The sequence below is a fragment of the Rhizobium sophorae genome (assembly GCF_013087515.1).
Taxonomy (GTDB): Bacteria; Pseudomonadota; Alphaproteobacteria; order Rhizobiales; family Rhizobiaceae; genus Rhizobium; species Rhizobium sophorae.
This window is the reverse complement of the sequence record NZ_JABFCN010000046.1, coordinates 113,573-228,267: the sequence shown is the minus strand read 5'-3', so window position 1 is coordinate 228,267 and position 114,695 is coordinate 113,573. Positions and strand designations below refer to the sequence as shown.

Sequence of the window (114,695 nt, the reverse complement as noted above, 5' to 3'; positions counted from 1 at the left end):
CTTCAGCCAGTTCTTGCCTGAAGCAGGATAGGCGCCGAGGCCCATCAGCGTCGAGGTGATCGGGAAACCGGTGAGCTCGACCAGCTCGCGCAGCAGCTTGGAAGCCTCGAGGCCGGAATTGATGACGCCGCCGCCAGAGTAGATGATCGGACGGCGCGCATTCGCCATCAGTTCGATCGCGGCATGGATCTGGTTGAGGTCGCCCTGGATCTTCGGCTGGTAGCTCTTCTGGATCGCGTAATCGGCGGGCGGCGTGTAGGTGCCGGTCGCAAACTGCACGTCTTTCGGAATATCGACGACGACGGGGCCTGGACGGCCGGACTGGGCGATGCGGAAGGCCTCATGAATGACGGCAGCGAGCTGGTTGACATCCTTGACCAGCCAATTGTGCTTGGTGCAGGGCCGGGTGATGCCGACCGTATCGCATTCCTGGAAGGCGTCGGAGCCGATCAGTGGGGTCGGAACCTGACCGGTCAGGCAGACGAGCGGGATCGAATCCATCAGCGCGTCCTGCAGCGGCGTGACGGCATTGGTAGCGCCCGGACCCGAGGTCACCAGCATGACGCCGACCTTGCCGGTGGAGCGGGCGTAACCTTCGGCCGCATGGCCGGCCCCCTGCTCGTGGCGGACGAGGATGTGCTTGACGTCCTCCTGCTGGAAGATCTCGTCATAGATCGGCAGGACCGCGCCGCCGGGATAGCCGAAGATATGTTCGACGCCGTTGTCCTTCAGCGCCTTGAGAACGATCTCCGCTCCCGTCATCCGATTGCCTGCCGCCTGATTGTCCGTGCTCATCTGTCTGTTCCGTTTGATGCTGGGATTGCGTTTGTGGCCGGAAGCCCTGATTTCGGGCATAAAAAAAGGCCCCTGAGGAGCCTGTCATCTAGCGCATGGGTGGCTATCGCCGGATGGTTACACCATCCTGCCCATGCGCTTTCCCACCACGATAAGAGCCGTTGCGATTTTCATGGTCGGAAGTGATAGACAGAAAATTTCGCAGCGTCAACGCATGCCGCAATAAAAAACTGCCCCACACCTGCATCCCCGAAATTCGATAGGATGAAGGATTTGTTAAAGGATCGACTTTATTCTTCTTCGCTACCGCATGGAGTAGCCCTTTGCTCAACAACGACTTGCGCACGTCTGGCAAGGCAGGCGAGCATGATCGCCGCGATGGCCATGCGCCGGGAAATCGCTTTCTCGGCCGCGTCGTTGCATGCAGCGGTTCGCGGGCGACGATTGCGGCCGTCGCCGAACAGGGCGGCACCGATCTTACTGAACTCTGGTCCGTGGGCCGGCTGATTTCGATCAGCGTCGGCCGCAACCGCGTCGTCGCGCTCGCCTACCAGATGAACACCGGTAGCCATGCCTGGGGCGAAGGCGAAGACAACATTTTCAAGATCGAGACCGAGCTGCTGGGCGAAGTCCGTGTCGACGAGGACGGGCGAGAGGAATTCTCGACCGGCATCTCGCGTTATCCCTATCTCGGCGCCATCGCGCACCGCATCCGATCCGCAGACCTGATGCGCATCTACGATGCCGGCCAGGGTACGACCGCCGTCATCGGCAAGCTGACGCAGGACGAAAGCATCGATGCGGCGATCCATATCCCCTCGATGCTCTCCAAGCATTTCGCGGTCGTCGGCTCGACTGGCGTCGGCAAGTCGACGGCCGTATCGCTGCTCCTGCACAAGTCGATCGCGGCGGATCCGAAGCTGCGTGTACTGATTCTCGATCCGCATAATGAATTCGCCGCCGCATTTCCTCAGCACGCCGTCACCATCGATACCGATACGCTCGACCTGCCCTTCTGGCTGATGCGGCTGGAGGAATTTGCCGAGGTCGTCTTTCGCGGCCGCCCGCCGGTGCCCGAAGAGCTCGATATGCTGCGCGATATCCTGCCGGAGGCCAAGCGTGCCTTCCGCGGCAGCGACAACTCGCTCGTGCGCCGCACGACGGAAAAGAGTTCGATCACCGCCGATACGCCGGTTCCCTACCGCATGGCCGATCTGCTGGCGCTGATCGACGAGCGCATCGGCCGCCTGGAAGGCCGCTCGGAAAAACCCTTCCTGCGGTCGTTGAAGATGCGCCTCATCGCCGCGATCAACGATCCGCGCTATCACTTCATGTTCTCCAACAACACGATCAGCGACACGATCACCGAAACCATCGCGCAGATCTTTCGCATCCCCGGCGATGGCAGGCCGATCTGCACCTTCCAACTGGCCGGCATTCCCTCCGAGGTCGTCAATTCGGTCGCCTCTGTGCTCTGCCGTATGGCCTTCGAGGTGGCGCTGTGGAGCGACGGCGCCATCCACATGCTCGTCGTCTGCGAGGAAGCTCACCGCTATATCCCCTCCGATCCCAGCCTCGGCTTCGTGCCGACGCGCCAGGCGATCGCCCGCATCGCCAAGGAAGGCCGCAAATACGGCGTCTCGCTCGGCATCATCACCCAGCGGCCGGGCGAGCTCGACCAGACGATCCTGTCACAGTGTTCGACACTCTTTGCCATGCGCCTTGCCAATGACCGCGACCAGGAAATCATCCGCTCGGCCATCCCGAATTCGTCGATCTCGACGACGAGCTTCATCTCTTCGATCGGCAACGGCGAGGCGATCGCTTTCGGCGAAGCGATCAGCGTGCCGATGCGCATGCGTTTTTCCCGCGTCGACGAAAACCTCTTGCCGAAGGCGAGCAGCGCCAACAACAAGCACAGCGAGGAAGATCCGGATACGGTCGATTTGCGCAAGATCGTCACGCGCATGCGGGCGGTGACCGTCGGACCCGACATTGCGAATTTCCAGCAGAATTATGCCGCGTCCGTGGCAGGTTTCGACGAGACAGACGCAGTCGACGAGGATCTTGACACGAAGCCATACACGCCGCCCGCCTCTTCCGCCGCGCCGCCCGTCTCCGCGCCGCTTGAATCCTACCGCCGCGAACTGCTGCCGCAGACACCGCGGCTGGACCCGGCCACGTCACCTGCGATCGATCCCCGGCTGGACGCGCTCCGCCGCGAGATGCGCCGCGACGAGCCGGTCTTTCCCCGGCCGACACCCCCGGCGGACCAGCCCGCAGTCTCTCGTCGGGAGCCCGGCACGTCGTTGCGCGAAAGCATCTTGAAGAAACCGCTGAGCAGCCTCTACAACAAGGATTGAGGCTTCAGCTGGCTCTCCAGAGCGATCAGAGGCTCGACGGCCTCGAGCACCCGTTGCCGATCCGTCGGCCCGAGCGGCAAGAGAGGGCGTGGGAGCTCTACCCTGGCGAGTGAGAGAAGGTCGACCAGCGTGTAGACCACGCGAAGGCTTCCGAACGCCTTGAACGTTTGCCAGAGCGGCTCGAGAAGACCATCGAGCCGACGCACTTCGCTGCCCTCGCCCGCAATCGCGGCCTTGGTCAAAGCAAGGGCGACGCGCGGAAGCAAGCCGCCGATGACGCTGTACCAGGCGTCGGCACCTGAAAGCAGCGCTTCGGCCGCGGCCCAGTCACCGCTGTAGCCGATCGCAAGCCTGGTCCTTTCTCGCAATTCCGCCAACTCGCCTGCAAAATCGCCGTCAGCAGGCAGAGGCATCTTCACGGCCCTGATCGTCTCGATATCGGATAGGCGCTGCAGAAGATCCCGGCTGAAGGTGAAGTGGGTCGTGCCGGGATTGTTGTAGATACAAAGCGGCAGCTTCGCCGCCTCGGTGACCGCCAGGAAATGCTCGTAGGCTTCGTCCTGGGTCAGCGGCGTGTAGGACACCGGCGCAAGCAGAAGAGCATCTGCACCGGCGGCCTCGGCATCCTTCGCCAGGCTCCGGGCGTGGTCTGTCCTCAGAGCACCGACGCCGACGACGAGGGGAATACGACCGCGAACGCACTCGACCGCAGCCTCGACGGCTCGCCGTCGTTCCTCGCGTGTGAGAAAGGCGTAGATCCCGGTGCTGCCAAGAAGGCCTATCGAAGCGACGCCTGCATCACACAGGCGTTCCAACAGGCGGCAGAGGGCTTCCGTGTCGACCCGGCCATCCCTATCGGCGGGCGTTGGCGGAAAGGCCGAAAGGCCATGAAACGGAGAAATGACAGACATGATGCGATCCTGGAAATCCGGTCAATGTGAGAACAGCAGGCGCGATCCGGCGCCCGCGAAGAAGATGGCGAGACTGCCCTCGATCCACCGTCGCGCACGGGCGTAGCCGCGCACCATCGGTGCCGTGGAGAAGAGCACGGCATAGCCGGAAAATATTGAGATGCCCAAGAATACGCAGCCGCCAAAGGCCGTGACGGCCATCTCCGGCGAAGCGCCGGGCTTGAGGCCGAGCGACATGATCGCCACCCAGGCCAGAACCGCCTTCGGATTGCCGAGATGCATCAGAACGCCGCGACGATAGAGCGCGCCGAGTTGCGCGGCAGGCCGGACGGCCTCGCTTTCCGGCCCATCCGGGGCGGCGGCCGAGCGGGCCGCCCTCCAGGCGAGCCAGAGAAGGTACAATCCGCCTGCGATCTTAAGGAACAGCAGGGCATGGGCATAGCGGACGAGGAGTGTCGAGATGCCGGTGACCGCCACCAGCCCCCAAAATGTCGACATCGTAATGACCCCGGCGGCAAGGGCGAGCGCCGGTCGACGCCCCTGCCGCATCGCCACATTCATGATGGCCATGTTGCTCGGTCCGGGACTGCCTGCAGCGATTGCGTAGGCGATGTAGACGACGAGAAGATCCTGCATTTGCGTTTTTCCAGAAGTTTGCGCCCGCGCACGGCACGATCCCGAAGGCGAAGAATTCGCCATCGGGGAGCCGCCAATCCGCTTCCTTTTCCTCGAAAATTGGTTCATCGTGAAGCGCCATTTTTGAAGAAACTCTATGGACCATTTCGCGATGTCCAAACGGCGCAGCATCATCGAGATACCATCATTGAACGCGATCAATCGAACGGCCAATGTCGGTCGCCAGCTTGCGCAGGCCCTCCGGAACGCAATCGCCCGCGGTGAGCTGAGGTCGGGGGAACGCCTTCCTTCGACGCGTAGCCTTGCGGCTTCGCTGAAGATCGCGCGCGGCACTGTCGTCGAGGTGTTCGATCAGTTGACCGCCGAAGGCTATCTCGAAGCGCGGGTCGGAGCAGGAACCCGTGTTGCCGTCGATCTGATGGATGCGCCGCCGGCGCGCCCGCCTGCGCCGGCAGTACCGTCTGCCGCGGATGCTGTCGATCTGCCGTTCCAGGCTGCCCGGCTGATCGCCATCGCCCGTGCGCTCACCCCGCACCCGCCCGTTCCCTTCGCCATCGCCGTCCCGTCTTGTGGCATTGCGCCCGACGACAACTGGCGCCGTCTCGGCAACCGCGTCCGCGCGTCGCGACAGGCCGCACCTTCGGGTTACCATGACCCTATGGGCTTGCTCGAACTCAGGCTTGCCATTGCCGACCACGTCCGGCGCGCGCGGGCCGTTCATTGCGAACCTGAACAGGTCATCGTTACGTCAGGCACCCAACAAGGCCTCTATATGGCGGGCCGGGTCCTTCTCTCGCGTGACGATCCGGTTTGGGCCGAGGACCCGGCCTATCCCGGCCTGACGGCCGTGCTCGACGATCTCGGCGTACGGACGCACCGCCTGCCGGTCGATGCACAGGGAATGAACGTGGAACGCGGCCTCGAGCTCTGTCCCCAGGCGCGCGCCGCATTCGTCACCCCTTCGCACCAATATCCGATCGGGATGCCGCTCAGCATGGCGCGGCGCAATGCCTTGATCGCCTGGGCTGACCAAAATCGCGCCTGGATCATCGAGGACGATTACGACAGTGAGCTGCGTTATGCCGGACACCCGTTTCCGTCGATGCAAGGGTTGCGTCCGTCACGCGTCGTCTATCTCGGCACCTTCAGCAAGGTGCTCTTTCCTTCCCTGCGCCTCGGCTACGTCATCGCCCCTTCGCCACTCGCAGAAGCCTTTGCCGGCGCCCGCGCCATTCTCGACCGGCATTCGCCGATCGCCGAACAGCATGTTCTGGCGGCCTACATGCGGGAAGGTTATTTCGAAGCGCATATCCGGCGCATCCGCGGCCTCTATGCCGAACGCCGCGCTGTTCTGCTCTCGGCGCTCGAGCGGGGCTTGCCTGAGGGCTGCCGCGTCCAGGAGAGCGACCAAGGCATGCATATTCTTCTATGGCTGCCCGAGGAGGTCGACGACGTGCAACTCGCAGCCCATGCCCTCTCGGCCGGCCTCGCCGTACGTGCGATTTCCCCGATGTATGCCACACAGCCGGCGCGTCGCGGCCTGATGCTGGGCTTCGGCGGATTTATGCCGGACCAGTTACAGGCCGCGGTCGGCGAACTCGTCAAACTGCTGAGCCAACAGATGTTTCAAGTTGGAGGCCCGCAACGAACTGAAGCCTAAACTGTCAGCCGCTCCCAGCTGTCGTCCATCTGGTTGCGGAACCATGTCATTTGCCGCTTGGCATATTGCCGCGTCGCCGCAGCACCCTTCTCCAACACCTCGCCGCGCGTCATCTCGCCCCTCAGCATCGCCGTAATCTGCGACACGCCGATTGCCTTCATTACAGGCGCCTCGGCCGGCAGATCGAGCGCAAGCAGAGCCCGTACCTCGTCTTCCGCACCTTGCTGCAGCATCTTTTCGAAACGCCCGTTGATGCGCTGATGCAGCACAGCCCGGTCCGGCAGCACGACGATCTTGCGGGCCTCATCGGCGTCGATCACCACCGGTCCCGCCCGGCCCTGGAAATTGGCGATCGATCGCCCCGTCGCCTTCAAGACCTCCAGCGCCCGGACGATCCGCTGCCCGTCCTGGCGGTTGAGGCTTGCCGCCATGGCGGGATCGGCCTCGGCGAGTTCGGCATGGAGCCCGTCCGGCCCCTCCTCCAGCAGCCGCGTCCTGAGTCTCTCCCGCAGCACCTCCGGTATCTCCGGCATATCGGAGAGCCCCCCGATCAGCGCCTTGAAGTAAAGTCCCGTGCCGCCGACGAAGACCGGCAGCCGTCCTGCGTCCCAGAGTGCCGGTAGTAGTGCCGAGACATCCCGCAGCCAGGCGCCTGTGGAATAGGCCGCACCTGCCGGCACGTGGCCGTAAAGATGATGCGGCACGCCCTGCATCTCCTCCTCTGACGGCCGCGCGGTCAGCACCCGCAGCGTGTCGTAGACCTGCATGCTGTCGGCGTTGACGACCGCGCCGTCATGGCGTCTGGCCAATTCGACGGCGAGCGCGGACTTGCCGCTGGCGGTCGGCCCGGTTATCAGGATCGCGTTCACTGTGCTCAGAAGGTTTTCCATCATGGCCCTCGTTGCCACGCTTGTTGCCAATCCGTCAAATCCCGTGCTGACACCCGCAATCGCCGAACGGGCGGCCGAGGCGGTCAAGGCTTCCGGCCTCTACTGGTTGGCCGATGGCGTTGCCTGCGACATCGCGCTGCGTGACGGCACTGATGCGCAAGCGGCAGAGGCCAATATCCTTGCCGTCATAGCAAGCGCGCCCATCGACCTTGTCATCCAGGAGCAAGAGGCCCGCCGCAAGAAGCTGCTGATCGCCGACATGGATTCGACGATGATCGGCCAGGAGTGCATCGACGAACTCGCCGCCGAAGTCGGCCTGAAGGAAAAGGTTGCTGATATCACCGCCCGGGCCATGAATGGCGAGATCGCCTTCGAGCCTGCCCTGCGTGAGCGTGTTGCCCTGCTGAAGGGGCTGCCGATATCGGTCGTCGACGAGGTGATCGCCAAGCGCATCACGCTCACCCCAGGCGGCCTGGAACTGATCGCCACCATGAAGTCGAAAGGCCATTACACCGCGCTTGTCTCCGGCGGCTTCACCGTCTTCACCAGCCGCATCGCCGCCACCCTCGGCTTCGACGAGAACCGCGCAAACACCCTGCTCGAAGACGGCGGCATCCTCTCCGGCTTCGTCGCCGAACCGATCCTCGGAAAACAGGCGAAGGTCGATGCGCTGAACGAAATTGCGGCTCGCCTCGGAATTTCGCCGAAAGAGGCGATCGCCGTCGGCGACGGCGCCAACGATCTCGGCATGCTGCACCTTGCCGGCTCCGGTGTCGCGCTCCACGCCAAGCCAACTGTTGCCGCCGAAGCGCAGATGCGCATCAACCACGGCGACCTGACCGCCCTGCTCTATATCCAGGGCTATCGGAAGACGGATTTCGTGACGGCTTGAAGGCGATATCGCGCCAGGCACACCCTCTCCTTCCCGTTGCACTGGCAGCGCCTGGGGTACCCCCCTCTGCCCTGCCGGGCATCTCCCCCACAAGGAGGGAGATCGGCTGGGCGCGATGGCTTCCCCAGACAACTGGCCGTATCGTGAACCGTCAATTTAGGGCGAGGCATCGCTTCCTGCCGATCTCCCCACCTGTGGGGGAGATGCCCGGCAGGGCAGAGGGGGGTGTATCACACGGCACACCCTCTCCTCGTTATCAGTGCCCTCAGGGCTTTGCGATGCCACAGGTGTGAGGGAGAATCGGAGACCACGGCGGCATCCATCACCGCCATAGCTTTTCTTATTCCATCGGCACCGCCACGAACCGCAGATCGCCATTCGCCGATGCGATCATCAGTTGGGCGTTGCGGCGGCCTTCCTGTTTCAGCGCCTGCACCTTGGCGGCGACCGCATCCGGCGACTTCATGAACTCCTGCGCCACCTCGACGATCACGTCGCCGGGCTTCAACCCCTTTTCGGCGGAGGCGGAGCCGGGCGTCACTTCCGTCACGACGACGCCATCGACGCTCTCGGCAATGCCGAAGGCCTTGCGCGTCTCGGCGCTCAACAGCGACAGCGACAGCCCGAGCACGTTCTTCGGCGTGGCCGCATCCGGCGACACCTGGCCCTTGTACTGGTTGGGTGTATCAGGTGCAGGCTTGGCCTGATCGCCGGAATCCGGCTGGTCCATGTCATTGTTCTCGCCGGGATCCGGAGTGATCACGCCGTCGTCCTGCGAGCCATCGGGTGCTGAATCGTCAGATGCAGCCGCCTGATCGCTGTCCTCGAGTCGGCCGAGCTTCACCTTGACGGTCTGCTCCTTGCCGTCGCGCAGCACTACCACCTCGACTTCCTTGCCGACCGTGCTTTCCGCCACCACTCGCGGCAGGTCGCGCATTTCGCTGACGGTCTTGCCGTCGAATTTCAAAATGACGTCGCCTGCTTTGATCGAGCCGTCGTCGACGGGGCCGCCCTTGATGACGCCGGCGACCAGCGCGCCCTTTGCAGTGTCGAGCCCGAGGCTGTCGGCGATATCGTCGGTCACCGGCTGGATGCGCACGCCGAGCCAGCCGCGCCGCGTCTCGCCATATTCGCGCAGCTGGTCAACGACGCCGGAAGCAAGCTCCGACGGCACCGAGAAGCCGATACCGATCGAGCCGCCGCTCGGCGAAATGATGGCCGTGTTGATGCCGATCACCTCGCCCTTCATGTTGAAGAGCGGGCCGCCCGAATTGCCCTTGTTGATCGCCGCATCCGTCTGGATGAAGTTGTCGTAGGGACCGGCATTGATGTTGCGGCCACGCCCGGAAATGATGCCGACCGTCACCGACCCCCCGAAGCCGAACGGATTGCCGATCGCCATCACCCAATCGCCGATACGCATCGTGCTGGAATCGCCGAATTTCACGGATTTCAGCGGCGTCTTCGGCTCAACCTTCAGCACCGAAAGATCGGTCTTCGTATCGGTGCCGATCAGCTTCGCCTTGAGCTTCGAACCATTGGCGAAATTGATCTCGATATCGTCGGCGCCCTCGATCACGTGATTGTTGGTGACGATATAGCCGGCCGGATCGATGACGAAGCCGGAGCCGAGCGAGCTGACATTGTGGTTGCCGCCCTTGTTGCCCTGCTGCTTGTTGAAGAAGTCGTTGAAGAATTCCTGGAAAGGCGAGCCGTCTGGCGCGCGCGGCGCCGGGCCTGCGCCCTCGTCGTCCTTCACCTTCTGCGAAGTCGAGATATTGACCACGGCGTCGAGCAGGCCTTCGGCGAGATCGGCGACGGAAGCCGGGCCGCTATTGGGCACGGCGGCCTGGATCGGAGCGGTCTGCTGCGGCGCGGCGGGTGCGGGAGGCGTAGGAGCGGGAACAGCCGTTTCCGGAGTAGCCGGAGCGGGTGCAGTAACCCCGGGTGCGGTCGTCTCAGGCGCGGTTTGCGCATAGGCAATCCCGCTCACGCCAGCTTGCGCCAGGATTGCGGCGCTGGCCATAAGCGCGAGCGTTCGTCTGAAGGGCGAGCGAATCGTGGGGGCCATCAAGCTTCCTCATAAGGGGTACATGCGCACATTGAGCATCAGCATAAGGCGGAATGATGGAGGGTGAAATCACCTTTTCGCGAAATCCCCGTGCAATGTGACGTGGCCTCGCAAAAGCCGGACACACCTAACACCTGCTGCCATCGCCACAAATTCGAAGTCCCGCGACTGCCGCTTGGAACTGGAGACAAAGTTGCCTCGCTATCCCAATACGAAACGAGGGGCCGGTACGAAACCAGCCCCTCGATGATGCGGGAGAATGCAGGCCCGGTGAGGAAACCCTGCATTCAACAGATCGTCAGTTCGCCGGCTGGGCCGGTGCGCCAGGCGCAGTCGGTGGCGGCAAAGCCGGAGCAGGCGCTGCCGGATTGCCGGCAGAGTTGTTGAAATAGCGGAAGAACTGCGAGTTCGGCGAAAGCACCAGCGTTGTATCCTGCGACGAGAGCGCCGAGGAATAGGCCGCCATCGAGCGGTAGAACTCGAAGAAAGCAGGATCGCGTGAGAAGGAGTCGGCGAAGATGCGGTTGCGTTCCGCATCGCCCTGGCCCTGCAGGATTTCGGACTCGCGCTGCGCATCCGCGGTCAGCTCGACGACCTGGCGGTCGGCGATGGCGCGGCGGCGCTGGCCCTCTTCGTTACCCTGTGCCCGCAGCAGTTCGGCTTCCGCCAGACGCTCGGCCCGCATGCGGTTGAAGGTGCGCTCGGAAACGTCCTGCGTCAAGTCGGTACGGCTGATGCGCACGTCATCGAGCGTGATGCCCAGCGTCTCCGCATCGGCCTGCAGTTCGTTGCGAACCTCGAGCATCATCGCCACGCGCTCGCGGGAGAGTGCGGCTTCGATGCTGCGCACGCCATAGACCCGGCGCAGCGAGGAATCGAGACGGGTGCGAAGCCGCGCTTCCGCCGCCTCCCTGTCACCCGACACCGTTTCGCGGAACCGGCGCGCATCGTTGATGCGGTAGATGATGAATGCATTCACCTCGTAGAAGGCGCCGCCCGAAACCTGGACGCGGATATTGTCGAGGTTGAAGCGCAATTCCTGCTTCTGGACATATTGCACGCGGTCGGCATCGGCAAAGGAGAAGGGCAGCTTGAAATAGATGCCTGGATCGGTCTTCACCGATTGGATCTCGCCGAAGCGAACGACGATTGCCTGCTCGCGGGCATTGACCACGAAGACTGAGGAATAGATCACGGCCAGCACGATCGCGAGAATGATGAGAATGACGGGAAGTCTGTTCGACATCATGATCAGCCTCCCTGCTTCTGCGTCGGTCTGCCGATCTCGTTGAGAGGCAGATAGGGCACAATGCCCTGCTTTTCGTCGATGATCACTTTCTTGGAACCCTTCAGCACCTGTTCCATCGTTTCCAGGAACAGTCTCTGGCGCGTCACGTCAGGCGCCTTGGAATATTCGTCATAGATTGAAATGAAGCGCTGCGCTTCACCTTCGGCCTCCTTGACGATCCGGTTCTTGTAGGCTGCGGCGTCTTCCCGGATGCGAGCCGCGTCGCCGCGTGCCTGGCCGAGCTTCTGGTTGGCGTACTGGTTCGCTTCTTCCACCAGACGCTGCTTGTCCTGGTCGGCGCGCTGCACTTCTTCGAAGGCATCGGCCACTTCACGCGGGGGAGCGACATCCTCGATCGTCACGCGGTTGATCGCGATGCCCGCACCGTAGCGATCCATCGTGTCCTGGATGATGTTGCGCACCTCGGTCTCGATCGGCCCGCGATTGTCGCGGAAGGCATCCTGCGCCGGCCTGCGGCCGACGATTTCGCGCATCGCGCTTTCGGAAACCTGCTGCAGCGTTTCAGCCGGATTTTCGAGACGGAAGAGATAGGATTTCGGATCGTTCACCGTATAGAGCACGGAGAACTGCACGTTCACGATGTTCTGGTCGCCGGAAAGCATGAGCCCGGCAGTCGAATTGGTATTGTTGCGACCGCCGATATTCTGCTGCTGCTCGGTGACCTTGACGATCTCGACCGAGTCCATCGGCCAGAGATGGAAATGCAGGCCCGGCATCGACACCTCTTCACGCGGCTTGCCGAAGCGAAGCTCGACGCCGCGCTCATCCGGCTGAACGGTATAGACGCACTGGATCAGCCAGAAGACGGCGACGATCGCCACGACGATCACCGCCACACCGCCGTTGAAGCCGCCGGGAATGATATTGCGCAGCTGGTCCTGGCCGCGCCGGATGATATCTTCCAGATCAGGCGGTCCGCCCTTGCCGCCGCCACCGCGCGGCCGGTTCGGCCCCTGTCCCCATGGTCCCTGATTATTACCGCCGCCGCCGCCCCAAGGGCCGCCGCCGCCATTCTGATTGCTCCAGGGCATCAAAACCTCGTTGTTCGTTAAGTCGCGACGCATCCGAAACCGTGGGGGCTGACCGGCGGACGCGTTGGTGACCGTTATAGGTATCGCCGCATCGGCTTTCAACGCAGCGTGAGAAACTTGGTCAATTTAATTGGAAAATAGTTCATTTTCAGGCGCGACGGCGTTCGTAGACGATGAAACGCGTGGGATAACTGTCCTTTTCGCTGGCCGGAACCGCGATCGCCTCCCCCGCCTGCCAGATCTCGGGATCGATCGCGGGAAACGAAGCGTCTCCGTCGAGATCGGCCTCGACATGCGTGATGCACATCCGATCGACAAGACCGATCGCCTGGGCATAGACCTGCCCGCCGCCGAGAATGCAGATTTCGTCGACGCCGGTTTCGAGCGCCAGCCTGTCGGCCACCGTCATCGCCTCGGGCAGCGAATGAGCCATGCTGACATCAGCATGGTCTATCGCCGCTTGCCGCGAAATGACGACGTTCGGCCGTCCCGGCAGCGGCTTGCCGATCGAATCGTAGGTCTTGCGGCCCATCAATACAGGCTTTCCCAATGTCAGCGCCTTGAAGCGCTTGAGATCGCTCGAAAGCCGCCACGGCATATCGCCGTCGCGGCCGATAATGCCGTTGCGGGCAACGGCGGCGATAATGGTCCTGCGAATGTCGGCCATGGAATATCCCGGATCAGACGGCGATCGGCGCCTTGATGTTGGCATCGGCCTCGTAGCCGATCAGCTCGAAATCGTCGAAAGTGAAGCCGAAAATATCCTTCACATCAGGATTGATGCGCATGAACGGCAGCGGCTTCGGCCGGCGCGCCAGCTGCAGCTTCGCCTGGTCGAAATGGTTGTGATAGAGATGGGCATCGCCGAGCGTGTGGACGAAGTCGCCGGGCTTCAGTCCGGTTACCTGAGCCACCATCATCGTCAGCAGCGCATAGGAGGCGATGTTGAACGGCACGCCGAGGAAGATATCGGCCGAGCGCTGGTAGAGCTGGCAGGAAAGCTTGCCGTCGGCCACATAGAACTGGAACAGGCAATGGCAGGGTGGCAGCGCCATTTCGTCCACTTCGGCCGGATTCCAGGCCGAAACGATGTGGCGGCGCGAATTCGGGTTGTTGACGATCCCTTTGACCAGATTGGCGATCTGGTCGATATGGCCGCCGTCGGGCGCTGGCCAGGAGCGCCACTGGGCGCCGTAGACCGGCCCGAGATCGCCGTTTGCATCGGCCCATTCGTCCCAGATCGAAACGCCGTTCTCCTTGAGATAGCGGATATTCGTCTCGCCCTTTAGGAACCATAAAAGCTCGTGGATGATAGAGCGCAGATGCAGCTTCTTCGTGGTAAGGACGGGGAAGCCCTCTTCGAGATCGAAGCGCATCTGGTAACCGAAGACCGAGCGCGTGCCGGTGCCGGTGCGGTCGCCCCGGTCGGAGCCCTTTTCCATCACGTGATTCAAGAGATCGAGATATTGCTTCATGTCGCGCTGATTCCGTTTCGGCCAATTTAAGCCTTCGGAACCGGGAAACCAATCACCGGCGGGCATTTTCCCAATGTTTCTGATGGGTCGCATAACGCTTTTATGACGTTTGCCCTTTCCTTGGGCTGAGGAAACCACTATATCAGCCTTGCCGGCCTTCGGGTCGGCTATGGCGATAAATGAGCGGTGTAATAAACCTATTGGACCCGGGGGCGGTACCCGGCGCCTCCACCAAAAACCGGCGGTCTTGAAGGCCGGCTTTTGATGGGGGCGAAACAGGATCGACAAGGGTGTAAAGATCGTCTTTTTGCTCGGCATTGTACCGCCGTTATCGGGCTAAAATTGTAGTTGCAAACGACAACTATGCGGAAGCTCGTCTCGCTGCTTAATCGCGGTGTGACACTTCAATCAAAGTCCTAGTGGTTCGCACCTCTAGGCGGGGTCCGAAGGCACCTGGCAACAGAAGCCTTCACCTTCTCCCTGCCGCCGAAATCATGTATGCTGCTGAAAAACGTGACTCGGCTCCGGTCTTTCCCAAGGCGCCCGGACGTGGCATATAACCTTGTGAAAAGACTTCCGAACCGACGAAAGACAGGAAAAGCATGGGGCAGGATCATATCCGCTACGACATTCTGGCACAGGATGCACTTCGCGGCGTCATCCGCAAGGTATTGGCGGAAGTCGCAGCCACGGGCCGTCTGCCCGGTGATCATCACTTCTTCATCACCTTCCTCACGGGCGCCACCGGCGTGCGCATCTCCCAGCACCTGAAGTCGAAATACCCCGAGCAGATGACCATCGTCATCCAGCACCAGTTCTGGGACATGAAGATCACCGAGACGCATTTCGAGATCGGACTTTCCTTCTCAGACGTTCCGGAAAAGCTGGTTATCCCATTCAATGCGATCCGCGGCTTCTACGATCCCTCTGTCAACTTCGAGCTCGAATTCGACGTACCGCTCGCCGATGGCGAGGAATTGCCGTCCGGCGAAATTACCGCCTATCCGGTGGATGCGGCCGGAAAGCCCGATGACGCCGCAGGCGCAAAACCCGCCGACGGCGAGGAGAAGAAACCGGGCTCCGTCGTCTCGCTCGACTCCTTCCGCAAGAAGCAGTGATTTGAAGGGAGGCCAAGCCTCCCTTCTTCATAGGGAATCCAGGTATCGCATGAGCGCCGAAATCATCAATCTGCGCCAGTTCCGCAAGAAGCAGGCTCGCTCCGAAAAGGAGAAGCAGGCCGAGCAGAACCGCATCTCCTTCGGCCGCACCAAGACCGAAAAGCAACTGACCCGCAGCCTGAACGACAAGGCCGACAAAGCCCATCGCGACGGCCGAATCGAGACGGACGACGACGGCGCGTGACGCTTTCACGCAAAGCGTGAAAAGCCGGAATGGTTTCTGCGATCAGCCACTTGCGCACTTTCCTAGAATCGATCTGCCAACCCACGCTAAATTTGATAGAACGTCCTGAGCGCGTCGTCCCGGACGCGCTATGCTCTGCCCGGGATTTGAAGGCTCCATGATCCGCAAGCATTCGGCGACATTGCACGGCCATCGCACCAGTTTTTCGCTGGAGGATGAGTTCTGGGCCGAGCTGAAGACGATTGCCGGAGCCCGTTCGATACCGCTCGCCGCCCTGATCTCCGAAATCGACGACCACCGCCCACCGGACAGCAACCTGTCCTCGGCGCTGCGCTTGCATGTGCTTTCCTGGCTGAAGGCGGGCGCCGGCCACCAGCCGTGACGCATGTTGCTCAAAATCGCGTAGCGATTTGGGAGGACATCAATGAAAACAAAGACCTGAAGCGCCTTGCATGAATCAAATTCTATGCGCTTTCACTGCGCCTGAACGCCCGGCAACTGGTCGAAATTGAGCGGACCGGGCTGCGCTTGCCCGCTGCGCCGTGCTGCTTCCGCCTCGGCGGCGGCCCTCGCCTGCGCATCCGCATCGGCCTTCGCTTTGGCTTCCGCCGCGCGTGCAGCCTCCGCCTCGGCAGCAGCCTTCTCAGCGGCTGCTTTCTGCGCCAGCGCGCGCAGCCGCTCTTCCTCCGCCTGCCGTTGCTGCTCGATCTCGGCCGCCTTGATGCGCTCGGCGTCGTTGAATCGGTAGAGCGCCACCTCGCGGCGCAGCCGTTGTTTTTCGAGCACGACCGCCTGCAGCCGCTCGACACGCCGGCGCTCGCGCTCGAAGGCGCGCAGCGACAGATAGCTGGTGATATCGGTCACATCCATCGTCTTGCCGGGTGACGGCAGCATGCCGGAAAAATTCAGACGGAGCGCAGGCTCGGCGCCGGAAAGCGCTTCCGTGCCAGGATTAAAACCGACACCCAGCGTCGCGCTGATCCGCTCTTCCGGCAGCGCGATCTGCGCATCGGCGGTGATGCGGGCGAGATCGTTGGCGACGGTGACATTCTGCACCCTCAGCGTCCCGTCGGCGATGTTGAAGGGGATGCCGAGCGGCGGCAGCTTCGCCTCGCCGTTGCTGAGCAGCGTCTCGATGATCGGATGCACCTTGCCGGCATTGATCTGCTCCTGCATCGTATCCGTCGCGGCAAGCAGCGGCGGAAGGATGGCAAGGTTCAACCCGCGTATGCTGGTTTCGCCGAGCCTCAACTCGCCCGAACCATTGAGCGAGCTGGCGATCTCGCCGATGGTCTTGCCCGAGGCCTCCATCGACAGCGATAACCCGAACTTGCCGTTGGCGATCGGCGCGCCGTCGCGCAGCCAGACGACGCCGGAAAGATCGGAATCGGCAAGCGCAATCTTCGTCTGTAGGAAACCTGTGCCGTTGGCATTGGTAAAGAGCAGGTTGCCGGAGAGCTTTCCACCGTCCCAGTTGCCGGCCATGTCGTTGAGCTGCAGCTCATCGCCCTTGTAGGCGACATTGCTGGTGAAGTCCGACACCGCCGTTTCCGGCAGGCCGGGCCAGAACTCCTTGGCCGCCAGCTTCACGTTGACGTCGAGATCCTTGAAGATGGGCAGCCCCAGCGGCGCCGTCGTCAGCTCACCATTGGCGGGATCGACGATCTGGCCGAACACCGCCTCACCGAGCCAGCCGGCATCGGCCTTGGAGAGTGTCAGCCCACCGCTCGCGGTCGTCTTCGCGGCCTTCCGGTCGAAGGTCAGCGCACCGGAAAATTCGTTGTCGGCCGCATGCCCCTTGAGATCGGAAAAGACGATCTTGTCGCTATCGACGGCGGCATTGACCTGGAGGCCGAACGGCAGTCCGGTTGCGGTCTGTGGCAGAGCGATGCCGTTCATGATGAGATAGGGGTCGATATCGGCGCTGTCGAGCGAAAGCGCGATCTGGCCGTTCATGAATGTCTCCGGACGGACATCGACCTTGCCGTTGGCCATGAACGACGTGCGGTCGGTCGCGAAGGTCAGCGCCGCATCGGCGGGATCGTTGCCGGATGCCTTCACCTTGAGCGTCAGGCGGCCGTTGGCCCCGACATCCACCGGCAGCGGGTCGAGCCCGGCCTGGCCGAACAGGATGGAGGGCACGGCGTTTTCGAGCGTCGCCTCCAAGCTCGTCGTGCCATTGCCGGTCAGCGCCAAGAGGTCGGACATGCGGTAATCGAGATTGACGCGGCTGCCGTTTGCCACGCCGGCAAGCGTCACCGTCAACGCGTCGCCCTCGTCGCCGCCGAGCGTCAGTGCGCCGCGCAGCGCCGTATTGCCGTACCAGCCGGCGTTGCGCACTAACCGGTCGAGCACAGGGTGATGCGGCAGGTGCTCGCGCAGCGTGGTGAAGAAGCCGCCGGGATCGGCCGATTTGAAGGTGATTTCGCCCGCACCCTTGTAATCGAGCAGCGAACCTTCCGCCCTGCCCGTCGCCGTCAGCTCGGCGCCGGCGATATTCTTTATCGACAACCGGTCGACGGCAAGCGCCCCATCAGCGATGGTAAACGTGGTCTCGACATCCTCGGCACTGACGCCGAAGGCGGTGAACTTGTCAGCCTTGAGCTGGGCGGCGATCTTGTGGTCGAGCACGTTGTCGCCGGCATCCTGGCCGGTCATGAGCCCGCTCAGCGCCTGCAGCGCGTCGAGATCGAGCGTATCGCCGTTGAGCGCCACCGATAGCGTCGGCGTCTGGCCGGAGATCGCCTGGCGCTCCAGCCGACCCTTCAGCGTCGCCGGTCCGATGGCAATCTCGAGATTTTCAAAACGCTGCAATTCATGTGTCAGGCTAACATTGGCCGAAAAGCCCGCCTGCCGTAATTGCCGGATGGCCGGATCGACCGAGCCGGCAAGCCAGGAGGCAAGCCCCGTCGGCTGGCCGGAGGCCACCACGATCTGGCCGTTGAACGAAGGTTCGCCCTGAAGCAGGAGCTTGCCCTTGCCTTCCACCTGCGTGCGCCCCGGCAGCGTGCCGGTAGCGCTGTCGATCATCCAACCGGTCCCGGCTGGTTCGAGCTCCAACTGCACGTCGCGCAGCGTCGTATCGCCGGCGACGATCGCCGGCAATTTGACGCTCGCCTTGCCCGGCACCTGCGGGATCGGCACTTGCGCGACGATATCGATCAGCGAATTCAGCCGCTGGCGCGCCGAAACAGCGGGATCCCGCGTCGTTTTGCCGGACGCCCCCTGATTGCCGATGCGGTTGACGTCGATCTGCTGCCCGTCGGCGGTCAACAGGAATTCCGGCGCATTGCCGGTATCGAGCGTCGCCTCGCCGGTTATGACATAGGGATCGTCCGTCGGGCCGATCTCCATTCTGTATTCGGGGATGCGGATGCGTTCGTTGGTGAGCTCGAAGCGGCCCTTGACGCGCGGCGGCTGCTCTTTCTTGTTGGCGGGCTTGGCGCTGTTGCGGATCTCGATCGCTGCCGAAAGCTGGCCCTGATAGTTCGGCTTGCTGTCGACGAGCTTCAGTTCGCCGTCGAGATCGATGCTGACAGGGTGCTTGTCCGGAGAAAGCCTTGTGCGCATGCGCAGCACGCCCTTCTCGTCCGGCTGACTGCTCGAGATCGAGAAGCCGCCGTGCTCGCCGTCGAGCGCAGCGTCGCCCTCGATGCGCCAGGGGCCGGCCAGCGACTTTGCCGACATTTCCGCGTTGAGGCCGGTGATACGACGCGAGCGACCCGACTGATCGTCGATGAATTCGACCTCGCCGCCGCTGACATGCACGTTTTCGAGAACGACGGTCCTTGCCGGTATTTCCGCGCGGCTGCCACGCATCCAGTCAAGCGTGCCGTCCTTGAGCAATCTCAAGCGCACCTTCGGATTGACGACGCGCATGTCGAAGATCAGCGCTTCGCCCGACAGGAAAGGCGCGAGCTCCGCATCCATGGAGAACTGCTCGACCTTGACGATCGGCGTGCCGTCCGCTTCCTGGCCGACGCGCACGTCATGCAGCGTCACCGACGGGAACGGCAGCAGGCGCGCATCCACCGTGCCGTAGACGGTGACCTTCTTGCCGATGATGCGGCTTGCCTGATCCTCGAAATTCTTGCGGAAATCCGTCCAGTCGATGAACAGCGGCGCAAGCAGCGCCACAAACAGCACTACGACGATCACTCCCCCCAGAAAGACGAGGAACCGGCCTACCAATGCAAAGCGTCTCCATTCGGGATTCTGTTGCCGACACTAGAGCATGATGCCGAAAAGTGTGAGCGGTTTTCGGACGACATCATGCTCTAACTCTTTAATTGAGAACAGGTTTCAGATTTCGGGGCGAGCCGGCCTGACATCATCTTTTTCTAGCGCTATTCATGCCGGGGGCAAGGCCCAAGTTCATGAGAATGTTCCGTTTTCAGCCATGGTGGAAAATCTTGCCGGGATTGAAGATATCGTCCGGATCGAGCGCCTGTTTCACCTGTCGCATCAGATCCACCGCGCCGCCGAGTTCCTGTTCCAGAAAAGCCATCTTGCCCTGCCCGATCCCGTGTTCACCGGTGCATGTCCCGTCCAGGTCGAGCGCCCGCTGGTTGAGTCGTTGCACGAAGCTCTCAGCCCTGGCGATATCTTCGGCACTTCTGTCGTCGAACAACAGCAGCACATGGAAGTTCCCGTCGCCGGCATGGCCGACGATCGGACCCAACAGCCCGTGCTCCTCGATATCCGCCTGCGTTTCGGAAACACAATCTGCGAGCCTCGATATCGGAACACAAACATCGGTCGAAAGTGCGGCAAGCCCGGGCGCTAGCGCCCTTGCAGCCCAATAGGCGTCGTGGCGCGCCTTCCAGAGCTTCGTCCGCTCCTCGGCATTGGCGGTCCACAGGAATTCGCCGCCGCCGCACTCGGCGGCGATCTCGGCAAAGGCTGCCGATTGCAGCGGCACCGTCTCGTCGGTGCCGTGGAATTCGAGGAACAGCGTCGGGCTTTCGGCATAGGAAAGCTTTGAATAGGCGTTGCAGGCCCGCATCTGCACCGTGTCGAGCAGCTCGATGCGAGCCACCGGAATGCCCATCTGGATCGTCATGATGACGGCATCGCAGGCGGCCTTAATGCTCGGAAAGGCACAGGCCCCTCCGGCGATCTTCTGCGGGATCGCCTGCAGGCGCAGCGTCACCGAGGTCAGAATGCCAAGCGTGCCCTCGGCGCCGACGAAGAGCCGCGTCAGATCGTAGCCCGCCGAGGATTTACGGGCGCGCCGGGCCGTGCGGATCTCCTCGCCATTGGCAGTGACGGCGGTGACGGCAAGCACATTGTCCTTCATCGTTCCGTAGCGCACGGCATTCGTGCCGGAGGCCCGCGTCGAGGCCATGCCGCCGATCGAGGCGTTGGCGCCGGGATCGATCGGGAAGAACAGGCCGGTATCGCGCAGATGGATGTTCAGCGCCTCGCGTGTCACACCCGGTTCGACGGTGCAGTCGAGATCTTCGGGATTGACCTCAAGCACCCGGCTCATGCGGCTGAAATCGATCGAAATGCCGCCATTGGCGGCATTGACCTGCCCCTCCAGCGAGGTGCCGACACCGAAACCGATCACCGGCACCTTGTGGGTCGCACAGGCTCTGACCGCCGCCTTCACATCCTCGGCGCTCTCGGCGAAAAGCACTCCGTCGGGCAGTTGCGGCGGGATATAGGTGGTCGTATGGGCATGCTGTTCGCGGAAGGATTGACCGGTCTGGAAACGCTCGCCGAAGCTCTGCTTGAGAATGCCGAGCACCGCGGCAATTCCCGCCTCGTTACGAGTGCCCGCCTTCGCGTCCTTCAGCGCCATCCCTTTGATCTCCCTGCCATTCCGCAGAACCATATCGTGTTCTGCGGGCTACAGCGCCGCGCGTCTTTCCAGCCGCGCAAAGGACGCTGTAGGACTCTAGAATTGCTACATAATTTCATCCTTAAATCGATTCCGATTTAAGGAATTATGCAGCAGGCTGGGTATGCGGCAAGTCACAGCGGCTGTCCAGTTAAGATTGGCAGAAGATTTCATTCCCCTTTTGTTATAGGCGGGTTGCTATAGCCAAGTCCGCCGTCCCCGCGCCTCAGACAATCGGCGGATTGAGCCGGGCAAAACCCTCCTGTCGTCGATAGGGGAAATAGGGATAGGGCGCCGTGACAGTGCTGACGGCGTCGAGCCTTTCGATCTGCTCCTTCGACAGGCTCCAGCCGACCGCGCCGAGGTTCTGCCTGAGCTGCTCCTCGTTGCGGGCGCCGATGATGACGCTCGATACCGTCGGCCGGCCAAGCAGCCAGTTGATGGCGATCTGCGGCACCGTCCGGCCGGTCTCACCTGCAATGGTGTCCACAACCTCGACGATGTCGAACAGTTTCTCGTCGTCGACGGGTGGGCCGTATTGCGCCGTCTCGTGCAGCCGGCTTGCCTCAGGCAACGGCTGACCGCGGCGGATCTTGCCGGTCAACCGTCCCCAGGCAAGCGGGCTCCAGACGAGGGCTCCCACACCCTGGTCGGCACCGAGCGGCATCAGCTCCCATTCGTAATCGCGCCCTGCCAGCGAATAGTAGACCTGATGGGCGACATAACGGGGATAGCCGTGGCGCTCGGCGGCGGCGAGCGACTTCATCAGTTCCCAGCCGGCAAAATTGGAAACGCCGACATAGCGGACCTTGCCTGCCGCGACGAGCCCATCGAGCGTCGACAGCACCTCCTCGACCGGCGTCGAGGCATCGAAAGCATGAAGCTGCAGCAGGTCGATATAGTCGGTCCCGAGCCGGCGCAGCGCATCCTCGGTCGCGCGGATCAACCGCGCCCGCGACGTTCCCCAATCCTGCGGCCCCTCGCCCATCGGCAGCGCCGTCTTAGTTGAGATCAGCACAGCGTCGCGCCGGCCACGGATCGCCTGGCCGAGCACCTCCTCGGACGCGCCGGCCGAATAGACGTCGGCCGTGTCGAAGAGATTGACGCCGGCTTCCAGGCAGATGTCGACGATCCGCCGCGCTTCCTCGGCATCGGTATTGCCCCAGGCGCCGAATAGCGGCCCGCTGCCGCCGAATGTGCCAGCGCCGAAGCTCAAGACCGGCACTCTGAGGCCGGAGGCGCCGAGATTTCTATAGTCCATGGATCTGTCTCCTGTATTTCCTATGAGATAGACCTCGAGCATTCGATGATATAGATTGCCTATCAGCAAATCATCTGTGACTTGAATTCATCATGAGTCGTCAGGACATCAACCGCTCCGGCGAAATGGAAGTCTTCGTCAGCGTCGTCGAGCGCGGCGGCTTTTCTGCGGCGGCCACGGCCCGGCGCATGACGCCGTCGGCTGTCAGCAAACTCCTCGCCCGGCTGGAGACACGCCTCGGCGCCCGCCTCGTCAACCGCTCCACCCGCAGGCTGCAATTGACGCCGGAAGGCTGTGCCTTCTACGAGCGCTGCGTCACCATCCTTGCCGATATCGCCGAGGCTGAATGTCAGGCATCGACAGGCGAACAGGCCTCAGGCCGCATCCGCATCAACACCAGCGGTTCTTTCGGCAACCATGTGCTGGCGCCGCTCATGCCGGCCTTCATGGCGCTTCATCCGGCCATAACGCTGGATATTTCCCATACCGACAGAATAGTCGACCTGATGGAGGAGCGCGCCGACGTCGCAATCCGCGCCGGCCCCTTGAAGAATTCCAGCCTGATCGCCCGTAAGCTCGGCGCCACTGGCAAGATCATCGTCGCATCGCCGGATTATCTCTCGCGTCATGGCAAACCACGCACGATCGCCGATCTTAGCCGCCATTGCCGCATCGGTTTTTCCTACGCCCGCGCCATCGAGGGCTGGCCGCTGCGCGAAGGTGGCGAAACGGTAACGATCCCGATCACCCCGGGCCTGCAGGTGGGAGACGGCGAAGCCATGCGCCACCTCGCTTTGTCAGGTGCCGGCCTTGCCCGGCTCGCCGCCTTCACCGTGCGCGCCGATATCGATGCCGGCCGCCTGGTGCCGGTGCTCGAAGAGGCCAATCCCGGCGATATCGAGGAGTTCTACGCCGTCTTTATGGGCCAGGGCGGCCCGCTGCCGGCGCGTGTACGCGCACTGCTCGATTTTCTCGTCAGCCATGTGCGCTTCTGAGGCATCCAGCCCAAAACCGTTCAGCGGCTTTGGAAAGATGACATGCATAAAAACAACGACTTGAAGCGGTCGCATGATTCAGTTTCGCATTCCAGCGCGCCGAGAAGCCAGATTTCGCAATTGACCGTCCGCCTCGCGCCCGCCTATACCGAACCCGCGTCAGTCGGTCCTTGCAGCCGCCTCTCTTCGTCATGCCGGAGCCTCTTCCCATCCTCAGCCCTTAAGGGCTCGCGCCGGTCGTGCTCTAACTATTTAATTTAGAGCAGGATTCATATTTTGGCCGACCCGGCCTAAAATCATCCTGTTCTAGGAAAGATACGGGGATCATGTCATTCAGCGATGCGAGCCGCCTGCTGCGGGATGCCGGCCTGCCGAAATGGGCGTTGCTGCTGGCACTTTCGACCGCTCTCGTCATCTTCCTCGAACTCTTCGCCCTGCCGGCCTCGCTGCTGATCGGACCGATGGTCGCGGCAATTGCGCTGGCGCTGACCGTTGGCAAGGGAAAGCTTCGCGTGCCCTTCTGGCCGCTGCAGTTCGGCCAGGTCCTAGTCGGCCTGATGATGGCGCGCACCATCACCCCTGACATTCTCGGCACCATGGCGAAGGACGCACCGCTCTTCCTGCTGTTCATCTTCTCGGTCATCGCCATCGCCACCGGCCTCGGCTGGCTTTTGACGCGCTGGCAGGTGCTGCCGGGGACGACCGCGGTCTGGGGTTCCTCGCCGGGCGGCGCCTCCGCCATGGTCATCATGTCGGAAGCCTATGGCGCCGATGCCCGTCTCGTCGCCTTCATGCAGTATCTGCGCGTCGTCTTCGTCGCCGTCGGCGCGTCTGTGATCTCGCGCCTGTGGGTGGCAGCCGACGGCGCCGAGCCGCCGCCGCTTGTCCTTTTTCCCGAGATCGACTGGCCGGCCTTTGCAGCGACGATGGCTTTTGCCGCCTTTTGTGCCTATGGCGTCTGGCGCCTGCGCCTCCAAGGTGGCACGATCATCGTGCCGCTCTTTCTCGGCGCCTTGCTGCAGGGCATGGGCCTGCTGAAAATTGAGTTACCGATGTGGCTGCTCGCCATCGCCTATGCACTGGTCGGCTGGAGCATCGGCCTGCGTTTCACCCGCTCGATCCTCAAGCACGTGGCGCGCGCCCTGCCGAGGGTATCGGCCTGCATCGTGCTGCTGATGGCGCTCTGCGGCTGCATGGCGGTGGCACTTCACGTGTTCGCCGGCATAGATCTGCTGACCGCCTATCTCGCCACTAGCCCTGGCGGCGCCGATTCCGTCGCCATCATCGCCGCCTCCAGCGATGTCGACGTGCCCTTCGTGATGGCAATGCAGACCGGCCGTTTCCTGGTGATCCTGATGATCGGCCCAATGCTCGCCCGCTTCATCGCACGCCGTTCCGGCCTTGCGGAAAATCCCGTCTAGAGCGGTTCAGCTTTTCATGGAAACGCAGAACCGCTCTAAGTTTTTGTTTTTACGCAATTCCGGACAGAAAACCACTTCGCACTTTTCCTGGAAAGGCTCTACTGCCCTGCTTGGGGTTGTGCGCGAGTGCTACCCATTGGCCGGGCGTCATGCCATAGGCCTTCTTGAAATGGCGGTTGAGATGGCTCTGGTCGGCAAAGCCGGTCGCCGCCGCCACATCGGAAATCCCCTCGCCCGCGCCGATCATCGCCCGGGCTCGCTGCAGCCGACGCATCAATAGGTAGCGATGCGGGCTGGTGGCGAAGGCCGCCCGGAAATGCCGCGACAGCGCAAAACGGTCGAGACCCGTCACCGCCTCAAGCTCGCCGGAATTCACTGCCCGAGTCGCATGCGCCTCGAGATAATCCCGTGCCGCCCGCGCCTGCCGCCAGGCGACGAGGCCCAGCGGCCGCGGCGGCAGGCGCGCATGCCGGGACAGGCCACCCGCCACCTGCGATACGAAATCGTCGACGAAAACCGCATCCAATTCGCGGTCAAGTTCGCCGAGTGCTGCCAGCAGAACGCCCGCCAGCGCCGGATCGCCGATCACGGGTTCATCGACAAAAGGCAGGCCGACGCCATCCGCCTTCAGGCATTCAAGAAGCAGCGACGGCTCCAGATAGAGCATGCGGTACTGCAGCCCAACCTCCGTCCCCGCCCCGCCGTCATGCTCCTCATCGGGGTGAAGCACGATCACCTGTCCTGGCAGGCTGAAGCGCCGCGCGCCGCGATAGCGGAAGGTCTGAACCCCCTTCAGAGTCACGCCGAGTGCATAGGTATCGTGCCGGTGCGGCTCGAAAGCATTGCCCGAGAACTGCGCCTCGATGCGCTCGATGCCGGGAAAGGACGGCGCAGCCAGGATGGCGTTGCCGGATGGTCCCGCGCACAAACGTTCAAGACCTTCGAAGACCTGCGGATGTAAGTCCTGGTTCAACGCGCCCGATACTCCATAACCCGTAGATAGGTGAAAGACCCTCCGATGTTTGATACCAAAATTGCCGTCGTCCTGCGAAACAATCTTGCCGGCTGGCAGAAGCTGAACGTCACCGCCTTCCTGATGACGGGCATCGCCGGCCGGCATCCCGAGATCATCGGCGAAGCCTACAGGGACCGCGCCGGCAATCTCTATAATCCCCTATCGATCCAGCCGATCATCGTGCTCTCCGCCGACGAGGCGACGATGTCAGCTGTGCACCGCCGCGCGCTGGAGCGCGATATCACCAGTTCGCTGTTTATCGAGGAGATGTTTGCGACCGGCCACGACGCGGCCAACCGCGCCGTCTTCGCAGAATTTGCGCCCGAAGACGCCAAGGTAGTCGGCATCGCGCTGCGCGCCGAAAAGAAGATCGTCGACAAGATCACCAAGGGCGCAACGATGCAGCACTAACAGAAACGGCCGGGCTTAGCCCGGCTGTTTCAAAGGCAGAAAATTCGGTTCAGCCCTGCGTGATCGGCGCGATCTGGATCTCGACGCGGCGGTTCTGCGCGCGGCCGGCCTCGCTCGCATTGGAAGCGACGGGCTGCGACGGGCCGAAACCGACGGCGGATACGCGGCGCTGGTCGATGCCCTGGCCGCCGAGATAATCGGCAACCGAAAGCGCGCGACGCTGCGACAGGTCCTGATTGTGCTGCAGGCTGCCGGTCGAATCCGTATGGCCGTTGACGTCGATCAGCGTGCGGTTGAACTTGCGCAACACGATCGCCACCGAATTCAGCGTCGGATAGAAGCCCGGCTTCACCGCGTCCTGATCGACGTCGAAGGTGATGTTCGACGGCATGTTGAGGATGATGTTGTCGCCGTTGCGGGTCACCGAAATGCCGGTGCCTTCGAGCTGGGCGCGAAGCTCGGATTCCTGCTGGTCCATGTAATTGCCGATCGCACCGCCGGCGAGAGCCCCGACGCCTGCGCCGATCAAAGCCGCATTACGCTTGCCGTGACCACCGCCGCCGACAGCCACGCCGACGAGAGCACCGCCCAGCGCGCCGAGCGCCGCGCCGCCGGCCGTATTGGAAACCTTCTGTTCACCGGTATAGGGATCGGTCGTCGTGCAGGCGCTGAGATAACTTGCTGCGACAGCCAGAAGTATGAATTTCTTGATCATGGACAGGACGGTCTCCGTTCAAAGCTGATGCGAGCAAATGGCAAGGATTGCGGCAAGAAAATGAAGATTTTCCCTTGATAGGGGAATTTCAGACGCCGAAACAGCAGCCATGTTGCAGCGATGCGCTGATATCACCAGTTTTCGCGAATTGGCAGCGCTCGACGTCCCGCAAGATGCCGCAGGCTACGACGATCAGCCCCCATGGTAAGGAGGCCCAAGGCCGTCTCGAACCGCGAGGGCGAGTGGCTGGATGACCCGCATCTTTAAAAGTTCTGGAACAGCTGCCGCACGGTGTCGTAGGTGGCGTTGGCGATGTTCAGCGATTGCAGGCCGAGCTGCTGCTGCGTCTGCAGCGCCCGCAGCCTGCTTGACTCCTCCTCCATGTCGGCATCGACAAGCCGGCCGATGCCGGCGGTGATGTTGTCGTGCAGTTTCGTGGCGAAGTCGTTCTGCAGGTTGATGCGCTTTTCCAGCGCGCCGAAGGCCGAACCGACCGTCGTCAGTTGCGTCAGCGCGGCATCGACGACGCTGATCATCTGGCCGATCTGGCCCTGCGTCGTGCTTGATGTCACCGAGATCACCACCTGCCCGGTGGTGGTGCCATTCTTGCTCGTCATCAGCACGTAATTTTGCGCAGCACCAAGTTCGGTGGCGAAATAGGCCGATGTCAGCACCCCGTATTCGCCGGAACCGGTGGCCCGGTCGTCGATCAGGTAGCGCGCGTCCTTGGAGGTCGTCGCCCCGACCGGCGTATTGTCGATATGGTAGCTCAGCATGCCGATCGAGATCGTGCCGTCGGCGTTGCGGATGAACGAGGCCGGGATCTGGCGCGGCTGCGTCGGCGTCGCATCGTTGGTGAGGACCACCCAGTTGTCGCTGTTGAAGGTCGCCGATTCCGAAACGCTGCGCAGTTGCTCCTGCAGCTGTTTGATCTCTTCGTTGATCTTGTTCTTGTCGATGCCGTCTTCGGTCGCGGCGACCAGCTTGGCCTTGATTTCGGAGACGACGTCGATGACGCTCTGAACGCCGGTATAGGCCGTTCCCATCGTCGCTGCGGCCATGCCGAGCGCATCCTGGATGGCCGAAACCGCTTTATTGTCGGTCCGCGCGGTGGAGGCGATCGACCAGTAGACGGCGTTGTCGCTGGCTTTTGCGACACGCATACCCGTCGTGATGTGGTTCTGCGTGACCGTCATATTCCGATTGATATCGCGCAGCACATAAAGCGCCGCATCCACGGAGACGCGCTGATAAATACTCACGGGACTAAACTCCAAAACACAACACACGCAAACTGAACTAAAAATGAACCATGCCGCACGGACATTCATGTCCGGGGTCGCTGAAACCCAGCGCATCGCAGCCTTCAAGAAACGAAGAAGACCAGTCGGTTACTGGTAACAAGCATTGCCGTTTATGCTTAACAAACGACTAAACTTCAGAAGTAATTTATCTTATTTCGCAAGGTTTCAGACACCATAAGAAACGCCGCAGGAGGAGATCCGGCGGCGTTTTCAAATTGGATGAAAATCCTATTCGGCGGCCTGCAGCTGCTCGTCGTCGGGTGCGGCGCGCGGCCGTGTGGCAATCGACATCTCTTCGTGCAGTCGCGCTTCCTCGTGGGCGTGCGGCTTGGCGAAGCGGGCAAGCAGTAGGTAGGCGACCGGCGTGATTAACAGCGTCACCAGCGTCGCGAAACCGAGACCGCCGACGATCACCCAGCCGAGCGCAACACGTGCTTCGGCACCGGCGCCATGGGCAAAGACCAGCGGCACACCGCCGAGAATGGTGGCGATCATCGTCATCATCACGGGGCGAAGTCGCAGCGCGCAGGCCTTCTCGATCGAGGTCCTCACATCCTCGCCCCGGTCGCGCAGCTGATTGGCGAATTCGACGATCAGGATACCGTTCTTCGCCATGACGCCGACAAGCAGCACCAGGCCGATCTGGCTGTAGATGTTGAGACTGGAGCCGGTGATAACAAGTGCGAAGACGGCGCAGGCAAGACCAAGCGGCACCGTCGACATGATGATCAGCGAGGACAGCACGCTTTCGAACTGGGCGGCCAGCACCAGGAAGATGATGACGATGGCAAAGCCGAAGGTCAGCGCCATGCCGCTCGAATTCTCTTCGAGCGTCGCAGCCTCGGCGAGCGGCAACAGGCGGGAGCCCGGCGGCAACAGCGGCTCGGCAAGAGCCGTAACTTGGCTGACGGCATCGCCGAGCGACATGCCGTTCCTGAGGCCGGCGGTGATCGCGACGGAGGCGAGCTGCTGCTCGCGGTTGAGCTGCGGCGCGACCGAACCTTCCTTCATCGTGGCGATAACCGACATCGGCACGATCTTGCCGTCGCCGGTTTTCAGGAACACGTTCTCAAGGTCGGTCGGATCGTCGATCGGCCGCGTCGTCGAGGTCAGAAGCACGGGATAGGATTCGCCGTCGACGAAGACGTCGACCACCGATCGCCCTTCGAGCAGTGATTGGATTGCCGTCGAAAGCCCGGTTATGTCGATGCCGAGATCCGAGGCGCGCTCGCGATCGATCGCCACCGATACCTGCGCCTGGCTGGGCTCGTTGGTCAGGCGCGGCGTATCGTACTGGCCGGTGGCCTCAAGCGACTGAACCAGCTTGGCGGCCGCCGCCGTCAGCGCCTCGTGATCATTGCCGATCAGCGCCATCTGCAGACCACTGCCGGCGCCGCGGATACGAAGGCTGTTCGATGAGATGGCATTGCCACGCAGGGCCGGCACCCTGGAGGCTGCCTGGTTGATATCGCCGACGATCTCCGTCTGCGTCCTGTCGCGTTCTCCCCAAGGGGCGAGCGTCAGCACCATGAAGCCGCTGTTCAGCGAACCGCCCTGGCCGGAGATCGAGAAGATATTGCGGATGTCGCCGCTGTCGACCAGCGGCTGCAGATATTCCTCGACGAGCTGCATCTTGTCGCGGGTATATTCGAGACTCGATCCCTGCGGCGTCGTCAGCCGCATCATCACCATCGACCGGTCCTCTTCGGGCGTCAGCTCGCTCTTCACCGTCGAGAAAGCAACGAGTGCCGCACCGGCAAAGATCACCGAGAACAGGATGACGACGAAAGGCGCATTGAGACAGCCGCGCAGCGCCCATTTGTAGAGATCGGCGAGCGCCCCGCCGAAGCGGCCGAGCATGCCGTGATCTTCGAGCATCGGCTTGGTCAGCATGCGCGAGGCGAGCATCGGACACAGCGTCAGCGCCACGATCGACGACAGCCCGACCGAGAAGGCGAGCACGAAGCCGAATTCGCGGAAGAGGCCACCGACCTGTCCCGGCAGGAAGGAGAGCGGAATGAACACCGCCGCCAGTGTCGCCGTCGTAGCAATGACGGCGAAGAACACCTCGCGCGTTCCGAGCACGGCAGCAGCGCGCGGACCCATGCCCTCGGAGCGCCGGCGTACGATATTTTCGAGCACCACGATCGCATCGTCGACAACGAGGCCCGTCGCCAGCACGATCGCGAGCAGCGTCAGGATGTTGATCGAGAAGCCGACCATGTAGATCGCCGCCAGCGTGCCGATCAGCGCCACCGGCATGCTGACCGCCGGGATCAGCGTCGCCCGCCAGTCGCGCAGGAAGAGGTAGATGACGGCGGTGACGATGACAGCGGCGAGCACCAGCGCCAGCACCACCTCGTGGATCGCGCCCTGGATGAAGACGGCGTCGTCACTGGTGATGGCAATCGTCGTGCCCTCGGGCAGCGTCTTCGACAATTGGTCGACGGCCGCCTTGATGCCGGTCGAGATGTTCAGCGTATTCGATTGCGCCTGGCGGATGATGCCGAGGCCAATACCCGGTTTGCCGTTGGAGCGCAGCGCCGTTTCGCCGTCGCGCGGCCCAAGCATCACCGTCGCGACGTCGCCCAGCCTGACGCGGTCCTGCAGGATCACGTTGGAAAAATCCGCCGGCGTCTGCAGGTTGGCCGTGGCGCGCACCACGATATCCTGCGTATTGCTCTTCAGCGAGCCCGCCGGCACGTCCAGGGCGGCATTATCGAGTGCCTTTGTCAGGTCGCCGATGGTCAACCCGCGGCTGGCAAGCGCGCCCTGGTCAACGTCGACTCGGAAGACCTTCTCCTGATCGCCATATTCCTCGACGTCGGCGACGCCGTCGACGGAGGCGAGACGATCGATCACCTCGTTTTCGACGAGCTGGGTCAGGTCGTCCATGTTGAGATTGGTGGAGGTGACAGCAAGGCGCATGATCGCCGAGGAATCCGAATCCGCCTTGACGATCTGCGGCGCATCCGCCTCATCAGGCAGGTTCTGGGTAATGCGGCCGATCGCGTCGCGCACATCGTTGGCGGCGACCGAGAGGTCGATCGCATCCGAGAATTCCAGCGTCACTCGGCTCTGGCCGAAGGACGAGGTCGACGAAATCGATTTCAGGCCACTGACGCGCGCGACTGCCCCCTCAATCACCTTGGTCAGTTCCTGGTCGATCGTCTGCGGTGATGCACCATCGAATGTGGTGCGCACGGTGACGACGGGACGGTCGACATCCGGCAGTTCGCGTACCTCGACGCCGACATAGGCGGCAAGGCCGGCAACGACCATCAGCGTATTGAACACCAGCGCCAGGATCGGCCGGCGAACGAAAAGTGCGGTGAAGCTCTGCTTGCCCGACGCCCTGTCCTGATGAATCTCGGTCACGTTCATTGGGTGGCGACCTCCGCAGTCGCGGCGACATCGGCGCTCACGCGCACCGCCCCACCCTCACGCACGCGCTGCAGGCCCTGCGTCACGATCACGTCGCCGTCCTTGAGATCGGCTTTGACGAGCACGAAATCCGGGTTGCGCTGCACGATGCTGACCCGCACCTTATGCGACTTGTCGTCGTTGACCTGCCAGACGAAGGAGCCCTGCGAATCCCACTGCACGGAGACCGGGTCGACGGCCGGATATTTGTCGCCGGCAAATTTCATGCTGACGCTGAAAGACATGCCGGCACGCAGCTCGTCGGAACTATTGTCGATCCGGGCGCGTAGGCGCAGCGTGCGGCTTGCCGCGTCGATGCGGTTGTCGACGGCTTCGACCACGCCCGAAAATACCTGTCCCGGCCTTGCGACCGACATCGCCTCGACCGGCTGACCGACCGACACAGTATTGGCGAAGCGCTCCGGCACCCAGTAGTCGACGAGGATTTCCGAACGATCGTCGAGCGTGACGATTGGGATGCTCGTCGTGACGTTGTCGCCGATATTGACCGGCACGATGCCGACGATGCCGTCGATCGGTGCGGTGATGTTGCGCCGGGCGAGATTGAGTTCGGCCGCCTGCAGCTGCAGCCGCGCGCCCTGCTCGGCGATCTCCGAATCGAACACGTCCATGCGCGACACGCTGGACTTGATGTTGTGATAGAGGTTGGACTTCTCCACGGCGGCCTTGACCGCCACATCAGCTTGGCCGCGGGCGATCACCTGCTCCTCGCTGTCGAGCTTGGCCAGCACCTGGCCGGCCTTCACCCTGTCGCCCGACTTGATGAGGATTTCGCGGATCGTGCCCGATGCCTGCGGCGTGACCGCGACCGAACGGATCGCGTCACCCGTGCCGATTGCGTTCAGCCGGTCATTGACGATACCCTGGACGACCACCTGCGTTGCAACGAGAATGGCGCTGTTGCGCCCGCCGCCATTGCGGCGGTCCCCCTGTCCCTGCCCCTCACCCCGCTGCTGCCCTTGCGCCCGGGCCGGAGCGTCGGCATCGGCAGTCTCCTCGGCCTTCGGCGCGATCTTGGAAACGATGCTGTCTGGAATGCCTGCATCGCGCATCGTATCGCCAGCGCCGGGCACGAAGAAAACCCACGCGGCAAAGCCGGCAAGAATGACGATGAGCGAAAGTACAAACTGCTTCCAAAAGGCCATTCACGTCTCCGGAGGGACCAGGGTCGGTCGAAAGAGGCGCTGCGGGATCGAGATTCCCGTCTGATGCGACAATATCGCGCGTTTACAGCTTACCGGCAAGCATAAGCAGCCGGCATTACCGATTTGTAATATCAGCAAAGAATGGAAATAACCCGGCCGCTCACTTTTGCTTGAATGAACACTTGCCCGTGTCTTTGATCCCGCCGATTGTCGGGGGAGATAGGGTACAAAATTCCTGATGATGCGGGTCGATGTCTATCGGCGCATCGACCACCGCACGCCCATCACGGCCGCAATCCCCAGTATCGGCCACACCGCCCAGAACTGCCCCGTCCAGGTGAAAATGTTGATGCCGGCAAGGCCAAGCGCCAGGATCGCCAGCGAGGTGATCTTGCGGTTGAACAGGATCTGATCGCGGTTCCAGGCGAGCGCCGCGACGACGGCAAGCGCGAGCACCGGAAAACGCGCCCAGAAGACGCCCTGCCACGACAGGATATTGATACCGATCAGGACTGCGGCAATGACGCCGAGCACGCCATACAGCCTGTGTCCGCCCGGTGCTGGGATTGTCTCGGCCTTGGCTGCCGCCATAACCGGCGCCGGCTGCGGCCGCGCGGGGCCGGATCGTTCTGCAGATGACGTCTCGTCCCTGGCATCGCCGATCTTCACTGCGTAGCTCGGCACGCCTTCATCGACATTCTTCACCATCAGCGGTCCGAGAAACTCGAAGCCGACCGCCACCTTGTTGCGGACCTGATCGTAAACGGTACTTGATATGACAATGCCGCCTGCCGCAGCCGACGTCTGCAGCCGCGCGGCAATATTGACGCCGTCGCCATAGATGTCGTCGCCCTCGACAATCACGTCGCCGAGATTGATGCCGATACGGAAGAGCATGCGACCGTCAGCCGGGCGGCGGGCGTTGAAACCCGCGAGTTCGTTCTGGGTGTCGACGGCCGCGCGCACCGCCTCGACCACGCTCGGGAAATCGGCGATCAGCCCATCGCCCCAGGTATTGATGACGCGGCCACCATGGCTTTCGATCAGGCGCCCCATCGCTTCCCGGCAGCGCTTCAGGCTCGCAAGCGTCCCCTCCTCATCAGCCCCCATTAGCCGCGTATAATCCTGCACGTCAGCACAGAAGATCGTCGTCAGCTTGCGCCGCGTTTCACTCATGGTCTCTCGTCTCCGCGCTATCCGGCCCCCAGGAAAGATCGCTGCAAAGGCTAAAATTGGTCGATTTGAGATCATGGGCTATTGCAGCGGCGGTAAGTTACTAAGCCTTTGTGTTCGCTGCCACCGATAATTGCTGATCTCGACCCGCGTTTTGCCGACATGACAGGCGGCATGAACGATTCAGCTTTATTCATTCGCCCAGTTATCGACCTTCAAAGGATCTGAAACGCGAGCAAAGCCCGGTCGCGCGTGACGAGGGTCGCCGCAGCTGCAACGGCATGAGCGGCAATCATATTGAGGTATCGAGCATCCAGGCTGTCATTCCTTCCAGCCCTCGAATGGATCACGATCATGCGAAGCCTGGCGGCGGTCGTCTGGCCCCAGGAAATCGTCCGGAACCTGATCCTTGTCATAAAGTTCAAAGAGACCATCCCATGAATCCGGCTTGCGTGATAGAATGACATCGCCGGCCTTCGGATCACGACGGACGACCTCACTCTCCTCGAAGCGGAACTCCGCAGGGAGCCTGACCGCTTGGCTGCGGCCGGTCGTAAAAATCTTGGCTGTTCTCGTTGCCATGATGGGCCTCCGCATTGCGATAGCTACCATGATATATACCGGCGGCCAGCGGCGAGCACGAGCGTCATCCGACCCACTGACGACTCCCGAGCCCTCTAAGTCCGGCGCTTCAAGAGAAAAACTGGATCACTGAACGATCTTGCGCGGGCTGGCCGTGTGCTCTCTCGCCACCGTGCTGGAACTGTCGATTTCCTGAAGCAAAACGTCATAGCCCCAGAGATCGGCGAGATGCTGCAGGACGAGCTTCGTATCGGCTTCCTGCAGATAGCAGCCATTCATCATGATATGTTGCAGCAGCAGCCGGCGGTCACCAGCGAGATCGACATCGACGATATCGATGGCCGGGTCGGTCCAGCCGATATCGTATTCGCGGGAGAGCTGGCGGCGGATGCGCAGGTATCCGCGCTCATTGTGGATCGCCGAAACCAGAACCCCCTCCGTCTGTTCCGGATCGTCGTAGAGGTGAAACAGCCGCAACTGCCGGATCAGGTTCGGGCTCAGAAACTGGCTGATGAAGCTCTCGTCCCGGTAATTGGCCCAGATGTCGCGCAGGACGGCCATCGCATCGCCTCGTCCAGCGATATCGGGAAACCATGCACGGTCCTCGTCCGTCGGCTTCGTGACGATTCGCTCGATATCCTGCATCATCGCAAAACCAAGCGCATAGGGGTTGAAGCCCGAGAACCGCCGGTCGTCATAGCTCGGCTGGAACACGACGTTGGCGTGCGACTTCAGGAATTCGAGGAAGTTTCCGTCGCTGATCTGCCCCCGTTCGTGAAGCCGGTTCATGATCTGGTAGTGGACGAAGGTCGCGGTTCCCTCGTTCATCACCTTGGTCTGCCGCTGGGGATGGAAATATTGTGCGACATGGCGGACGATGCGAAGGATCTCGCGCTGCCACGGCTGCAGCCGCGGCGCCGACTTTTCCAGAAAGTACAGGATGTTGTCCTGAGGGAGCCCGAGGGCGGCGCGGCGCTTTTCCAGGCCGCTGTCGCCGGCCTTCCGGGCCTTGCCAACGGGAACCGTGCGCCACAGGTCGTTGAACATCTGCTCCTCGTGGGCGCGGCGCTCCTGCAGCCGCTTCTCCTCCTGGCGAAGGTCGATCGTGGTCTTGCCCGCGTATCGATGCACGCCGTGCGACATCAGCGCATGCGCCGCATCGAGCGTCCGCTCGACGGCCGTCTCCCCGTAACGCTCCTCGCAGCGCGTGATGTAACCCTTGGCGAAGTCGAGATAATCGAGGATGCCCTCCGCATCGGTCCAAAGCTTGAAGAGATAGTTGTTCTTGAAGAAGTGGTTGTGGCCGAAGGCCGCATGCGCGGTGACGAGCGTCTGCATCGTCGCCGTGTTCTCCTCCATCAGGTAGGAGATGCAGGGAGAGCTGTTGATGACGATCTCGTAGGCAAGATCGCGCATCCCTCGGCGGTAGAAGGCTTCGTGATGCGCGAAGTGCTTGCCGAAGGACCAGTGGCGGTAAAAGAGCGGCATGCCGGTCGAGGAATAGGCATCGAGCATCTGCTCCGAGGTGATGACTTCGATCTGGTTCGGGTAGACGTCGAGGCCGAGTTCGCCGAGCGCGATCTCCTCGCAGGCGTCGTGGATGCGCTGGAGCGTTGCGAAATCCCAGTCAGCCCCCTCGAACAGCAGCCGCTCTCTTGGCCTCATCGTCGTGGTCATGGCGTCACCCTCGACTGTGCTTCACGTTTCTGGAACAGATCGTGGAAAACAGGGAATATTTCGCTTCGCCGGCAGACCTTGCGCATCGAAAGTGGCAGCTCGGAACGGATCCCGTCATAGAGCATCCAAAGCGGTGAACGGGATACCGAGGAGTCGCCGCCTTCTTCGCCGACCTCGATATAGGCGAAATACTGACACAGTGGCAAAATCTCGCGCAGCAGCTGTCCGGTCAGGTTTCCGTCCGAATGGGCGTTGTCGCCGTCCGAAGCCTGGGCGCCGTAGATATTCCACTCTGCCGGATCGAAACGCGCCGCGATGATCCCGCGCATTGCCGCTAGCGCACTGGATACCAGCGTGCCGCCCGTCGCTGGACCATAGAAGAAGGTTTCCTCGTCGACCTCCTCCGCCTTGTCTGTGTGACGGATGAAGACGATCTCCACTTTCTTGTAGCGCTTCGACAGGAAAAGATAGAGCAGCAGGTAGAACCGCTTCGCCAGATCCTTCATGTGTTCCGACATGGAGCCGGAAACGTCCATCAGGCAGAACATCACCGCCTTCGCCACAGGCCTCGGCTCGTTTTCGAAGCGGCGATACCGCACGTCGAGCGGATCGATATAGGGAATGCGCCGGCTTTTTTCCGTCAGGGATTTGAGTTTTGCCTCAAGCGCCAGGCGGCTCTCGTCGTCCTCGCATTCCTCGATCTGCCGCTGCAGGGCTTCGATCTCTTCGCGACGCGGACGGTGAAGCGCGACGCGGCGCATCATCGCGAGCCTGGTCGTGCGGCCGACGGCGATGTTGGACGGTGACCCCGACACGGAATAGCCGGCCCGCGATGGAGTTTCCTCCTCGGTTTCGGCCAGACGCCGCTTGGCAAGATCGGGCAGTTCCAGGTCGTCGAGGAACACATCGAGGAATTCCTCGCGCGTCAACACGAAACGGAAGCCATCCTCGCCGTCGCCTTCACCTGCATCTTTTGGCTTTCCACCTTTCCCGCCCGGCGGCCGCGGAATGATATCGCCTTCGACGAAGGCTCTGTTTCCCGGCAGGATGTGATCGGCGATGCCGCCACCGCCCCTTCGAAGGCTCGGTTCGGCCATTCCATCGATCGGCAGGCTGATCTCACCGCCGTCGAGCACATCGCGAATGTTCCGGTTTTGCAGAGAACGCTTTACCGCCTGCTGCACGGCGCCTTTCATGCGCCGAAGAAACCGTTGCCGATTTTCCAGACTTTTACCGCGCGGATTTAGCCGACGGTCGACAATGTGCATATTGGCTCCACATTAACTTGCCTGTTTGACGCGCATGTACCATTCGACGAGGCGCCGAACCTGCCTCTCCGTGTAACCCCGCGCAGCCATGCGCGAGACGAACTCGCTGTGCTTCTTTTCTGTTTCCGAATCCTTCTTCGATCCGAAGGAAATGACCGGCAAAAGATCCTCCACCTGCGAAAACATTCGCTTTTCGATAACTTCCCGGATCTTCTCGTAGCTCGTCCATGACGGATTCTTTCCGCCGTTGGCTGCCCGCGACCTCAACGAGAACTTGACGATTTCGTTGCGGAAATCCTTCGGATTGGCAATTCCCGCCGGCTTTTCGATTTTCGTCAGTTCCTGGTTGAGGAGCTCGCGATCGAGAAGCTGGCCGGTATCGGGATCCTTGAAGTCCACGTCTTCGATCCAGGCATCGGCATAATCGACGTAACGGTCGAACAGATTCTGTCCGTAATCCGCATAGGATTCAAGATAGGCCTTCTGAATCTCATTGCCAATGAACTCTGCGTAACGCGGCGCAAGATCGGCCTTGATGAACTCCAGATATCGCTTCTCGACATCGTCGGAAAACTGCTCGCGGCGGATCGACTGCTCCAGCACATACATCAGGTGAACCGGATCGGCACCGATATCCGTGGTGTCGTGATTGAAGGTGGAAGCGAGCACCTTGAAGGCGAAGCGGGTCGATATGCCGTCCATGCCTTCGTCGATGCCGGCGGCATCCCGATATTCCTGGACACTGCGGGCGCGCGGATCCGTCTCTTTCAAGCTTTCGCCGTCATAGGTACGCATTTTCGAGAAGTACGTCGAATTCTCATGTTTGCGCAGGCGTGAAAGCACGGAGAAGCGGGCCAGCATTTCGAGCGTCGCGGGGGCGCATGGAGCATCGGCGAGTTCCGATCCCTCGATCAGCTTTTCGTAGATCTTCTGCTCTTCCGTGACGCGCAGGCAATAGGGCACCTTGATCACGCAGATACGGTCGATGAAGGCCTCGTTGTTCTTGTTGGCCTTGAAGGTTTGCCATTCCGCTTCGTTCGAATGCGCAAGGACGATGCCGGAGAAGGGTATGGCACCGATATTCTCGGAGCCGATATAGTTCCCCTCCTGCGTCGCCGTCAGCAGCGGATGCAGCATCTTGATCGGCGCCTTGAACATCTCGACGAATTCGAGCACGCCCTGATTGGCGCGGTTGAGGCCGCCCGAATAGCTGTAGGCATCGGGATCGTTCTGGGAATAGGTCTCCAGCTTGCGGATATCGACCTTGCCGACCAGCGACGAAATATCCTGATTGTTCTCGTCTCCAGGCTCGGTCTTGGCGATGGCGATCTGGCGCAACCGCGAAGGCTGTACTCTGACGACGCGGAAGCGGGAAATATCTCCTCCGAAGTCATCAAGCCGCTTCAGGCACCACGGGCTCATCAGTCCGTTCAGGCGGCGCAGGGGAATGCCATATTGCTCCTGCAAGAGCGAACCCATCGTGTCCGGGTCGAAGAGATTGAGCGGACTTTCGAAAACGGGGCTGATCTCATCACCCGCCTTCAGCACGTAGATCGGATGAACCTCCATCAGCAGCTTCAGCCGCTCCGCCAGCGATGACTTGCCACCGCCGACCGGGCCGAGCAGATAAAGGATCTGTTTGCGCTCCTCGAGCCCCTGCGCCGCATGCCGGAAGAAGGAAACGATGCGTTCGATTGTCTCTTCCATGCCATGAAAGCCGGCAAAGGCCGGATAGATCCGGATGGTCCGGTTCATGAATATCCGACCGAGGCGCGTGTCCCTGGCGGTGTCGACCATCTGCGGCTCGCCTATCGCGGCGAGCAGGCGCTCGGTCGCATTGGCATAGGCAAGCGGTTCCTTTTTACAAAGGTCGAGATACTCCGCGATCGACATGTCGGTTTCGCGACGCGCATCATAGCTGCGGGTGAACGCATCAAATACGGATTCGCTCAGCATGGGCCCTCCATTCAAGGTTAATGCCACAGGCTCTAGGTCGTCATACCAAGGAGATGGACACGACATTCCTAAGAATCAATAGTTTCGCAGGTATATTCCACGCTCACCGGCTGTTTCTGGCAATGCACAAAAACGTGCATGCACCGGTTATTTTTTTACTCTACGAAACTGTCTCTTAATGTAGTTGAGAAGGATGCCATTGTGGTATCAGCACATTTCGCGACGTGACAGAAAGATGAAAAAGGTGTGCAATGTCGCCCGTGATTCGAGCACTGGAGAAATCGACGATTTGGCGGTCAATCTGCCCAAAGTCGATGCGGGGCAGCGTGTGCCGATCCGCTCCAGACATGCTGGAAGACGGCGCATCCCAGCCATGCGTCCCGCATCGTGATCATGCGCCTACCCGCGCGACTCAGCCGTTGAATGCCTTCTCCAGTGCGGCGACATCGATCTTGACCATGCCGAGCATCACTTCGGTCACGCGCCTGGCCCGCTCGCGGTTGCTGTCGGCGATCATCTCGGACAGCATGCGCGGCACGATCTGCCAGGAAAGGCCCCAGCGGTCCTTCAGCCAGCCGCAGGCCTCCGGCGTGCCGCCATTGGCGAGGAAGGCCTCCCATATCCGATCGATCTCGGCCTGGCTTTCCACAAGAATCGCGATCGAGAAGGAGTGGTTGAAGCTATCGAGCGGGCCGGCCTTCATGGCCAGGAAGGCCTGGTCGGCGAGCGTGAACTCGATCAGCTCGACGCTGCCGGGAGGCCCGCTCGGCGTTTCCGCCTGAAGTATGGTGGTGCGGCCGATCATGGAGTCCGGGATGACTGACACGTAGAATTCGACGGCTTCGCGCGCTTCCTCGGCGAACCAGAGATTTGAAACGACCTTCGGCATGACACGGCCTCCTTTTTGATGGGTGTGATCCGGACTGCTGTCCGATGACCCAAGGACGCCTCACGGGCGCCCGATCCGACACGCTGCGATCGGAAATTTTTAGCCCCGCCCGCACGCACGCCGACCGCAGCCGGGCTCGGCGGCGGCATTGCCGCCCGCAACATACCGCCTGGGATAGCGCCGGCTCGGGAATGAAAGCAGAACATCTTTTCTGGTCTTTCCTTCCCGAATCACTACATTACGCGCCATGAGCAATAGTTTCGACGATATGCCCTTCTTCGACGAAGAGCCGGGCGAGATGGCGCGCAAGCCGCAGCCGCCTGCCGCACCCGCCGAAAGGGCGCCCGCCGCCGGGGGCGGCATCGCCGCCCGCGCCATGGCGGCTCGCGACGGCGGCAAGCGGCCCGATTATCTCGCCGGGCTGAACCCGGAACAGACCGAAGCCGTCGAAACGTTGGAAGGGCCGGTCCTCGTGCTCGCCGGCGCCGGCACCGGCAAGACGCGCGTACTGACGACCCGGATCGCCCATATCCTCAACACCGGCCGCGCCTTCCCCTCGCAGATCCTCGCCGTCACCTTCACCAACAAGGCTGCCCGCGAGATGAAGGAGCGCATCGCTTTGCTCGTCGGTGGCACCGTCGAAGGTATGCCCTGGCTCGGCACCTTCCATTCGATCGGTGTCAAGCTTCTGCGCCGCCACGGCGAGCTCGTCGGCCTGCGCTCCGATTTCACCATTCTCGATACCGACGACGTCGTCCGCCTGATCAAGCAGCTGATCCAGGCCGAAGGCCTCGACGACAAGCGCTGGCCGGCCAAGCAGTTCGCCGGCATGATCGACACCTGGAAGAACAAGGGTCTCGGCCCTGCCGATATCCCCGAGGGCGATGCCCGCGCCTTTGCCAATGGCCGCGGCCGCGATCTTTATTTCGCCTATCAGGCGCGCCTGACGACGCTGAACGCCTGCGACTTCGGCGACCTGCTGATGCATCCGATCGCGATCTTCCGCAAGAATCCCGACCTCCTGAAGGAATATCACGGCCGCTTCCGCTATATCCTCGTCGACGAGTACCAGGACACCAACACCGCCCAATATATGTGGCTGCGGCTTCTCGCCCAGCGCCCCAAGGGCGAACTGCAGAACGTCTGTTGCGTCGGCGACGATGATCAGTCGATCTATGGCTGGCGCGGCGCGGAGGTCGACAATATCCTGCGCTTCGAAAAGGATTTCCCCGGTGCCAAGGTCATCAAGCTCGAGCGCAACTACCGCTCGACCGAACATATCCTCGGCGCCGCCGCTCATCTGATCGCCCATAATGAAGGCCGCCTCGGCAAGACGCTCTTCACCGACCGCTCTGATCCCGACGATGCCAAGGTGCAGGTCCACGCCTCCTGGGATTCGGAGGAGGAGGCTCGCGCCATCGGCGAGGAAATCGAGCAGCTCCAGCGCGGCAAGCATCTCTTGAACGACATGGCGATCCTCGTGCGCGCCTCCTTCCAGATGCGCGAATTCGAAGACCGTTTCGTCACGCTTGGCCTCAATTATCGCGTCATCGGCGGCCCGCGATTTTACGAGCGCCTCGAAATTCGCGATGCCATGGCTTATTTCCGCCTGGTCGCTCAAGCCTCCGACGACCTCGCTTTTGAGCGCATCATCAACACCCCGAAGCGCGGCCTTGGCGATACGACGGTGCGCGCGCTGCACGACTATGCCCGTGCCCGCGACATTCCGATGCTTGCGGCGGCGGCCGACATCATCGAGACGGACGAGTTGAAGCCGAAGGCGCGAAAAGCCCTCTACGACGTGATTCAATCTTTCCGCCGATGGCAGGAACTGCTTGAAAACACGCCGCATACCGAACTTGCCGAGCAGATCCTCGAAGAGTCCGGCTATACCGACATGTGGAAGAACGACAAGAGCGCCGAAGCACCCGGCCGCCTCGAAAACCTCAAGGAACTGATCCGCTCGATGGAAAGCTTCGAGTCGATGCGGGGCTTCCTCGAACACGTCTCCCTGGTGATGGATGCCGAGACCAACGAGAACCTCGACGCCGTCTCGATCATGACGTTGCACTCGGCCAAGGGCCTGGAATTCGACACCGTCTTCCTGCCCGGCTGGGAAGAAGGCCTCTTCCCGCACCAGCGCTCGCTGGATGAGAGCGGCCGCGCCGGCCTGGAGGAGGAACGCCGCCTCGCCTATGTCGGCATCACCCGCGCCAAGCACCGCTGCCATATCTGGTTCGTCTCCAACCGCCGCATCCATGGCCTCTGGCAATCGACCCTGCCCTCGCGTTTCCTCGACGAACTGCCGGTCACCCATGTCGAGGTCGCCGAAATGGAGCAGAGCTACGGCGGGTACGGCCGCGGCGGCTATGGCCAGTCCCGCTTCGACAAGGCCGAACCCTTCGCCAATTCCTATTCCACTCCCGGCTGGAAACGCGCCCAGGCCAACAAGACCGACGCCACGCGCGACAATTGGGGCACCCGCTCCGGCCACGCCGTCGAACGCATCGGTTACGGCGAAAGCGGCCCGAAGGGGCGCACCATCGAAGGCGAGCTGGTGGCGAAATCGACCTCGTCGGAACCGTCGAGATTCACCCTCGGCGATCGCGTGTTCCACCTGAAATTCGGCAACGGCAACATTACCGGCATCGAAGGCAACAAGCTGACGATCGAGTTCGACCGGGCCGGACAGAAGCGGGTATTGGACGGGTTCGTCGAGCGCGTGTGACCTCGCATCAACACGGCGCGAAACGTTCACCCGAGCATCCGCATCCTTCCGAGCCCGAGAATATCGTTGACGAGCGCGATGCCTATGCCCGCGGCGACGATTCCCAACCCGACAAGGAAAAGTCGGCGAGACCGATCATATTTGACGGCAAACAGGGAGTCGCGCGCCAGCAGATCGGCAAAGACCTTCACCTGGATGGCGATGCCCACGGTCAGGAACAGCATCGGCGGAATATCGATGCGGCTCCAGTCGTTGGGATTGGAAACCCAGACACTGATGAAATTGAGCGAGAAACCGAGAATGATCCCGGCCGCCGTCAGCGACCCGTTGCGAAACGTCGCATCGATCTTTTCGTCGGGGTCCGGCTGTGACATGGCTTCGGTTCCGCCTTGCTTCTGAGTAAGAAAGGCAGAAATCATGACCCGGAGCAAGATCGGCCTGACGTTGCCCCTCGCGGAAAACAGACGAAATGTCGCAGCCGCGCAAACCCGGTCACTCCGTCCACACCTCCTCCGCACGCTGCGTTACGGCAATTTCGGGCCAACACCGGCACCGATTTAATCGCACCCAAACAAACCGTTGCCCAAAAATCCAATAAATTCAATGAAAAAGCTTTGGCAACCGAAAGGTTGATGTGCATTGCCTCACGTCGTCAATCACACTCCTGCCCTGTCAAAACGTCGCTTTGACGCCTTGCGCAAATCAGCTTAGCCCAGAGGCTGCCCGCCCATGAAAGGCAGGCTTCACGACGAACTTTTCAAAGGAGGTTCCAGTGACCAGTGTTTCATCTCTCGGCAGCACAGTGACCCAGTACCAGTCTCCGCTGTCCAGCCTCGACAAGAACGGCGACGGCGTCATATCGGCGGACGAGTTGGCCGCCGCCTCGCAGTCCTCGACATCGGGCACGGCGTCGACCGACAGCGACGACAGCAGCACCGACATCGTCAAGAAGATCACCGCCGACATTCTGTCGCTGATGCTGTCCATGCAGAAGACCGATAGCAGCGACTATCAGGGCGACGGCAGCGATCAGAGCGACGACGATTCCAAGGGCGTCTTTGCCGCGATGGATACGAATGGCGACGGCAAGTTGACCGAGTCCGAATTCCTCGCCGCCGATCCGAACAGCATCAACACTTCAGGTGATAGCGATCCGCTCCTGACCAAAGTGCTGAGCGACATGCAGACGTCCCTTCAAGCCTACCGCAATACCTACGGCAATTCCGCCGCAGCAGGTGATTCCGCAGCCGACGACGTGGCTGCGGTCTAGCTGGCCAAGATCTGGGCCCTGCCGGGGGAGCCTCGATCCATCGATGCCGCACAAAAGCGTCCCGACGCGGCAATTGCCGCCGTCGCGGGCTGTGTCCGCAATTCGGAAATCATGCGCGAGCCTTCCCCATCCCTCCGTTCCATTTCAACACGAGAGCCGCCGTAAACTCTCGCAGTGGTTGCATTAGAGCACTCTGTTTTGACCACTTACTACCGCTAGTGCCAGAATTAACACTTGCGCGTCCGCGCCTGGAAATCCACTAGTTGATCCATTCAGTGTTCTTGGCGTCTTACACTGCAATAAAGCGAAGGGATTGGCCTTGATGAAAGCGCTGCTGCTCGTCGACATTCAAAACGGCTTCTGTCCGGGCGGCAATCTGCCGGTGCCGGAGGGCGACAAGGTGGTTCCCGTCGCAAACAGGCTGATCGACAGCGGCAAATACGACCTGATCGTCGCCTCGCAGGACTGGCATCCGCCGGGCCATGGCAGCTTCGCCTCCGCCCATCCGGGCGCCGCTCCTTTCGAGATGGGCCAACTGGCGGGCAAGCCCCAGATGATGTGGCCTGACCATTGCATCCAGGGCACGCTCGATGCCGAACTGCACCCAGAGCTCAAATCCGAAGAGATCGACCTGATCCAGCAGAAGGGCGAGAATCCCCATATCGACAGCTATTCGGCCTTCCGCGACAATGACCGCGATGCCTCGACTGGCCTTTCCGATTTCCTCGAGGATCAGGGCGTCACCGACCTCGACGTCTGCGGGCTGGCGACCGACTATTGCGTCAAGTTCTCCGCGCTCGACGCGCTGGATATGATGCCGGGTGTCCGCGTGCGCTTCATCGAGGATGCGAGCCGCGGCATAACGCCCGGAGGCGTCGCCGCCGCCATCGAGGAGATGCGGACGCATGGCATCGCGATCATCGACAGCGCCAAGGTCCTGGCAAGCTGATTGCGATCAGCGATAAAAGACAACGTGGCGGATGTCGGATCGGCACACGTCCATCCGTCCTTGGCTCTGAACACACCAATGATGAATCATGGGAGTTGAGAGATGAGAAAGCTTGTTACCGCAGCCTTCGTGAGCTTGGATGGCGTCATGCAGGCGCCGGGCGCGCCGCAGGAGGATCCGACCGGCGGCTTCACCCTTGGCGGCTGGACCGTCAATTACTGGGACGAGCCGATGGGCAAGTTCATGGACGGGATATTCAACGACCCCTTCGCCTTGCTGCTCGGCCGCAAGACCTACGAGATCTTCGCCGCGTACTGGCCCTTCGTCGGCGCAGACGATCCCATTGGAAAAGCCTTCAATGCCGCGACAAAATATGTCGCGACCACCTCGAAGGAGCCGCTCACCTGGGAAAATTCCTTTGCGCTGCGCGGCGATGTCGCCCCCGAAATCGCCCGCTTGAAGCAAGAGGACGGTCCCGACCTCCTGACGCAGGGCAGCAGTGGCCTGCTGCAAACCCTGCTGGCGCACGACCTGATCGATGAACTCCGGCTCCTGACCTTCCCACTCATCCTTGGCCCCGGGAAGCGCTTGTTCGGCAATGGCGCCAGGCCGGAGGCGCTGAAGCTCACGGCCAACTCGGTATCGACGACCGGCGTCATCATGAGCGTCTACGAGCGCGCGGGCGAGGTCAAAACCGGCAGTTTCGGAATGACGGAGCCTTCGGAAGCCGAAATCGCGCGCCGTGAACGGATGAAGCGCGAGGGCTGAGGCGGCGGTGGAGAGAGCGGAGGCCCGAAGAGCCTGCTGACGGGGCCTCCTATTTCATTACGTAGACGTCGTACGTCTCATCGCTTCCCGCGGTCGCGCCGAAGCGCTTGATGAGGCTTGTCGCGCTCTGGAAGGCAGAAATGTCTTCCGGCGTCAGAGACAACCGCCAAACGTAGCTTTCACGCAGGGAGACGGGCGCAGTAATCTGATCAAGCCGCTGCGAAAAAAGAATGACAACAGGCACATGCTCACTCTGCTGCAATCGATGTGCCGTTAGCAGAATATCGGCAAGGCTGAGCGAAAGCCGCGCGTTCGTTGTGTATCGTACGATGGCGCCGAACCGCTCCTCCCGCAGAAGATAGGTGCGATTGGAGACGTAATAGGGCAAGGCTTCCACGAGATAGTCGGGATCCGCCATGATGACCGCGTCCTTGAGATCAGGGCGCGATTGCATGAACGCACCGAAATCCTTGCTTCGGCTGAAGGGTATTTCAGCGACGAAGGCCTGATTGACCTTTTCGATGCCGGACACGACCTGTAGCGCCAGCAATATCGGGAAGCACAGACGGGCGAACCTTACGATACCGCCGGCAGCCTCGATGTCCGCAACGCCTGCCTCCTCGCGCTGAGAGCGCGGGCTCAAAGCAATGATGGCGATCATGAAAACCAGCCAGAGCGCCTGATGTCTGTATCCGCCGGGATAGACAAGCGTAAAAAGGAGCGAAAGCCCTAGAAGGACGAGTGCCGCTGCGATGATCGCCGGTCGCCGGTCCGCCAAGGCCAGCAGGCTGCCGTAGATGAGCACGGACATCAACGCTGCGAAAATATGGGACGCCAACGGATACGCCACGACCAATTCAAGGATGCTGTTGGGATAGAACGCCATGAAATGCGAGCTGGGCAGGGCAAGAGCACGAAGGGCAAGCAAGGCGAAATTCTCGCCGCTGAGATCGTTCTGCCCCGTATCGTTGAAAGTCGGATAGACTGTTGCGAAACAGAGAGCAATTCCAACCGCGGCAATGGCAGCGGCCGTCGCAAAGGCCCGATATTTCGTCAGAGGAGATCTCGGTCGCGCAAGAACCAGATCGAAGAACCAGTAGGCAAGGAAGCCGCCGACGAGTACGACCGAATGGACGTTGGTATTGGCCAGCAAGGCAAACAACAGGCCGAGCAATATCCCGTTGCGTGTTCCTTTCTCCCAGCTCAGGACGATAAGGAAAATCACCAGCATGCTGATGCCGTAATTTCGCGACATCGCGGCGTAGTCGAAAATCGCAAAGCTGCTGAACAGCGACAGCAGCATGACGGAAAGCGGCAATTTCAGCCTGAAAACAAGAAGATAGGCCGCCGCCGCCGCAACCGTCAGGGCGACGACCTTCAGGACGACAGGTGAGCCGACCACGACATAGGCGGCGCGCAGCAGGATATACCAGAGAGCAGGATGACCCTCGCCATGCATCTGGCGAAGCATATCGATGAAACTATCCCCCTGGAGGGCGAGTGATAATGCACGAACCTCGTCACGCCAGACCGTTTCGGACCAGCAAAGCGCAGACGCCAGCGCAAGCCAGACCATAAAGATCATCGCCTTGCCGAGCTTGGCGGATCGAGGTTCATCGATAGCAGATACAATCACGGCCAAATAACACGCAACCCGGTGAACGAAAGCGTCACGACCATATGGGCGCAGAAATAATTTGGCGTTAAGTGAGGGCCATTTTTTGATTTCAGGGGCGCTGAAGCATGTCACGCAAAACTGGGCAGCGGTTTAAACCCGACATGCGAATCTGAAAGATCGCGACGCGCGTTAGAATTTTTCCTCCCTCTCAAGAAGATGGATATCCTCCGCGACGTCGTCCATTCTCTGCAATAAGGCGGCCTGGGCATCTCTTAGCCCTCGATTGTAGAAATACGGGCCGATCTCCTCGGCGAAGAAGTCAAGCAGGAATTCAGCCGGCAATGCACCGATGGGATCGAGTTCCCGGTCGAAATAAGCGCGGATGCGCGAAACGATCTCAGCCTTTTCTTCCTTCGAAAATTCGATCTTCTTCATGTTTGCCTCTTTACCGAATGCGATCAGAACTTTGATGGTTCAGCGAAATCGATTGGTCAATCAATGAAATTCAATTGCCGTTGCAAGCCGTAGACCATAAGGGGAGACCTGAATTCCAACAGGAAATATCCCATGAATCGCGCCGACTTTGTTGAAGGTTTGCGGGGCGGCTCCGCCGTTGCGCTGGCATCGGCGCCCTTTGGTGCCCTGTTCGGAGCGCTTGCGGTCGAAAACGGCATGTCGCTGTCGGAAGCCGCCTTCATGAGCGCCACCGTCTATGCCGGCGCCAGCCAGATGGTCGGCATCGAACTCTTCGGTCACAATGTCCATGCCTGGCTGATCGTACTGTCGATCCTCGCCGTCAATTTCCGCCACGTGCTCTATTCGGCGGCGCTGGCGCGCTACATCGGCCATTTCACGCCGGTGCAGAAATTCTTCACCTTCTTCCTGCTCGTCGATCCGCAATTCGCCGAAGCGGTAAAGCGTGGCGAGTCCGGCCGGCAACTCACCTTCGCCTGGTATTTCGGCTTCGCCATCATCATCTACATTCCCTGGGTGCTGATCAGCGTCGCCGGCGGCATGCTCGGCGGCTTCATCGGCGATCCCAAGGCGATCGGCCTCGACATCCTGCTGCCGGCCTATTTCCTCGGCATCGTCCTCGGCTTCCGCAAGCGAGACAATTTCCTGCCCGTGGCGCTCGTCAGCGCAGTGGCTTCCGTACTCGCCTACCGCTATGTCGGCTCGCCCTGGCATGTCAGCCTCGGTGCTGCCGTCGGCATCCTGCTCGCCGCCGTGCTGCCTTTACCGCCGCAAGTGACTGATCTCGAAGCCGACGCCCTTAAATCCGAAGTGCACGAGGTCTGAGCCATGGAATTCGATCTTCATATGGCGCTCGTCATCCTCGCCGCAGCAGCCGCCACCTTCGCCACCCGCATCGGCGGCTATATCCTCATCACCCGAATGAAGAGCATCCCTCCGCGCATGGAGGCGGCGCTGAACGCCGTGCCGGCGGCCGTGCTGACGACGCTGGTCGCGCCCGCCTTCTTCATCGGCGGCTGGGAATCGAAGTTGGCGCTGATCGTCGCCCTCTTCATCGGCCTGCGCTTCAGCCATACATGGATGCTGGTCGCCGCCTGGATCGTCGTGATGACCTGGCGCCACACGATCGGCGCCTGAGCACGACGGCGCCGGCGCGTCGACGCCTCTATCAATATTCCAGCGGCAGCGTCGCGTTTTCGAGCCATGCCCTGACATCGTGATCGTGGATCAGCGGCATCAGCGCCTCACGCGTGCGGCGGTGATAATCGTTGAACCAGTGCAGCTGGTCATGGGTCAGAAGCTCCGGAATGACGAGGCTGCGGTCGATCGGGCAGAAAGTCAGCGTCTCGAAACCGAGCATCGGCGCATCGCCGCCCTCGATCTCTTCGGCCCCGCGCACATAGATCAGGTTCTCGATGCGGATGCCGAAGCTGCCCGGCCGGTAATAGCCGGGCTCGTTCGAAAGGATCATGCCGGGCAGCAGTTCCTGCGTCGAAAGCCTGGAGATGCGCTGCGGCCCCTCATGCACCGAGAGATAGGAGCCGACGCCGTGGCCTGTGCCATGGGCGAAATCGGCGCCGGCCCGCCACAGCGCGATGCGCGCCAGCGGATCGAGGTCGCAGCCGCGCGTGCCCTTCGGGAAACGCGCCGTGCTGATCTCTATCATCCCCTTCAGCACCAGCGTGAAGAAGCGCCGATGCTCTTCCGAAACAGTGCCAATGCCAACAGTGCGGGTGATGTCGGTCGTGCCGTTGATATATTGCGCGCCCGAATCGATCAGGAAGAGTTCGCCGGCCCCGATCATCCGGTTGGTCTCGGTCGTCACGCGGTAATGCATGATCGCCGCATGTTCGCCGGCGCCCGAAATCGTGTCGAAGGAAATATCCTTCAGCGGGTTCTGCATGCTCTGGCCGACGCGGGTGCGCGCCGCTTCGAGATGCTCGGCAGCAGCGATCTCGCTCACCGTGCCGGGCTTCGTCTGCGACAGCCAATAAAGGAATTCCACCATCGCCGCCCCGTCCTGTAGATGCGCGGCGGCAGAGCCGTTGATCTCGACGTCGTTCTTCACCGCGCGCGGTAACTTGGCGGGATCGGCGCCCTCCACCGCTTCGCCGCCCGCCTTGCGGATGATCTCGGCCAGGGCATAGGCGGCGATGTCAGGGTCGATCAGCACGCGGCCGCCATCCCGGGAAACGGCGGCGAGCTTTTCTTCCAGCGCCGATGGCGGCAGCTGGGTGCAGATCTGCGCGAGATAGGCCTCCGGCTCGATGCCGGTCTTGCGCTTGTCGAGGAAGATCTCGGCCCGGCCGTCTGCATGGATAATGGCGCGCGCCAGCGGATGCGGCGTATGCGGCACGTCGGCGCCGCGAATATTGAAGGTCCAGGCGACCGAAGAGGGATCGGCGATCAGCACCGCCGCAAGATTCTTCTTCGAAAGATCTGCGGCGATCGTCGCGATCTTCTCCCTCGCCAGCACGCCGGCCTGCGCGACGTTCTGGATGCTGACCGCACCAAGCGGCTCGGCCGGCCGGTCAGCCCAAAGCCTGTCGAGCGGATTGTGCGGTAGGAAGACCAGCGTGCCGCCGATCTCCGACAGCGCCCTTTCCAGACGGCGCACCTCGGCCCCGGCATGCAGCCAGGGGTCGATGCCGAGCCGCAGGCCCTTGGCTCCGTTTGCGGCAAGCCAGACATGCGGCGGTTCGTTGACGAGATCGCCACCCGAAAAGACCGAGCCGTCGACCTGTTCGGCAAGCTGCGTCACATAGCGTCCGTCGACGAAGACGATCGCCTGCGTGCGCAGGATCAGCGCAATGCCGGCCGAGCCGGTGAAGCCCGTCAGCCATGCCAAGCGCTCCGAACATGCGGGAACATATTCGCCGTTGAATTCATCGGCGCGCGGCACGAGGAAGGCGTCGATGCCGAGCGAATCGAAACCGGCGCGCAGCGCCGATACACGATCCCTGCCGAATTGCGGCGTGGAGGTAACCTCGAAAGACTGGAACATGCTGGAAACCCGAATGATTGAGACGAATCCGGTTAATGGGATGCCGGCCATGTTAGCGAAATTTCAACCGATGGGGAGAAAAAGCGACAAAACGAGTCGCCCCCCTGGGGCCGCTCAACATTTTGACAGAACTGTGACGCCAAAAGTTAATTTGGCACGCTTTATGCATTGGCCGCATGGCTCCCATGAGCGAAACCCTCTGCCTCCGCATTTCAGAATAGCTATATAAGCGTCATCGAACGGTTCGCGATGAACCTGTAACCAAAGGAATTCTTGAAATGACCGCCTCTCTCTCGCGCTTCGCATATAGCAGCCCGGTGCAGGCTGGCGAACGCCAGACCGTGCGTCACGTGATCGGCGCCCGCCGCCCGCAGAACGAGGACAGCCTCAAGCTGCTCGGCGCCGGCCAGCGGGCCACGCGCCACAAGGGCGCCCCCAGCTACGCGTTCTAAGCCTGAAAGCCAGTCCGTCTCCTCCCTCCCGGACCGGCCTATTGGAATGCAGTAGAGCCCGCTTGAGCGCTCCTCCCCTTGAGCTCGCGGGCATTGACCGGATAGACCGGTCGAAGGCGGTGCCATCGGCACCGCCTTTTTTGTTGTCTTCAACAAGGCTCACGGAGCGGCTCCGTTCCGATAAGGCGGTGCGGCACCAGGCACCGCCCTCTTCCCTGTGCTTGTCACAGGGATCCAGTGCGCCCCAGTCCTTGGGCGCGGCAAACTCTCTTCAAGCTCGTATGGAGTCATTCACCGCGCAGACGCGGTGGCCGGATCCCTGTGACGAGCACAGGGAAGAGGGTGGAAGGAGGCGCGTTGCCTCAAGCGACGCATACGTCGCAGGAGAAATCACCTGCTCACAGCCTTGAAAACTTAAGGCCGATCGAGATGGATGGTCACCCAGCCATTCCGCCAGATCGTCCTGACATGGCGAAGTCTCGCGCCACTATAGGCGGCAATCACCCTCCAGCGCTGCCCGGCAAGGATGCCGGAGAGAATGACCGATCCGCCAGGCGCAAGATGCGTCGCAAGCCTCGGCGCCATGCGGATCAGCGGCCGGGCGAGAATGTTGGCGATGATGAGATCGAAGGGACCATGCTCGGAAAAGGCCGTCGAATGAAAGCCCGGCGCGGTTCTGGTGACGATGCCCGAAGCGATACCGTTGCGGCGCACGTTCTCGGCCGCCACCTTCGTCGCGATCGGATCGATGTCGGTCGCCAGCACCGGTATGTTCCTGAGCTTGCGCACCGCAATCGCCAGTACGCCGCTGCCGGTGCCGAGATCGAGCGCGTTGCGGACTGGGCGCGAGCGCACCACGCTATCGATCACCTCGAGGCAGCCCGCCGTCGTGCCGTGATGGCCGGTGCCGAAGGCCTGGCCGGCATCGATCTCGATCGCGATGTCGCCGGGACGGACCTTGTCGCGGTCATGCGAACCATGCACCAGGAAGCGCCCTGCCCTGACGGGCTTCAGCCCCTCCAGCGATTTCACCACCCAGTCGACCTCGGGAATGACTTCCCGCTCCAGCACTGCTTGGGGAAAGGCAGTCGTCAGCGCCGTCTCGACGCGGGAACGCACTTCTGCCTCGTCCTCGGCCATCATATAGACCGAAGCTTCCCAGATATCCTTCTTCTCGTCGATCTCGGTGGTGCCGATGGCAAAGTCTTCTTCGCCGAAGACCGCGCTCAGAAGGTCGAGGATCTCCTCGGCCTTGCTTTCGGTCGTCGTCACGTAAAGGCGGATTTCACTCACGATAGGCGGTCTTTCCCGTTTCCGTTGCCCGCCACCGATCGAGCCAACGCCCCATCACGCTGAAGCTGTCACCCCTTGCTGACGAGATTCTCCAGCTTCTTTACCGCCGTGTCCGGGTTTTCGCCATAGGCGATCGTTCCGGAAAATCGCCCGGCCGAATCGAGCAGGAAGACCGACGCGGTGTGGTCCATCGTATAGTCGCCGTTCGGATCCTTCTCGTCGACCGGCACTTTCTTGGCGTAGACGCGGAACCCTTTGACGACCTCGGCGATCTTATCGGGCGCGCCCGAAATGCCAGTGATGCGCTTGGAAACATTGGAGACGTATTCGTTCATGATCTCAGGCGTGTCGCGTTCCGGATCAACGGTGACGAAATAGGCCTGCAGCTTATCGCCCTTCGGATCGACCTTCTCCATCCAGCCGTTCAGCTCGAAAAGCGTCGTCGGGCAGACTTCCGGGCAATGGGTGAAGCCAAAGAACAGCGCCGTCGGCTTGCCGCGCAGCGCCTCCTCGGTGATCGGCTGCCCGCTCTGGGAGACCAGGGTAAAGGGCACGCCGAAGGGAGCCTCCGCCACCACATTCCCCGATCTGTTGAGATAGTACGTAAACCCGCCGAGAAACCCGGCCAGTATCAGGACACCGACCCAGACGGCGATGCGGAATGTCTTCATTGGCATGATCCTCGATCCAGGCGGATGTGCCGCCCGCCACTGCTGGCGTGATTATAGCCTCGACCGGAGGCGCGCAATTCAAGAATATGTTTTCGAACCCGTGTTGAATTGTCTCACCGGCAGAAACTGCCACGGCAACGAAATCCGCCCTCAGGAATCTGCATGGATCAAAAATGCATGTGTTTGAATAGCTTACCTCTAAAGCGACGGGCAATCCGAAAATACATATCGTTAGGAAAGACTTAAGCCGTCACATCTATATTTAACGGCGGTTCTGCATCGCCTCTCCCGCTGGGGACAACTGGGAAGAATTCTGACCATGAACAACAACAACGCCATCAAGCAGTCGGGCGCTTATCTCGAAATCGTTTCGTTCCACCTGGGCGATCAGGAATTCTGCATCGACATCATGGCCATCCGCGAAATCCGCGGCTGGGCGCCGGTGACGCCGATGCCGCACACCCCGCCCTACGTCTTGGGTCTCATCAACCTGCGCGGTGCGGTGATCCCCGTTATCGACATGGCCTGCCGCCTCGGCATGAAGATGACCGAGCCCTCCGAGCGCTCGGCGATCATCGTCACCGACATCGCCGGCAAGCTGGTCGGCCTGCTGGTCGAGCAGGTTTCCGACATGATGACCATCAAGAGCGAAGACCTGCAGCCGCCGCCGGAAATCATCCCGGAAGCCCAGCGCGCCTTCTGCCGCGGCATCGTCGCGCTCGAAAAGACCATGGTCTGCTTCCTGAACCTCGACACGGTCATTGCCGACGAGCTGACACAGGCGGCCTGAGGAATACTCATATCTGGAATTCGAAGGCCCGGCTCGTCCGGGCCTTTATGTTTAGAGGATATGAAGCGGCCTGATCTCGCCAGGCAATATGGCACAGCCTCCACGACCCTCATCGCTGTGCTCGTCACAGGGATCCGGCCACCGCGCGTCTGCGCGGTGAACAACCCAGCTATTTAGGGAAATGAGCTTCCTACGCCCAAGGACTTGGGCGCGCTAGATCCCTGTGACAAGCACAGGGATTAGGGGGTTGGGGGAGACGGCCTGCCCTACTGCGGCTTCCCGTTCTTCCACACAACGTTCTGCCCGTAGAGCGGGATGGTCGAGATCGACATCTTCGCCGAACCGTCCGTCAGTTCGCGCGAATGGGCAAGATAGATCAGCGTGTCGTTGGTCTTGTCGTAGATGCGGTTCACGACCAGAGTCTTCCAGATCAGCGACATGCCCTGGCGGAAGACCTCGCTGCCATCCTTGGACAGGTCGATATTGCCGATCTCGATCGGCCCCGTCTGCCGGCAGGCAATGGAATTGTTGGACGGATCCTCGAACCAGTTGCCGTTCTTGAACCGGTCGATCAGGCTGCGGTCGAAATAGGTGACGTGGCAGGTGACGCCCTTGACGTCAGGGTCGGAGACCGCATCGACGATGATGTCGTTGCCGATCCAGTCGACCCCGACCTTGCCGACGACTTCGGCCGACGCAGTACCTGCGGAAAGGGCGGCGAAAGAGAAGGCGGCGAGGAGAAAATTGCGCAGTCTGGACATGGCGGCTCCCTGAATAATCCACATTCTAGATAAGCATGGACCCATGCTTTGCAAGAAATGCGGTTACGTGAGAACACTCAGCCCTTTCGGCAGGTGCAGGGCTCGTAGGCCTGCGCCGTCAGCCGACCTGGCTTCATGCCGATCAACGTCGGTATAGCGTGGACGGCATGGGCCTGGACCGCCCTTGCCATCTCGATTGCGGCCGCTGCGCAGACGGCGGCATCTTCGGCGGCGTTGTGGTGCACGAATCGCAGGCCCAGATGCTCTGCGATGAGGTTCAGCCGGTGCGAGAGGAAATGCGGCCAGATCCGCTGCGCCATCTTCAGGCTGCAGAGATAGGTAAGCTCCGGATAGGACTGCCGGTAGAGATCTAGGCTCGCCCGCCAGACGCTGAAATCGAAGGCGGCATTGTGGGCGATCATCGTCGCGCCCCGAAAATCCTCATGGAATTCGTCCATCACCTCGGGAAACTCCGGCGCATCTTCGACATGTTCCGGCCGGATGCCATGGATTGCAATGTTCATCCCGGAAAAACGCATCTGCCGTGGCCGGATCAGCCGCTCCTCGACTCGTGTCACCCTGCCCTCCTCGATCCAGGCAAGGCCGACGGAACAGGCGCTGCCGCGCTGTTCGTTCGCCGTCTCGAAGTCAATCGCGATAGTTTTCAATGCCGCAGTCCGAATCGTTTCTTCGGGAACAGGAATACCGCCCCGCTTCTAGCCGCGCAAATTCGACACGGCGCCCTGTTGACTTTTTAACCCGCATATCGAAACTTGTTGCCATGATCGGTTCCGTGACCATGGCAGCGCTTATTCATCACACCACGACCCTTGAAGGGTACGCGGGAGCGATGGCGCGTTAGCAGCGATCCGATCATCCCGAAAACCCTGCCGAGGCGAGCAGGGTTTCGGAAACCGGCTCTCCTCCCGACACTGATGGAGAGCATGAATGTCCGAAAACGAAGAGAATGAACCTCGCGGCCGAGCGCGCCTGCCGGATGGCGTCTTCGTGCGCGCCGTCCGCCTGTCCGATGCGGAGGAGATCACCAATCTCATAAATCTGCCGGGCTACCGGGCCGGCACCTTGCGGCCGCCGTACCAGCGGATCGAAGAGGTCCGCAAGTACATGGAAAATCCGTCGCCAGGCGCGCTCAACCTCGTCGTCACCCAGGACGGCAAAATCGTCGGCAATGGCGGCCTCAACCGTCTTTCCGGCCGCCGGCAGCACGTCGCCAGCATCGGCATGGGCGTGCATGACGATTTCACCGGCCGCGGCTTCGGACGGATCCTGCTCGGCGCGATGGTCGATGCTGCCGATGACTGGCTCGATATCAAACGGCTGGAACTGACTGTCTACACCGACAACGATGTCGCCATCGGCCTCTACCGGAAATTCGGCTTCGAGCAGGAAGGCCTGCTGAAGGCCTTCGGCTTTCGATCAGGAGCGTATGTCGACGCCTATACGATGGCACGGCTCAGGCTATGAGCGAGCGGGAGGCTGGCGGCTCGCCGTCAGCCCTTCACCCGCTGATCAGTGCCAGCCATTCATCCTCGTCCATCGTCTGCACGCCGAGTTCGCGCGCCTTGTCGAGCTTGGAGCCGGCGCCGGGGCCGGCAACGACGATGTCGGTCTTCTTCGAGACGGATCCCGCCACCTTGGCGCCGAGACTTTCCGCCCTCGCCTTCGCTTCGTCGCGGGTAAACTTTTCCAGCGAGCCGGTGAAAACCACGGTCTTGCCGGCGACCGGGCTGCCTGCCGTCGTCGGTTGTTCGGCCTCCTCGGGCGTCACTTCCTCAAGCAGTCGGGCAATCACCTCGACATTGCGCGGCTCCTTGTAGAATTCAACGATGGCGCGTGCCACGACCTCGCCGATACCCTCGATGGCGTTGAGATCGTTCCAGGCGTCACCGGCAAGCGCCTCGGCCTCCCGCATGCCCGTCTCAAAGGCAGCATAGGTGCCGTAGGAGCGCGCCAAGAGCTTCGCCGTGGTCTCGCCGACATGGCGGATGCCGAGCGCGTAGATGAAGCGGTGGAGCGCAATGCTGCGCCGTTCGCTGATCGCCGCATAGAGCTTTCCGACGCTGACCTTGCCGAAACCATCAATATTCTCCAGCTTGGTCAGCGATTGCTGCTGACGCTTCTCCAGCGTGAAGATATCGGGCGCAGTGCGGATCTGCAGCGACGCGTCCTCGTTTTCGAAGAAGAAGTCGATCTGCTTTGAACCGAGCCCTTCTATATCGAAGGCATTGCGCGAAACAAAGTGCTTCAGATGCTCCGTCGCCTGCGCCCTGCAGATGAAGCCGCCGGTGCAGCGGGTGACCGAATCGAGCTTACCGGTCTTCTCATGTCTTTCACGCACCGCATGCGAACCGCAGACCGGGCAGGTCTTCGGAAATTCATAGGGCCTGGCCTCGTCCGGCCGCTTCTCCATGACGACGTCGAGGACCTGCGGGATCACATCACCTGCGCGCTGCACGATGACGGTATCGCCGATGCGGATATCGTGCTCGTCGTCGCGGATGCGCTCGCCGCTATTGCCGATGCCCCTGATGTAATCCGCGTTGTGCAGCGTCGCATTGGTGACGACCACGCCACCGACGGTGATCGGCGTCAAACGTGCGACCGGTGTCAGGGCGCCGGTGCGGCCGACTTGGATGTCGATATTCTCGACGATCGTGAAAGCCTGCTCCGCCGGAAACTTGTGCGCCGTCGCCCAGCGCGGCGAACGCGAGCGGAAGCCGAGACGGGCCTGCAGCTCGAGACTGTCGACCTTGTAGACGACGCCGTCGATGTCGTAGTCGAGATCCGGGCGCTCGAGACCGATCTCGTCATAATGCGACAGGATGTCGGCGACCGAGTTCAATCGCTTCATCAGCGGATTGACGGGAAAACCCCAGTCCTTGAAGGTCTGCACCATCCCAAATTGCGTGTCGGCGGGCATTTCCGACATCTCGCCCCAGGCGTAGGCGAAGAATTTCAGCTTGCGGCTCGCCGTCACCTTGGCGTCGAGCTGGCGCAACGACCCGGCCGCGGTATTACGCGGATTGACATAGGTCTGCTTGCCCTCCGCCTCCATCTGCCGGTTCAGCGCCAGGAAGTCGCTCTTGGCCATATAGACTTCGCCGCGGATCTCGACGACAGCGGGCACGCCCTTAGGCAGTTCGTTGGGGATCTCGGCGATGGTTCGGATGTTTGCGGTGACGTTCTCGCCCGTCGTGCCGTCGCCGCGCGTTGCAGCTGTCACCAGCCTGCCGTTCTCGTAACGGATCGACATCGAGAGACCATCGATCTTCGGCTCGGCGGTAAAGGCGATCGACTGATCCGGCAGCCGGCCGAGGAAGCGATAGACGCCGGCGACGAAATCCTGCACGTCCTCCTGCGAGAAGGTGTTGTCGAGCGACAGCATCGGCCGCGCATGAACGACGGGCGAGAAAGTGACAGAGGGCGCTGCACCGACATGCCGCGATGGGCTGTCTTCGCGCATCAACTCGGGAAACCGCACTTCCAGCGCATCGTTGCGGCGCTTCAGCGCGTCGTAATCCGCATCCGAAATCTCCGGCTGGTCCTTGCCGTGGTAGAGCGCATCATGATGCGCAATCTCCTTTGCCAGCCGTTCAAGCTCGGCGGCAGCTTCTTCGATCGTCAACGTGTCGACGGCGGAACCTTCGGTGGACATGGAACATCACTCCAGAGAATCTGGTCAGAAAATCTGGATTGTTTTTAGAGCAAAATTGCCGGATGGAAAGAGAGGCTGCGGTCCTTCGAAAGGAAGATCGGTCTACCTGGCCTATTCCCAATCCTTGGCATTGCGCAGCCGGATGCCGCTGACATGCAGGCTGCTGTTCCAGAGACCCTTCAACGGCCGCAGGCTATCGACCACCCGAAGCTCCACCCCGCGCGGCCCAAACTCCTGATCGAGCCGCGAGATGGCGGTCCTCTTCATGGGAATGACGCATCTGCGGGACACCCACATGCCAGCATCACCCAGATCCTCGAAGCCCTCGGCCGGCATCTCGTAACGGTGGATCGTCTCCGCTTCGAGCCTTTCCAACCAATGGCGCTCGACGCAGGCGACGGCCCGCCAGTCGCCGAGCCAGTGCCGCCGTTCGACCTCCGGCGTATCGGCTGCCGCCCAGATCAGGATGCGGGGGCAATCACGCGGAAAGAGATACATGAAATCATGATCGGCATCGATTGCCCAGACGAGCGGACCGTTCAGCCATTCCCGGCCGGGCGCGCGGGCAGACGGGACGCGAACCGGACGTGGCTCGAACGCTACGATACCGGGATCGTCGCTGAAATGGAAAAGTCGCATGGCTTGAGCTCGCCGCCGATCGGGAAGCTTCAGCGCATATCGCGATGCGCGATGATTGTCATCCCGCCTGCCCGAGCCGAAAGAACGTCGGAAGAAAAATCAGCCGTTGCCGGCCAGCAGCCGCTTCGCCGCCGCCCTCGCCTCTTCGGTGACCGAAGCCCCGGCCAGCATACGGGCGATCTCCTCGGTGCGGTCCTTCTGCGCCATCGTCGCGACGCGCGTGGCAATCTTTTCAGAACCGTCGGCCGACGGTCCCTTGGAAATCAAGAGATGCGTCGCCGCCCGCGCCGCGACCTGCGGCGCATGGGTGACCGACAGCACCTGCACACGCTCCGACAGCCGCTTCAGCCGCTGGCCGATCGCATCGGCCACCGCACCGCCGACGCCGGTATCGATTTCGTCGAAGACGAGCGTCGGCGCCGATCCGCGATCAGCGAGCGCCACCTTCAGCGCCAGCAGGAAACGCGAGAGTTCGCCGCCGGAGGCGACCTTCATGATCGAGCCCGGCCGTGTGCCGGGATTGGTCTGGACATGGAACTCGACGACGTCGATGCCTTCGGCCAGCGCCTCGTGCGCATCCGTGTTGATCTCGACCATGAAACGGGCGCGTTCGAGCTTCAGCGCCGGCAGCTCGGCCATGACGGCCCCAGCCAGTGCTGTGCCGGCGTGATGGCGCTTTTCGGAGAGCGAGCGCGCCGCCGCATCGTAATTTTCCCGGGCCAAGCCGACCTCGGCGTCGAGCCGCGCAAGCCGCTCCTCGCCCGCGTCGAGGTCGGCAAGATCGGCGATCATGCGCACGGCAAGCGCCGGCAGTTCGGTGACGGGAACGGAATATTTGCGCGAGGCGGCCCTGAGCGCGAAAAGCCGCTCCTCCACCCGCTCCAGCTCTCTCGGATCGTATTCGGTCTTGCGCAGCGCCGCCTCGACTTCCATCTGCGCGTTGGAAAGCTGATCGAGCGCAGCATCGAGCAGCGCCACGGTGTCTTCGAGCAGTCCCGGCGCCTCATGGCTCTTGCGCTCCAGCCGGCGCACCAGCGAGGCGATATGGGGCACCGGCGAGGCATTGCCGTTGAGGAATTCGGACGCCTCGGCGATATCGCCGGCGATTCGCTCGGCCTTCATCATCTTCTGCCGGCGATCGGCGAGTTCTTCCTCCTCGCCATCCTGCGGCGAGAGCTTCTCGAGTTCCTCGACCGAAGAGCGCAAGTAGTCGGCTTCGCGCGCCGCGCTTTCCACCTTCTCGCGGTGCTTCTTCAGCGTCCGCTCGCTGTCGCGCCACAGGCGATAGAGCCGGGAGACCTCCGAAACCTCGTCGGTGAGGCCGGCAAACGCATCGAGGAGAGTGCGGTGGGCATTGGTGTCGACAAGGGCGCGATCGTCGTGCTGTCCGTGGATTTCGACCAGCATCTGACCGGCCAGGCGCATCAGTTGCACGCTGACCGGCTGGTCGTTGACATAGGCCTTGGTGCGCCCGTCCGCCGATTGCTGGCGGCGGAAGATCAGGTCGCCCTCGTCGTCGATGCCGTTTTCACGCAGGAGCATGCGGGCGCCGTGCTCCATGCCGACGTCGAACACCGCCGTCACCTGGCCCTTGTCCTCGCCGTGGCGCACCAGGCCGCCGTCACCGCGTCCGCCGAGCGCCAGCGACAGGCTGTCGAGCAGGATGGATTTGCCCGCCCCGGTCTCGCCCGTCAACACGGAGAGGCCGGTCTCGAAGGCAAGATCCAGCCGCTCGATCAGGACGATATCGCGGATCGAAAGCTGGATCAGCATTGGCCTCAGGAACCGAGAAGAAGTTTCTTGCCCGCTGCGGCGATCCACGAGCCCTTGTTCTCACGCGGCTCGGCACCGCCGCTCTGCAGCAGCTTGTAGGAATCAGCATACCACTGGCTGTCGGGATAATTGTGACCGAGAACGGCAGCGGCTGTCTGCGCCTCGTCGACGATGCCCATGGCGTAATAAGCTTCGACGAGACGCGCCAAGGCCTCTTCGATCTGGTTCGTGTTCGGATATTTCTCGACGACGATGCGGAAGCGCGAGATCGCGGCGAGATATTCCTTCCGCTCCATATAGTAGCGGCCGATCTGCATTTCCTTGCCGGCCAGCTGGTCGCGCGCAAAGCGGATCTTCGCCTGCGCGTCGTCGACATATTCGGAGTTCGGATAATTGTCGATGACGGCCTGCATCGCCTCGATCGTCTTGGCTGAGGCACGCTGGTCCTGCGTCACGTCGACGATCTGCTTGGAATAGGTGAGACCGATGAGATACTGCACATAGGCGGCATCCTGGGACTTCGGATATTGCGACATGTAGCGGTTGCCGGAAGCAAGCGCATCATCCAGGCGGCCTTGGCGGTATTTGACGAAGGTGCTCATCACAAGCGCCTTGCGCGCCCATTCGGAGAACGGGTTCTCGCGGTCGATCGCGTCGAACTTGCGCGCCGCTTCCGCCATGTTGCCGGCCTTCATATTGGCAAGGCCTTGGGTGTAGAGCACGTCGGGCGGATCGGTTTCGAGGCCGAGCTTGGTGATGTCGATATCGGGGTCCGACTGGCAACCGGAGATCAAGGCGCCTGCGCTGAGCACCAGAAGCGATGCGAACAAAGCGCGCGCTGTCTTCATCATACCTTCAGATCCTGCATAACCCATTCGAAAGAACCCCACTGCTGCCGCTCTCTCCACGGCAGCCACGCCTCGCTGGCGTTTCTAGCCACAAATGTGCATCAAGAGCAACGCAATGATAAGGCATTAACGCATTTTTGTGGCAGCAGCCGCAGAATGATTGGCTTTTCAACTTCTTCCCGACCTGTGGCGGCCGAGCATCGGTCTATTGCAGCAAACGCGGCCGGACATAAAAAAACCGCCTCCGGGAAAGAGGCGGCCTGGTCTTGAGAATATGCTGGAGGTCATGCCGACCAGGGAGCGAATTCCGAAACACTGACCGCGATCAGTTCGCGGGCAGCGACGCGCTGGCGCGGCGTCGACGTCTCGACCACCTCGTAGGCGGAGGGATCGGCGAGCAGCGCCTTCAGCGCATTGGCGTTCATCTTGTGACCACCGCGATAGGAACGGTAGCAGCCGATGAACTGGGCACCGGCAAGCGAGAGATCGCCGACGGCATCGAGCGCCTTGTGGCGGACGAATTCGTCCTTGGCGTAACGCAGTCCTTCGACGTTGATGACGGTGTTGTCGTCCGAGATGACGACGGAGTTTTCAAGCGAGGAGCCGAGCGCGTGGCCCGACGCCCAGAGACGCTCGACATCGCGCATGAAGCCGAAGGTGCGGGCGCGGGAAAGCTCGGTCTTGAAGACGGCGGCGGTCATGTCGCCGGCCCACTTCTGCCGGCCGATCAGCGGGCAATCGAAATCGATCTCGACTTCGAAGCGCGTGCCGTCATAGGGGCGGAATTCGCTCCAGGAGCCGCCATGCTCGATTCGCACCGGCTTGGTGATACGGATATAGCGGCGCTTGACGCCGAGCGAGACAAGACCGACCTGCTCGATCGCCTCGACGAAGGGCAGCGAGCTGCCGTCCATGATCGGCATTTCGGAGCCCTGCACCTCGATCACCACATTGTCGAGTCCGAGCGCATAGACGGCGGCCATGACATGCTCGATCGTCGCGACCGAATGGGCCGGCGAGAATCCGAGTACGGTGCAGAGGTCGGTATTGCCGACCTGCGATGAGACGGCCTTGAGTTCGGTGATGTCGCCATTGTCATGCAGGCGCTGGAAAACGACGCCGGTGTCCGATTCGGCCGGATTCAGGGTGATCGAGACTTCCGCGCCAGAATGGACCCCGGTGCCCGAAAGCGTCACGGGACGCGATACCGTCGTTTGAAAACCCAGCAAGCCAATTGCCATAAATTCTGCCTTTTATTCTTCCGTACCGGCGGCCTGTCCGATCGGCACGGTCATCGTTCATTCTGCAGCCGGAGCCTGTCGAAAGGTCTCCTAGGGCAGTTTCATTGCACCATACTTACGTGCGCCGGCGCTCCAATCCAAATCACTGTTTCTTTCGCTTTGTTACGAAGTCACGCGATTGAAATTGCTCGCGAATCGCAGGCTGAAAAACAGCAATGCCCGGGACCTTAATCCCGGGCATGAACGGTGCCGAAGCACGGCCTAGTTCGACTGGCGACGCAGGAATGCCGGGATTTCCAGCTGGTCGTCTTCCTGCATCATCCGGGCCTGCGGAACTGCCCGGCCCTGGTCGTCGAGGTTGCCGCGGCGCGGTGCGTAGAGGCTTGCCTCGGGTGACAGCGGACGGCGCTGCTGCGAAGCGGCCGGCGGTGCTGCGGTCATATCGGCGGCAACGGCGTCGTCGTCGCGGCGGCCAAGCGAATTGGTGATTCGCTTGAGCAGGCCCATCGGACCACGCTCGTCCGCCGCATGCGCAGAAGTCGGCTGCGTGCGGTGGTCGAGTTCGGCCTGAACGACCGGCGGGAAATCCTCGACCTTCGGCATGCGCATCGGTTCGGGCGCCTGACGGATGGTCGGCTCCTGACGGATCGGCTGCTGCTGGACTGGCTGGCTGATGACCGGCTGGCTCATGGCGGGCGCCGGAGCCTGCTGCTGCACCGGTGCCGGACGCATTGCCGGAGCTTCCGGCGCAGGCGCGAAGATCTTGCTCTGCGGACGGAAGGTTTCCTGCTGTGCCGCTGACTGCTGCAGCGGTGCGGCAGCACGCGGGGCCGGAATTTCGAGCTCGCGTTCCATCTCGGCTTCGCGGATGGTCTGCGCGATCGGATCCATGGCCTTCGGTGCCTGCATCACGGGGGCAGGCTGAACTGCGGCCGCTGCCGGAGCAACAGCCGCGGAAGGACGGATAGCAGGCTTTGCGGCCGGCTGGAAGTTGCGCTCGGCGGCTTCGTTCATCGCCCGGTCGATGCCGGTTGCGACGACCGAGACGCGGATGATGCCTTCGAGCGATTCGTCGAAAGTGGCGCCGAGGATGATGTTGGCGTCAGGATCGACTTCCTCGCGGATGCGGGTCGCGGCTTCGTCGACTTCGAAGAGGGTGAGGTCGCGACCGCCGGTGATGGAGATCAGCAACCCTTGAGCGCCCTTCATCGAGGTTTCGTCGAGCAGCGGGTTGGCAATGGCAGCCTCTGCGGCCTGGAGCGCGCGGCCGGAGCCGGAGGCTTCGCCGGTGCCCATCATCGCCCGGCCCATTTCGCGCATCACCGAGCGGACGTCGGCGAAGTCGAGGTTGATGAGGCCTTCCTTGACCATCAGGTCGGTGATGCAGGCAACGCCCGAATAGAGAACCTGGTCAGCCATGGCGAAGGCATCGGCGAAGGTCGTCTTGTCGTTGGCGATGCGGAAGAGGTTCTGATTCGGAATGACGATCAGCGTATCGACAGACTTCTGCAGTTCCTGGATGCCCATCTCGGCCAGGCGCATGCGGCGCCCGCCTTCGAAATGGAACGGCTTGGTGACAACGCCGACCGTCAGGATACCCTTGTTGCGGGCCGCCTGTGCGACAACGGGAGCAGCACCTGTGCCGGTGCCGCCGCCCATGCCGGCGGTGACGAAGCACATATGCGTGCCGTTCAGGTGATCGACGATCTCGTCGATGCACTCTTCGGCGGCCGCGCGGCCGACTTCCGGCTGCGAGCCGGCACCGAGGCCTTCGGTGACGTTGACGCCGAGCTGGATGATGCGCTCGGCCTTCGTCATCGTCAGCGCCTGCGCATCCGTGTTGGCGACGACGAAGTCGACGCCCTGGAGGCCGGCGGTAATCATGTTGTTGACGGCATTGCCGCCACCACCGCCAACGCCGAACACGGTGATGCGCGGCTTCAGCTCTGTGATGTCAGGCTTTTGCAGCTTGATGGTCATGGTACCTGTTCCTTCTCTCTCTGGCCGCATCGCCACGCCGGCCAATTACTCAAATTTCAGAAGCTTTCCTTCAGCCACTGGCCCATACGGGCTATGCGGCTGTTATTTCCCCCAAGCGACATGAGCAGACCGCTCTGTGACGCATGTGTCTCCATGTCCGCGACCTGCGGATAGATCATCAGGCCGACGGCCGTCGAAAAGGCCGGACCCTTGGCCGCCGTCGGCAACCCCGAGACGCCCATCGGACGGCCGATGCGGACGTTGCGGGCAAGGATGCGCCGCGCCACGTCGGCAAGGCCGGTTAGCTGGCTCGCCCCGCCGGTCAGCACGACACGCTTGCCGACGATCGGGCTGAAGCCCGAACGCTGGATACGGTCGCGGATCAGTTCCATCGTCTCTTCGATTCGGGCCGACACGATGCGCGAAACCAGCGCCCGCGGCACCTGCGACGGCTGGTCGCGATCGTCCTCGCCGATTGGCGGGATCGAGATCAACTCGCGCTCGTCGGAGGAATTCGTAAGTGCTGAGGCATGCACGACCTTCAGCCGCTCAGCATCCTCGATGCGGGTCGAAAGGCCGCGCGCCAGGTCGGTGGTGACGTGATGGCCGCCGAGGCCGACGGCATCCGTATGAACGAGCTTGCCTTCGGCAAAGACCGAGATCGTCGTCGTGCCGCCGCCCATGTCGATCGCCGCGCAGCCGAGCTCGACCTCGTCATCGACGAGAGCAGCAAGGCCCGATGCATAGGGCGTCGCAACGATGCCCTCGACCGACAGATGCGCACGATTGACGCTAAGCTCGAGATTCTTCAGTGCCGAGCGCTCCGCAGTGACGACATGCATGTCGACGCCGAGCGCATCGCCATACATCGCCAGCGGATCGCGGATGCCGCGCTCTCCGTCGAGCGAGAAGCCGGTCGCCAGCGAATGCAGCACCGAACGGTCCTGGCGCAGCGACTGCTGGCAGGCGGCCGACAGTACCTTCTTCAGATCGTTGAGCTCGACTTCCTGGCCGCCAAGATCGATTGTCGCTGTGTAGATGTCGCTGCCGAGGCGGCCGGCCGTCAGGTTGACGATCAGGCTTTCGACGGTCAGACCCGCCATGCGCTCGGCCGCATCGACGGCAAGACGGATGACGCCTTCCAGCGCGTCGAGATCGGCGATAACGCCGGTCTTGATGCCACGGGAACGCTGGTGGCCGATGCCGATGATCTCGATATTGTGTGTGCGGCCCGGCAGGATCTGACTTTCCTCGCGCGGCGTCAACCGGCCGATCATGCAGACGACCTTGGTCGAGCCGATGTCGAGCACCGAAACGACATGCGACCGCTTCGACGAAAGCGGCTTCAGGCGCGGCAATCCGAAATGGGATGAACCGAACAAGCTCATATATTCTGCCCCGCCTTCTTCAATTCTTTCGTACGCTCCGTCACTGCCGTCTGCCTGCGGATCGCCGCCTCCGGCGTCAGCTGGATCGCGGTTCTGTCGGCCAGCCTGAGATCGACTGCGGCAATATCTCGCTCCAGCAGCTGGTGCTCCTTGTCGAACTTCGAAAGCGTCGCCAGTGCCTGGTCGATACCGTCTTCCGGCAGTTTGACGACGACGCCGTTATCCATATGCAGGTCCCAGCGACGACCGGATATCCAGACATAGGCCTTCACGCGGGCCTTCACGTCGGGCCACTTCGAGAAGGCGTCCTCCAGTGAAGCCGCCGCCGTTTCGGCATCGCGGCCGACGACGAGCGGCAGCGCCGAAAACTTGTTGTCGCGCAGCGGCGCAATAACACTGCCGTTCTTCTCGATCAGGGAAAGCTCCTGCCCGTGCTGCCAGATCGCATAGGCCTGGCGCTCCTTGAGCTTCACCTCGATCGTTTTCGGATAAATCTTTCGGACTTCGACATTTTCCACCCAGGGAAGATGCGCGATCTTCCGGCGGGCGGCATCGACGTCGAGGGCGACCAGTGAGGTCGTGCCGTCAAGGCCGATCAGCTGCAGGATCTCGATTTCGGAGGTCTCCGCATTGCCGGAGACCTTCACGTCCTCGATCGCAAAACCCGCGGCCGTCGTCGTCGCCTGCGCGACGGCTTCGGTGTGACCGCCGAGCGACATGCCGTAAAGCCCCGTCGCACCCAAGAAAGCGAGCGCCGAGACCGTGCCCGTATGAACAGGAATATAGATGCGGCCGCCGCAGAGGCTGATCAGGAAGCGCGTGATCCGGCGCAGCGGACGCGGCAGCACGAACCGCTCTTCGGCTTCCATGATCGGAAGCACGGCATGATGGCTGGGGCGCCCAATCCTCTTGACCGTCAACGCAAACAAGACGCGTCCTCCACCATCCACCGGAGAAACTGACCAAATGAATAGCCGGCATGACCGGCCATTTCGGGCACGAGCGAGGTTGGAGTCATACCTGGCTGGGTATTGACCTCCAGCCAGATGATTTCGCCGTCTTCGGAGAAACGATCGTCGTAACGAAAGTCGGACCGACTGACGCCGCGACAACCGATTGCCTGATGCGCCCTTAGGGACAATGTTTGTATTTTTTGGTAAATATTCGGTGAAATTTTCGCGGGGATGACGTGTTTTGAACCGCCTGCCGCATACTTGGAGTCGTAATCATAAAAATTGTGTCCCTGCGGCACCACTTCCGTGACGCCGAGCGGAGTTTCACCCATGACGCCGCAGGTGAGTTCGCGACCATAGATATAGCGCTCGACGATCACTTCCTCGCCGTAACGCCACTCGGGCGAGCTGACGATCTGTGGCGGATGCGCCTGATCTTCCGTGACGATGACGACGCCGAAGCTCGACCCCTCGCGGACAGGCTTGACCACATAGGGCGGCGTCATCGGATGCGTCGAGGGAAAGGCGAAACGGTTGACCACCTGCGATTCGGCGACCGGAATACCGGCAGCGGCGGCAACGAGCTTCGCCTTATCCTTGTCCATCGCAAGCGCCGAGGCAAGCACGCCCGAATGCGTATAGGGGATCTCGAGATATTCGAGGATGCCCTGAATGGTGCCGTCCTCGCCGAACGGGCCGTGAAGCGCATTGAAGACGACATCGGGCTTCAGCGCGGCAAGCTTCTCGGAAACGTCGCGCGTCACGTCGATGCGCGTCACGTCGAAGCCCTCTGCCTCGAGAGCTTCTGCGCAAGCCTTTCCCGAGGAAAGGCTGACAGGCCTTTCCGAGGAAAATCCGCCCATCAGGACAGCGACATGCTTGCGACTCATCAACACCCCCAAAAATAACTTTCATTTTCGAAATCGACGCTTGCGCGAAGCTGTCTGCGCCGTTTCAGGCCTTTGTCCGACCTGGGTGCATTAGAGCATCATTATGGTTAATGAAGTGTTTACTTTCGTTAACTTCGTATTGCCGCGCCCTTGATTTTTTAACCTTCTCGTCTTCGGGATTGCCAGATCGAAGATGCCGCCGATCCGCGAAAACAGAAAAACCCGCACGGAAAAACCGCGCGGGCTCAATGGGATAGCTCGGTATCTTGCAGTCAGTCGGCGTCGTCAAGGAATTTCCAAACGAGCCCACCGAGCGCCCCACCTGCAAGTGGCGCAATCCAGAACAACCAGAGCTGCTGCAGCGCCCAGCCGCCGACGAACAGCGCCTGGCCGGTGGAGCGCGCCGGATTAACCGAGGTGTTTGTCACGGGGATAGAAACGAGATGGATCAGCGCCAGCCCAAGGCCGATCGCAAGCGGCGCGAAGCCCGCAGGCACCCGGCTGCTGGTCGATCCCAGGATGATGATCAGGAAGAACATGGTGAGCAGCACTTCGATCAACAGCGCCGAAAGCAGTGAATAACCGCCCGGAGAATGATCGCCATATCCGTTGGCGGCAAAGCCGCCGAGTTCGAAACCCGCTTTGCCGCTGGCGATGAGATAAAGCAGCGCCGCCGCGGCGATGGCGCCGACAACCTGCACGACGATATAGGGAAAGAGGCGCGCCGCCGGAAACCGTCCGGCAACCGTAAGGCCGAGCGAGACGGCGGGATTGAAATGACCGCCCGAAATGCCGCCCACGGCATAGGCCATGGTGAGCACCGTCAGACCGAACGCAAAGGCCACGCCGACAAAACCGATTCCAAGTTCGGGATAGGCCGCAGCCAGCACGGCACTGCCGCATCCGCCGAAGACCAGCCAGAACGTGCCGAGAAATTCGGCAACAAGACTCTTTTGCATGGATATCTCCTTTGCCCTCAACCAGAGGGTTAGCAATGAATCTGTTACAATTCGATTCCGGTCAAGCGCGCGGGCGCCGCCGTGGCAAGCCTCGCGCAAGGAAGGAAAACCCAAGGATTTGAAATGACACCGGGGGATGCGAGCCGGTAACCCATGCGGGCCGCGTCCCCTGTACCGAATGCATGTTTTGACATTTTCTCGGATCTGAAATTGCGTTAAGACCCGCGAGCCTCCCAAGGCGCTTCATAAAAATACTGATTGGAATGAAAATGACAGACGCGATCTCCGCATCGCCGACTCCTGCCTCGAACAGCGCGCAAGTCAATTCTCCGGCTCGCGTCCTTATCGCCAGCCTTGTCGGCACCACCATCGAATTCTTCGACTTCTACGTCTACGCGACGGCAGCCGTCCTCGTCTTCCCGCATCTCTTCTTCCCGGCAAGCGATTCGAACGCCGCAACGCTGCAGTCGCTCGTCACCTTCTCGATCGCCTTTTTCGCCCGCCCCATCGGCGCTGTGGTTTTCGGTCATTTCGGCGACCGCATCGGCCGCAAGGCGACGCTCGTCGCCGCGCTGATGACGATGGGGCTTTCGACCGTCCTGATCGGCATGCTGCCGGGCTACGATGCGATCGGCATCGCCGCGCCGCTGTTGCTGGCGCTTTGCCGCTTCGGTCAGGGCCTTGGCCTCGGCGGCGAATGGGGTGGCGCCGTTCTGCTTGCCACCGAAAACGCTCCTCCCGGCAAGCGCAGCTGGTATGCCATGTTCCCACAGCTCGGCGCTCCGATCGGCTTCATCCTCTCCTCCGGCTTCTTCCTCATCCTGGCGGAAACGATGAGCAATGAGGATTTCCTCGACTACGGATGGCGCATTCCCTTCATCGCCAGCCTCGCCCTCGTCGCCGTCGGCCTCTATGTTCGCTTGAAGATCGCCGAGACGCCGGAATTCCGCAAAGCCGTCGAAAAGCACGAGCGCGTCGCCGTGCCGATCGAGGTGGTCTTCCGCAACCATCTGCGCAGCCTGATCCTTGGCACCTTCATCGCCGTTGCGACCTTCGTGCTGTTCTACCTGATGACGGTCTTCACGCTCTCCTGGGGTACCACACCTCTGGAAAAGGGTGGGCTCGGTTACTCCCGCGAGCAGTTCCTGGTCGTCCAGCTTGTCGGCGTCGTCTTCTTCGGCCTGACAATCCCGCTTTCCGGCTGGCTCTCCGATCTCTATTCACGCCGCATCATCCTGACGCTGACGACGATTGCCATCGCGATCTTCGGCTTCTTCTACGCGACGCTGTTGACCAGCGGTCTCACAGGCGCTTTCCTGTGCTCGATCATCGGCCTCGCCTTGATGGGCTTCACCTATGGTCCGATCGGTGCGGCCCTCGCCGCCCCCTTCCCAACTATGGTGCGCTATACCGGCGCCTCGATGACCTTCAACCTCGGCGGCATCTTCGGCGCTTCGCTGGCGCCTTACATCGCCACCTGGCTCGCCACGCACTACAGCCTGGACCATGTCGGCTACTACCTCGCCGCCTCCGCGGTGATCTCGCTCATCTGCATCCGGCTATCGGGCCGCGAAGAAGTCTGAGCCACCAGCCACACAAACGCAAAAGCCGCGATGCTCGTCGCGGCTTCAGACTGCTGACAAACCCCTGGCCTTGGCTGGGGTTTGTCAGCAGTCATAGGTCGCCTTCACCCTCGTCGACGGACACTATTTCTGCAGCTTGCTCCGTGCAGAGGGGCGGCTACCGCAACATTCCTTGAGGTTCTTCCCTGAACCGCAAGGACATGGATCTTTGCTCCTGCGCTGCAGGCGACCGATCAGGGGGAGAATAGCCGCGGTCGGCAAAAATTCGGCGACAAGAGTAAACAACTTGGCTGAAATGCCGGGGACAACGCGGCGACGGCCGGAGTTGAAACCGCTCCAGGCCCGCTCAGCGACATATTCAGCGTCCAACTTGGGCAATATCTTGAAGAGAGCCGCCCGATTCGCGCCGGCCTTTTCAAGGAATTCGGTGGATACCGGTCCGGGCGCGACACATGTCACGGTAACGCCAAAGCGGCGCACTTCCTGATGGAGCGCGTCCGAAAAAGAGTGCACGAAACCCTTGCTTGCGTAATACAAGGCCATGTACGGCCCGGGAACGAGACCCGCTATGGAGCCGAGATTGATCACGCCGCCACGTCCGCGCGCCAGCATTCCAGGCAGGAAGCGAAGGGTCATGTCGGTCAGGGCGCGTATATTGAGATCGATGATCCCAATCTGATCTTTGACGGGGAGTAACGTTGCTGCGCCTCGCAGACCATACCCGGCACTGTTGACCAGGACGCCGCAAACCAAATCGTTGGCAGTGAGAAAAGCCTCGAGACGCGCTGACGCATCGGCTGCAAGGAGATCCAGCTCCAACGTGAACGCCTCACCACCGGCCTGCTGTACGTCGAGTGCCGCCGCAGCGAGGCCCTCAGGCGAACGCGCGACGAGTACGACGACATTGCGTTCACGTGCCGCAACCTTTGCGATTGCTCGTCCAATGCCACGGGAAGCACCGACCACGACGACAGCCAAACGGGGCTCACTGTGCGGGGTCATTTCGATGTCCCTGCCGCCGACATGATGGCAGGAGTACCGCTTTGGGCGAGGTTTCTCACTTCGTCGGCGATCTCGCAGTTCAAGATTCTTTCGAACCGCTCTAACGCCCGGGCGACATTCGCTCCATCCATGACCCTGTGGTCATAGTGGATGCGGACAGCAACCGATCCATCCTCGTCGATTGGACCGTAGTTGAGAAGTGTGGTCAGTGGAGTGAGCGGGTTGAGGGACTCCGCTCCCAGACCCGAATAGACAGACAATTGGAACGTGCCGAAATAGTGCGCACGCTTCCGCCCGATATTGAGCCCGAGCCACATGAGCAGCCACCTCACAGGGGCAGGTGCGCGAGCAAGCTTCAGAGAGCGCCGAAACTCCTTGATCTCCAGAACCGGAAGTGACCTCGCTGCGCGGATCAACGTTTCTAGCTGGGAAATGGAGCGTTGCTCGGGACCTTTGATGATGCTCAGCAGAACGACCCGCTCTCCCTCATGCTCGCGCTCATGGGCAATTGAGGCCACACTGGCCGGATATTCATAGAGCTGCGGCCTTGGAAACTTGATATAGGCGCGCCGCAATTCGGGGATCTCTTGAGAGAGCAGGGCGTATCCCTTCAAGAAAAGCACCGTCCAGGACGGCCGGGCATCCGTTCCGTCTCTGGCATCGAGGAGAGGCCGAAGGTTCATTTGCCGCTGGACCGTCACACGTGGCACCCCGATCGAGAATCTCATCAGATCTCCGACAAGTCGTCGCGATGCCGAGAGCTTGATCGTTCGGCCTCTCATCTTGCCACCTCTAGTAAAGATAAGGGATGATGCGCTTGGTCTTCGCCATATACGCGTGGTATTGCGGGCCGAAAACTTCCAACATCATACGTTCTTCCTTGTCCACCCTTAGGAAGAATAGAACGGTGAAGCCGATTAGGCCTGCCATGCCTGCCACCCAGTTCGACAGCAGAAACGCTTGTGAAAGCCCCATCAGAAGGAACGACGTGTACATGGGGTGACGGACAAGAGAGTATGGGCCAGCGCATATCAATTCGTGCTGCTGACGGATCTCCAGCGTAATCGACCAGTTTCGTCCTAATTGCTTGTGGGTTCTTCGAAAGACCCACATTGCGGTACAGAACAGTATTGCCCCGATCACGACGGCCCACAAATGAGGTGTATAGTCGGCGGCTTCGGGAATGCCGGTCGCGACGTAGAATCCCGGCACGATCGCAAGTCCAGCGAGAGCTGCCGCAAGCCCGACCGCCTCAGAACCGGTACGACGGTTGCTGATAACAGGCACTCGCTTTGCGCGGCGCTCAAATGGGTATCGAATGATGCACCATGCAACAATTCCGATAACCCAGACGACCTCGCCGACGACGGCTGCTGATAAGTTCAAATCAAGTCACCAGAACCTTTCTATGATCGGCCTTCCGCGATCGCCAACGCGTGTCTTGGATGCCCGCACGCATCAACCTGTATTCATCTCCCGCAGGGTTGCAATGAATTGTTGCGGCCTTAGCCAAATGCCGGGCGCCTTATAACCCATGTGCCGTGCGATATCCGCCACAAAGGCGTTGCAATTATAAACCGTTGCCTCCCAGAGATGAGTGGTTGCCTGCAGTTTGCGTATATACGCAACTGTGTCGCTATATTCATCATCAGTCAGCATCACACGCCAGCTTGCCGACCTGTACTGCTCTTCCAGGTCACCATCCGTTGCTCCGGTCGAGGCCGGAACGGGTATGAAATGGCCTAATACATAGGGCGCGGCATTGTCAGAAGCTGGCGCAAGTCCGGCAACTTCGGGATTGATCATCTTTCCGCTCTTATCCGCCCGCCCAAAAACGACGTAGGTGTGGCCGTAGGTCAGCGCATAGCGTGAGCGGAATTCGATGAAATACCGATTTGATTTGTTTTCAGCCGCATTGGTTGGAGCTACGCCTCTGCCATTCGACGTATAATGCGGTAGAGGCCTTTTGTCTTCTGTCTGGCATGACGATGCCATGACCGCCAACGCAATAACTAGCGACACACCGCCTCTTCCAAGCGCCATCACTAAGCTCCATATGCAGGCCCTGAGGAATGGGAGCCCGAAGTCAGCATATAAAAAGCCACTCGTGCGCTGTGAGTTGCGAAGGAGCGCAAGCCTGGCGGTTTATGGTGTAAGAAGAGGAAGGGTCTATGTGACCCTTCCTAAATTTCAAACGCGATATGCTACTTGTAGACTGCTTCTGCCGGCGGTGGGGCCTTCCCCTTGCCTTTGCCAATCGACCCGCAAGCACTCAGATTGGCCACCGCAAACATTGCAACGATCACGACTAGAATTCTGCTCATCATGAAGTCCTCTCCTCATCATGGGATAGCTTTTGAGGGCTACACCTTAAAGTTTAGCGACAATCAGCACCCTGGATAGGGCAGATATGATGCAACATGCAACGAATCTACATTAGCAGATACCTATTGCTATGACCAACCCTGCGATTTTAAATGGTAAACACCATCAGATGACAACGACGCGCGTGCCTACGCGTGTACGAGAGTACAGATCGACGATGTTTGCGTTCGTCAAGCGAATACACCCATTCGAAACTGCACGGCCTATCGACCAGGGGGCATTCGTTCCGTGCAACCGGAACAGGGTATCTTGTCCACCTTGGTAGAGGTAGAGGGCCGCTGCACCGAGAGGGTTGAGCGGTCCTCCCGGTATCCCGTCGGCATATTGGGCCAGCCGGGGTTTGCGCTGAATCATGTCATTGGTGGGCTTCCACGAAGGCCACTCTGCCTTATGGCCGATGGTGGCCTCACCCTTGAAACTCAGTCCTTCCTCTCCGACGGCAACGCCATAGCGAGTCGCCAGTCCGCCTGCCTCCACGAAGTAAAGGTAGCGGCTCGCCGTATCGACGACGATAGTTCCGGGCGGTTCACTCCCCGTATAAGCGACCTCCTGTCGTCGATAGCGGGGATCGAAATCCGGATCCATCGCAAACCGGTAGCGCAGCGGCGGCCCATCGCCCGAAGTACATCCAGAAAGCATCAGAGCCAGGCTCGCCAGCACCAGCCCCCGGCGTGTAATTTGGTGTTTGTTCATTTCCACCTGCCAAGTAATTCCGTCAATCCCGTTCATTCCAAATTAGCCCGTTCATTCCAAATTAGATTGCGACATCTTTTGACAAAGACACTCATTGCTGTGGAGGATGAGTTCGCAACACTGGCAACTTCCGGAGCTGCGCAATACCATGCGCTTCTATTTATCCGGGAAACCCCTTGCATCAATATTCGCGCCGATCGAATATTAGCATATCAACAAGGACAGAGACGATGAAGCTTTGCCTGGAGGGAAAAATCGCGATCGTAACGGGCGCAGGTTCCGGAATTGGTGCCGCCGTTTCCCGACAACTCGCTGAGGAGGGTGCCGAGGTTGTTGTCGCCGATATCAATGCTGACGCAGCACACACGATTGCCGCCGCAATCAGATCAGAGGGAGGCCGCGCCTGTGAATTTGTCGTCGATGTCAGTGACAGTGGAAGTGTGCAGAGACTTGTCGATTTTACCGTCGAGACATGTGGCGGCTTGGATCTGGCGGTCAATAATGCGGGAATTGATGGGGTGCGCGCCGCGGTCGCAGACTATCCGCTCGACAATTGGCACAAGGTGATGAACGTCAATCTGAACAGCGTTTTCTATTGCATGAAGTCCGAAATTGGCGCGATGCTTAAGCTTGGCGGCGGCGCAATCGTGAATATGTCTTCCACTCTCGGGTCCGTTGGATTACCCACCGCGGCGGCATACACCGCAGCCAAGCACGGGGTTGTCGGACTGACGAAAGTCGCTGCGATGGAGTATGCGAGATTGGGTATCCGCATAAATGCCGTCGGTCCCGGCTGGATTGAAACACCACTTTTGTCAGAGCACCTTGAGGTGGCGAGTACGCGACGCATGGCATCGCTTCAACCAATGGGCAGGCGTGGAAAACCGGAAGAGGTCGCGACTCTTGTGTGTTTCCTCCTGTCCGAGCAGGCCAGTTTCATCACTGGGGTGCACTATTTGGTGGACGGGGCCTATACCGCTCACTGAAGAAGGGGTTGGGAAGTAGACGGTGATTTCCAGACTACCTCCATTTTGCCTGATGCTGTGCTGCTGACGGGGCCCCCATATTGCGGTCTCTCCGCTGAGCTGTGTCGGCTGTCGGGCCGCGAGGAAGTCTGAGTCTCGAGCAGCAAATGAACAACAAGCCGCGACGGCTAGCGCATCGGCCGAAAATCGGAATCGATTTTCTGAAAGCACGATGCGTAGATTCAAAGCGGCTTTTTAATTGATGCCGTGAGCACTTCCGGTAAACCGGAACACTCACGGCAAAACGGGAACAGATCATGCGATGCCTCATTACCGGCGCAGCCGGCTTTATCGGTGGGCCTCTCGTCGAAAGACTGCATGGAGAGCGAATATGCGAGCTTGCGGTGACGACGCGATCTGCAGCCGCCAGCTTCCCGACATCTGTGCGGCATTTTCCCATCGAGATAACAAGCGAAACCGATTGGGCGGCAGTTCTCGAGGGTATTGATGTCATCGTCCATCTCGCCGCTCGTGTTCACATCATGCACGACCGCGCAGCCGATCCGCTTGCGGCATTTCGTCGGATCAACACCGCCGCCACGTTGAACCTCGCCGAGCAGGCCGCCCGCGCAGGCGTAAAAAGGTTCGTCTTCATTAGCAGCATCAAGGTCAATGGCGAGGAGAACGATCGGCCCTTCCGGCATGACGATACGCCAATGCCGATCGATCCCTATGGCATCTCGAAGCTGGAAACTGAAATCGGGCTGCATGAAATCGCCGCCCGAACAGGCATGGAAGTGGTCATCATTCGCCCGCCGCTCGTCTATGGACCCGGCGCGCGGGGCAACTTCGCCCTGCTCGTCGGACTTGTCCGGAAGAAGATACCGCTCCCCTTTGCCTCGCTGAAGAACCGCCGGACACTGGTCGCGCTTCCAAATCTCGTCGACCTGATCATCGCCGGGATGAAGCATCCCGGCGCATCCGGCCAGACCTTTCTCGCAGGTGATGGAGAAGATCTTTCGACTCCCGGACTTATCGAAGGGATTGCCGCAGGGCTGGGTGTCAAACCGATGCTGCTTCCCTTTCCCCCCGCCCTGTTGCAGATGGGCGCGAGAGTCACGGGAAAGGACGCCGTTTACCAGCGTCTTTGCGGTTCCCTGCAAGTCGACATATCCCACGCCCGCGAAGTGCTTGGCTGGTCGCCCCTCGTCACGCCGCGCGAAGGCCTGAAGCTTGCGGTGACGTAAACCGTTATTCGCTCGTCACGCCGTGGAACGGACGCACCTCACGGCCCGGCATGAAGACGCCGAGGCGTTTGATTTCCCATTCGAGCTTGATGCCGTCTTTTTCGAAGACCTCGCGACGTACCTGTTCGCCGAGATATTCGAGATCGTAACCGGTCGCCTGCCCCATGTTGATCATGAAGTTGCAGTGCAGCGACGACATCTGCGCTCCGCCGATGACGAGGCCGCGGCAGCCTGCCTCGTCGATCAGTTTCCAGGCCGAATGGCCGGCCGGGTTCTTGAAGGTTGAACCGCCTGTCTTTTCGCGCACCGGCTGTACCGTCTCGCGATGATTGCGCACGGCGTCCATCTCGGCGCGGATCTGCGCGCGCTCTTCCGGGTAGCCCTCGAACAGCACGGAGGTGAAGATCAGGTCGGCGGGCGCTGCCGAATACCGGTAGGAATAGCCCATCTCGGCATTGGAGAGCACATGCTTGTTGCCCTTGCGATCGACAGCATTGACTTCGATCAGCCGCTCGCGCGTCTCGACACCGTTCGCGCCGGCATTCATGCGCGCCGCGCCACCGATGCCGCCTGGAATCCCGTAGAAGAAATGGAAGCCGCCGATGCCGTTGTCCATCGCCATCGCCGCCACATGTTTATCAGGGCAGATGGCGCCGGCGAGAATCCGGTTTTCGCCGGCAAGCTCGACGAAACCGAACCCCTTGGCCGACAGGCGCAGCACGACGCCGGGAATGCCGCCGTCGCGCACCAGGATATTGGAGCCGACGCCGACCACCGTCAGCGGTACCTCCTCCGGCAATATCTTCAGGAAGGCGACGAGATCGTCGATGTCATGCGGCTGGAACATCAGCTCGGCCAAGCCGCCGGCCCTGAACCAGGTGACGCGGTCCATGGGGGCATCCGGCGTGATACGACCGCGGATATCCTTTACACCGTCCCCCAGAGACGCGAGAAGCTTTTCCCCATTCACCTGTTTCATACGGACTTTCCCGATAGGCCTTCCAGTTGTTTGGGCAGCGCCGCCGCCCAGGATGTGATGCTCCCAGCCCCCAACAGAACCACGAAATCGCCAGGCTTTGCAACCTCCGCAACCATCTGCGGTAGAAGCTCCGCCGAGCTCAGAAAGCGGGCGTCGCGATGGCCACCGGATTTTATGCGCGAGACCAGCGACACGGAATCGATACCCTCGATCGGATCCTCGCCGGCCGCATAGACCGGTGCCAGGAAGATGCTGTCGGCATCGTTGAAGCAGGCGGCGAATTCCTCGAACAGGCTCGCAAGACGGCTATAGCGGTGCGGCTGGTGGACCGCGATGACACGCCCCTTGCAGGATTCGCGGGCGGCGCGCAGCACCGCCTTGATCTCAACCGGATGATGGCCGTAATCGTCGAAGATCTGCACGCCATTCCACTCGCCGGTCAGCGTGAAGCGGCGCTTGACGCCGCCGAAGGAGGCGAGCCCCTTGGCGATATCTGCGCTCGATATGCCGAGCCGGTTGGCAACGGCAATCGCCGCCGTCGCGTTGGAAATATTATGCCGGCCGGGCATCGGCATGACCAGCCCCTTGAGCTCGATTACCTGACCGGTGCGGCGGCGGCGGATTTCGACGTCGAAGATCGAGCGCGTGCCGTCGATGCGCACATTCTTGAAGCGCACGTCGGCCTGCGGGTTCTCGCCATAGGTAATGATCTTGCGGTCCTCGATGCGGCCGACCAGCGACTGCACCTCGGGATGGTCGAGACACATGACGCCGAAGCCGTAGAACGGCACGTTCTCGACGAACTGCCGAAAGGCGGCACGCACGGCGTCGAAATTGCCGTAATGGTCAAGATGTTCCGGGTCGATATTGGTGATGACCGCAACATCGGCCGGAAGCTTCAGGAAGGTGCCGTCCGATTCGTCGGCCTCGACCACCATCCACTCACCCTCGCCCATGCGGGCATTGGTACCGTAGGCATTGATGATACCACCATTGATGACGGTCGGGTCCAGCCCACCAGCTTCGAGCAGCGTGGCGACCAACGAGGTGGTCGTCGTCTTGCCATGCGTGCCGCCGATGGCGATCGCATTGCGGAAGCGCATCAGCTCGGCGAGCATCTCGGCGCGGCGCACCACCGGCAGCAGCTTTTCGCGCGCGGCAATGAGTTCCGGATTGCTCTTCTTGATTGCCGTCGAGACGACGACGACTTCGGCCTCACCCAGGTTTTCCGCCCTGTGGCCGACGAAGACCTCGATGCCCTTGTCGCGCAGGCGCTGGACATTGGCGCTGTCGGCCTGGTCCGATCCCTGCACCTTGTGGCCGAGATTGTGCAGCACCTCGGCAATGCCGCTCATGCCGATGCCGCCAATGCCGATGAAATGGACGAGACCGATCGCCTTCGGCAGTTTCATGCGCGTGTCCTCTTGAATTCTGCAATTGTCCGTCCGGCGGCAATAGCCTCAACCATGTCGGCAAGCAAGTTCGCCGCATCGGGTTTGCCGGCGAGTTTCGCCGCCGCTGCCATGTGCGAAAGCTTTTCTGGATCGTTCATCACAGCCGTCAGGATCGCCGCGATCTTCTCCGGCGAAAGCTCCGACTGGGCGATCACCTTCGCCCCGCCGGTCGCAGCCAGTGCCGCCGCATTCGCCGCCTGGTCGTGATCGAGAGCGTGCGGGTAAGGCACGAGCACGGCAGGCCGGCCGATGACGGAGATTTCCGAAACCGTCGATGCACCCGAACGGCAGATGACGAGATGCGCCCTTGCCAGCCTCTCGGCCATGTCGGTGAAGAAGGGTGCGATATCGGCTCCCATCTCCAGCCTGGCGACGCAGCCGCTGACCATCTCCATGTCCTCGGGACGCACCTGCTGGGTGATGCGCAGGCGCACGCGGAGCGCGTCGTCGAGCAGGCTGATCGCCGTCGGTAGCGCCTTGGAGAAATATTGCGCGCCCTGGCTACCGCCGAAGACGACGAGGTTGAAGGCCTCGCCCGTATGCGACGGCGTGTAAGGTACCTCGGCTGCGGCGATGATTGCCGGGCGGACGGGATTGCCAGTCGTCACCGTCTTGTCTGAAAAGGCAGCGCCTCCCTCCGGCAGGAAACCGCCGGCGATGGCCTGTACGCGAGTTGCCAAGGCCTTGTTGGCGCGCCCCATCACAGCGTTCTGCTCGTGGATCATCGTGGCCACGCCGAGCCGGCTGGCAGCAAGCAGCGGCGGCACGGTGGGATAACCGCCGAAGCCGACGACGATGACCGGCTGCAGCCGCTGAATCAGCTTTTTTGCCGCCCGCATACCGCTCCAGAGCGTCCATAACGAGCGGGCGACCGCAACCGGGTTCTTCGAGCCGATCGTCGCCGACGGCACGACATGGATCTCCTCGGCCGGGAACTTGCCGGCATAACGCTCCGCCCGGCTGTCCGTGACGAGATGCACCGAATAGCCGCGCTCCTTCAGCTTGAAGGCCAGCGCCTCCGCCGGGAACACATGGCCGCCGGTTCCCCCGGCGGCAAGCAGCACGATGCCTTTGCTCATGGTCTTCTACTCCGCCGGCATGCCGTGCGGGACGCGGAAGAGGCTCCGGTCCTGCGCGCGTTTTTCCGGTCGATGGCGCGTCAGCGCCAGAATGAAGCCAGCGGTGACGCAGATCGCCACCATAGACGAGCCGCCATAGGAAATCAGCGGCAGAGTCATGCCCTTTGCCGGCAGCAGTTCGAGATTGACGCCGATATTGATGATCGACTGGATGCCCATCTGCAGCACCAGGCCGGCGACGGCGAAACGGTTGAAGTCGTTGCGCTCGCGATAGGCGTGCGAGAGGCCGCGCAGCACCAGCACGGTAAACAGTGCGACGAGCGCCATGCAGAAGACGATGCCGAATTCCTCGGCCGCGACCGAGAAGATGAAGTCGGTATGCGCATCCGGGATGATGCGCTTGACGATGCCCTCGCCCGGTCCCTGACCGAACCAGCTGCCGCGGATGATCGCCTCGCGCGCGGTGTCGATCTGGAACGTATCACCCTCGCCGGTCATGAACTTGTCTATGCGGCCGGCGACGTGCGGAAAGACGTAATAGGCGCTGAGCAGGCCGCCGGCGCCGCCGATACCGAGCAGCACGATCCAGATCCACGGCATGCCGGCCATGAAGAACATGCCGCCCCAGACGGCGGTCGTGAGAATGGTCTGGCCAAGGTCCGGCTGCGCGATGAGAAGGGCCGCGACGATGCCAAACAGGATGATGGCAAAGAGATTGCCAGGGATCTCCGGCTGGCGTGCATGTTCGGCAAACAACCAGGCGCAAACCACGACGAAGGCAGGCTTCATGAATTCCGACGGCTGAATGGAAAGCCCGGCGATCCAGATCCAGCGCCTGCCGCCCTTGACCTCCTGCCCGACGAACAGAACCAGCACCATCATGGCGAGCGAGATGATCAGGATCAGGATCGCGGTTCGCCGCACCTGGCGCGGCGTCAGAAAAGAAAGCCCGAGCATCACGGCGATCGAGGGGATCATGAAGGCCGCTTGGCGCTTGACGAAGTGGAAAGGTTCGAGCCCGATACGCTCGGCAACCGCGGGAGATGCCGCAAACGACAGCATGAAGCCAATGCCCATCAGGAAGATGAACATCGCCAGGAAGAAGCGGTCGATGGTCCAGAACCAATCGGCCAGAGGCCCACGTTCCGCGCGGCTTACCATATCATTTCTCTCCTATTGCCGGACCGATCAGCATTGTCATTCCGTCAAGTGCCGCCACGTGGCCGACAAAGGCATCGCCCCTGACTTCGAAGTTCTTATACTGGTCGAAGCTTGCGCAAGCCGGGGATAACATCACCGTAGAAGCAGCGGCCTCGTCGCGCTCCGCATCCGCTGCCGCATGCGCAACCGCCCGCTCCAGCGAGCCCGAGATCTCGTAAGGTACGGCCTCGCCGAGTGTCGCCGCGAACTCCGCCGCCGCCTCGCCGATCAGATAGGCCTTGGCGATGCGCGGGAAATAGGGCGCGAGCGTCGTAATGCCGCTGGCCTTCGGCAGGCCGCCGGCGATCCAGTAGATGCGATCATAGCTCGAAAGGGCCGGCGCCGCCGCATCGGCGTTGGTCGCCTTGGAATCGTTGACGAAGACGACGCGGCCGCGTCTGCCGACCGGCTGCATGCGGTGCTTGAGGCCAGGAAAGGAAGCAAGGCCGGTGCGGATGTCGTCGGCGGGAATCCCGACGGCGAGGCAGGCGGCGACGGCTGCGGCGGCGTTCTGCGCATTATGGCTGCCGCGCAGCGTCTGGATGCCGTCGAGATCGGCGAAGGGCAGCATGGCGCCGCCGGCGGCCTGGATGAGTTTGGTGCCCTCGGCATAGATGCCGTCGGCCAGCACGTTGCGGCGCGAAATACGGACCACCTTGACGCCTGCCCGCTCAACCCGGTCGGCGATCAGAGCCGAATGGCTGTCGTCGACGCCGACGATCGCGACATCGCTGCCGGCGACCAGCCTTTCCTTGATATCGGCATAATGCTGCATGGTGCCGTGACGGTCGAGATGATCCGGCGTCAGGTTGAGCAGGATGCCGGCCGACGGGTTCAGCGTCGGTGCTAGATCGATCTGGTAGGAGGAGCATTCGACAACGTAATAACGCTCGGCCTTCGGCGGATCGAGCGTCAACACCGCCGTGCCGATATTGCCGCCGAGCTGCGTGTCGTAGCCCGCCGATTTCAGCATATGAGCAATTAGCGCCGTCGTGGTCGACTTGCCGTTGGTGCCGGTTATGGCGATGAAAGGGCAATCCGGCGCATAGGCGCGGCGCTCGCGCACGAAGAGTTCGACGTCACCGACGATATCGACGCCGGCCGCGCGGGCAAGATCGACGGTCCAGTGCGGCTTCGGATGTGTGAGCGGCACGCCGGGCGACAGCACGAACAGCGCCTGCTGGCTCCAGTCGATGTTGTGCAGGTCTTCCGTCCTGATGCCTTCGGCAGCGGCCTTGGCGACACTGTCGGGATTGTCGTCCCAGGCGGTCACCTCGGCCCCGCCTGATATCAGCGCCCGGGCGGTGGCGAAGCCGGAGCCGCCGAGCCCGAAGAGTGCGACCTTCCTGTCCTTGAGCGTCGTGACCGGGATCATCGCTGCCTCACCGAAGCTTCAGCGTCGAAAGGCCGAGCATCGCAAGGCCGACGGCGACGATCCAGAAGCGGATCACCACCTGGCTCTCGGTCCAGCCCTTCTTCTCGAAGTGATGATGGATCGGCGCCATCAGGAAGACACGCCGGCCGGTCATCTTGAAGAAGCCGACCTGGATGATGACCGACAGCGTCTCGATGACGAAGAGGCCGCCGATGATTGCCATGACGATCTCGTGCTTGGTGGCGACGGCGACGGTGCCGATCGTGCCGCCGAGTGCCAGCGACCCCGTGTCGCCCATGAAGATGGCGGCCGGCGGCGCGTTGAACCAGAGAAAGCCGAGGCCGGCGCCGATGACGGCGCCAAGCACGACGGCGAGTTCGCCGGTGCCGGGCACGAAATTGATCTGCAGGTAGTTCGCAAATACCACGTTGCCGGCGAGATAGGCGATGACGCCGAAGGAGGCGGCGGCGATCATCACAGGCACGATCGCAAGCCCGTCGAGACCGTCAGTCAGATTGACGGCATTGCCGGCGCCGACGATGACGAAGCCGCCGAAGACGACGAACATGATGCCGATATTGATCATGAAGTCTTTGAAGAAGGGAAAAGCGATCGAGGAGCCGAAGGTCGAGCCGGCAATCCCCGAGGCAAGGGCGGTGCGCATCATGAAATAGACGGCGATGCCGGCGATGACGAATTCGATACCGAGACGAGCCTTGCCGGAAAAGCCCATGTGGCTCTGCTTCGTAACCTTGAGATAATCGTCGTAGAAGCCGATCGCACCGAAGCCCAGCGTCACCAGCAATGTGGCGACGACATAGACATTGGAAAGATCGGCCCAGAGCAGCGACGCGCCGACGATGCCGGCAAGGATCATCAGCCCGCCCATGGTCGGCGTGCCGGCCTTCTTGAAATGAGTCTGCGGCCCGTCGGCGCGGATCGGCTGGCCCTTGCCCTGCCGGATGCGCAGCGAATTGATGATGGTCGGCCCGAACAGGAAGACGATCAGTGCTGAGGTGAAGAGAGCAGCCCCCGTGCGGAAGGTAATATATCTGAACAGGTTCAGAAATTTAAAATATTCCGACAGTTCGACAAGCCAGATCAGCATTCAGGGCCCCTTGGTTACCCGATCAAAATTCGCGTTGCGTGTCGACAAATGGCGGGAACTTGTCAAGGAGCGCGGCGACGATCTTGCCGAAACCGATGCCCAGAGACGATTTCACCATCAACACGTCGCCTGGCGCGACCGAGTTCAATACATAGTCCGTCAATTCGTCCGTATTCTCGCGATATTCGACATGGACGCTTTCCGGCAACGATTCCTTGAGCGCAGCCATCTCGGCTCCTGCGAGCCAGACATGTTCGATGCCGGCAGCAAGCAGCGGCACGGCAAGGTCGGTATGGACCTTCTGCGCATAGTCGCCCATCTCAAGCATGTCGCCGAGCACGGCGATACGGCGTCCGCGGCCGGTCGGCTCGGAGGCCGCCAGCAGCGCGATCGCCGCGCGCATCGAGGCCGGATTGGCATTGTAGCTTTCGTCGATCAGCGTGAAGCTGCCGCCGCCGATGACAAGCCGGTGGCGTTTGCCTCTGCCCTTTTCCGGCCTCAGCGTCGCAAGCGCTTCGATCGCCTTCTGCATATCGGCGCCGACGATCCTGACGACGCCGAGCGCTGCGAGCGCATTCTCGGCGATATGGCGGCCCGGAGCGCCGAGCGCGACCTCCAGCGTCTCGCCGCCGATCGTCAGCCACAGCGTCGAATTCTCGTCGGAACCATTGAATTCTGCGAGCCGGAATTCGGCCTTGGCATGCTGGCCGAAGGAATGGATATGCTCGATGCCGAGCGACTGCGCCGTGCGGTCGAGGAAATTGAACTGGTCGTTGTCGCGGTTGAGCACGACATGGCCGCGGGGTTCGAGCCCCTCGAAGATCTCGGCCTTGGCGGCGGCGATTTCCTTGATGTTCTTGAAATTTCCGAGATGGGCCGGCGCGATCGTCGTGATGATTGCGACGTCGGGACGGATCATCGTCACCAGCGGCCGGATCTCACCGGGATGGTTCATTCCGACTTCGAAAACGCCGTAATCCGTATCCTCAGGCATGCGTGCCAGCGTCAGCGGCACACCCCAATGATTGTTGAAGGAGGCGACGGAGGCGTGCACCTTGCCGGAGGGCGACAGCACATGCCGCAGCATTTCCTTGGTGGTCGTCTTTCCCACCGATCCCGTCACCGCGATGATCCGGGCCCGCGAGCGCTCGCGTGAGGCAAGGCCGAGCCGGCCAAGTGCCGCGAGCACGTCTTCCACGACGATCATTGGCACAGTCAGGCGGCCCATGGCGGGAAGCCTCGCCTCGCTGACGACCAGAAGGGAAGCGCCGTTCGCCATCGCCATCGAGGCGTAGTCGTGACCGTCGACGCGGTCACCCTTGATCGCGAAGAAAGCTTCGCCCGGAGCAATCGAGCGGCTGTCGATGGAAATGCCGGTGATGCCTTCGGGCAGCGTGCCGAAAGGGCGCCCCGCCATCGCTGCGATCATGTCTTCCGTCGTCCAGAGCCAGCTCAAGATTTCAACTCCTCCAAGGCCTTGCGCACCTCTGCATGATCGGAAAATGGCAGGGTGACGCTGCCGATCGTCTGCCCTTCCTCATGCCCCTTGCCGGCGACGATCAGCGTATCGCCGGATCTCAGCATGCCGACTGCCTCGCGGATCGCCGTGGCGCGATCGGCGATTTCCGTGGCGCAGCTTGCTGCCGCCATGATCTCCGCCCGGATCGAGGCCGGTTCCTCCGAACGCGGATTATCGTCGGTGACGATAACGACGTCAGCAAGTCGGCAGGCGATCTCGCCCATGATCGACCGTTTGCCGCGGTCACGGTCGCCGCCGCAGCCGAAGACGACGATGACGCGGCCGGTGGTGAAGGGTCTGACCGAGCCCAGCACGTTTTCCAGCGCATCCGGCTTGTGGGCGTAGTCGACATAGGCAAGAGCGCCGTCTTTCGTATGGCCGACGAGTTCGAGACGGCCGGACGCGCCGACGAGCTTCTCGAGCGCGGCCATCGCAACCTTCGCCTCAACGCCCGTCGACATGGCAAGTCCTGCGGCGACCAGCGCGTTGGCCACCTGAAAATCGCCGGCCAGCGGAATGTCCACCTCGAAGATCTCGCCGCCGATATGGATCTCGGCCATCTGCTTGTGGCGGAAGTGCTCGACGCGCTTCAACGAGAGGTAATCACCCTTTCGCCCGACGGTACGAATGTCGTGACCGGCATCGGTCGCGGCCTTGATCGCCTGCGGCGACCACGGATCGTCGGCGAATATCACCGCCGGCGACCCCTTTGGCAACAACGTATCGAAAAGCCGCATCTTGGCGGCCATGTAGGCCTCGACGGTCGGATGATAATCCATGTGGTCGCGGCCGAGATTGGTGAAGGCGGCGGCGGCAAGCCTGACGCCATCAAGTCGGCACTGGTCGAGACCGTGGCTCGACGCCTCCATGGCGGCATGTGTCACGCCTTCTCCGGCAAGTTCCGCCAGCAGCTGATGCAGCGACACCGGATCGGGCGTCGTCAACGAGCCATACTCGTTGCGCGTCGGCGAGACGACGCCCGTCGTGCCGATCATCGCGGCCGCGTGGCCGGCATGCGCCCAGATCTGCCGGGTGAAAGAAGCGACGGAGGTTTTGCCCGCGGTGCCGGTGACGGCGACCATGGTGTCGGGCTGCCTGCCGTGAAAACGCGCGGCGGCGATGGAAAGGAAACGGCGCGGCTCCTTGACCGCAAGCACGGGGATCGAAGCATCGACGGCTTGGGAGGCGATCGCGACGGCAGCGCCGCGGCCGGCGGCATCCGCGATAAAGCCGGCGCCATCAGCCCTGGTGCCGGCGACCGCGACGAAGATATTGCCCGGAGCCACGTTGCGGCTATCCGAAGACAGGCCTGAAATATCAAGCAGGCCTGCCGGGCCTTCCAGCTGTGCTTCAAGTTCCGGAAACTGATCTCCGGCCAGGTCTCGCAATTTCATCGAATGCACTTTTCTCTCTTGAAGCCGGTTCACCCCTCGCGAATCGGCGTCGATATTCATTCACACTCAATAAGACACCAGCAAGGCCGATCCGCCCTCCCCGAATTTCGGCTCGATGCCGAGAATAGGGGCCGCACGCCTGATGATCTCGCGGGCGATCGGGCCGGCGGTACCGGCGGAGATCGTTCCGCCATAGGCTTTCTCGCCGGTCTTCGGCTCGTCGCAGAAAGTGATCACGGCATATCTGGGATCGTTCATGGGGAATGCGGCGATGAAAGAGTTGAAATTCAGGGTTGCCGAATAGCGCCCGTTCACCACCTTGTCGGCCGTGCCCGTCTTGCTACCGACGGAAAAGCCCGGCACTCGGGCGACGCGACCGGACCCCTTGTAGCCGTTGAAGTCGAGGAGATAGCGGATCTCGTCGCTGGTTGACTTCTTGATCACCTGCGTGGCGATCTCATCGGCCTGTTCGCGTGTGCGCGGCAGGAATGTCGGCTGGATCAGCTTGCCGCCGTTGACGAGAGCGGCAGCCGCCACCCCTGTCTGCAGCGCCGTCGTCGAGACGCCATGGCCGAAGGAAATCGTGATCGAATTGATCTTCTTCCAGACGCGCGGCTGGCTCGGCATCTTCACTTCGGGCAGCTCGGTCTGCATCTTCGTCAGCAGGCCGAACTTGGTGAGATAGTCCTTCTGCGCGTCGATGCCGACGATGTCGATGACACGCGCCGTACCGATATTCGAAGAATACTGGAAAATCTCGGGAACGGTCAGCCAGCGGCGCTGCCCGTGAAAATCGTGGATGGTGAAGCCGCCGATATAGATCGATTTGCTGGCATCGAAACTGTCGGTCATCTTCACCTTGCCGCTATCGAGCGCCATGGCCAGCGAAAAGGTCTTGAAGGTCGAGCCCATTTCGAAGGTGCCGTTGGTCATCCGGTTGAGCCAACCCTCCTTGGCGCCTTCCTGCGGATCGTTCGGATCGAAATCCGGCGCCGATGCCATCGCCAGCACTTCTCCCGTATGCACATCGATGACCGCGGCACCGGCGCCTTTGGCCTGGAAGTTGTTGACGGCGTTGACGACCGCGTCCCGAACGATGTTCTGCACGCGCAGGTCGATCGAAAGGCGCACCGGCTCGAGCGGCTGGTCGCTGGTCATGCCGACGGAGGCGAGATCGGCAAGCCCCTGGTCGTCGATAAATTTCTCCATGCCGGCGACACCGCGGTTGTCGATGTTGACGTAACCGAGGATATGCGCGGCGGTCGCCCCGCCCGGATAGAAGCGGCGCTTCTCCGGCCGGAAGCCGATGCCGGGAATGCCGAGCGCCAAGATCTGGCTCTGCTGCTTCGGCGTCAGTTGCCGGCGCAGCCAGGCGAAATGCGAGGTTTTGACCGAGAGCTTCTTATAAGTGTCCCTGACGTCGAGCTCGGGCAGCACCGTTGCAAGCTTCTCGACCGCCTCGTCGGCGTCGACGATCTTGTTCGGTTCGGCAAACAGCGAGACGGTGCGGATGTCGGTCGCCAGCACCTCGCCGTTGCGGTCGAGAATGTCGGGGCGCGAGGCCATCAGCCGGTCGGGCGGCAGGATGCTGGAGACGACCTCCTGATCCTTCATCGCATATTCGACGAGACGACCGCCGATGACGGCGTAGACACCCATGAAGCCAAGGATCAGCAAGCCGACGCGGCTTTTTGCCTGCCCTGATTTCTTCTTGCGCGATCCCTCGATCGCCAGGCCGGCGGGGGAAGGACCGCCGAACCGGTTATAGACGCCGGCGGAGAAATGCGCCTGGCTCTTCAAAACCATGATGCGGGAGAGAAACGACATTATTCCACCGACCCCGTTTCGATCTCGTCTGCCTCATCCTCCGCCCCGCCATCGAGCGTCACTGCGCCGTGCGGCTCCACTGCGCCGCGCGGCGCGGGCGTCGGAACGGGCTGCCCTTTGCCGGCCGCGCCCTTGGCGCCCGCCCCGGCCGCGCCATTGGCTTTGGCCTCCATCACGTCGGGCACGGGAACCTCGGATTTCAGCATCGGCAATTCCTTGGCATGCACGAGCGCCGTCGATTCCGTCGGCTGCAGCTTCAATTCTTCATTATACGCCTTGACCAGCCGCTCCAGCCGGTTCGGCTGCGATTGCAGCGCCCAGTCGGCCTTGAGAAGGTCGATCGTGTCTTTCTCAAGCTTGATCTCGGCTTCGAGGCGATGAACCTCCTCGAGTTTCAATTCGGCGCGGTGCTTGATCGTGTAGGTCACGGCGGCGGTGGCCGTCATGACGCCGATAAGCACGAGATCGAACGTTTTCAGCATATCAACCTCCAAGCTTTCCGAGACTGGCAAGATTGGGAAACCCGAACAGCGACATATCCGCGGCTTCGGCGGCGGCGTCCGTCCTCAGGCCGGCGCGCAGCTTGGCTGAGCGGGCGCGCGGATTGATCTCGGCCTCCGCCTCACTTGCCGAAACCATCGGCTTGCCGATCGCCGCAAAGGTTGCCGCCCGCTCATGCGCGATCGGCAGATGCCGCGAACCCGACGCCTTGCCGGCGCGATCGGAAAAGAATTTCTTGACGATGCGGTCTTCGAGCGAATGAAAGGTGACGACGACAAGCCGACCGCCTGGCTTCAGTACCGTTTCCGCCGCAAACAGCGCCTGCGCCAGTTCGCCGAGTTCGTCGTTGACGAAGATACGCAATGCCTGGAAGACGCGCGTTGCCGGATGGATCTTGTCCTTCATCTTGCGCGGCGTGACGAGCTCGATGAGACCGGCGAGATCTCGTGTCGTTTCAAACGGCTTTTCGGCGCGGCGCTTCTCGATCGCATGGGCGATGCGCGGCGCCTGGCTTTCTTCGCCGAGAAAATGGAAGATGCGGATGAGATCGGCGACCTTGGCGCGGTTGACGACATCGGCGGCCGAAACGCCTTCGGCCGACATGCGCATGTCGAGCGGCCCGCTCTTCTGGAAGGAGAAGCCGCGCTCGGCCTCGTCGATCTGCATGGAGGAGACGCCGATATCGAGCACGACGCCGTCGAGCCCACCTTGCGGCGCATGATCGGCAAGATGCGAGAATTGCGAATGAACGAGCCTGAGACGACCACCATGGGCGGCAACCATCGCTTGGCCAGCCGCAATTGCAGTCGGATCGCGATCGAGCGCGATCACCTCAGCGCCGGCAGCAAGGATGGCTGAACTGTAACCGCCCGCACCGAATGTACCGTCGAGGATGAGTTTGCCGGGCGCGGGCGCCAATGCCTCAATGACTTCGTCGAGAAGAACAGGAATGTGACGAACCGGTCCGCCACCGGCATCAGTTGAACCTCCGCCAGGATTCGCCACCATTCCGTTCCCTCGTTCTTTCAGGAACGCTTGCCCGCCAGCTTGCGCTCCCCTCGTGCCTGCGCCTGTGCGGCCACAAAAGCCTGCGGCTGCCAAAGCTGAAAATGATCCGCCCGACCGACGAAGGTCACTTCGTCCGAGATGCCGGTAAAGCCACGAATGAAATCCGTGACCATCAGCCGCCCCTCGGCGTCGAGCTTCATGAAGACCCCGCCCCCATGAATGAGAAGCGACATCTCGTTCGCATCCGGCGAAAACGGATCCTCCGCAGCAATCTGCCGTTCGAACCTTTCGAGAAGATCCGGACCGCCGATGCTGATCGCCGGAAACACAAAGTCCTGGAAGCAATAGAGCTCCTGGACGTTGCGTTGCGCCAGCACGGAACGAAAAGCCGATGGCACGGAAACCCTGCCCTTGGCATCGATCCTGTTGGTCGCGTTCGAAAGGAAGCGGCTCATGACACGAAACATCCGTTCCCGCAGGGATCCGGACGACCAAAAGACGCCCGAAACTCCCGATATCAGGCACAGCTTCGCAAGCCGGATGAGCGAAAACTCCTCCGACGCTTCCGGAGAGGAAGACGCCTTTGCTTTGCGATGAATGGGCAAGTGATTGCCCTGGTGCAGTGCGCATTTGGGATAGCATGGGACCATATGGGCGTCAATGGGATACGCCTATTTTGCAATAGACGCATGATCAAAAATTTATAAGCCGTTAAGTTTAACAAAGGGTTAGCATCGCCACCTTACAAACGACACGCATTGGTGGCTATGGAAGAAAAATCCATCCGGGGATGCATGAACATCCGCTTGAAAACAGTCGGTTTCAGCGACTTACGCTGAAAATCCGGCTGCCGAGCCGTTAAGATGATAATCGCCAGTTGGCCTGTAAGCCGGGTTCTGTATGGCTCCGGCGTGAACCGGAACGTGGCAGCCATTCCTCTGGGACAGCGTTCGCACGCTGCCTCACGCAACCCACCCGGATGACTGGCCTGGAAACCAGCCGGAAGGCCTTGCGGCCCCCCGCGTCATCCCTATTCGGTCTTGCTCCCGGTGGGGTTTACCGTGCCATTTCCGTTGCCGGAAATGCGGTGGGCTCTTACCCCACCCTTTCACCCTTACCTGTCATGACAGGCGGTTTGCTTTCTGTGGCACTTTCCCTGAGGTCGCCCTCGCCGGACGTTATCCGGCACCGTGTTTCCGTGGAGCCCGGACTTTCCTCACCCTACCACCTTTCGGCATTGGTAAAGCGCGGCTGCCCAGCCAACTGGCAGGGCTCCCATAAACGAGAGAGATCGTAATTGCTATCGAAATAAATGATATCGCTCAGAGCAATTCCAGCAAAACTGCGTAGCGGTTTTGCCCCCCGGAATTGCGTAAGAACAAATAAAGGGCGCACTTCCGTAATTCGGAGAAAAACGGAAATACTCTAGCGAAATTGCGGTGTGAAATCCGTCGAGTAGCCTTGTTGGCTGATTCCGCCTGACAAAAGCAGCTCGGCCCCAAGCCGGCCGATTTCGTCTGAACTCTTGGCCGACGTGCCGGCGCAGCCCGCCAGCACTGCGATCTCGGGCGATGAGCTATAGCCGATCATCGGGTAGCCGCTTTCCGTATGCGACACGACGCAGGCGGCCGTCGAAATCGAAAGCGGCACCATATCGGGCACAAGACCTTCAACGATGCGTTTGAGATGCGCGCGCACCGTATCGCGCCCCTCGGTCTTGAACCAAGCGCGCATTTCCGTGTCGTCGCTGAGCGCCAGATCGTCAGGATCGCCGCCGATCTTCAGGTAGAATTTGCCGTCGGGATACCGGATCGGCGGCAGCAGGTAGATATCGATGCCGGGCGCCCTGAGAATGAGCGACGGCATCGCGGCCAGGCGCGCCGCGTCGGCATCGCTTACCTCGAAAAGCGTCACGGTCCGGGCATAAACCGTCATCGCAATAGGCTGCGGCAACAGATTCTTCGCAATAGAAAATCCGCCTGCTGCCAGCAGCACCTTTTCAGCACGATGGGTCAGGCCACCGGCCGTCTCGACGACAGCCGATCCACCTTCGCTGCGGATCGAAACGACATGATCGCGAATGACCGTGGCGCCTGCCTTTTCCGCCAGCAGCGATTGGGCTTTCACAAGCTTGCGCGGACTGATGTGGCCGGCCCCCCTCGCCTCGAAGACACCCGCGCCCCCATCGGGAAAGGCGAAGAAGGGAAAGGCGGCTTTCAGCCCCGGCTCGTCGAGCAGGCTGGTCTCGACGCCGAGCGAAACAGCCGCCCTTCGGGTTTTCTCGAGATAATCGCCCCCGGTCGGCGCTACGACGACGCAGCCGACCTCGCGATAGAAATCGATGCCGCTGTCGCGGGCGATCTCGCCATAGCGGCTGATCGAGCGGTTGGCGAGCATCGCCCAGTTGCGGTCGGGATCGATGGTACGGGTGATGCGCCCCTCGTCGTAATGACTGGCGAAGACGCCCTTATGCGCCTTGCGGTCATCAGGCTCGTCCGGGCCAATCACCGCGACACCGTCCGCTTGGCGCGCCAGGTGCCGCGCCGCCGCTGCCCCCATCAGCCCGCGGCCGACGACGATATATCTGAAATCGACTGCCATAATGTCCTCTCAAGCGAAAACGGGTGTCAGTTCACGGCCGAAATCCTCATCCCCGAGCCGCCCTTCCGCCAGCACCACGGCTCCGAGGCGCCCGAGTTCGTCGGAAGATTTGGCCGCAACGAAATTGCCGCCGGTCAGCACCGCGATGCGCGGCGACTGCGTAAATCCGGCATAGGGATAACCGGTCGGCGTGAAATTCGCCACGCAGGGCGCCGAGGTGACCGGGCAGCCGGCAAGCCCCGGCATCAGCTGCAGGGCGACACGCGAGAGATGATCGCGCTCGGCGGCATTGCCGTCGGAACGGAACCACGCGCCGGCATCCTCCAACTGGTTAAAGGAAAGCGCCTCGGTGTCGCCACCGAGTTTCAAATAGGTCTTGCCGTCGGGATAACGCACCGGCGGCAGGATATAGATATGATCCTCCTCTCGGTCACCGAGCACGATCGTCGACGGCATATCGCCGAAGATCGCCATCTCGCGTTCACCGATCTCGTAGAAGGCGACCGTTCGCGCCATGACCCTGATATCGACAGGACGCGGCAGCAAGGCATGGAAATTACTGAAACCGCCGGCGGCGACCAGCACGCGCTCGGCACTATAGCTTTTGTCGCCAGCCATCACCTCGACATGGGAGCCCGCATCGCGCACCGATGTCGCGGTCGCCTCGACCAGCGAGACGCCGCCCTGTTCGGCAAGCTTGGCCTGCGCACGCACCAGCGCCCGCGGGTTGATGTGGCCGGCGCGCGTGCGTTCGAAATATCCTGTGAAATCAGGATCGACGTGAAGATAGGGAAAACGTCCGCCGAGTTCCGACGGTGCGATGGTCTCGATATCGCTGCCGAGCGTCCGGCTGACCGTCAGCGCCCTTTCGATATAATCCTGCTCGCCCTTCTCAGGAACGGCAAAGAGGCAGCCGACCTCCGAATAGAAGGAGATGCCGCTCCTTGCCTCGATCTCGCGGTAGCGGTCAAGCGAGCAGGCAGCGAAGGTTCCCCAGGCAAGATTGCCGTCGAAGGTGCGGGTGATGCGCGCTTCGTCGTAATGGCTGGCGAAGACGCCGTGATGGGCCTTGCGCTCCTCCGGCTCACGCGGGCCGATCAGTGCGATACCGTCGGCCATCGAGGAGAGATGCCGTGCGGCGGCTGCACCCATCATGCCGCGTCCGATGATGATGAACCTGAAATCGACTGCCATATCCCACCTCGCTAAATTCCAGCGATACCATGGCAATCATCTTGAATCATCCAGCTCTGGTTGGGGATAAGCGCTTCGGGCTCAGAGCATTGCCAGAACCTTGCCGCAATAGGACTTGGACACCGGGTTCATGCGCGTGGCGCCATGACCGGCATTGTATTTGAGGATGGTGTTGCAGGTCTCGCCACCACCGAGATCATGGGCGGCAGCCAGATATTTCATGCCGTACTTGATGTTGGTTTCCGGATCGAACAGGCCCTTGGCGCTGCCGGAATAGCCCATCATGCGGGCAGTTGCTGGCTTTATCTGCATCAGGCCGATTTCACCGTGGCTGCCGCGCGCATTCGGATTGAAATTGCTTTCGATGCGGATGACCGCGGTCGCAAGCGCAACCGGCACCTCATATTGGCTCGCATATTTGCTGATCAGTGCGGAATAGGAATTGCCGGAAACATTGGCGACGGGATAACCGCTCTGGCGCTCGACCGTCTTCAGCGGGCGTTCCGCCGTCTTGAGCGGACGCTTCGCGGGCTTGAACGAACGCTCCGCTTTCTTCAACGGACGCTCAGTCTTCTTCGAAGGACGCTCGACTTTCTTCACCGGCGCATCAGCTCGCACACCCCAATCATTCGCAAAGGCAAAGCTATTTCCGGCCAGCACCATGCCAACGCATGTTGCAGCAACAACAATCAGTTTTCTCATGTAGTCTTGAACACTCCGACCCAAAGAATTACCGGACCGCGCGCCTCGCTGTCATAGTGAATACCAGATCAAGGACAGATCAGGATTCGCGGTAATTCTTATCGTTTCACATAGCGCCCGTGGTTTAACTCGAAAACAACCCCGAGCCCCGCTTGGCGACGTTCTTAGACCATCGCAATGAGGAGATAATAGGGAAATGATGTGGCAGGCCGAATTTCGCGCTGCAGTGCGAAATTCGGCGTTTCACTAATTGTCGAGGAATCAGGAATAACGCGGCAAAGCCGACAGCAGCCGGTGCAACGTGTCGATCGTCGAGAAATCGGCGATGCCATCTATCCGTTCGGGCCGAAAATGGCGCTGGAAAGCTTCGACGTCACCAGCCATTTTTTCCGAGAATTCGCCTGTGATTTCAGTGCCGTAACCATAAAGCGACAGCATCGACTGCAACGCTTCCACAGGTTGGCCGGTATCGCCGCGCTGGAAGAAGCGCCCGCCGGTGATCGTTGCCGGCTCGACCCAGTGCCCAATGCCCGCTTGGTGGAGCGCGGCCCAGGGAAATTTCTCGCCCGGATCGACCTTGCGGATCGGAGCAACATCGGAATGCCCGAGGACCCGTTCAGGCGTGATCGACCAACGTTTGACACAGTCGCGACACAATTCGATCACCGCGGCGATCTGCTCTTTCGGATAATCAGGAAGCCCGCCCGGATGGCCGGCATTGGCGATCTCGATGCCGATCGACAGCGAATTGATATCGGTCTCGCCGTGCCAGCTGCTTTTTCCCGCATGCCAGGCACGCCGCATTTCCGGCACGAGCTGCACGACCTCGCCATTCTCATGCACGAAATAATGGCTGGAAACCTGGCTTTCGGCGCGACAGAGCCAGTCGAGCGCACCATCTGCCGTCGGCATGCCGGTATAGTGCAATAGGATCATGTCGGGACGGCGCCCGTCCGCCCGTTCGCCATGGTTCGGTGAAGGCTGCACGCGGGCGCTTCTGCAGTCGGCCTCGAAAGAGGTCATGCGGCGCGGCGTTCCTTCTCGATGGCTTCGTAGGCCGCGTTCAGCGCCGCCATGCGCTCGTTGGCGATCACATGAAATTCCTTCGGCACGCCGCGCGAGATCAGCCGGTCGGGATGATGTTCGCTGACGAGGCCGTGGTAGCGGCGGCGGATGGTCGGGAAATCGTCCGAAGGCGACACGCCGAGCACCTTGTAGGGATCGCCGCCGGACGAGACATGGCGGGCGGCGATCTGCTCGAAGCGGGTCTCGCTCATCTGGAAGATCTCGCCGATATGGCCCAGGAAATTCAGTTCCTTCTCGTGGATCAGCCCATCGGCCTTGGCGATGTGGAAGAGGCCGTCGAGCACGTCTTCCAGCACCGGGCAATTGGCCGCACAGGTAACGCAGAGCGTAGAAAGCCGTTCGGCATAGGCTTCGTAGCCGGCGACGTCCTGCCGCGCGAGGTTGTAAAGCCTGGCGACGTTCTTGGCCTGATCCTCCGGGAATTCGAAGATTTCGCGGAAGGCTTGGACCTCCTTTTCGCTGACGATGCCATCGGCCTTGGCCATCTTGGCCGACAGCGCGATGATCGCGACCGAGAAAGCCACCTTACGCCGGGTCTCGGGATCGCCTTCAAAAACCGTCCGGATAGCCTCGACCACCGCAGACAGCGCATTGCCTGCGGTATTGCCAATGGCATTCAACAGTTTTTCCCAGAAGGACATCGAAAATCTCACACACGTGTCAACTATAGAGAAACAGCTTGACCAAAGAATCGCAGCCTTTGCAAGGCGACTATTCGTCGTAGAGCCGAACACAGTTTTCACGATTTGGTAATTGTCGCACCGCAGCAAACGATTCATCCCGACCGCTTTCATCTCGCGTGAGGGCATGGACGGCGGTCGCCGGCATTGCCCGGGCACGTGGATTCCGGAGCGCGCGGCGGAAATTTCCAAGGGCAGTTCCCGGCACGCAGACCGGGTTGAAACGATTATATCAGCACTTCGCGTAGCCTTTGCGGTCCAACACGGCAGAAACGCGCATTTTTCGTAAATTCTTTACTTTACAGGGCCCTTTCCCTGCCGCATCCATGCGCTAGCTAACGCTGCCGCACCGAAACACCGTAGGAGGGATCATGGCCAAACAGAAAGTCGCAATGCTGACCGCCGGAGGCCTGGCGCCCTGTCTTTCGTCCGCCGTCGGCGGCCTCATCGAACGCTATAGCGACGTCGCGCCCGAGCTCGAAATCGTCGCCTACAAGTCGGGCTACCAGGGTGTGCTCCTCGGCGACAGCATCGAGATCACCCGCGCGATGCGCGAAAAGGCGCCGCTGCTGCACCGCTACGGCGGCTCGCCGATCGGCAACAGCCGCGTCAAGCTCACCAATGCCGCCGACTGCGTCAAGCGTGGCCTGGTCAAGGAAGGCGAGAACCCGCTGCGGGTCGCCGCCGAACGCCTCGCCAATGACGGCATCACCATTCTCCACACGATCGGCGGCGACGACACCAACACCACGGCCGCCGACCTAGCCGCCTACCTCGCCGCCAACGGCTACAATCTCACCGTCGTCGGCCTGCCGAAGACTGTCGACAATGACGTCGTGCCGATCCGCCAGTCGCTCGGCGCCTGGACGGCCGCCGAAGTCGGCGCGCATTTCTTCGACAATGTCGGCAACGAGCAGACGGCCGCCCCCCGCACCCTCGTCATCCATGAAGTCATGGGCCGCCATTGCGGCTGGCTGACGGCCGCCACCGCCCGCGCCTATCTGCAGCGTACCAGCCGCAACCAGTATGTCGACGGCCTGATGATGGACGCGCATCTGAAGAGCATCGACGCCGTCTATCTGCCTGAGATGGCCTTCGACCTCGACGCCGAGGCCGCCCGCCTGAAGGAAAGCATGGACCGCAACGGCCACGCCACGGTCTTCGTCTCGGAAGGTGCCTGCCTCGATGCCATCGTCGCCGAGCGCGAAGCCGCCGGCGAGACCGTCAAGCGCGATGCTTTCGGCCATGTGAAGATCGACACGATCAATGTCGGCGCCTGGTTCCAGAAGCAGTTCGCCAATCTGCTCGACGCCGAGCGTTCCCTGGTGCAGAAATCAGGCTATTTCGCCCGCTCGGCGCCGGCCAACGGCGACGATCTCAGGCTGATCCAGAGCATGGTCGATCTCGCCGTCGAAAGCGCGCTCAATAAAGTCTCCGGCGTCACCGGCCATGATGAAGGCCAGAACGGTAAATTGCGCACTATAGAATTCCCGCGTATCAAGGGCGGCAAGGCTTTTGACCTTTCGACGGCATGGTTTGCCGAAGTCATGGACAATATAGGCCAGAAATACAAAGAAGCGTGATTGACGGATGGTTAATATGATGTCTTTGCTTGTTCCCGAGGAATAGGAGGAGACACCATGTCACTTGAAGCTTGGCTCGCTTTTGCGGCCGCATCCGCCATCATGCTGGCCATACCGGGGCCGACGATACTGCTCGTCGTTTCCTATGCGCTCGGTCATGGGCGCAGGACGGCGTTCGCGACGGTGGGCGGCGTGGCGCTTGGTGACTTCACGGCGATGACGGCTTCTCTCTTCGGTCTCGGCGCCGTCCTGGCGGCTTCCGCGACCCTCTTCACCGTCTTGAAGTGGATCGGCGGCGCCTACCTGATCTGGCTGGGAATCAAGCTCTGGCGGGCTCCCATCATCGGCGAACCGGTTGCCGACAACGACAACCTGCCGGAGGAGAAGTCGCTAAGGATCTTCCTCCACGCCTATGTCGTCACCGCCCTCAATCCGAAGAGCATCATCTTCTTCGTCGCCTTCGTGCCGCAGTTTCTCAATCCGGCCCTGCCCTTCGTTGGGCAGATGGCGATCATGGAAGCGACCTTCCTCGTGCTGGCGATCCTCAACGCTTCCACCTACGCCTTTCTCGCCCACAGCGCACGCGGGCTGATTCGCAAGGCGAGCATCCAGCGCGCCGTAAACCGAACCGGAGGCACTCTGCTGATCGCTGCAGGCGCCGTAACGGCCGGGTATCGCCGTATTGCAGCGTAGAAATATTCCGAAATATTCCGTGGTTGCCGGAATGCCACGAATAGGTTAATGGGGTCACCAGGGCTTAGGCTTTTGGTAACTTTTATACGCTGCCGGGGCGGCGCGATTTCACGAAAGTGGCGGAATGGTAGCGATCGGATTATCCGGCTTGAAACGCAGTCTTGTCGTCTCGACGATACTCTGCGGCGTGATGACGGGATGTACGAGCGTCGAATACACATCGCAGGCCGAACTGACAGCCGCCCAGACCGTGGTGCCGATGCCGAAACCCGGCGAAGATGCAACACTTGCCGCGATCCCGACAGCCGAAGGCGCTGTCGGTCAGGCGGTTGCAGGCGCCATCATTCCCCAGGCATCCCCCTCCCTGACCGCAACGGCGATGCCGGCCGTGACAGCTTCTCAGCCTGGCGATCTTAGCATGCAGCCGGCAGCCTATGCCCAGATCCCGCTGACGCCCGAGATGACGGCGATCCAGTCCGTCGTGCCGACGCCGCGTCCGGGAACCCCGGCACAGCCAACGACGCAGCTTGCCTTTGCCGCGACACCGCAAAACAGCGCGCTTGCAGCACTAGCCGCCGTCGATACCACGCCGCGCGCCAGCATGGACTATGGTTTCGACGAATCCGGGCCGATCGATCCGCCGACCGCACCCCCGATGTTCAGCGACGACGACAAAGACGATGCGCCGACCGTCGAGAAGAGCTTTGTCACCAAGCTCATCCAGAAATATTCGAAAATCTACGAAATTCCCGAGACCCTGCTCCATCGCGTCGTCCATCGCGAGAGCCGCTATAATGCGAAGGCCTACAACAAGCGCGGCTATTTCGGCCTGATGCAGATCAAGTACAACACCGCCAAGTCCATGGGCTACGACGGTGCCCCCGGCGGCCTCTTCGATGCCGAGACCAACATCAAATATGCCGCGAAATATCTGCGCGGCGCCTGGCTCGTCTCCGACAGTAGGGAAGATGATGCCGTCCGCCTCTATGCGCGCGGCTATTATTACGACGCCAAGCGCAAGGGCATGACCGATATCGCCCAAGGTAACTATTGAAACCTGGTCATTGCTGAAACTACAGCGTCCGTGGAATACGCAGTAGTGATAACGGCTGAAAAAGCCCCGGCCTATGGCTGCGGCTGGGTCTGCCCCTGTGATCCGGCTTGCTGTTGCTGCTCTCCCGGTTGCGGCAATGCCGCCAGGATCGCCTTGAGAAGCACCTGCGGCTGGTAGTCGAACCAACTCGGCGTCAGGCCAAGCCTGACGACCACCAGATTTGCCGAAGGCACGATCGCTACGCTCTGCCCATCGTGCCCCGTCAGCCAAAACGTATCCTCAGGCAGCCCGGCCCCAGCGCTCGAGCCGCGGCCGGGTGCCAGCCAGGCCTGGCCCTGCGAATACCGCCCGTTCGAAGCCGCCGTCGGGGTGCGCATGGCGCCGACAAACCCCTCCGGCAACAGTCGCTGGCCGTTCCACACGCCATCCTGCAGCAGGAACTGCCCGAAGCGCGCCCAGTCATGCGCCGTCGCATAAAGATAGGAGCTTCCCGCGAACGTGCCGCGCGCATCGAGTTCGAACACGGCGCTCGTCATGCCGAGCGGCGAAAACAACGCGTCGTGCGGATAGGAAAAAGCCGCCTGAGCATTGCCGACCCTGTCCATCCAGATGCGCGAGAGCAGCACGGCCGTGCCGCTCGAATAGCGGAAGCGTTGGCCGGGTGCTGCCTCCATCGGCGCATTGGCCGGCAGCGATACCATGTCGGGATCGAGATAGAGCATGCGCGTCACATCGGCGACGTCGCCATAGTTCTCGTTGAAGGCAAGGCCGCTCTCCATGCCGAGTAGATCGGAAACCTTGATCTTGGCACGCGCATCGTTCTTCCACTGCGCCAGCAGGTTATCATCGTCGAAGGAGATCCTGCCGCCGAGCATCAGCCGGCCGAGGATCGTCGCATTCACTGTCTTCGTCATCGACCAGCCGATCAGCGGCGTCTTCGCCGAGAAGCCGCGGCCGTAGGCTTCGGCGACGATGCGGCCATTGCGCACCACCACGATGGCCCGCATTGCCGGGCCGGCAAGACCAGGATCGGCCAGCAGCGCGGCGATCTTCCCGTCCGCCGGATTGCCGGTCCCCTCGCCCTCCGGCCACAAGGCGTCGCTTACTTCCATTTTGGCCGGCGCATCGAAGGGCACCGCCTTCGCCGCCGCCTCGAAATTGCCGTCCGGCACGCTCGTGCAGCCGAAAGCACCGCGATAGAGCGCGTAACTCGGCGCAAACAGCCCCATGAAGCGCGCCGTCACATGGTCGTTGTCGCGGTCGACGTTGACGCGCACCAGCCGCAACAGCGGATTTCCGGGCGCCTGGACATCGTCATAGAGCACATCCTCGGCCTGCCGGCCGGCGATGAAGACATTCGAACAGACGATCTTGGCGGCATAACCGTCGCCGACACGCAGCAGTTCCGGCGGCTGGATGAAAAGCCAGCCGCCGGCGACGAAGACGACGAGAACGACAAGGAGAGCAAGCGCTTTCAGGATACGCAGGACAAATCGCATGACATTCCTCCATGCCGGGAGAGAAGCAGGAATCGCACGCGCCGAAAAGGGGTCGGAGCGAAGAAGGTCCGTCGTCCCGATCACTTTCCCAGGAGAGGCATCCCGGTCGCTCTCCCGAGGAGGCGGAAGTCTCCGAAGAGCGGCGCCCCACAGCCCACGTCATCAAACTGTAGCAGAGGCGCGCTACACGCCCTGAACGCTAAAAAGGTGACAGACTCATGTCAGAATTTGCACCGGATGCCGGCTTCCGCAAGAACCGGAAACTCAAGGACGCCCTTCTCCGCCACAAGGCTTTTTCGAAGGACGGCTTTTCCGAGCGTCTCTTCGGCCTTCTCTTCTCCGGCCTCGTCTATCCGCAGATCTGGGAGGATCCGGATCTCGACATGCAGGCGATGGAGCTGAAGCCCAACCATCGCATCGTCACCATCGGCTCCGGCGGCTGTAACATGCTCGCCTATCTCTCCAAGGCGCCGGCCTCGATCGACGTCGTCGATCTCAACCCGCACCACATCGCGCTGAACCGCCTGAAGCTTGCCGCCTTCAAGCATCTTCCCGGCCATGCCGATCTCGTCCGCTTCCTGGCAATGCCGAACGAGAAGTCGAATAGCCGCGCCTATGACCAGCATCTTGCCGCCAACCTCGATGAGGCGACCCGCAGCTACTGGAACGGTCGCAAGTTCGGCCGTCGCCGCGTCACCGTCTTCGACCGCAACATTTACGAGACGGGCCTGCTCGGCCGCTTCATCGGCGCCGCCCACCTTCTTGCCCGCTTGCATGGCGTCAAGCTGCGCGAGATGACCAAGACCCGCTCGATCCGCGAACAGCGCCAGTTCTTCGACGAACAGATCGCGCCGCTCTTCGAAAAGCCGGTCGTGCGCTGGATCACCGGCCGCAAGAGTTCGCTCTTCGGCCTCGGCATTCCGCCGCAGCAATATGACGAACTTGCAAGCCTTGCCGCCGATCATTCGATCGCGCCGGTGCTGAAGCACCGCCTGGAAAAGCTTGCCTGTCATTTCCCCATGAGCGACAACTATTTCGCCTGGCAGGCCTTCGGCCGCCGCTACGGCACCGAAGCGGAGGGCCCGTTGCCGACCTATCTGAAGTCGGAGCACTATCAGGTGATCCGCGCCAATGTCGACCGCGTCAATGTCCACCACGCAAGCTTCACCGAGCTTCTGGCCGGCGAGCCGGCCGCCTCACGCGACCGCTACATCCTGCTCGACGCGCAGGACTGGATGACGGACGAGCAGCTGAACGACGTCTGGACGGAGATCACCCGCACGGCGCGCGAAGGCGCCCGCGTGATCTTCCGCACCGCCGCCGAAAAAAGCATCATCGAAGGCCGTCTGGCTCCGGCGATCCGTGACCAATGGGATTACTTCGAAGAGAAGTCGCGTGAACTGACTGCGCTTGATCGCTCGGCAATCTACGGCGGCTTCCACATTTATGGGAAGAAAGCGTGAGCAAGGTCGGCACGGAGACGGCAGGACAGAGCGATGAACATGCCAGCCTCATGGATGGCATGTACCGCTACCAGCGCCATATCTACGACCTGACCCGCAAATATTACCTTCTCGGCCGCGACAGCACGATCCGCAACCTCGACGTGCCCGAAGGCGGCACGCTGCTCGAAGTCGGCTGCGGCACGGGGCGCAACATGGCTTTCGCCCACCGGCATTTCCCCACCGCCAAGCTGTTCGGCCTCGACATTTCCCAGGAAATGCTGATTTCGGCGCGCAAGACCTTCGCCACCAAGGCGACGATCCCGGAATTCCGCGTCGCCGACGCCACGGCGTTCACACCGCGCGAATTCGGCGTCAGCGGCTTCGACCGCATCCTGATTTCCTATGCCCTGTCGATGATTCCGGACTGGGAGCGCGCCGTCGATGCATCGATCGCCGCCCTCAATCCCGGCGGCCAGCTGCACATCGTCGATTTCGGCCAGCAGGAAGGCTTGCCGGGCTGGTTCCGGCGCATGCTGCAGTCCTGGCTTGCGAAATTCCACGTCACCCCGCGCCCCGATCTGCGCGAGGTCCTGGAAGCGCAAGCCCATGAAAACAACGCGACATTGTTGTTCGATAGCGTCGGCGGCGGTTATGCCTGGCGGGCAGCTATTATCAGTAAGCGCTCATAATTCGCTTGAAACTAACCGATTTTTTACGTTGATATGATGAAAAGAGGGTTATCCTCTGCTGACTCGTCTTTTTCGAAGGTCAGGTTGTGGGGCAAAGAGATCATTCGAGCTACGACGGGACGCCCATGCGCCGGCTTTTGTTTTGCGTTTTGCCCTTGGCCGTCCTTTTGGCCGGCTGCAGTTCCTCCGGTTATGACTACCTCGAAACGGCCTCGATCAAGCCGAAGACGCGCTTCAAGGATACCGATCCCCAGGATTTCGGAGCGAAGCATCCGCAGCAGAATCCGGTGCACGGCATCGATATTTCCAAATGGCAAGGCGATATCGACTGGGGCACGGTGAAGAATTCCGGCGTCGCCTTCGCCTTCATCAAGGCCACCGAAGGCAAGGACAGGGTCGATCCGCGCTTCGACGAATACTGGCGAGAGGCCCGCGCCGCCGGCATACCGCACGCTCCCTATCATTTCTACTATTTCTGCTCCTCCGCCGATCAGCAAGCCGACTGGTTCATCCGCAACGTGCCGAAGGAGGCCATGCGCCTGCCGCCGGTGCTCGACGTCGAATGGAACGCCGAATCGAAGACCTGCCGCTACCGTCCCGACGCCGAAACGGTGCGCGCCGAAATGCAGCGTTTCATGGACCGGTTGGAAGCCTATTACGGCAAGCGCCCGATCATCTATACCTCGGTCGATTTCCACCGCGAAAATCTCGCCGGCTACTTCCGGGATTATCATTTCTGGGTCCGTTCGGTGGCAAAACACCCCGAGGTGACCTATTCCGACCGCCGCTGGGCCTTCTGGCAATATACCTCGACCGGCGTTATTCCCGGCATCAGTGGGCCGACCGATATCAATGTCTTTGCCGGCAGCGCAAAGAACTGGAACAATTGGGTCGCGGCCGTTTCCAAGGATAGAAATTCTTAGTAACGTCTTGCGATGTTTCTTGCTTCCGTCACATTCGTCTGTGAAAGCGACGGCAATCTGTTTGATATAAGGACCGCATCCATGCACCGCTCGCTCGCAAGCCGCTCTGCACTCGCTCTTCTGTTTGCCCTCGCCCTCGCAGGCGGCGCGGCCGCCCAGCAGGCGCCGGGCGCAGCCCCGGCAGCGCCCTGCGGCGGCGATCTGTCCGCTTTCCTCGAAGGCGTGAAGAAAGATGCTGTCGCAGCCGGCGCCAGTGCGGCAGCCGCCGACGAGGCCTTCGCCGGCGCCGATATCGACCCCAAGGTCCTGAGCCGGGATCGCGCCCAAGGCGTCTTCAAGCAGACCTTCCTCGAATTCTCCCAGCGCACCGTCAGCCAAGCCCGCCTCGACATCGGCCGCCAGAAGATGAAGCAATATGCCGACGTCTTTGCCCGCGCCGAGCAGGAATTCGGCGTCCCCCCGGGCGTCATCACCGCCTTCTGGGCGATGGAAACCGATTTCGGCGCCGTCCAGGGCGATTTCAACACCCGCAACGCCCTGGTGACGCTATCGCATGACTGCCGCCGCCCGGAACTCTTCCGTCCGCAGCTGATCGCCCTCGTCGAGATGGTTCAGCACGGCGACCTCGACCCTGCCACCAATACCGGCGCCTGGGCCGGCGAGATCGGCCAGGTGCAGATGCTGCCGCGCGACATCATCGCCTATGGCATGGATGGCGATGGTGACGGCCATGTCCGCCTGAAACAGAGTAGCCCCGACGCCATCCTGACGGCGGCGAAATTCATCCAGCACCTCGGCTTCGAGCGCGGCCAGCCCTGGCTGCAGGAAGTGACCGTGCCCGATAACCTGCCCTTCGAGAAATCCGGTCTTGGCGGCACGATGAAGGCCGCCGAATGGTTTGCGCTCGGCGTCAAGCCGCGCGACGGCAATACCGCCTTCGGTAACCTCGAAGGCGACCTCGTGCTGCCGCAGGGCCGCATGGGACCGGCCTTCATCGCCTATCCCAATTTCAAGATCTATCTCGAATGGAACAAGTCGTTCATCTACACGACCTCGGCCGCCTATTTCGGGACGCGCCTTTCGGGCGCCGAACCCTATCTCAAGGGCGTGCCGGAACAGGGGCTTGCCAGCGACCAGATGAAGGCGCTGCAGACCAAGCTGCAGTCGCTCGGCCATGATGTCGGTGAGATCGATGGCATCCTGGGCTCCGGCACGCGTGTCGCGATCCAGAAGGAACAGCAGCGCCTCGGCATGCCGGCCGACGGCTGGGCGACGCCTGCCCTTCTCAACGCCCTCTGATCTCAGCTGACGCCCTGCCCGCCTCCCGCTTCGCAAGAAACGGGTGGCGCCGTTCGCCGCCTGCGTTAAAGCATCAAGCGAGCGGTTTGCGAGGGAGGAATCGGCATGGACAGCAGAATGAATGCCTGGACCTGGGGGCTGCTGGTCCTGCTCGGCCTGATCTGGGGCGGCTCCTTCTTCTTTGCCCGCATCGCCGTCCAGGACGTGCCACCGCTGACCCTCGTCTTCTTCAGGCTGCTGCTCGCAGCGCTGGCACTGCATATCTATATCGCCGGCCGTTTCGACTTCCATGCGATCCTCACGGCCCGCTGGCGCGAATTCCTGATCCTGGGGCTCATCAACAATGCCCTGCCACATACGCTGATCTTCTTCGGCCAGACCCGCATCGGCGCGGGTCTGGCGGCGATCCTGAATGCGACGACGCCGATCTGGACCGTGTTGATCGCCAACTACTTCACCTCAGACGAGAAGCTGTCGCCGGTAAAGATCGCCGGCTGCCTGGTCGGGCTGGCCGGAACGATCGTGCTGATCGGCCCCGGCATGTCGGCAGGTGGCCAAGCCCCGCTCTGGGCGCTGCTTCTTCCCGTGCTTGCCGCGATCTCCTATGGTTTCGCCGCCACTTACGGAAAACGTTTCAAGAATGTTCCCGCCCCTGTCACCGCAGCCGGACAGTTGACCGCCTCCTCGCTGATTGCGCTGCCGCTGTCGCTGCTGGCCGATCGTCCCTGGACGCTTGCCGCACCGCCGCTCGATGCCCTCCTCGCCATCCTGGCACTGGCGCTGCTGTCTACCGCCTTCGGCTACATCCTCTATTTCCGGATCATGGCGGCGGCCGGCGCCACCAATGCCTCGCTCGTCACCCTGCTGGTGCCGCCGAGCGCCATCCTTCTCGGCGTGCTCTTCCTCGGAGAAAGGCTCGCACTGAGCGAGTTTGCCGGCATGGCGCTGATCGGTTTCGGCCTCGTCATTCTCGACGGCCGCGCCTATCGCATGCTGGCCAAGGCCGCCTGAAAACCGGTTGCGAATTCCATATGTTTTCAACCGGTTGCGAGCCGGCCATGTTTTGGGCGCATAGGTAAATGCGCGATCGCCCGATTTAACGGCATGTTAAAATCTGTGAACAAAAATTTTCTGAAAATTAAGAAGTAATTTCAAATACTTGCTGAAACACTATTCGACTTATCCACCGAGCCCTTCTGCAGCGCAGCATAAGATCTGCTTCCCAACCGACATATTTCAGACATATTATCGGCCGGTTAACGCGAGGAGACAGACATGGGACTCACGCAATCCTTGAATGTTCTGTTGGTCAGTGCAGCATTTGCTTTCGTCTTGTCCATGCTCTTCATCTGAGCTGGCCGACGAAAGTGTAATGACTGATAGTGCCTAAACTCCTGAATAGCTGATCAATCCGCCAACGAAAAAGCGCATGTCCCGCCCGACATGCGCTTTTCACTTTTACAGCGCCGCACGTCTTTCAGACGCGCAAAGATCAGGCGGCTGCGCCCGCACTTTTTGGCGCCCGGCGGGACAGGCCGAGATTGTCGAGCACGGCGGAAACCAGCGGCGCACGGTTCATCGTATAGAGATGGAAGTCGTGGATGCCGCGCCGGACGAGATCGTCGATCTGTTCGGCAGCGACTTCGGCGGCGACCTTTGCCCGCTCCTCGGGCTTGTCGTCGAAGCCTGCGAAGCGCTCGTCGAGAAAGGCGGGGATGATCGTGCCGCAAGCCCCGGCGAAGCGCTTCAGCTGCGTCAGGTTCTGGATCGGCATTATGCCGGGCACAACGGGGATCGAGATGCCGGCGCCGCGCACCCGTTCCAGGTAACGCTCGAAATTATCGTTGTCGAAGAAGAACTGCGTCAGTGCTCTGTCGGCGCCATTGTCGGCCTTGCGCTTCAGCATGTCGATATCGGCCGCCGTGTCGCGGCTTTCCGGGTGTCTTTCCGGATAGGCGGAAACCGAAATCTCGAAATCGCCGATTTCCTTCAGGCCGGCCACCAGCTCCGCCGCATTGGCATAACCGCCGGGATGCGGCTGGTAGGGCGCGCCGGCACCACCGGGGGCATCGCCGCGCAGCGCCACGAAATGCGTCACGCCGGCCTTGCGGAACGTGTCGACCACCTGATGCGTCTCCTCCTTGGTCGCTCCGACGCAGGTGAGATGCGAGGCTGTGGCAAGCGGCGTCTGCGACAGGAACCGCGTGACCGTCGTCAGCGTCGGCGCTCTGGTGGTGCCGCCGGCGCCATAAGTCACCGAGACGAAATCCGGGTCCCAGTCCTGCAGTTCGCTGACGGTATGCCAGAGCTGCCCTTCCATCTCCTCCGATTTCGGCGGGAAGAATTCGAAGGAGACCCTGATGTTGCGGCCGCGCGCTTCGTTTTTCAAAGCCATGTCATACCCTCCCGGCAAATGTAGGTTCGGCGCCTTCGCTTAGTTGCGAAGCCATGAGGCGCCTCGGATCGCGCGCGAGCCAGACGGTGACCGTCAACCCCTGCCCGCTTTGCTGACCCGGATGAAGATCGACGACCTGCTCGACGTCGAGCCCGGTCTTGCGCAACCAGTCGGACATCGCCTGGTGCGAAAAACCGAGACGGACATGCGCATGCTCGTCGCGGAGATATTCGAGCGTGTGCGGCGCAAGGTCGATGACCACGAGCCGGCCGCCCGGCCGGAGCATGCGCGCCGCTTCCGCGATCGCAATCTCCGGCTGATCGAAGAAATGCAGCACTTGATGGATCGTCACCAGATCGAAATCCTGTCCCTCGAAAGGCAGGTTCAGGATATCGGCGTGGCGCACGGTGGCCTTGGTGATGCGGGACTTGTCGAGATTGGCGCGCGCCACACTCAGCATGTCGCGGCTGGCATCAACGCCGGTCGCCCGTCGGTAGAGCCCGGACAGGAGTTCGAGGATGCGGCCGGTGCCGGTGCCGAGATCGAGCAGCGAGTCTATCGGCTGGCTGCCGAGCAGCCGGATGACGGCAGCGTCGACCTCCTCATCGGCCGCATGCAGGCGGCGAAGCTCGTCCCATTCGGCCGCGTTGCGGCTGAAATAGGCCTGTGCGCGCTCGGCGCGCTGGCGCTTGACCAGCGAAAGCCGCTCGCCGTCGCGAAGGATGGTCGGATCGTTCTCGGAAACATGCTTCAGCAACGCCCGCACCAGCATGGCTGCCTTACCGTCCTGCTTGAGGCGGAAATAGGCCCAGGCGCCCTCCTGGTAGCGTTCGATCAGTTCGGCCTCGCCAAGCAGCTTCAAGTGGCGCGAGATGCGGGGCTGGGATTGGCCGAGAATTTCGGTAAGATCGGTCACCGTCAGATCGCCGCCGTCAAGAAGTGCCAGCAGACGCAGGCGCGTGGGCTCGCCGGCCGCCTTCAAGACGTCCACCAGCGCATCCAGTCCAAGCTTCAAGGGTTCGCTCATCTTCGATCCAATCAAGATATAAAGATATCTTTATGTGATTTGAAGAGCGGTGGCAAGCGAGAATTCGCTCTCTCCACGAAATTGCCTGCTCAAATTGCGACAGAGCCAGACATGAAAAAGCCCCGGCCGAACCGGGGCTTCCGCAAGCAAAAATGAGTGAAATCAGCGCGTCAGACGCTTGTGGGCCTGGCTGCCCGGGTTAAGGGCGTCGGGGCCGAGACGGCGCACCTTGTCCTGTTCATAATCCTCGAAGTTGCCTTCGAACCATTCGACATGGCCGTCGCCTTCGAAAGCGAGGATATGCGTCGCCAGACGGTCGAGAAACATGCGATCATGGCTGATGATGATGGCGCAGCCGGCGAAGTTCTCCAGCGCGTTTTCCAAGGCACCCAGCGTTTCCGTATCGAGGTCATTGGTCGGTTCGTCGAGCAGCAGAACGTTGCCGCCGGCCTTCAGCATCTTGGCAAGGTGAACACGGTTGCGCTGACCACCAGAGAGATTGCCGACCTTCTGCTGCTGGTCGCCGCCCTTGAAGTTGAAGGCGCCGCAATAGGCGCGGGAGTTCATGTCGAACTTGCCGAGCTTGATGATTTCGGCGCCGCCGGAGATTTCCTCCCAGACCGTCTTGTCAGCCGCAAGCGCGTCGCGGCTCTGGTCGACATAACCAAGATGCACGGTCTCGCCGATGCGGATCGAGCCGCCATCCGGCTTTTCCTGGCCGGTGATCATCTTGAACAATGTCGTCTTGCCGGCGCCGTTCGGGCCGATGATGCCGACGATGCCGCCCGGCGGCAGCTTGATCGACAGGTCGTTGATCAGCGTGCGGCCCTCGAAACCCTTGGTGATGCCTTCCATCTCGATGACCACCTGGCCGAGGCGCTCACTGACCGGGATGATGATCTGCGCGTCGCCGGGACGTTGCTTCTCGGCGGCATCCACGAGCTGCTCGTAGGACTTGATACGCGCCTTGGACTTGGCCTGACGGGCCTTCGGGCTGGAAGCGATCCATTCCTGTTCGCGGCTGATCGCCTTCTGGCGCGACGCGTCTTCGCGGCTTTCCTGCAGCATGCGCTTGGCTTTCGCCTGCAGATAGGCCGAGTAGTTGCCTTCGTAGGGGATGCCACGGCCGCGGTCGAGTTCGAGGATCCATCCGGTGACGTTGTCCAGGAAGTAGCGATCGTGGGTAATCATCATCACGGCGCCAGGATAGTCGCGCAGATGTTTTTCGAGCCAGGCGATGGTTTCGGCGTCCAGGTGGTTGGTCGGTTCGTCAAGCAGCAGCAGATCCGGCTGCGAAAGCAGCAGGCGGCAGAGCGCGACACGGCGGCGCTCACCACCGGAAAGGCTGGTGACTTCGGCGTCGCGCGGCGGGCAGCGCAGGGCTTCCATCGCCATCTCGACCTGGCTTTCCAGATCCCAGAGGTTCTGACTGTCGATGACGTCCTGAAGCTTGGCGCCCTCTTCCGCCGTCTCGTCGGAATAGTTCATCATCAATTCATTGTAGCGATCGAGGACGGCCGTCTTCGAGGCAACGCCTTCCATGACATTCTCGAACACCGTCTTGTTGGGATCGAGATGCGGCTCCTGCTCCAGATAGCCGACTGTCGCACCTTCGGCGAGCCAGGCTTCGCCGGTATACTCCTTGTCCTGACCTGCGATGATGCGCAGCACGGTGGATTTACCCGCGCCGTTCGGACCAAGGATACCGATCTTGGCATCCGGGTAGAACGAAAGGTGGATATTCTCCAGGATCTTTTTGTTGCCATAGGCCTTGTTGAGGCCGGACATATGATAGATGAACTGACGTGCCATGCTGCGCTGCTCCGGGCGGGAAACTTCGATTGTGCCGCTATGTAGGCGAAACAGCGCCTGCGGGCAACGCCGAAACCCGGTTTACTCAGGATTTCCGGTCAAAAGCCTGCAGCGTCGACGACACCCTCGTCACAGCCGAACGACGTTTTTCCAGCACCCTGGATCAGATCGGCGAGGCCGGCACTTTTCGCCGATGCCGCCCCGGCGGCTTCCGAAAGCCCGATCGTCAGCTCGCTGATCATCCTGACATTGCCGGCTCGCCGGCAGCTCATCTTGACACGGTCGCCGGCACCCGGCCCGAAGCTCTTGTCGAAAGCCGCCTTGATCGCGTCGGCCTTGACCGGCTTGCCTATATTGGCAGCGAAAAGATCGCGCACGGCCGAAGCGTTGAGTGCGCCCACGAGATGCACACCGACGCCGAAATAGTCGTCGGCGCTCATCTTCGTGCAGGTGCCATGCTTCACCCATTCATGCCGTTCCAGGCCGGATTGCGTGCCGGGCATCGCCTTTGCCAGCGCCGTCTTCGTCTCGGCCGCAAGCGTCACCTCCGGCAGCTTGTTCCAGTCGCCATCCTTGTCGGCGGCCTTCTGCTCGGCGCTCACGCCGCAATAATCCTGCCGCATCGGCCAAAGTCCGTGCAACGAAAAGTTCGTCGCGTCGGGGCGCTCGCCGGTCTGGCTCGCACACTCGGCTTTCTTCTGGTTCGTCTGACAAAAGGCCGGCTGCCAGCTTGCCGCCAGAATGAAGCGGGTGCGCCCGCCGGCCTCCTGTGCCACGCCGGCGCCGGCAACAACCATCGACACGGCAAACGTCAAGGTACGCAACTGCATGCTGCTCATTTCAACCCCCAAAAAGAACAATACAGGAACAAATAAGCATCAAAATCAAAAGGCCGCAACCCTGAATCGCAACAAGGCCGCAAATTGTTATCAGATAATCAAATGCCCATGTTGCAATTACCCGGCGATCTGGTCTGTTGCCGCCGGGAGGACCCACATGTTTTCTGAAACGCAAAGGCTCGCCGTGCCAGGTGCGTCGCTGGCCTATCACCATGCTGAGGCCATCACGCCTCCACGCGGCATTCTGTTAATATCGCATGGCTTGGCCGAACATTCGAAACGATACCGCGTCTTTGCCGAGACGATGGCGGCGCGCGGTTATCATGTCTATGCCCATGATCATCGCGGCCACGGCGAGACGACGGCACCCGATGCGCCGATCGGCCGCTTCGCCCGGCGCGGTGGGGTCGAAAGGGCGATCGGCGACGTCATCGCCATGCGCGGCCATGCGGCCTCCCGCCATCCCGGCCTGCCGGTGATCCTTTTCGGCCATTCGATGGGCGGCCTCATCGTCCTCAATGCTGCCGTCACGGCTCCGGCCGACTTCGATGCCGTGGCCGTCTGGAATTCGAATTTCGCCGTCGGCCTTGCCGGCCGCGCCGCCCAGGCGATCCTGCTTGCCGAGCGCATACTGAAGGGCTCCGACGTGCCGAGCGGCTTTCTGCCGAAGCTCACCTTCGGCACCTGGGGCAAATCCATTCCCGGCCGCCGCACCGAGTTCGACTGGCTGTCGCGCAGACCTGATGAAGTCGACAAATATGTCGCCGATCCGCTCTGCGGCTTCGACGCCTCAGTCTCTCTCTGGCTCGACATCTTCGAGCTGACCTTCCGCGCGCCACAGAAAATCCACCTCGACCGGCTGCCGCGGGACATGCCGATCCATCTCGTCGGCGGCGGAGAAGACCCGGCGACGGAGCATGGAAAAGCCGCGCTCTGGTTGTCAAACCATTTGAAAGGCCAAGGCTTCTCCCGTATCAGCATTGAGATATATCAGGACATGCGGCACGAAACACTGAATGAGATCGGCGCGGATGCGGCGATTGCAACCTTCGCGGACTGGTGCGACAGGGCCGTCCAAGATCCTGAGTGATCAATATCTTGAGTGACAGGGATTTCATCATGAACAGCACCTCCGCCCGCCCCGTTTCGTCCGCCTCCGACGTGACGATGGGGCTTGTGCTGATGTTTATCTCGGTGATGTTCTCGCCGCTCATCGATATTTTCGCCAAGCTTGCCATCGTCACAATCCCGTCCGCGGAGATCACCGCCGGCCGCTTCGCCGTACAGGCGCTCTGCATGCTGCCGATCGTCGTATGGCGGCACAGCTTCGCCGATTTCTCCTGGCGCCAGAGCCTGTTCCACGCAATCCGCGGCGCGATCATCACTGTCTCGATGATCTCCTTCGTCACCACGCTGAAATACATGGCGGTCGCCGACGCGATTGCGATCTTTTTCGTCGAGCCGATCATTCTGACGATCCTCGGCGGCATCTTCCTGAAGGAGACCATCGGCTGGCGGCGTTATACCGCCTGCGGCGTCGGTTTCTTCGGGGCGATGCTGATCATCCAGCCGAGTTTTGAAGAGGTCGGCTACATCGCGCTTCTGCCTGTCGTCAGTGCGTTCTGTATCGCGATCTTCGTGCTGATGACCCGCGTCCTCTCGCACAGGGAGGACCCTTGGGCGATGCAGTTCCAGATGAGCATCTGGGGCCTGCTCTTCTGCGCCGTCCTGCTTTTCCTGGGCCAGGGAACCGGCTCCGATCTCTTCGATCCGATCATGCCGGAAGGCCGCGCCTGGTTCTATCTCGCCGGCGTCGGCGCCATGGCCGCAATCGCGGGCATCCTTGGCGTCTATGCCTATCGCGCAGCACCAGCCTCGACGCTGGCGCCGCTGCAATATTTCGAGATCGTCTCGGCGACGATCTTCGCCTGGCTGGTCTTCGGCGACTTTCCGGATGCGGTCAAATGGCTCGGCATCATGATTATCATGGCGTCGGGGTTCTACATTGTCTGGCGCGAGCGCCGCTTTGCATCGAAACCGGTATCCGGTACATCAGAGGCGACGTTGGCGCCCTAGATCTAAGCCCAGATCTAAGAATGCGAGCCCGGAGGAACATGACGGAGACCGTGACGAAAAAACCGCCGCTTGCAGGGATCCGGGTTATCGAGCTTGCCCGTGTGCTCGCCGGCCCCTGGGCAGGACAGATGCTCGCCGATCTCGGTGCCGACGTCATC

At 61.4% G+C, this 114,695-nt stretch carries 101 protein-coding genes and 2 other RNA genes (2 of these 103 running past the window's edge); 33 read left to right on the top strand and 70 right to left on the bottom strand.

Annotation, left to right across the window (positions count from 1 at the left end):
* Positions 1-795 carry the start of an acetolactate synthase 3 large subunit gene (locus tag G9X64_RS25380; protein ID WP_171377603.1) on the bottom strand. The gene continues 996 nt to the left of window position 1, outside the view, so only the first 795 of its 1,791 coding nucleotides appear in the window; the start codon lies at positions 793-795; its stop codon lies off the left edge, out of view.
* A gap of 323 nt (positions 796-1,118) precedes the next feature.
* On the opposite strand from G9X64_RS25380, the gene G9X64_RS25375 reads away from it, so the two are divergent.
* Complete coding sequence (locus G9X64_RS25375) at positions 1,119-3,158, top strand: ATP-binding protein (protein WP_171377602.1); 2,040 nt, start codon at positions 1,119-1,121, stop codon at positions 3,156-3,158.
* Here the strand turns inward: G9X64_RS25375 and G9X64_RS25370 are convergent.
* Positions 3,143-4,069 carry a dihydrodipicolinate synthase family protein gene (locus G9X64_RS25370; protein WP_168310038.1) on the bottom strand — a complete coding sequence of 309 codons (927 nt, stop codon included), beginning with the start codon at positions 4,067-4,069 and terminating at the stop codon, positions 3,143-3,145. The two genes, G9X64_RS25375 and G9X64_RS25370, sit on opposite strands and share 16 nt — an antisense overlap.
* A 21-nt stretch (positions 4,070-4,090) precedes the next feature.
* Complete coding sequence (locus tag G9X64_RS25365) at positions 4,091-4,705, bottom strand: LysE family translocator (RefSeq protein WP_168314003.1); 615 nt, start codon at positions 4,703-4,705, stop codon at positions 4,091-4,093.
* Between the two features lie 151 nt (positions 4,706-4,856).
* On the opposite strand from G9X64_RS25365, the gene pdxR reads away from it, so the two are divergent.
* Entirely contained in the window at positions 4,857-6,365 is a 1,509-nt protein-coding gene (gene pdxR, locus G9X64_RS25360) for a MocR-like pyridoxine biosynthesis transcription factor PdxR (protein ID WP_210259720.1), read from the top strand.
* Here pdxR and miaA read toward each other — a convergent pair.
* Positions 6,362-7,258, bottom strand: coding sequence for a tRNA (adenosine(37)-N6)-dimethylallyltransferase MiaA (gene miaA, locus G9X64_RS25355; protein WP_168310035.1), 897 nt, complete (start codon positions 7,256-7,258; stop codon positions 6,362-6,364). The genes pdxR and miaA overlap by 4 nt on opposite strands.
* Between miaA and serB the strand changes: the two genes are divergently transcribed.
* Positions 7,257-8,147, top strand: a complete 891-nt coding sequence (serB, locus tag G9X64_RS25350) for a phosphoserine phosphatase SerB (protein WP_168310034.1) — start codon at positions 7,257-7,259, stop codon at positions 8,145-8,147. The genes miaA and serB overlap by 2 nt on opposite strands.
* A 340-nt stretch (positions 8,148-8,487) precedes the next feature.
* Here the strand turns inward: serB and G9X64_RS25345 are convergent, their stop codons facing one another.
* The 5 genes from G9X64_RS25345 to G9X64_RS25325 all read right to left on the bottom strand — a co-directional run bounded on the left by G9X64_RS25345 (position 8,488) and on the right by G9X64_RS25325 (position 14,033).
* Complete coding sequence (locus tag G9X64_RS25345) at positions 8,488-10,218, bottom strand: Do family serine endopeptidase (RefSeq protein WP_171377600.1); 1,731 nt, start codon at positions 10,216-10,218, stop codon at positions 8,488-8,490.
* A 298-nt stretch (positions 10,219-10,516) separates the two neighbouring features.
* Complete coding sequence (hflC, locus tag G9X64_RS25340; protein WP_168310032.1) at positions 10,517-11,467, bottom strand: protease modulator HflC; 951 nt, start codon at positions 11,465-11,467, stop codon at positions 10,517-10,519.
* A gap of 2 nt (positions 11,468-11,469) precedes the next feature.
* Positions 11,470-12,558, bottom strand: a complete 1,089-nt coding sequence (gene hflK / locus G9X64_RS25335) for an FtsH protease activity modulator HflK (RefSeq protein ID WP_168310031.1) — start codon at positions 12,556-12,558, stop codon at positions 11,470-11,472.
* 148 nt (positions 12,559-12,706) lie between these two features.
* Complete coding sequence (locus G9X64_RS25330) at positions 12,707-13,225, bottom strand: dihydrofolate reductase (protein WP_171377599.1); 519 nt, start codon at positions 13,223-13,225, stop codon at positions 12,707-12,709.
* Positions 13,226-13,238: 13 nt separating this feature from the next.
* On the bottom strand, positions 13,239-14,033 hold the full coding sequence (locus G9X64_RS25325) for a thymidylate synthase (protein ID WP_171377598.1): 795 nt from the start codon (positions 14,031-14,033) through the stop codon (positions 13,239-13,241).
* 111 nt (positions 14,034-14,144) lie between these two features.
* Here G9X64_RS25325 and ssrA point away from each other — a divergent pair.
* The 4 genes from ssrA (at position 14,145) to G9X64_RS25305 (ending at position 15,777) form a co-directional block, all read left to right on the top strand.
* Positions 14,145-14,507: a transfer-messenger RNA gene (gene ssrA, locus G9X64_RS25320) on the top strand.
* 128 nt (positions 14,508-14,635) lie between these two features.
* Positions 14,636-15,151 (top strand): SspB family protein, encoded by a 516-nt coding sequence (locus G9X64_RS25315; RefSeq protein WP_003541317.1) that lies wholly within the window; start codon positions 14,636-14,638, stop codon positions 15,149-15,151.
* Positions 15,152-15,200: 49 nt separating this feature from the next.
* Complete coding sequence (locus G9X64_RS25310) at positions 15,201-15,395, top strand: DUF4169 family protein (protein ID WP_003541320.1); 195 nt, start codon at positions 15,201-15,203, stop codon at positions 15,393-15,395.
* A 157-nt stretch (positions 15,396-15,552) separates the two neighbouring features.
* Complete coding sequence (locus G9X64_RS25305; protein WP_168310027.1) at positions 15,553-15,777, top strand: ribbon-helix-helix domain-containing protein; 225 nt, start codon at positions 15,553-15,555, stop codon at positions 15,775-15,777.
* A gap of 92 nt (positions 15,778-15,869) precedes the next feature.
* Here the strand turns inward: G9X64_RS25305 and G9X64_RS25300 are convergent, their stop codons facing one another.
* The 3 genes from G9X64_RS25300 to G9X64_RS25290 form a co-directional block, all read right to left on the bottom strand.
* The gene (locus G9X64_RS25300; protein ID WP_168310026.1) at positions 15,870-19,586 is read right to left on the bottom strand and encodes an AsmA family protein; all 3,717 of its coding nucleotides are present in this window, start codon (positions 19,584-19,586) and stop codon (positions 15,870-15,872) included.
* A gap of 202 nt (positions 19,587-19,788) precedes the next feature.
* Positions 19,789-21,201, bottom strand: coding sequence for an FAD-binding oxidoreductase (locus G9X64_RS25295; RefSeq protein WP_168310025.1), 1,413 nt, complete (start codon positions 21,199-21,201; stop codon positions 19,789-19,791).
* A gap of 265 nt (positions 21,202-21,466) precedes the next feature.
* Positions 21,467-22,501 carry an aldo/keto reductase gene (locus G9X64_RS25290; protein WP_168310024.1) on the bottom strand — a complete coding sequence of 345 codons (1,035 nt, stop codon included), beginning with the start codon at positions 22,499-22,501 and terminating at the stop codon, positions 21,467-21,469.
* 92 nt (positions 22,502-22,593) lie between these two features.
* Between G9X64_RS25290 and G9X64_RS25285 the strand changes: the two genes are divergently transcribed.
* Positions 22,594-23,496, top strand: coding sequence for a LysR family transcriptional regulator (locus G9X64_RS25285; RefSeq protein ID WP_168310023.1), 903 nt, complete (start codon positions 22,594-22,596; stop codon positions 23,494-23,496).
* A 326-nt stretch (positions 23,497-23,822) separates the two neighbouring features.
* Entirely contained in the window at positions 23,823-24,917 is a 1,095-nt protein-coding gene (locus G9X64_RS25280) for an AbrB family protein (RefSeq protein WP_171377597.1), read from the top strand.
* 49 nt (positions 24,918-24,966) lie between these two features.
* Here the strand turns inward: G9X64_RS25280 and G9X64_RS25275 are convergent, their stop codons facing one another.
* The gene (locus G9X64_RS25275) at positions 24,967-25,890 is read right to left on the bottom strand and encodes an AraC family transcriptional regulator (protein ID WP_171377596.1); all 924 of its coding nucleotides are present in this window, start codon (positions 25,888-25,890) and stop codon (positions 24,967-24,969) included.
* 45 nt (positions 25,891-25,935) lie between these two features.
* Here G9X64_RS25275 and G9X64_RS25270 point away from each other — a divergent pair, with 45 nt between their 5' ends.
* Positions 25,936-26,343, top strand: a complete 408-nt coding sequence (locus tag G9X64_RS25270; protein WP_171377595.1) for a DUF2000 family protein — start codon at positions 25,936-25,938, stop codon at positions 26,341-26,343.
* Between the two features lie 49 nt (positions 26,344-26,392).
* Here the strand turns inward: G9X64_RS25270 and G9X64_RS25265 are convergent, their stop codons facing one another.
* The 10 genes from G9X64_RS25265 to G9X64_RS25220 form a co-directional block, all read right to left on the bottom strand.
* The gene (locus G9X64_RS25265) at positions 26,393-27,058 is read right to left on the bottom strand and encodes a YiaD family glycine zipper/OmpA-like lipoprotein (protein WP_129419950.1); all 666 of its coding nucleotides are present in this window, start codon (positions 27,056-27,058) and stop codon (positions 26,393-26,395) included.
* 263 nt (positions 27,059-27,321) lie between these two features.
* Positions 27,322-28,320, bottom strand: coding sequence for a flagellin N-terminal helical domain-containing protein (locus G9X64_RS25260; RefSeq protein ID WP_171377594.1), 999 nt, complete (start codon positions 28,318-28,320; stop codon positions 27,322-27,324).
* A 270-nt stretch (positions 28,321-28,590) separates the two neighbouring features.
* On the bottom strand, positions 28,591-31,746 hold the full coding sequence (locus G9X64_RS25255; protein ID WP_168314016.1) for an efflux RND transporter permease subunit: 3,156 nt from the start codon (positions 31,744-31,746) through the stop codon (positions 28,591-28,593).
* Positions 31,743-32,951 carry an efflux RND transporter periplasmic adaptor subunit gene (locus G9X64_RS25250; RefSeq protein ID WP_171377593.1) on the bottom strand — a complete coding sequence of 403 codons (1,209 nt, stop codon included), beginning with the start codon at positions 32,949-32,951 and terminating at the stop codon, positions 31,743-31,745. The genes G9X64_RS25255 and G9X64_RS25250 overlap by 4 nt, the downstream gene beginning before the upstream one ends.
* Before the next feature lie 255 nt (positions 32,952-33,206).
* Entirely contained in the window at positions 33,207-34,127 is a 921-nt protein-coding gene (locus tag G9X64_RS25245; protein ID WP_168310016.1) for an adenylate/guanylate cyclase domain-containing protein, read from the bottom strand.
* A 318-nt stretch (positions 34,128-34,445) separates the two neighbouring features.
* Positions 34,446-34,706 carry an antitoxin gene (locus G9X64_RS25240; protein ID WP_168310015.1) on the bottom strand — a complete coding sequence of 87 codons (261 nt, stop codon included), beginning with the start codon at positions 34,704-34,706 and terminating at the stop codon, positions 34,446-34,448.
* 126 nt (positions 34,707-34,832) lie between these two features.
* Positions 34,833-36,383, bottom strand: coding sequence for a SpoVR family protein (locus tag G9X64_RS25235; protein WP_168310014.1), 1,551 nt, complete (start codon positions 36,381-36,383; stop codon positions 34,833-34,835).
* Entirely contained in the window at positions 36,380-37,651 is a 1,272-nt protein-coding gene (locus G9X64_RS25230) for a YeaH/YhbH family protein (protein ID WP_168310013.1), read from the bottom strand. The genes G9X64_RS25235 and G9X64_RS25230 overlap by 4 nt, the downstream gene beginning before the upstream one ends.
* Before the next feature lie 12 nt (positions 37,652-37,663).
* Entirely contained in the window at positions 37,664-39,607 is a 1,944-nt protein-coding gene (locus G9X64_RS25225) for a PrkA family serine protein kinase (protein WP_168310012.1), read from the bottom strand.
* 412 nt (positions 39,608-40,019) lie between these two features.
* Entirely contained in the window at positions 40,020-40,496 is a 477-nt protein-coding gene (locus tag G9X64_RS25220) for a VOC family protein (RefSeq protein WP_171377592.1), read from the bottom strand.
* A 247-nt stretch (positions 40,497-40,743) separates the two neighbouring features.
* Between G9X64_RS25220 and G9X64_RS25215 the strand changes: the two genes are divergently transcribed.
* On the top strand, positions 40,744-43,224 hold the full coding sequence (locus G9X64_RS25215) for an ATP-dependent helicase (protein WP_171377591.1): 2,481 nt from the start codon (positions 40,744-40,746) through the stop codon (positions 43,222-43,224).
* A 26-nt stretch (positions 43,225-43,250) separates the two neighbouring features.
* On the opposite strand, the gene G9X64_RS25210 is transcribed toward G9X64_RS25215, so the two are convergent.
* Positions 43,251-43,598 (bottom strand): hypothetical protein, encoded by a 348-nt coding sequence (locus G9X64_RS25210; protein ID WP_171377590.1) that lies wholly within the window; start codon positions 43,596-43,598, stop codon positions 43,251-43,253.
* A 398-nt stretch (positions 43,599-43,996) separates the two neighbouring features.
* Here G9X64_RS25210 and G9X64_RS25205 point away from each other — a divergent pair, with 398 nt between their 5' ends.
* From G9X64_RS25205 to G9X64_RS25195, 3 genes are all read left to right on the top strand, one after another.
* A complete protein-coding gene (locus G9X64_RS25205; protein WP_168310008.1) occupies positions 43,997-44,494 on the top strand; it encodes an EF-hand domain-containing protein in 498 nt (165 codons plus the stop codon).
* Between the two features lie 322 nt (positions 44,495-44,816).
* A complete protein-coding gene (gene pncA, locus G9X64_RS25200) occupies positions 44,817-45,443 on the top strand; it encodes a bifunctional nicotinamidase/pyrazinamidase (protein WP_171377589.1) in 627 nt (208 codons plus the stop codon).
* A gap of 102 nt (positions 45,444-45,545) precedes the next feature.
* Positions 45,546-46,211, top strand: coding sequence for a dihydrofolate reductase family protein (locus G9X64_RS25195; RefSeq protein WP_171377588.1), 666 nt, complete (start codon positions 45,546-45,548; stop codon positions 46,209-46,211).
* A gap of 49 nt (positions 46,212-46,260) precedes the next feature.
* On the opposite strand, the gene G9X64_RS25190 is transcribed toward G9X64_RS25195, so the two are convergent.
* Positions 46,261-47,853, bottom strand: coding sequence for a hypothetical protein (locus tag G9X64_RS25190; RefSeq protein WP_171377587.1), 1,593 nt, complete (start codon positions 47,851-47,853; stop codon positions 46,261-46,263).
* A 165-nt stretch (positions 47,854-48,018) separates the two neighbouring features.
* Positions 48,019-48,264: a DUF2164 domain-containing protein gene (locus G9X64_RS25185; protein WP_033181033.1), complete on the bottom strand. Its 246-nt coding sequence runs from the start codon at positions 48,262-48,264 to the stop codon at positions 48,019-48,021.
* Between the two features lie 132 nt (positions 48,265-48,396).
* Here G9X64_RS25185 and G9X64_RS25180 point away from each other — a divergent pair, with 132 nt between their 5' ends.
* On the top strand, positions 48,397-49,128 hold the full coding sequence (locus G9X64_RS25180; RefSeq protein WP_171377586.1) for an AzlC family ABC transporter permease: 732 nt from the start codon (positions 48,397-48,399) through the stop codon (positions 49,126-49,128).
* A gap of 3 nt (positions 49,129-49,131) precedes the next feature.
* Positions 49,132-49,440: a branched-chain amino acid transport AzlD family protein gene (locus tag G9X64_RS25175; RefSeq protein ID WP_168310003.1), complete on the top strand. Its 309-nt coding sequence runs from the start codon at positions 49,132-49,134 to the stop codon at positions 49,438-49,440.
* Positions 49,441-49,471: 31 nt separating this feature from the next.
* On the opposite strand, the gene G9X64_RS25170 is transcribed toward G9X64_RS25175, so the two are convergent.
* Positions 49,472-51,307: an aminopeptidase P family protein gene (locus tag G9X64_RS25170; RefSeq protein ID WP_168310002.1), complete on the bottom strand. Its 1,836-nt coding sequence runs from the start codon at positions 51,305-51,307 to the stop codon at positions 49,472-49,474.
* Positions 51,308-51,585: 278 nt separating this feature from the next.
* On the opposite strand from G9X64_RS25170, the gene G9X64_RS25165 reads away from it, so the two are divergent.
* Positions 51,586-51,759 carry a hypothetical protein gene (locus G9X64_RS25165; protein WP_003541368.1) on the top strand — a complete coding sequence of 58 codons (174 nt, stop codon included), beginning with the start codon at positions 51,586-51,588 and terminating at the stop codon, positions 51,757-51,759.
* A gap of 414 nt (positions 51,760-52,173) precedes the next feature.
* On the opposite strand, the gene G9X64_RS25160 is transcribed toward G9X64_RS25165, so the two are convergent.
* Both G9X64_RS25160 and G9X64_RS25155 read right to left on the bottom strand, forming a co-directional pair.
* Complete coding sequence (locus G9X64_RS25160; RefSeq protein WP_168310001.1) at positions 52,174-53,052, bottom strand: 50S ribosomal protein L11 methyltransferase; 879 nt, start codon at positions 53,050-53,052, stop codon at positions 52,174-52,176.
* A 68-nt stretch (positions 53,053-53,120) separates the two neighbouring features.
* Positions 53,121-53,723, bottom strand: a complete 603-nt coding sequence (locus G9X64_RS25155) for an SCO family protein (protein ID WP_168310000.1) — start codon at positions 53,721-53,723, stop codon at positions 53,121-53,123.
* Positions 53,724-54,042: 319 nt separating this feature from the next.
* Between G9X64_RS25155 and G9X64_RS25150 the strand changes: the two genes are divergently transcribed.
* Positions 54,043-54,513, top strand: coding sequence for a chemotaxis protein CheW (locus tag G9X64_RS25150; protein ID WP_003541378.1), 471 nt, complete (start codon positions 54,043-54,045; stop codon positions 54,511-54,513).
* A 266-nt stretch (positions 54,514-54,779) separates the two neighbouring features.
* On the opposite strand, the gene G9X64_RS25145 is transcribed toward G9X64_RS25150, so the two are convergent.
* Together G9X64_RS25145 and G9X64_RS25140 are read right to left on the bottom strand one after the other, a co-directional pair.
* Positions 54,780-55,274 (bottom strand): CreA family protein, encoded by a 495-nt coding sequence (locus tag G9X64_RS25145; protein WP_168309999.1) that lies wholly within the window; start codon positions 55,272-55,274, stop codon positions 54,780-54,782.
* A gap of 77 nt (positions 55,275-55,351) precedes the next feature.
* On the bottom strand, positions 55,352-55,942 hold the full coding sequence (locus tag G9X64_RS25140; RefSeq protein WP_168309998.1) for a 3'-5' exonuclease: 591 nt from the start codon (positions 55,940-55,942) through the stop codon (positions 55,352-55,354).
* Between the two features lie 280 nt (positions 55,943-56,222).
* Between G9X64_RS25140 and G9X64_RS25135 the strand changes: the two genes are divergently transcribed.
* Entirely contained in the window at positions 56,223-56,759 is a 537-nt protein-coding gene (locus tag G9X64_RS25135) for a GNAT family N-acetyltransferase (protein ID WP_171377585.1), read from the top strand.
* Between the two features lie 34 nt (positions 56,760-56,793).
* On the opposite strand, the gene ligA is transcribed toward G9X64_RS25135, so the two are convergent.
* The 10 genes from ligA to aqpZ all read right to left on the bottom strand — a co-directional run bounded on the left by ligA (position 56,794) and on the right by aqpZ (position 69,621).
* The gene (ligA, locus tag G9X64_RS25130; RefSeq protein ID WP_168309996.1) at positions 56,794-58,950 is read right to left on the bottom strand and encodes an NAD-dependent DNA ligase LigA; all 2,157 of its coding nucleotides are present in this window, start codon (positions 58,948-58,950) and stop codon (positions 56,794-56,796) included.
* Positions 58,951-59,061: 111 nt separating this feature from the next.
* On the bottom strand, positions 59,062-59,589 hold the full coding sequence (locus G9X64_RS25125; protein ID WP_168309995.1) for a DUF6886 family protein: 528 nt from the start codon (positions 59,587-59,589) through the stop codon (positions 59,062-59,064).
* A 99-nt stretch (positions 59,590-59,688) separates the two neighbouring features.
* Positions 59,689-61,362, bottom strand: a complete 1,674-nt coding sequence (gene recN, locus G9X64_RS25120; RefSeq protein WP_168309994.1) for a DNA repair protein RecN — start codon at positions 61,360-61,362, stop codon at positions 59,689-59,691.
* A 5-nt stretch (positions 61,363-61,367) separates the two neighbouring features.
* A complete protein-coding gene (locus G9X64_RS25115; RefSeq protein ID WP_171377584.1) occupies positions 61,368-62,237 on the bottom strand; it encodes an outer membrane protein assembly factor BamD in 870 nt (289 codons plus the stop codon).
* 257 nt (positions 62,238-62,494) lie between these two features.
* Positions 62,495-63,451: a UDP-3-O-acyl-N-acetylglucosamine deacetylase gene (lpxC, locus tag G9X64_RS25110; RefSeq protein ID WP_168309993.1), complete on the bottom strand. Its 957-nt coding sequence runs from the start codon at positions 63,449-63,451 to the stop codon at positions 62,495-62,497.
* Positions 63,452-63,712: 261 nt separating this feature from the next.
* On the bottom strand, positions 63,713-65,431 hold the full coding sequence (ftsZ, locus tag G9X64_RS25105) for a cell division protein FtsZ (RefSeq protein ID WP_168314029.1): 1,719 nt from the start codon (positions 65,429-65,431) through the stop codon (positions 63,713-63,715).
* A 56-nt stretch (positions 65,432-65,487) separates the two neighbouring features.
* Positions 65,488-66,819, bottom strand: a complete 1,332-nt coding sequence (gene ftsA, locus G9X64_RS25100) for a cell division protein FtsA (protein WP_168309991.1) — start codon at positions 66,817-66,819, stop codon at positions 65,488-65,490.
* A complete protein-coding gene (locus tag G9X64_RS25095) occupies positions 66,816-67,748 on the bottom strand; it encodes a cell division protein FtsQ/DivIB (RefSeq protein WP_168309990.1) in 933 nt (310 codons plus the stop codon). The genes ftsA and G9X64_RS25095 overlap by 4 nt, the downstream gene beginning before the upstream one ends.
* Positions 67,736-68,662: a D-alanine--D-alanine ligase gene (locus tag G9X64_RS25090; protein ID WP_171377583.1), complete on the bottom strand. Its 927-nt coding sequence runs from the start codon at positions 68,660-68,662 to the stop codon at positions 67,736-67,738. The genes G9X64_RS25095 and G9X64_RS25090 overlap by 13 nt, the downstream gene beginning before the upstream one ends.
* Positions 68,663-68,934: 272 nt before the next feature.
* Positions 68,935-69,621, bottom strand: a complete 687-nt coding sequence (gene aqpZ, locus G9X64_RS25085; RefSeq protein WP_171377582.1) for an aquaporin Z — start codon at positions 69,619-69,621, stop codon at positions 68,935-68,937.
* Between the two features lie 269 nt (positions 69,622-69,890).
* Between aqpZ and G9X64_RS25080 the strand changes: the two genes are divergently transcribed.
* Positions 69,891-71,204, top strand: coding sequence for an MFS transporter (locus tag G9X64_RS25080; protein WP_168309987.1), 1,314 nt, complete (start codon positions 69,891-69,893; stop codon positions 71,202-71,204).
* 123 nt (positions 71,205-71,327) lie between these two features.
* Here G9X64_RS25080 and G9X64_RS25075 read toward each other — a convergent pair whose 3' ends face one another.
* The 6 genes from G9X64_RS25075 to G9X64_RS25055 all read right to left on the bottom strand — a co-directional run bounded on the left by G9X64_RS25075 (position 71,328) and on the right by G9X64_RS25055 (position 75,284).
* The gene (locus G9X64_RS25075; RefSeq protein ID WP_168309986.1) at positions 71,328-72,206 is read right to left on the bottom strand and encodes an SDR family NAD(P)-dependent oxidoreductase; all 879 of its coding nucleotides are present in this window, start codon (positions 72,204-72,206) and stop codon (positions 71,328-71,330) included.
* On the bottom strand, positions 72,203-72,988 hold the full coding sequence (locus G9X64_RS25070; protein ID WP_168314033.1) for a 2-oxo acid dehydrogenase subunit E2: 786 nt from the start codon (positions 72,986-72,988) through the stop codon (positions 72,203-72,205). The genes G9X64_RS25075 and G9X64_RS25070 overlap by 4 nt, the downstream gene beginning before the upstream one ends.
* Before the next feature lie 10 nt (positions 72,989-72,998).
* Complete coding sequence (locus tag G9X64_RS25065) at positions 72,999-73,592, bottom strand: protein-S-isoprenylcysteine O-methyltransferase (protein WP_171377581.1); 594 nt, start codon at positions 73,590-73,592, stop codon at positions 72,999-73,001.
* A 72-nt stretch (positions 73,593-73,664) separates the two neighbouring features.
* Positions 73,665-74,249 carry a hypothetical protein gene (locus G9X64_RS25060; protein ID WP_171377580.1) on the bottom strand — a complete coding sequence of 195 codons (585 nt, stop codon included), beginning with the start codon at positions 74,247-74,249 and terminating at the stop codon, positions 73,665-73,667.
* A gap of 161 nt (positions 74,250-74,410) precedes the next feature.
* On the bottom strand, positions 74,411-74,530 hold the full coding sequence (locus G9X64_RS36720; RefSeq protein ID WP_168310073.1) for an ABC transporter: 120 nt from the start codon (positions 74,528-74,530) through the stop codon (positions 74,411-74,413).
* A 166-nt stretch (positions 74,531-74,696) separates the two neighbouring features.
* Positions 74,697-75,284 carry a L,D-transpeptidase gene (locus G9X64_RS25055; RefSeq protein ID WP_168314370.1) on the bottom strand — a complete coding sequence of 196 codons (588 nt, stop codon included), beginning with the start codon at positions 75,282-75,284 and terminating at the stop codon, positions 74,697-74,699.
* A gap of 230 nt (positions 75,285-75,514) precedes the next feature.
* Between G9X64_RS25055 and G9X64_RS25050 the strand changes: the two genes are divergently transcribed.
* Entirely contained in the window at positions 75,515-76,270 is a 756-nt protein-coding gene (locus tag G9X64_RS25050; protein ID WP_168309982.1) for an SDR family NAD(P)-dependent oxidoreductase, read from the top strand.
* A 296-nt stretch (positions 76,271-76,566) separates the two neighbouring features.
* The gene (locus tag G9X64_RS25045; protein ID WP_171377579.1) at positions 76,567-77,496 is read left to right on the top strand and encodes a UDP-glucose 4-epimerase family protein; all 930 of its coding nucleotides are present in this window, start codon (positions 76,567-76,569) and stop codon (positions 77,494-77,496) included.
* A gap of 4 nt (positions 77,497-77,500) precedes the next feature.
* Here G9X64_RS25045 and murB read toward each other — a convergent pair whose 3' ends face one another.
* The 18 genes from murB to G9X64_RS24955 form a co-directional block, all read right to left on the bottom strand.
* The gene (gene murB, locus G9X64_RS25040) at positions 77,501-78,475 is read right to left on the bottom strand and encodes a UDP-N-acetylmuramate dehydrogenase (RefSeq protein ID WP_163882663.1); all 975 of its coding nucleotides are present in this window, start codon (positions 78,473-78,475) and stop codon (positions 77,501-77,503) included.
* On the bottom strand, positions 78,472-79,887 hold the full coding sequence (gene murC / locus G9X64_RS25035) for a UDP-N-acetylmuramate--L-alanine ligase (protein ID WP_168309980.1): 1,416 nt from the start codon (positions 79,885-79,887) through the stop codon (positions 78,472-78,474). Before murC ends, murB begins: the two co-directional genes overlap by 4 nt.
* Positions 79,884-81,008 carry an undecaprenyldiphospho-muramoylpentapeptide beta-N-acetylglucosaminyltransferase gene (gene murG / locus G9X64_RS25030; RefSeq protein WP_171377578.1) on the bottom strand — a complete coding sequence of 375 codons (1,125 nt, stop codon included), beginning with the start codon at positions 81,006-81,008 and terminating at the stop codon, positions 79,884-79,886. The genes murC and murG overlap by 4 nt, the downstream gene beginning before the upstream one ends.
* 6 nt (positions 81,009-81,014) lie before the next feature.
* A complete protein-coding gene (gene ftsW / locus G9X64_RS25025) occupies positions 81,015-82,169 on the bottom strand; it encodes a putative lipid II flippase FtsW (protein ID WP_129419907.1) in 1,155 nt (384 codons plus the stop codon).
* A 1-nt stretch (position 82,170) separates the two neighbouring features.
* Positions 82,171-83,583: a UDP-N-acetylmuramoyl-L-alanine--D-glutamate ligase gene (gene murD, locus G9X64_RS25020; protein WP_171377577.1), complete on the bottom strand. Its 1,413-nt coding sequence runs from the start codon at positions 83,581-83,583 to the stop codon at positions 82,171-82,173.
* 7 nt (positions 83,584-83,590) lie between these two features.
* Positions 83,591-84,691, bottom strand: coding sequence for a phospho-N-acetylmuramoyl-pentapeptide-transferase (gene mraY, locus G9X64_RS25015; RefSeq protein ID WP_003541415.1), 1,101 nt, complete (start codon positions 84,689-84,691; stop codon positions 83,591-83,593).
* Positions 84,692-84,713: 22 nt separating this feature from the next.
* Positions 84,714-86,147, bottom strand: coding sequence for a UDP-N-acetylmuramoylalanyl-D-glutamyl-2,6-diaminopimelate--D-alanyl-D-alanine ligase (locus tag G9X64_RS25010; protein WP_171377576.1), 1,434 nt, complete (start codon positions 86,145-86,147; stop codon positions 84,714-84,716).
* On the bottom strand, positions 86,144-87,664 hold the full coding sequence (locus tag G9X64_RS25005) for a UDP-N-acetylmuramoyl-L-alanyl-D-glutamate--2,6-diaminopimelate ligase (RefSeq protein WP_171377575.1): 1,521 nt from the start codon (positions 87,662-87,664) through the stop codon (positions 86,144-86,146). The genes G9X64_RS25010 and G9X64_RS25005 overlap by 4 nt, the downstream gene beginning before the upstream one ends.
* Before the next feature lie 6 nt (positions 87,665-87,670).
* Positions 87,671-89,431, bottom strand: coding sequence for a peptidoglycan D,D-transpeptidase FtsI family protein (locus G9X64_RS25000; protein WP_168309975.1), 1,761 nt, complete (start codon positions 89,429-89,431; stop codon positions 87,671-87,673).
* Entirely contained in the window at positions 89,431-89,913 is a 483-nt protein-coding gene (ftsL, locus tag G9X64_RS24995; protein WP_171377574.1) for a cell division protein FtsL, read from the bottom strand. Before ftsL ends, G9X64_RS25000 begins: the two co-directional genes overlap by 1 nt.
* 1 nt (position 89,914) lies before the next feature.
* Positions 89,915-90,940, bottom strand: a complete 1,026-nt coding sequence (gene rsmH / locus G9X64_RS24990) for a 16S rRNA (cytosine(1402)-N(4))-methyltransferase RsmH (RefSeq protein ID WP_171377573.1) — start codon at positions 90,938-90,940, stop codon at positions 89,915-89,917.
* A 17-nt stretch (positions 90,941-90,957) separates the two neighbouring features.
* Positions 90,958-91,395: a division/cell wall cluster transcriptional repressor MraZ gene (mraZ, locus tag G9X64_RS24985; protein WP_025395324.1), complete on the bottom strand. Its 438-nt coding sequence runs from the start codon at positions 91,393-91,395 to the stop codon at positions 90,958-90,960.
* A 414-nt stretch (positions 91,396-91,809) separates the two neighbouring features.
* Positions 91,810-92,207: RNase P RNA component class A (gene rnpB / locus G9X64_RS24980), an RNA gene on the bottom strand.
* A 158-nt stretch (positions 92,208-92,365) separates the two neighbouring features.
* Positions 92,366-93,541: an NAD(P)/FAD-dependent oxidoreductase gene (locus tag G9X64_RS24975; protein WP_168309971.1), complete on the bottom strand. Its 1,176-nt coding sequence runs from the start codon at positions 93,539-93,541 to the stop codon at positions 92,366-92,368.
* 9 nt (positions 93,542-93,550) lie between these two features.
* Positions 93,551-94,735: an NAD(P)/FAD-dependent oxidoreductase gene (locus G9X64_RS24970; RefSeq protein ID WP_171377572.1), complete on the bottom strand. Its 1,185-nt coding sequence runs from the start codon at positions 94,733-94,735 to the stop codon at positions 93,551-93,553.
* Positions 94,736-94,816: 81 nt separating this feature from the next.
* Complete coding sequence (locus tag G9X64_RS24965; protein ID WP_171377571.1) at positions 94,817-95,437, bottom strand: lytic transglycosylase domain-containing protein; 621 nt, start codon at positions 95,435-95,437, stop codon at positions 94,817-94,819.
* Positions 95,438-95,698: 261 nt separating this feature from the next.
* Positions 95,699-96,460: an N-acetylmuramoyl-L-alanine amidase gene (locus G9X64_RS24960; RefSeq protein ID WP_168309968.1), complete on the bottom strand. Its 762-nt coding sequence runs from the start codon at positions 96,458-96,460 to the stop codon at positions 95,699-95,701.
* Complete coding sequence (locus G9X64_RS24955; protein WP_129419886.1) at positions 96,457-97,164, bottom strand: J domain-containing protein; 708 nt, start codon at positions 97,162-97,164, stop codon at positions 96,457-96,459. The genes G9X64_RS24960 and G9X64_RS24955 overlap by 4 nt, the downstream gene beginning before the upstream one ends.
* 410 nt (positions 97,165-97,574) lie before the next feature.
* Here G9X64_RS24955 and G9X64_RS24950 point away from each other — a divergent pair, with 410 nt between their 5' ends.
* From G9X64_RS24950 to G9X64_RS24940, 3 genes are all read left to right on the top strand, one after another.
* Positions 97,575-98,786 (top strand): pyrophosphate--fructose-6-phosphate 1-phosphotransferase, encoded by a 1,212-nt coding sequence (locus tag G9X64_RS24950; RefSeq protein ID WP_171377570.1) that lies wholly within the window; start codon positions 97,575-97,577, stop codon positions 98,784-98,786.
* A gap of 57 nt (positions 98,787-98,843) precedes the next feature.
* On the top strand, positions 98,844-99,479 hold the full coding sequence (locus tag G9X64_RS24945; protein ID WP_129419878.1) for a LysE family translocator: 636 nt from the start codon (positions 98,844-98,846) through the stop codon (positions 99,477-99,479).
* Positions 99,480-99,603: 124 nt separating this feature from the next.
* Positions 99,604-100,533, top strand: a complete 930-nt coding sequence (locus tag G9X64_RS24940; protein ID WP_168309966.1) for a lytic transglycosylase domain-containing protein — start codon at positions 99,604-99,606, stop codon at positions 100,531-100,533.
* Between the two features lie 71 nt (positions 100,534-100,604).
* Here the strand turns inward: G9X64_RS24940 and G9X64_RS24935 are convergent, their stop codons facing one another.
* Positions 100,605-102,032: a serine hydrolase domain-containing protein gene (locus tag G9X64_RS24935; protein ID WP_171377569.1), complete on the bottom strand. Its 1,428-nt coding sequence runs from the start codon at positions 102,030-102,032 to the stop codon at positions 100,605-100,607.
* Between the two features lie 218 nt (positions 102,033-102,250).
* Here G9X64_RS24935 and G9X64_RS24930 point away from each other — a divergent pair, with 218 nt between their 5' ends.
* The 5 genes from G9X64_RS24930 to G9X64_RS24910 all read left to right on the top strand — a co-directional run bounded on the left by G9X64_RS24930 (position 102,251) and on the right by G9X64_RS24910 (position 107,399).
* Positions 102,251-103,495, top strand: a complete 1,245-nt coding sequence (locus tag G9X64_RS24930) for a BtaA family protein (protein ID WP_168309964.1) — start codon at positions 102,251-102,253, stop codon at positions 103,493-103,495.
* Positions 103,492-104,166, top strand: a complete 675-nt coding sequence (locus G9X64_RS24925; protein WP_168309963.1) for a class I SAM-dependent methyltransferase — start codon at positions 103,492-103,494, stop codon at positions 104,164-104,166. The genes G9X64_RS24930 and G9X64_RS24925 overlap by 4 nt, the downstream gene beginning before the upstream one ends.
* Positions 104,167-104,291: 125 nt before the next feature.
* Positions 104,292-105,089 carry a glycoside hydrolase family 25 protein gene (locus tag G9X64_RS24920; RefSeq protein WP_168314045.1) on the top strand — a complete coding sequence of 266 codons (798 nt, stop codon included), beginning with the start codon at positions 104,292-104,294 and terminating at the stop codon, positions 105,087-105,089.
* 81 nt (positions 105,090-105,170) lie between these two features.
* A complete protein-coding gene (locus G9X64_RS24915) occupies positions 105,171-106,388 on the top strand; it encodes a lytic murein transglycosylase (RefSeq protein ID WP_168314046.1) in 1,218 nt (405 codons plus the stop codon).
* A gap of 105 nt (positions 106,389-106,493) precedes the next feature.
* The gene (locus tag G9X64_RS24910; protein ID WP_168314047.1) at positions 106,494-107,399 is read left to right on the top strand and encodes a DMT family transporter; all 906 of its coding nucleotides are present in this window, start codon (positions 106,494-106,496) and stop codon (positions 107,397-107,399) included.
* Between the two features lie 481 nt (positions 107,400-107,880).
* Here G9X64_RS24910 and metF read toward each other — a convergent pair whose 3' ends face one another.
* The 4 genes from metF to G9X64_RS24890 all read right to left on the bottom strand — a co-directional run bounded on the left by metF (position 107,881) and on the right by G9X64_RS24890 (position 112,461).
* Positions 107,881-108,783, bottom strand: a complete 903-nt coding sequence (gene metF, locus G9X64_RS24905) for a methylenetetrahydrofolate reductase [NAD(P)H] (RefSeq protein ID WP_171377568.1) — start codon at positions 108,781-108,783, stop codon at positions 107,881-107,883.
* Position 108,784: 1 nt separating this feature from the next.
* Positions 108,785-109,810 carry an ArsR/SmtB family transcription factor gene (locus G9X64_RS24900; RefSeq protein WP_168309958.1) on the bottom strand — a complete coding sequence of 342 codons (1,026 nt, stop codon included), beginning with the start codon at positions 109,808-109,810 and terminating at the stop codon, positions 108,785-108,787.
* Between the two features lie 162 nt (positions 109,811-109,972).
* Entirely contained in the window at positions 109,973-111,622 is a 1,650-nt protein-coding gene (ettA, locus tag G9X64_RS24895; protein ID WP_018242886.1) for an energy-dependent translational throttle protein EttA, read from the bottom strand.
* 98 nt (positions 111,623-111,720) lie between these two features.
* Positions 111,721-112,461, bottom strand: coding sequence for a ribonuclease T2 family protein (locus G9X64_RS24890; RefSeq protein WP_168309957.1), 741 nt, complete (start codon positions 112,459-112,461; stop codon positions 111,721-111,723).
* Positions 112,462-112,618: 157 nt separating this feature from the next.
* On the opposite strand from G9X64_RS24890, the gene G9X64_RS24885 reads away from it, so the two are divergent.
* The 3 genes in view from G9X64_RS24885 to caiB are tightly spaced (at most 38 nt apart) and all read left to right on the top strand, a layout consistent with a single transcriptional unit that may run on beyond the window.
* Entirely contained in the window at positions 112,619-113,551 is a 933-nt protein-coding gene (locus G9X64_RS24885) for an alpha/beta fold hydrolase (RefSeq protein WP_171377567.1), read from the top strand.
* A gap of 29 nt (positions 113,552-113,580) precedes the next feature.
* Positions 113,581-114,537 carry a DMT family transporter gene (locus G9X64_RS24880; RefSeq protein ID WP_171377566.1) on the top strand — a complete coding sequence of 319 codons (957 nt, stop codon included), beginning with the start codon at positions 113,581-113,583 and terminating at the stop codon, positions 114,535-114,537.
* 38 nt (positions 114,538-114,575) lie between these two features.
* Positions 114,576-114,695: the 5' end (the start) of a succinate--glutarate CoA-transferase gene (caiB, locus tag G9X64_RS24875; protein WP_168309954.1), read on the top strand. It continues 1,083 nt past the right edge of the window; the window shows 120 of its 1,203 coding nt (coding positions 1-120); it begins with the start codon at positions 114,576-114,578; the stop codon falls past the right edge of the window.

Bases quoted from the DNA above. Each gene is read 5' to 3' on its own strand.
- G9X64_RS24935 (WP_171377569.1), bottom strand. From the start codon at position 102,032: ATGCGATTTGTCCTGCGTATCCTGAAAGCGCTTGCTCTCCTTGTCGTT.
- G9X64_RS25070 (WP_168314033.1), bottom strand. From the start codon at position 72,988: ATGAGAGGCCGAACGATCAAGCTCTCGGCATCGCGACGACTTGTCGGA.
- G9X64_RS25345 (WP_171377600.1), bottom strand. From the start codon at position 10,218: ATGGCCCCCACGATTCGCTCGCCCTTCAGACGAACGCTCGCGCTTATG.
- G9X64_RS25370 (WP_168310038.1), bottom strand. From the start codon at position 4,069: ATGTCTGTCATTTCTCCGTTTCATGGCCTTTCGGCCTTTCCGCCAACG.
- G9X64_RS24890 (WP_168309957.1), bottom strand. From the start codon at position 112,461: ATGAGCAGCATGCAGTTGCGTACCTTGACGTTTGCCGTGTCGATGGTT.
- G9X64_RS25210 (WP_171377590.1), bottom strand. From the start codon at position 43,598: ATGTCACAGCCGGACCCCGACGAAAAGATCGATGCGACGTTTCGCAAC.
- G9X64_RS25115 (WP_171377584.1), bottom strand. From the start codon at position 62,237: ATGGGTTATGCAGGATCTGAAGGTATGATGAAGACAGCGCGCGCTTTG.
- murC (WP_168309980.1), bottom strand. From the start codon at position 79,887: ATGAAACTGCCGAAGGCGATCGGTCTCGTCCATTTCATCGGCATTGGC.
- G9X64_RS25145 (WP_168309999.1), bottom strand. From the start codon at position 55,274: ATGTCCAGACTGCGCAATTTTCTCCTCGCCGCCTTCTCTTTCGCCGCC.
- G9X64_RS25315 (WP_003541317.1), top strand. From the start codon at position 14,636: ATGGGGCAGGATCATATCCGCTACGACATTCTGGCACAGGATGCACTT.
- mraY (WP_003541415.1), bottom strand. From the start codon at position 84,691: ATGCTGATCTGGCTTGTCGAACTGTCGGAATATTTTAAATTTCTGAAC.
- G9X64_RS24915 (WP_168314046.1), top strand. From the start codon at position 105,171: ATGCACCGCTCGCTCGCAAGCCGCTCTGCACTCGCTCTTCTGTTTGCC.
- miaA (WP_168310035.1), bottom strand. From the start codon at position 7,258: ATGATGGAAAACCTTCTGAGCACAGTGAACGCGATCCTGATAACCGGG.
- G9X64_RS25285 (WP_168310023.1), top strand. From the start codon at position 22,594: ATGAGTCGTCAGGACATCAACCGCTCCGGCGAAATGGAAGTCTTCGTC.
- G9X64_RS25290 (WP_168310024.1), bottom strand. From the start codon at position 22,501: ATGGACTATAGAAATCTCGGCGCCTCCGGCCTCAGAGTGCCGGTCTTG.
- G9X64_RS25000 (WP_168309975.1), bottom strand. From the start codon at position 89,431: ATGTCGTTTCTCTCCCGCATCATGGTTTTGAAGAGCCAGGCGCATTTC.
- G9X64_RS25170 (WP_168310002.1), bottom strand. From the start codon at position 51,307: ATGTTCCAGTCTTTCGAGGTTACCTCCACGCCGCAATTCGGCAGGGAT.
- G9X64_RS25075 (WP_168309986.1), bottom strand. From the start codon at position 72,206: ATGACCCCGCACAGTGAGCCCCGTTTGGCTGTCGTCGTGGTCGGTGCT.
- G9X64_RS24970 (WP_171377572.1), bottom strand. From the start codon at position 94,735: ATGGCAGTCGATTTCAGGTTCATCATCATCGGACGCGGCATGATGGGT.
- ftsL (WP_171377574.1), bottom strand. From the start codon at position 89,913: ATGCTGAAAACGTTCGATCTCGTGCTTATCGGCGTCATGACGGCCACC.
- G9X64_RS25230 (WP_168310013.1), bottom strand. From the start codon at position 37,651: ATGCACATTGTCGACCGTCGGCTAAATCCGCGCGGTAAAAGTCTGGAA.
- G9X64_RS25175 (WP_168310003.1), top strand. From the start codon at position 49,132: ATGGAATTCGATCTTCATATGGCGCTCGTCATCCTCGCCGCAGCAGCC.
- murB (WP_163882663.1), bottom strand. From the start codon at position 78,475: ATGAAACAGGTGAATGGGGAAAAGCTTCTCGCGTCTCTGGGGGACGGT.
- G9X64_RS25045 (WP_171377579.1), top strand. From the start codon at position 76,567: ATGCGATGCCTCATTACCGGCGCAGCCGGCTTTATCGGTGGGCCTCTC.
- G9X64_RS25220 (WP_171377592.1), bottom strand. From the start codon at position 40,496: ATGCCGAAGGTCGTTTCAAATCTCTGGTTCGCCGAGGAAGCGCGCGAA.
- G9X64_RS24950 (WP_171377570.1), top strand. From the start codon at position 97,575: ATGGCCAAACAGAAAGTCGCAATGCTGACCGCCGGAGGCCTGGCGCCC.
- G9X64_RS25060 (WP_171377580.1), bottom strand. From the start codon at position 74,249: ATGGCGCTTGGAAGAGGCGGTGTGTCGCTAGTTATTGCGTTGGCGGTC.
- G9X64_RS25005 (WP_171377575.1), bottom strand. From the start codon at position 87,664: ATGAATATCGACGCCGATTCGCGAGGGGTGAACCGGCTTCAAGAGAGA.
- ftsZ (WP_168314029.1), bottom strand. From the start codon at position 65,431: ATGACCATCAAGCTGCAAAAGCCTGACATCACAGAGCTGAAGCCGCGC.
- G9X64_RS25280 (WP_171377597.1), top strand. From the start codon at position 23,823: ATGTCATTCAGCGATGCGAGCCGCCTGCTGCGGGATGCCGGCCTGCCG.
- ligA (WP_168309996.1), bottom strand. From the start codon at position 58,950: ATGTCCACCGAAGGTTCCGCCGTCGACACGTTGACGATCGAAGAAGCT.
- G9X64_RS25235 (WP_168310014.1), bottom strand. From the start codon at position 36,383: ATGACCACGACGATGAGGCCAAGAGAGCGGCTGCTGTTCGAGGGGGCT.
- G9X64_RS25090 (WP_171377583.1), bottom strand. From the start codon at position 68,662: ATGAGTCGCAAGCATGTCGCTGTCCTGATGGGCGGATTTTCCTCGGAA.
- lpxC (WP_168309993.1), bottom strand. From the start codon at position 63,451: ATGGCAATTGGCTTGCTGGGTTTTCAAACGACGGTATCGCGTCCCGTG.
- murD (WP_171377577.1), bottom strand. From the start codon at position 83,583: ATGATCCCGGTCACGACGCTCAAGGACAGGAAGGTCGCACTCTTCGGG.
- pncA (WP_171377589.1), top strand. From the start codon at position 44,817: ATGAAAGCGCTGCTGCTCGTCGACATTCAAAACGGCTTCTGTCCGGGC.
- G9X64_RS25310 (WP_003541320.1), top strand. From the start codon at position 15,201: ATGAGCGCCGAAATCATCAATCTGCGCCAGTTCCGCAAGAAGCAGGCT.
- G9X64_RS24910 (WP_168314047.1), top strand. From the start codon at position 106,494: ATGGACAGCAGAATGAATGCCTGGACCTGGGGGCTGCTGGTCCTGCTC.
- G9X64_RS25215 (WP_171377591.1), top strand. From the start codon at position 40,744: ATGAGCAATAGTTTCGACGATATGCCCTTCTTCGACGAAGAGCCGGGC.
- rsmH (WP_171377573.1), bottom strand. From the start codon at position 90,940: ATGGTGGCGAATCCTGGCGGAGGTTCAACTGATGCCGGTGGCGGACCG.
- G9X64_RS25240 (WP_168310015.1), bottom strand. From the start codon at position 34,706: ATGGCAACGAGAACAGCCAAGATTTTTACGACCGGCCGCAGCCAAGCG.
- pdxR (WP_210259720.1), top strand. From the start codon at position 4,857: ATGTCCAAACGGCGCAGCATCATCGAGATACCATCATTGAACGCGATC.
- G9X64_RS25195 (WP_171377588.1), top strand. From the start codon at position 45,546: ATGAGAAAGCTTGTTACCGCAGCCTTCGTGAGCTTGGATGGCGTCATG.
- G9X64_RS25245 (WP_168310016.1), bottom strand. From the start codon at position 34,127: ATGAGTGAAACGCGGCGCAAGCTGACGACGATCTTCTGTGCTGACGTG.
- G9X64_RS24960 (WP_168309968.1), bottom strand. From the start codon at position 96,460: ATGACCTCTTTCGAGGCCGACTGCAGAAGCGCCCGCGTGCAGCCTTCA.
- hflK (WP_168310031.1), bottom strand. From the start codon at position 12,558: ATGCCCTGGAGCAATCAGAATGGCGGCGGCGGCCCTTGGGGCGGCGGC.
- recN (WP_168309994.1), bottom strand. From the start codon at position 61,362: ATGCTGATCCAGCTTTCGATCCGCGATATCGTCCTGATCGAGCGGCTG.
- metF (WP_171377568.1), bottom strand. From the start codon at position 108,783: ATGGCTTTGAAAAACGAAGCGCGCGGCCGCAACATCAGGGTCTCCTTC.
- G9X64_RS24900 (WP_168309958.1), bottom strand. From the start codon at position 109,810: ATGAGCGAACCCTTGAAGCTTGGACTGGATGCGCTGGTGGACGTCTTG.
- ftsW (WP_129419907.1), bottom strand. From the start codon at position 82,169: ATGGTAAGCCGCGCGGAACGTGGGCCTCTGGCCGATTGGTTCTGGACC.
- aqpZ (WP_171377582.1), bottom strand. From the start codon at position 69,621: ATGCAAAAGAGTCTTGTTGCCGAATTTCTCGGCACGTTCTGGCTGGTC.
- hflC (WP_168310032.1), bottom strand. From the start codon at position 11,467: ATGATGTCGAACAGACTTCCCGTCATTCTCATCATTCTCGCGATCGTG.
- G9X64_RS24940 (WP_168309966.1), top strand. From the start codon at position 99,604: ATGGTAGCGATCGGATTATCCGGCTTGAAACGCAGTCTTGTCGTCTCG.
- G9X64_RS25050 (WP_168309982.1), top strand. From the start codon at position 75,515: ATGAAGCTTTGCCTGGAGGGAAAAATCGCGATCGTAACGGGCGCAGGT.
- G9X64_RS25250 (WP_171377593.1), bottom strand. From the start codon at position 32,951: ATGGCCTTTTGGAAGCAGTTTGTACTTTCGCTCATCGTCATTCTTGCC.
- G9X64_RS25325 (WP_171377598.1), bottom strand. From the start codon at position 14,033: ATGAAGCAATATCTCGATCTCTTGAATCACGTGATGGAAAAGGGCTCC.
- mraZ (WP_025395324.1), bottom strand. From the start codon at position 91,395: ATGAGCCGCTTCCTTTCGAACGCGACCAACAGGATCGATGCCAAGGGC.
- G9X64_RS25125 (WP_168309995.1), bottom strand. From the start codon at position 59,589: ATGCGACTTTTCCATTTCAGCGACGATCCCGGTATCGTAGCGTTCGAG.
- ettA (WP_018242886.1), bottom strand. From the start codon at position 111,622: ATGGCACGTCAGTTCATCTATCATATGTCCGGCCTCAACAAGGCCTAT.
- G9X64_RS24955 (WP_129419886.1), bottom strand. From the start codon at position 97,164: ATGTCCTTCTGGGAAAAACTGTTGAATGCCATTGGCAATACCGCAGGC.
- G9X64_RS25155 (WP_168310000.1), bottom strand. From the start codon at position 53,723: ATGAAGACATTCCGCATCGCCGTCTGGGTCGGTGTCCTGATACTGGCC.
- G9X64_RS24975 (WP_168309971.1), bottom strand. From the start codon at position 93,541: ATGGCAGTCGATTTCAGATATATCGTCGTCGGCCGCGGGCTGATGGGG.
- serB (WP_168310034.1), top strand. From the start codon at position 7,257: ATGGCCCTCGTTGCCACGCTTGTTGCCAATCCGTCAAATCCCGTGCTG.
- G9X64_RS25365 (WP_168314003.1), bottom strand. From the start codon at position 4,705: ATGCAGGATCTTCTCGTCGTCTACATCGCCTACGCAATCGCTGCAGGC.
- G9X64_RS24885 (WP_171377567.1), top strand. From the start codon at position 112,619: ATGTTTTCTGAAACGCAAAGGCTCGCCGTGCCAGGTGCGTCGCTGGCC.
- G9X64_RS24965 (WP_171377571.1), bottom strand. From the start codon at position 95,437: ATGAGAAAACTGATTGTTGTTGCTGCAACATGCGTTGGCATGGTGCTG.
- G9X64_RS25135 (WP_171377585.1), top strand. From the start codon at position 56,223: ATGTCCGAAAACGAAGAGAATGAACCTCGCGGCCGAGCGCGCCTGCCG.
- G9X64_RS24945 (WP_129419878.1), top strand. From the start codon at position 98,844: ATGTCACTTGAAGCTTGGCTCGCTTTTGCGGCCGCATCCGCCATCATG.
- G9X64_RS25055 (WP_168314370.1), bottom strand. From the start codon at position 75,284: ATGAACAAACACCAAATTACACGCCGGGGGCTGGTGCTGGCGAGCCTG.
- G9X64_RS25165 (WP_003541368.1), top strand. From the start codon at position 51,586: ATGACCGCCTCTCTCTCGCGCTTCGCATATAGCAGCCCGGTGCAGGCT.
- G9X64_RS24920 (WP_168314045.1), top strand. From the start codon at position 104,292: ATGCGCCGGCTTTTGTTTTGCGTTTTGCCCTTGGCCGTCCTTTTGGCC.
- G9X64_RS25150 (WP_003541378.1), top strand. From the start codon at position 54,043: ATGAACAACAACAACGCCATCAAGCAGTCGGGCGCTTATCTCGAAATC.
- G9X64_RS24880 (WP_171377566.1), top strand. From the start codon at position 113,581: ATGAACAGCACCTCCGCCCGCCCCGTTTCGTCCGCCTCCGACGTGACG.
- G9X64_RS25330 (WP_171377599.1), bottom strand. From the start codon at position 13,225: ATGGCCGACATTCGCAGGACCATTATCGCCGCCGTTGCCCGCAACGGC.
- G9X64_RS36720 (WP_168310073.1), bottom strand. From the start codon at position 74,530: ATGAGCAGAATTCTAGTCGTGATCGTTGCAATGTTTGCGGTGGCCAAT.
- murG (WP_171377578.1), bottom strand. From the start codon at position 81,008: ATGAGCAAAGGCATCGTGCTGCTTGCCGCCGGGGGAACCGGCGGCCAT.
- G9X64_RS25270 (WP_171377595.1), top strand. From the start codon at position 25,936: ATGTTTGATACCAAAATTGCCGTCGTCCTGCGAAACAATCTTGCCGGC.
- G9X64_RS25255 (WP_168314016.1), bottom strand. From the start codon at position 31,746: ATGAACGTGACCGAGATTCATCAGGACAGGGCGTCGGGCAAGCAGAGC.
- G9X64_RS25080 (WP_168309987.1), top strand. From the start codon at position 69,891: ATGACAGACGCGATCTCCGCATCGCCGACTCCTGCCTCGAACAGCGCG.
- G9X64_RS25295 (WP_168310025.1), bottom strand. From the start codon at position 21,201: ATGGCGCTGAAGGACGCGAAGGCGGGCACTCGTAACGAGGCGGGAATT.
- G9X64_RS25265 (WP_129419950.1), bottom strand. From the start codon at position 27,058: ATGATCAAGAAATTCATACTTCTGGCTGTCGCAGCAAGTTATCTCAGC.
- G9X64_RS25185 (WP_033181033.1), bottom strand. From the start codon at position 48,264: ATGAAGAAGATCGAATTTTCGAAGGAAGAAAAGGCTGAGATCGTTTCG.
- ftsA (WP_168309991.1), bottom strand. From the start codon at position 66,819: ATGAGCTTGTTCGGTTCATCCCATTTCGGATTGCCGCGCCTGAAGCCG.
- G9X64_RS25180 (WP_171377586.1), top strand. From the start codon at position 48,397: ATGAATCGCGCCGACTTTGTTGAAGGTTTGCGGGGCGGCTCCGCCGTT.
- G9X64_RS25225 (WP_168310012.1), bottom strand. From the start codon at position 39,607: ATGCTGAGCGAATCCGTATTTGATGCGTTCACCCGCAGCTATGATGCG.
- G9X64_RS25305 (WP_168310027.1), top strand. From the start codon at position 15,553: ATGATCCGCAAGCATTCGGCGACATTGCACGGCCATCGCACCAGTTTT.
- G9X64_RS24930 (WP_168309964.1), top strand. From the start codon at position 102,251: ATGTCAGAATTTGCACCGGATGCCGGCTTCCGCAAGAACCGGAAACTC.